Source organism: Sphingomonas arabinosi (assembly GCF_036663715.1).
GTDB lineage: Bacteria > Pseudomonadota > Alphaproteobacteria > Sphingomonadales > Sphingomonadaceae > Sphingomonas.
This window is the reverse complement of the sequence record NZ_JAXOJN010000003.1, coordinates 1-112,287: the sequence shown is the minus strand read 5'-3', so window position 1 is coordinate 112,287 and position 112,287 is coordinate 1. Positions and strand designations below refer to the sequence as shown.

The window sequence follows — 112,287 nt, the reverse complement described above, 5'->3', positions numbered from 1 at the left end:
CAGCTCGCCCAGTAGATACCGGCAATGACCGCCCATAGTGTAGCGGGCATGACGATCGCCAGCGCCAGCTTGGTCTTGGGAGAATAGCCCTCGACATAAGGCTCGGGCGCGTCGGCCAGCCAGGTCTTGCTCGGCGTCTTCGGGAACATGATCGGCTCGATGGGCGTCGCGTTGAGGGCGGCGGACAGCTCGGACGCGCTCAAGGGCTGATGCAACTCGCAGGCGTAACTGCCTTCATCATGCCGCACCAGTCGCGCGGACCGCACCCCGATGCCGGCAAAGCCGATCGATACCGTCGAGCCTATTTCCATATGCGGGCCGCCGACCATGCGAAAGCCGGTCGCGGAAAGATCCTCGATCACCACATCGGAGGGCAGCTCTGCCGCGTTGCGCACGGTGGCATCCAGTTCCACCGGGAAGCGCTCGGCGGTGCGGACGTCATTGATGAGTTTTGCGTTTATTGCCATGGTATCACCTGAAGCCGTTAACGCTATTCACCATGCTAGAATGAAGATTGCGTAAATGCTAGCGGCGAAAACAGTGTCGGCGATGTAGGCGCAGGGCTGATGCGTTTCCGCTTCGCTTCGAATGTAGCGACGTCGACCGGCTGGGTCGCCCTCTCATCATTTCGCTCTAGCAGCGAGGCGCCGACGAGGCGGGTGAGGGTATTCACGATCGAGAAACTGATTGAGGATAAGGTGCAGCGAGTCGTGAGTGCGGGCGAGTTGGCGCCCCGTCGCGGTGGCCCTGGGGGCGTAACGGCTGCTCGAAATGCGATTTGGGGGCGGGGTGGTGCGCGACGTGATGACGCGGAACGACGCGGATGTGGTTATCATTAATGCTTAACGCTTTTGGACTATGACGGCGGGATGACGATACTTAGACGAGCATTCGAGATCGCGCAGAGCGGTATGGCGACCAGCATTTACGAGGTCCTTGTGCTACTGCGACAGGAGGGGCTTGAAACAGGCTACGGTCTATTCAGCGACGTTTCGATACGGACCGAGTTGCGGGCCTTGCTCGGCTGAACTCTGGTTATCTTAGCGCAAGACGTCACGTGATCTGCTGCAGGCGTCCAGTCCGTCAGCCGACAGGTTGCTACAGCCTCCCCAAAACCGCGTGGGTAGCCCGTGCAAGGGATTCATGATGACAGTACGATCGTTCAAACTCGCCGCTCCGGGGTGGACGGGGCAAGATCAGCGAAGCTCGATCCGTATCGTGGTGGATTGGGATGCCTCCGTCGCGGCCGATCAACTTGAGTCGCGCTCGGTAAAGATAACGGATTGCACCGATCGCGGCTGCCGTATCGAAACCAGCCTTGGCGTAGCGGTCGGAACGTTCGTTCGAATAGCGATACCGAATTTCACGGACGTGCAGGGTTGGGTCGCGTGGACTAGCCCGACGGCGATAGGTATCGACTTCGCGCATCCATTACCCAGCAGGGTTCTCGAGTATATTATCGAGAAGAACGGTTCGGACTGATCACGATGTGATGATGCGATTCTAAGTTGAGAAACCGAGCCCCGTCGTCACCTCTCTCCAACGAGGATAGAGCGCGATCGAGGTCGACAGGGAGTTCCATTCCGGGACACGTGCGGTGTGATGCCCTCTTGGCAGCGGGGGCTCGTCGTACATAACCGCGGTATGAACGGCCAGCCTAAGTCAGACCATCCGATGCGAGCCTCGCGATACTTCATCGAAGGAGAAGACATCGCCCTCGAGGGAGGGTCTATGTCCGATTGTCGATACATTCAAGGCTCGATAGCGTTCGCGGAGTGGATGGCCGGGTTCCAAGAGGGGCATATCAAAGAGTCGGTCCCGATTGCGGCTAAAAATCCATACTATGGCCGCAAGCGGATCCTCATACCGTCTATCTTCAACCGTGGCGTTACACGGGAATGATTTTCCGTGACCACAAGATGTTCAAACCCGACCGATCATCTACTGATGCGCGACGGGCGAAGCGAACGCCGATTTGCTTACCGGTCTTCGTAATCGCGCCGGACGGAGAGCCGTATTCAGCCCTGGCGGTCGATGTCGCCACCCACGGTTTTCGGATCAGATCGGGATACCCCGCAACGCTGGGGCGCTTCCTCGTCATCGATGTTCCGGCGTTCGTGAGGTACTCGGGTTGGGTCGCATGGGCGAGCACGACGGAGTTCGGCTTCGACGTAGCGCATCCGATGCCAGCCGACGTGGTCAATCACCTCATCAGCTTGGCGCGCGACGACTAGATGCTGCGTTCCAGCATTGGTCGCGCGTCGCGCGTCGCGGAAAGCCGGTCAGCCCCGTCGGTTACCCTCCTCACGCTGCTGGGCGGCGCGCTCGGTCAATGTCTTCAGCGTCTCGTCGAACCGTCCCTCGCGCTCGGCCTGACGCAGAAACTGCACTTCGTCGACCAGGATTTCGCGTGGCGTCGGTTGCTCCGCGAACTGCGCGGCAACGGCGTCTGCGAACGCCTCCAGCGGCATATAGCCAGGGCGGTTCGCCTGTCCCGGCGTGAGATCGGTCTGCACGCCTGGAGGCGCAACCTCGATCACCTCGATCTTCCCGGCCAACTGGGTCCGCAGCGAGACCGTATAGGAGTGGACCGCCGCCTTGCTCGCCGAATAGGTCGGCGCGGCGACCAGCGGCACATAGGCAAGGCCCGACGTGACCGTGACGATCGCGGCGTCGGGCTGGCCCGCCAGATGGTCGATCAGGGCGTTCGTCAGCCGGATTGGGCCGAGTACGTTGATCGCCAGCGTCGCTTCGGCATCGGCTAGGTCGCGCCGGCTCGTCAGATCCTCGAACTTCATGATGCCGGCATTGTTGAACAGCACATTCAGGGCCGGGAAGTCGGCCACGACCTGCTTGGCGAACGCGTCCACGGCCGCGGCGTCCTCAACGTCGAGCGTCATCGTGTGGATGCGATCACGCCCCTCCGCCGCACGCTCGAGTGTCTCTTGACGTCGCCCCGCTATGATGACCGTGTTACCACGATCGTGGAACCGGTGAGCCAGTGCCTCGCCGATGCCGCTACCGCCGCCCGTCATCAGGATCGTGTTGCCACTGGTCTTCATGGTTGATCGCTCCGCATCGAAGAAAGATTATCCTCTCCGAATGATCGCCGCGCCGGATCGTTCATCGATACCTCGCCAGAGCGACGACAAAAACGAATTTGCGACCGGTTTCGGTAGGTCCAAATGCCATTCCGGCGCGCGCAGCTAATCGGATGGGGGCTCATTACGATGTCGGGGGCAACCGCTTCAACCACACTCACCAAACACGGCTGATTCTACCGTTGGTGACCCCTACGGGAATCGAACCCGTGCTTCAGCCGTGAAAGGGCCGCGTCCTAACCGCTAGACGAAGGGGCCTGCGTGGTGGAGGCCGACTAAGGGGAAGGGGGCGAGGCGTCAAGCGTTTCGGTGCAACAATTTAGTCCGCCCATGTTAGTCCGCCCAGGCCGCATCCTCGACATGAAGCTCGGCTGACGGGCGCGAGGACCAGTCGTCGATCTTCGCACGACCGGCCAGCCAGAGTTTGCGGTGGGGCGCAGCGCCCAGCAGCGCCTGGCCAAGCGCGCTCTCGGCCGCGCGGAACGCCATCGCCTTGATGCTGCGACCGTCGTCGCCGGCGACGATCGTGCGGACGTGGCCGTTGCCGACGATGTCCGCCTTGATGACGCGCACCGGACCCATCGCCACTCTCGGTGCGGGCCAGCCCATGCCGTAGGGGCCGCCGGCTTCCATCGATTCGACGAGGGCGGGGTTGACGCCGCCGGCTGCGAGCACCGCGTCGAGCAGGAGGGCGCGGTCGCCGTTCGAACGGTCCACGGCGGCGGCGAGGCGCTCTTCGAGGAAATCGGTGAAGGCGGGGATCGCGGCCTCGCTGATCGTCAGGCCGGCGGCCATCGCATGGCCTCCGCCCGCGACCAGCAGGCCGTGTTCCCGCGCGGCCATCACCGCCGCGCCGAGGTCCACGCCGGGGATCGAGCGACCGGAGCCCTTGCCGATGCCGTTCTCGTCGATCGCGATGACGATCGCGGGGCGGCCGAGTTTCTCCTTCAGACGGCCGGCGACGATGCCGATCACGCCGGGGTGCCAGCCGTGTCCGGCGACGACCGCGACGGCGCGGTCCCGGCTGGAGAGGAGGTCGGCGGCCTCTTGGACAGCCGTTTCGATCGCGCGGCGTTCCTCGTTAAGGCGGTCGAGTTCGGTGGCGATTGCGCGCGCTTCGTCGGGGTCTTGCGTGGTGAGCAGGCGGACGCCGAGATCGGCGCGACCGACGCGGCCACCGGCGTTGATGCGGGGCCCGAGCGCGAAGCCGAGATCGGTGCAGGTCGGGTTGCGGGTCAGGCGCGAGGCTTCGATCAGCGCGGCGACACCGATGTTCTTGCGCGCGCCCATGACTTTCAGGCCTTGCGACACGAACGCGCGGTTGAGGCCGCGCAGCTGCGCGACGTCGGCGACCGTCCCGAGCGCGACGATGTCGAGCAGGTCGATGAGCTTGGGCTCGGCGCGGTCCTTAAAGAAGCCGCGGACGCGGAGCGTGCGGACGAGCGCGGCGGCGGCGAGGAAGCACATGCCGACGGCGGCGAGGTGGCCGTGCGCGGCGCCTTCGGTCTCGTCGAGGCGGTTGGGGTTCACCAGCGCGAGCGCGTGCGGGAGCGCGGTCGAGCATTTGTGGTGGTCGATGACGATCACGTCGACTTTCGCGTCGCGGGCGGCGTCGAGCGCGTCGAACGCCTGCGCGCCGCAGTCTACCGTGACTATCAGCGTGGCGCCTTCTCCGGCGAGGCGGACCAGCGCTTCGCCCGACGGGCCGTAACCCTCGAGCAGGCGGTCGGGGATGTAGGGGCGGGCTTCGATGCCAAGGTCGCGCAGAACGAGCACCATCAGCGCGGCGGAGGTGGCGCCGTCGACGTCGTAATCGCCGAAGATCGCGACCTGTTCTTGCGCTTGAACGGCGTCGGCGAGGCGTTCGGCGGCGCGGTCCATGTCGCGGAAGATGGACGGGTCGGGCATGAACGCGCGGATCGAGGGGGTGCGGTGCGCGTCGAGCGCGTCGCGGGGGCAGCCTCGGGCGAGGAGGAGCTGGGTGACGAGGTCGTCGCCGGTAAAGCCGTCCCGGCCGTCGGCGGCGAGCGCGCGCCAGCGCCAAGGTTGGCCGAGGATGGACGAGGTTACGCCGAGAACTGTCATGTCTCGGACGTAGTGGCTGCGGGGGGATTGTCGAGCGGACCGTGCATGGGGCGAGCGCTCGCACCGTCATCCTGACGAACGTCGGGACCCAGGATTACGGGGGTGGGCGTTCGTGGCTCTGGGTCCTGACTTTCGTCAGGATGACGTGAAGGGGGACTCGTTGGTGGGGGCGGCGGAAGGAGAAGACGCTCGCGCTTCCCCTCCCGTTCGTGCTGAGTAGCGACCGAGTAGCTTCGTAGAAGCGTATCGAGGGCGTGTATCGAAGCATGGTTCCACGTGCCAACCTGTCCTTCGATACGCCCTCTCGATACGCTGCGTTGCAGCTACTCGATGGCTACTCAGGACGAACGGGGAGAGGGTTGGGAACTGCGGAGCAGGGCACAGGGCACGGGGGAACCGCCCCCAACCCCGTCATCCCCGCGCAGGCGGGGATCCCTATACTCCGGTGGTTGCGGTCAGATCGCCGAGGCTAGCCTTTATGGGTTCCCGCCTCCGCGGGAATGACGCGAGTGCTTGCGGGGAGGGCTTGTCCTCGCGAGGCGGTAGCTCGCCGCGGACTCACTTGATCCAGGGCCGCTCGCGGAACCACTTGGTCACGATATACTTCACGCCCTCCATCACCGGCATGCCCTCGTGCAGCGTCAGCCCGTTCGGCGTGCCATCCGGGTTCATGTTGTTCCATGCGAGCAGCATGCCGCGTTTCGGGGCGATCTTGATGCCTGCCTGCGGGAACCAGGTCGCGCCGCCCTCGGGTACGTCGTTGAGGAACACCATCGCGGTCCAGGTGCGCTGGCCGCCCTGCTCCTGCATCTTTTGCCAGTAGCTCTCGGATTCGTGGAAATAATCATGGTGCGCGCGGAATTGCTGGCCGGGGGCGTAGCGCTGGCCCTGCATCGTCTCGCCGTGGAGCAGGTCGATGCCGAGCAGCGTCGCGATCGCCTCGTCGGTCGGCTGCACGTCGGGGGACCAGCGATCCATGTCGCAGCTCTCGCTGGTCCGGAAATTGCTGTTCGGGCGATCGGACAGCAGCGTCGACGGCCGCCGTTTCGAATCGATCATCGCGATCAGGCGCTTGCAGGTTGCGGGATCGAGGAACTTGTCCTGATAATAGAATTGCACCGTATCCATGGCGATGCGCTGCACCGCGGGATCGGCGTCGAGGCGCGCGGCGACCTGCGATCCGAAGGCTTGGCGGAGGGCCATGGCCGGATCGACCTTCTTGGCTTTTGAAAAGATACCCACGCCGCAGGATTTGGCGAAGCGCCTTCAAAACGCAAGAGCCCCGCGGTGATCTGACCACCGCGGGGCTCTTCCGTGTTTCTGCGTGAGGCTAGGCCGCAATTCTCAGAAGGGGCCTACCAGAAGATGTCGTACACCGTGTCGACTACGCGACCGCTGTCGAGATCGACCAGCAAAGCGTCGTTGTAATAGCGCACCCAGCGATACGGGCCGTACGCGTCGGGCAGGCGGTAGGTGTACGGGTCCTGGATCCAGTAATTCTGGTTGTAGAGAATGCTGTTCAGCGAGAAGCCGACACCGAAGCGGCGATAGCCCGAACCCCAGCCGCTTGGTGCGTAATAGCGCGGGAGGCGGTAGGCGCCCCGGTTGGACGCGCGGTAATTGCTCCAGGCATAGCGGTTGTCGTTGCGCCAGCCGCGATTCCAGGCGCCACCTTGATTGTAGCGACCCTGGTCGTAGCCGCCGCGGTTGCCCTGGAAATTGCCATAGGCGCGGTTGGGCTGACGGTTCTGGTAGCCGCCACGACCGCCGTTTAGGCCGCCGTTGCGATCACCGCGCCAGTCGCCCCGGTTGTCGTTGCGCCCGTCGATGCGGCCCTCGCCGCGTCCGCCGTTGCGATCGAACTGGCCGCGATCCGCCTGTTGGTTGCCGCGATCGAAGCCGGGGCGACTTTGTTCGCGATTCCAGTCGGGACGGTTCTGGCCGACTTGCGCGTTTGGACGGGTTTGGCCGTTCCAACCCTCGCCATTGCCGCGCTGCCCGTTCCAGTCGGGACGGTCGCCGCGGACTTGCGCCTGCGTGCCGAGATCGGCGCGTTGCGGCCGCTGGACTCGATCGGGCGCGGCGGGGCGGTCGGGCGCAGCAGGGCGGGCAGGCTCGGCGGGGCGGTCGGGACGCTGTTGCTGGAAGGTCTGGCTGCCCGGGCGCTGGCCTCGATCACCGCGATCGGGGCGCTGGCCGCGGTCTTGACGCGGTCCACGGTCGCCACGGTCCTGGTCGGCCTGTTGAGCAGCGGCGGCCGTCGCCATTCCGGTTGCCGGCACCAAGGCGGATGCTGCCATCAAGAGTTTGAGTAACTTGCCCGTCATCGCCGTCGTCCTCGACTGCCGGCGCACGAGCCGGCTCCTATGATGGGTTGGGTCTAGACGCGGGGTAGTGTGGAGAGGCTGAATGGGTTCGTCAGCGATTAGACAGGTTTAGGTGGGGGGCGTCACTTGCCAGAAAGTATTTACCCCCACCCCGGCGAAGGCCGGGGCCCAATTGGGGATGATCAGTAACGAAGCGCGGGACTTGTTACTTCAGACGTTCCAATTGGGCTCCGGCCTTCGCCGGGGTGTTAATGTTTTTTCGCGGGAGACCACGCTTTGGTCGGCATTGAAGCGCACTATTGCGCGGGCGGCGGCACCAGCGCAGGCACCAATCGCGCAGAATCCGCCGGATCGATCCCCGGCCGCGGCCCCGCGGGAATAACCTCTTCCCCACGCATCGCCCGCCCGGCGCGCTGGACCGCCTCGACCACCCGCGGATACACCCCGCACCGGCACAGGTTCGTGATCTGCTCGCGGACCAGCGCCTCGCTCGGGTCCGCATTTCGCTTCAGCAGCGCCGCCGCCGCCATGATCATCCCGGGGATGCAGAACCCGCACTGCGGCACCGCCTCCGCGATAAATGCCAATTGCACCGGGTGATTGCGCTCGCGCGACAGGCCTTCGATCGTCGTGACGTACGCGCCCTCGATCGAGCCGATCGGCACTTGGCAACTCCGCGCCGCGCGTCCGTCGATATCGACCGTGCACGCGCCGCAATGCCCGGTGCCGCAGCCATATTTCGTTCCCGTCAGGTTCGAAGCGTCGCGCAACGCCCACAGCAACGGGGTGTCGGCGTCGAGCTTGTATCCGATCGGCTCGTTGTTGACGGTGAAGCGGGTCATGGGCGGCGTCGTAGCTTGCCGGGACGGATCGCACCACGCGGCATTGCCACGCGCCATCGCCCCGGCTTATGTCGCGCGGATAATACCGCGAGGGGGCGCAATCCAGATGCACGTCGATACCAAATCCACACCACGTCAGGATGGGGCGGCCGGCGGCGATGCCAGCCACGGCTATGATGCGCCCGACCTGCGCGTGTTCGTGTTCGCGCTGTTCTTCATCTTCGGCGGCATCACCTCGCTGAACGACATCATCATCCCGAAGATGAAGGAGCTGTTCACGCTCGACCACGCGACCGCGATGCTGGTCCAGTCGGCGTTCTTCCTGGCCTATGCGCTGTTCTCGATCCCTGCCGCGGCGATCGTGCGCAAGGCCGGCTATATGCGGACCGCGTCGATCGGCCTCGTGACGATGACCGCGGGCTGTCTGTTGTTCATCCCGGCCGCGGGGCAGGCGAGCTTCGGCATGTTCCTGTTCGCGCTGTTCGTGCTCGGCGCAGGGATCACCGTGGTGCAGGTCGTCGCCAACCCGCTGATCTCGGCGCTGGGGCATCCCAAGTCCGCGTCGAGCCGGCTGACCTTCGCGCAGGCGTTCAACTCGCTCGGCACCACGATCTTCCCGTATGTCGGTTCGGCGCTGATCCTCGGCGGGCTGGCGACGGTCGATTCCTCGACGCTCACCGGCGCCGCGCTCGACGCGTACCGGACGGAGTCGTCGCGGACGGTCGTCCACACCTATATCGGCCTCGCGATCGCGCTGCTGATCGTCGCCGCGGTCGTGTGGACCCGTCGCAACCGGCTCAACGAAGAGCAGGACCAGACCGGCAGCATCTTCCACGCCTTCACGTTGTTGAAGCGCCCGCGCTTCGCGATGGGGACCGCGTGCATCTTCCTCTACGTCGGCGCCGAAGTCGCGGTCGGCTCGCTGATCGTCAATTACCTGATGCAGCCGAGCGTGATGGGCCTGAGCGACGTCGCGGCGGGCAAGCACGTGCCGTTCTACTGGGGCGGCGCGCTGGTCGGCCGGTTCATCGGCGCGTACGTGCTGAACAAGGTGTCGCCGGGCAAGGTTCTCGCGGGCGTTGCGACGGGCACGCTGGCGCTGATCCTGATCTCGGCGAACACCGAGGGTGCGGTATCGGGCTGGGCGCTGCTGGCCATCGGCTTGATGAACGCGGTGATGTTCCCGACGATCTTCTCGCTGGCATCCGAGGGTCTTGGCAAGCGTGCGGCCGAAGGCTCGGGCGTGATCGCCACCGCGATCGTCGGTGGCGCGATCATCCCGTATCTGACGGGGATGCTGGCGGACAAGTCGGGCAGCTTGCACTTCGCGCTGCTGCTCCCGGCGATCTGCTATGCGCTGATTCTGGCCTATGGTCTGTACGCCCGGAAGCCGGCGGTCGAAGCGGTCGCCTAACCCTCCCCGTCATCCTGGGCTCGACCCAGGATTCAGAGCCACGAACGCTAGCGCTGGTGGCTCTGGATCCTGACTTTCGTCAGGATGACGGTGGTTTTGGCAACATTGGCGCTGCCCGCCCGGTCGCCAGATCGGCATCGGAAAACCGGATCGGCGTGCGCAGTCCCGGGACCGTCGATCCATCCGGGCGCGCGGCGCTGATCTGCATCCCGCGCGCGATTACCTGCGGATCGTCGAAAGCCTGCGCTACCGTATTGATCGGCCCGGCCGGTACCCCGACCGCCTCCAGACGTGCGAGCAGTTCCAGTTTTGGTACCAGCGAGGTGGCCGCCTCGATCCCTGCGAACAGGACGTCCTTGAACGCCAGCCGTCCGGCATTGGTCGCGAACCGTGGATCGTCGCGCATCTCGGGCGAGCCCATCGCATCGCAGAACCGCCGGAACTGGCCGTCATTCCCGACCGCGAGGATGAACCAGCCGTCGCTGGTCGGGAAAACCGCATAGGGGCACACGTTCATATGCGCGTTCCCGACCCGCGTCGGCGACACGCCGCTCGCGAACCAGTTCATCGCCTGGTTCGCGAGCACGCCGGTCATCGTATCGAGCAGCGCCATGTCGATCTGCTGACCCCGGCCGGTCTGCTCGCGCATCGCCAGCGCCGCCTGGATCGCGATCACCGCATACAGCCCGGTCATGATGTCGGCGAACGCGACGCCGATCTTCTGCGGCGCAGCCCCGGGCTCGCCGGTCAGGTCCATGATCCCGCTCATGCCCTGGACGATGAAGTCGTAGCCGGCGCGGGGGGCGTAGGGGCCGTCCTGTCCGAACCCGGTGATCGAGCAATAGACGAGTCGCGGGTTGATCGCGGCGAGCGTCGCGTAGTCGAGCCTGTATTTGGCCAACCCGCCGACCTTGAAATTCTCTATCACGACGTCGGCGTCGGCGATCAGGTCGCGGACGATCGCCTGTCCTTCGGGGGTGGTGAAGTCGGCGACGATCGAGCGCTTGCCGCGGTTGGCGGCGTGGAAATAGGCGGCGTCGCGCGTGCCGTCGGGGTTGTCGATAAACGGCGGACCCCAGGTGCGGGTGTCGTCGCCGGCGGGGCTCTCGATCTTGACGACGTCGGCGCCGAGATCCGCGAGGACCTGGCCCGCCCAAGGCCCCGCGAGGATCCGTGCGAGTTCGACGACCTTGAGGCCGGCGAGGGGGGGAGGTTTGTCTTCCACGATCACAGCACCACCCCGGCGGAGGCCGGGGCCCAATTGGGAAGGCTGAAGTAACGACACGCAGCCTCAGCCAATACGCGTCCCCCAATTGGGCCCCGGCCTTCGCCGGGGTGGTAGGCCGTGGGGGCTGAACTCAAAATGCAGCGATACCCGTGATCGCGCGGCCGAGGATCAGCGCGTGCACGTCATGCGCGCCCTCGTACGTGTTGACCGTCTCGAGGTTCATCAGGTGGCGCATTACCTGATACTCCCCCGAAATCCCGTTGCCGCCGTGCATGTCGCGAGACATCCGTGCGATATCGAGTGCCTTGCCGACATTGTTGCGCTTCACGATCGAGACCATTTCCGGCGCGAACCGCCCCTCGTCCATCAACCGCCCGACGCGCAAGCTCGCCTGCAACCCGAGCGCGATCTCGGTTTCCATGTCCGCCAGCTTCTTCTGGAAAAGCTGCCGCCCAGCGAGCGGCGTGCCGAACTGATTGCGGTCAAGGCCATATTGGCGCGCGGCATGGAAACAGAACTCGGCGGCACCGAGGGCACCCCACGAAATTCCGTACCGAGCACGATTAAGGCACCCGAACGGCCCCTTCAGTCCCTGCACGTCGGGCAGCAGCGCGTCCTCGCCGACCTCGACTTCGTCCATCATCACCATCCCGGTGATCGACGCGCGGAGCGACAGCTTGCCCTCGATCTTGGGCGTCTCCAGCCCCTTCATCCCGCGCTCCAGGATGAAGCCGCGGATGCCGCCGCCATGCTCGTCGGACTTCGCCCAGATCACGAACACGTCGGCGATCGGCGAGTTCGAAATCCACGTCTTCGCGCCCGAGATTACATAGCCGTTCGCGGTCTTCTTCGCGCGCGTCGTCATACCGCCCGGATCCGACCCCGCATCCGGCTCGGTGAGCCCGAAGCAACCGATCCATTCGCCGGTCGCGAGCTTGGGCAGGTATTTCCGCTTCTGCTCTTCGGACCCGAACGCGTTGATCGGGTACATCACGAGGCTCGACTGCACCGACATCATCGAGCGATACCCCGAGTCGATCCGCTCCACCTCGCGCGCGACCAGACCGTAGGAGACATAGGACGCGCCGACGCCGCCGTATTCTTCCGGGATGGTCGGCCCGAGCAGCCCAAGTTCGCCCATCTCGCGGAAAATCGCGGGATCGGTATGCTCGTTTTGGAACGCGTCGATGATCCGTGGCGCCAGCTTGTCGTCGGCATACGCCTTCGCGGTGTCGCGGATCATCCGTTCGTCTTCGCTCAACTGATCGTCGAGCAGAAACGGATCCGCCCAGTCGAACTTGCCCATCCCGGCCATCTGCATCTCCTTCGTTGACCGCCGACTTCGTGTGTCGGTGGGCGAAAGTCCACCCCCAACGAACGCTTTACGCGTCGATCAGCGTCAGCACCGCGATGGTCACATGCTCCCGTTCGCCGATCGTCTCGACGCGGTCCACCGATAGATCGGCGACGATATGCCCGCGCATTGCGAACTGCACTTCAGGCAGCTCGTCGATCCAGTCTCGAAGACCGGGTACGGGCACTGCCGCGATCGTCAGCTTGTGCAGCGTGCCGACGAAGGTCGCGCTGGCCCAAGGCGTGCACGCGATCGACTCGACGTGCATCGTCAGGTTTGCCGCAGCCGCGTGGCCGCGAAGCGCGCGGATCAGCAGCGTGCCCGCGTCGGGGCCGCGGATGGCGTCCATCCTCACGACTTGTGCCGATCGCTGCCATGCTTGGCGACGCTAGACTGGGCGATGCCATACTGATCGATAAACGTCTCGATCCGCGCCACCATCGGCGCACGCGGCTGGCGACCGAGTCGGAGGTCGTGGACCAGCCGCGGATCGCCCACCGATAGGCGGCCGAACTTGGTCATCGGCATGCCGGTCTGCCGCAGATATCGGTCGATCTTGATGAGAACGGACATGGTCGATCCTTCCTGTTCTTGCCCCGAGTCCCTGGCCCGGGTCCCTGCCTGTGTTCTTGATCTGTTCCGGGAAATCCTACTTGTCTAGGAAAATTCCTACGCTAGGGTCTGGCGGTGACTAGAACCGTGTCCGATCCCGATCCAAGAACTGCGCTGGCCACGCTGGCGGCGGCGCGCGGCGACAGTCTGGCGGCGCTGTCGGCGATGCTCGGGCGCAACGCGGCGTATCTCCAGCAATATGTCCGTCGCGGTTCGCCTCGGGTGCTGGGCGAACGCGACCGGCGGCTGCTGTCGGAATATCTCGGGGTGAGTGAAGCGACGCTCGGCGCGCCCCCCGACCGGCCGTCGGGGTTCCGTATCCGCAAGCTCGACGTCGCGGCATCGGCGGGGCCGGGGGCGCTGGTCGACGGCGAGATCGTGCTGGGCACGGATACGCTAGATGCAGGGCTGGCGCGCAAGCTCGGGCTTAAGGACGGGCAGGCGGCGATCATCCGCGTGCGCGGCAGTTCGATGGAGCCTGGCTTGTTCGACGGCGATCATATCGTCGTCGACACCGCCGACCGGACACCGCGTGCGAAAGGCGGGGTGTACGTCATCCGGATCGACGACGCGGTGATGGTGAAGCGCGTGGCGCTGGTGCGGGGGGCGCTAGTCGCGACGAGCGACAACGCGGATGCAGAGCGGGTGCCGGCAGGGGCGATTGCGGTGATTGGCAGGGTAGTCTGGCAGATGCGCGAGCCGCGATAGGGGGGGCTCCGCTCTGTCCGAGGCGATACTGTTCTCCCGCGAAAGCGGGAGCCCAGGGTTACAGGCGACAACGTCCGTGGTCCTGGGCCCCCGCTTTCGCGGGGGAACGGTAGAGGATTTTCCCCCTAGATGGGGGCAAGCGGTTACCGCCCCTGCAGCTTGCTCAGGATAGTCATCGACTGTTCCGAGCCCGACTGCGGGACGATCTCGCCCGCGCGATCGATGATCGCGTCCCAATTCGCCGCGACACCCTCGACCGACAGATCGTCGCCCGTCAGCAGCTTGCCCTGCGTCAACGTCACATACGCCGCCTGGAACACCCCGGCACCCGCACCGACGATCATGTTGGTCGGCGCGTCCTCCGACACGAGGAACACCGCGGCAGGCGCGACCTTGTCCGGCGAGAAGGCCTTGAACGCTTCCTCGGGGAAGATGTCCTGAGTCATCCGCGTGCCCGCCGTCGGGGCGATCGTGTTGACCTTGATGTTGTTCTTCGCGCCCTCGATCGCGAGCGTCTTGGTCAGCCCCGCGAGGCCGAGCTTCGCCGCGCCGTAATTAGCCTGCCCGAAATTGCCGTACAGGCCCGTCGATGACGCGGTCATCAGGATGCGGCCGTAATTCTGGCCGCGCATCGTGTCCCACACCGCCTTGGTGGCGTTGGCCGAGCCGTTGAGGTGGACGTCGACGACGAACTTGAAGTCGGCGGGCTCCATCTTCGCGAAGCTCTTGTCGCGCAGCACGCCGGCGTTGTTGATGAGGATATGGACGCCGCCCCATTTCTCGGAGGCGCGGGCAACCATCTCGACCATCTGGTCGTAATCGGTGACGCTGCCGCCGTTCGACATCGCCTCGCCGCCAGCCGCTTCGATTTCCTTGACGACCTCCAGCGCGGCGTCGGAATGGCCGGTCCCGTCGCGCGACGCGCCGAGATCGTTGACGACCACCTTCGCGCCGCGGCGAGCGAGTTCGAGTGCGTATTCACGACCCAGGCCACCGCCTGCTCCAGTCACGATCGCAACGCGGCCCTCGAAGCGAATAGACCCAAGGTTCTCAGACATGGAAAAGGCGCCCCTATCTTATAGTTGGAGCGCCTTTCCTAGAACGTAAAGCCGTTTGCGCAAGCGGCAGGATCACTGCCGCCTGCGCGAAGGACTTACTTGCCGCCGCGGTTGCGGCAGCCGTCCTTGACCGTCTTCGAGCACACCGGATACTCGGCAGGTGCCGGCGTCGGCGGGGTGACGGTCGGCTGACCGAACGTCACGGCGCCGGTCGGGGCGGCAGGTGCCATCGGTGCGGCGGGTGCCATCGGTGCGGCTGCTGCTGCCGGATCGGCAGGAGCCGCCATCGCGGGATCGGCTGGCGCGGCAGGATCTGCCGGAGCCGTCTGCATTGCGGGATCGGCCGGTGCGGTCTGCGCGGCGGGGTCTGCCGGCGGCGTCGTCTGTGCGATCACGGGCGACGCGAGAAGAGCGGCAGCGGCGAAGAGAATGGACTTCATACGAATCTCCTAAATGGATGCACCATTTTGGTAGCGCGACGTCTGAACGCACTAAGTCGCGCTTGGGTCCTTCGTTTCGCATCCGATTCCATTCGCCCCACCGCGGGACAGAGTCGTTATCCGCCCGTATCGAGCGAATAGCCGGCCGAACGGACGGTGCGGATGATGTCCGGACGCTCGCCGACGTTGATAGCTTTCCGCAGTCGCCGGATGTGCACGTCCACGGTGCGGCTCTCGATATCGGAGTCGTGGCCCCATACCGCATCGAGCAGCCGCTCCCGCGAGAACACCCAGCCCGGATGCTCGAGGAAATGCTTGAGCAGCCGGAACTCGGTCGGTCCGAGCGACACGACTTCGCCCGAACGGCGGACCTTGTGACCGACCGTGTCCATCTCAATGTCGGCATAGCTGAGCGCTTCGCCGGCGAGGGCAGGGCGGACGCGGCGCAGTACCGCGCCGACACGTGCGACCAGCTCGCGCGGCGAGAACGGCTTCGTCACATAATCGTCCGCACCGGTCTCCAACCCCCGCACGCGATCCTCTTCCTCACCGCGCGCGGTGAGCATGATGATCGGCACGTTCTGAGTCTCGGGCGCGCGGCGAAGACGGCGACACACCTCGATCCCCGACAGGCCCTCGACCATCCAGTCGAGCAGGACGATATCGGGTACCTTCTCCTTGGCGAGCAGCAACGCCTCCTCGCCATCGGGGGTATGCGCGATCTCGAAATCCTCGCGCTTGAAATGCCAGACCAGCAATTCGGCGAGGGCGGCGTCGTCCTCGACCAGCAACATCCGTGCCCGCGCCATTATGCCTGCTCCTTCTTAATGCCGCGCTCGCGATCGACCATCTGCGTGCCGGTCGCGGCGAAATAGACCATCTCGGCGACGTTGGTCGCGTGATCGCCGATCCGCTCGAGGTTCTTCGCGACGAACAGCAGATGCGCGACCTGGCCGATCGTCCGCGGATTTTCGACCATGTAGGTGACGAGCGTGCGGAAGATGCTGTCGTAGAAATCGTCGAGCGCGTTGTCGCTTTCGACCACCCGCACGGCTTCTTCGGCATCGCGCGCGGCGAATGCGTCGAGCACGTCGTGGACCATCTCGCTCGCCATCCGGCCCATCGCGGGCAGGATCGAGATCGGCTCGATCCTATGCTCGCTCTCGATCATCGGCACGCGCTTGGCGATGTTCTTGGCATAATCGCCGATCCGCTCGACGACGCCCGCGATCTTCAGCGCGGCGACCACCTCGCGGAGATCGACGGCCATCGGTGCGCGCAAGGCGATGATCCTCACGGCGAGGCGCTCGACCTCCGCCTCGATGACGTCGATCTGCTTGTCGGCGACGCGTACCTGTTCGGCGAGCGCAAGGTCGTTGCGTTGCAGCGCCTGCATCGCCTTGTCGATCGCGTCCTCGGCGAGCCCGCCCATCTGCGAGATCAACCCGCGGAGCTCGCCGATGTCGTTGTCGAAGGCCTTGACCGTATGCGTGTTCATGGTCGTTTCCCGACTCAGCCGTAACGGCCGGTGATGTAATCCTTGGTCCGCTCTTCGCGGGGATTGGTGAAGATATCCGAGGTGTTGCCGTATTCGACCAGCGATCCCAGGTGGAAGAACGCGGTCTTCTGGCTGACGCGCGCGGCCTGCTGCATGTTGTGCGTGACGATCACCATGGCGTAGCGGCCGCGCAGTTCGTGGATCAGCTCCTCGATCTTGGCGGTCGCGATCGGATCGAGTGCCGAGCACGGCTCGTCCATCAGGATGACCTCGGGATCGACCGCGATCGCGCGCGCGATGCACAGCCGTTGCTGCTGGCCGCCCGACAGCGCGGTGCCGCTGTCCGTGAGGCGATCCTTGACTTCGTCCCACAGGCCGGCACGGCGCAGCGACTTCTCGACGATCCGGTCGAGATCCGCCTTCGCACCCGCGAGCCCGTGGATGCGCGGGCCGTAGGCGACGTTCTCGTAGATCGATTTCGGGAACGGGTTCGGCTTCTGGAACACCATGCCGACGCGGGCGCGGAGCTGCACCACGTCCATGTCGGGCGAGTAGATATCCTGGCCGTCGAGCTTGATCTCACCGGTGACGCGCGCGCTGGCGACGGTGTCGTTCATGCGGTTTAGCGTGCGCAGGAAGGTCGACTTGCCGCAGCCCGACGGGCCGATGAACGCGACCACCTCGTCCTGGTCGACGTCGATCGAGACGTTGTCGATCGCCAGCTTGCTGCCGTACGCGACGGAGACGTTGCGCGCGGTCATTTTCAGGACCGGCGTCTTGGATTTGGAATTCATCACCAGCGTGTCTCGAATCGGTTGCGGAGGTAGATCGCGACGCCATTCATCGCGAGCAGGAACACGAGCAGGACGATGATCGCGGCGGAGGTCTTCTCGACGAAGCCGCGGCTGACCTGATCGGACCACAGGAAGATCTGGACGGGCAGCACGGTCGCGGGATCGCTGAGGCCGGAGGGCGGCGCGGCGATGAACGCGCGCATGCCGATCATCAGCAGCGGCGCGGTCTCGCCCAGCGCGCGCGCCATGCCGATGATCGTGCCGGTGAGGATGCCAGGCAGCGCGAGCGGCAGGACGTGGTGGAAGACGACCTGCACCGGCGATGCGCCGATGCCGAGCGCGGCGTCGCGGATCGACGGCGGCACGCTCTTGATCGCGTTTCGCCCGGCGATGACGATCACCGGCATCGTCATCAGCGCGAGCGTGAGCCCGCCGACGATCGGTGCCGAGCGCGGCATGCCGAACGTGCCGAGGAACACGGCCAGCCCGAGCAACCCGAAGATGATCGAGGGCACCGCGGCAAGGTTGTTGATCGAGACCTCAATCAGGTCGGTCCAGCGGTTCTTCGGGGCGTATTCCTCGAGATACAGCGCGGACAGAACGCCGATCGGGAAGGCGAGCAGCAGCGTGACGACCATCGTCAGCAGCGACCCCTTGAACGCACCCCAGATGCCGACGCGGGTCGCATCGGTGGAGTCCGCCGAGGTGAGGAACCCGGCGTTGAACCCGCGGGTCAGCGCGCCGCTCGCCTTCAGCCGCGCAACGACCGCTTCGGCGTCGCGCGTGCCGTTGCCCTTGGCCGCGACGTCGATCGGGCTCGAGACGGGGACCTCGAACACGGTCCTGCGCCGAAGCAGCGACGGATCGGCCTTGATCGCATCGCGCACCACCGCCCAGGCGCCGTCGGACAACAGATTTGCGCCGTCCTTGCCGTATTTGCTGCTCGCCGCGGCCAGGACGGTGCCTTCGAGACCCGCGCCGGCGAGCGCGAGATCGGCACCGCGACCGACCAAGCGGGCAGGGTCGATCGGCAGCTCGGCGGCGGCGAGATCGACCGGAAGCGCCACGCGCGTCTCGACGAAGCCGCTCGCGCCCTGCATCACCATCGTGATCAGCAGATAAGCGAGGAATGCGGCGGACATCCATACCGCGGCGAGCCCGGCGAAGCGGAAGCGGCGCTCGGACGCGTAGCGGCGCTTGATCCGCGATTGCATCGCCTGAGTCGTCCAGTCGGTCGGGACGCGACGCGCGGGCTCGGCGTTCGTCGTCGGGATCTGGGGCACGAGCGTGTCACTCATAGGCTTCGCGGTACCGTTTCACCACGCGGAGCGCGACGATGTTGAGAAGGAGCGTGACCACGAACAGCGTCAGGCCGAGCGCGAATGCGGCGAGCGTCTTGGGGCTATCGAACTCCGCTTCGCCGGTCAGCAGGTCGACGATCTGCTTGGTAACGGTGGTGGTGCTCGCGAACGGGTTGAGCGTCAGCGTCGCGACGCCGGAGGCGGCCATCACGACGATCATCGTCTCGCCGATCGCGCGCGACACGGCCAGCAACACGCCGCCGACGACACCGGGGAGGGCGGCCGGGAGCAGCACGCGACGGATCGTCTCGGAGGACGTCGCTCCCATCGCGAGGCTGCCGTCGCGCATCGACGAGGGGACGGCGGCGATCGAGTCGTCCGCCATCGACGAGACGAACGGGATGATCATGATGCCCATCACGAGGCCCGCGGCGAGCGCGCTCTCGGACGACGCCCAGCTGATCCCGATCGACACCGCGAAATCGCGCACCGCAGGCGCGACGGTCAGCGCGGCGAAATAGCCGTAGACGACGGTCGGCACGCCCGCGAGCATTTCGAGGATCGGCTTCATCCATTTGCGCGTGGTCGGCGCGGCGTATTGGGTGAGGTAGATCGCGCTCATTAGCCCGAACGGTATCGCGACGATCATCGCGATCACCGCGCCGATGAAGAACGTTCCCCAGAACAACGGCACCGCGCCGAGCGACGCGCCAGGGTCGCGGCCGTCGATCACCTGCGGGCTCCAATGCGTGCCGAACAGGAAGTCGGTGATCGGCACGACCGAGAAGAACCGCGCGGACTCGTATAGCAGCGAGGCGACGATGCCGACCGTGGTCAGGATCGCGATCAGCGATGCGCCGAGCAGCATGAGCATCACGACCCGCTCGACCTGAGTCCGCGCGCCGAACCCTGGCTTCACGCGGGTGAACGCGAACGCACCGCCGGCGAAGGCGAGCAGCAAAGCGAGTGCGGTCGCGATCCAGTCGTAGCGCGTCTGCGCGGCGGCATAGGACGGCGCCAATGTGCGAGCGAGCCCGTGGAACGCGCCGAAGCTGCGCCCCTCGGCGAGGCTGCGCGCTTCGGACAGGATCGATGCGCGGTCGAAGCCGGGTGGGGGAAGCTGGACCGCAGCCGGCGTCGCGAGCACGGCATCGGTGACGAGCGCGGGCGCGGTCATCGACCACACCACGAGGAAGATCAGCGGCGGGATCGCGGTCCACAGCGCGACGAACCAGCCATGGTGTCCGGGGAGCGAGCTGAACCGCACGGTGCTGCCGGCTCGGAACCGCGTGGCGCGGACTCGTGCGGTGAGCCAGCCTATGAGGCCCAGGCCGAGGACTAGGAAGAGGAGGGCGATGGCGGACATTATGCGTGCTGCCCGTTCATAAACACCACCCCGGCGAAGGCCGGGGCCCAATTGGGAAAGTCGAGGTAATGGCGCGCGGCACCAGCCAACTGCGCGTTGCCCAATTGGGCCCCGGCCTTCGCCGGGGTGGTTGCTGTGTGATGGCGGGTTTTTTCCGTAAAACTCCCGTTCCCCCGCGGACGCCGGGGCGCAGCTAAGCCAGGATAGCGCGCGTGGTCCCTGGGCCCCCGCGTTCGCGAGGGAACTAGGACGGGCGCGCGGCTGGACAGGAAACACATCACGACAACACCGCCGGATCCAACACAGTCTCGTTCGCGATAATCGCCGCCGACCGCGCCTGAATCTCCGCCGGAGACGCGATCAGCCCCCGCTTAACCAGAGGCCCCGTCGCACCCCAATTCGCCGCATACAGCTTCAGCAAATTCCGCAGTCCCGGGATCGCGGTCAGATGCGCCTTCTTCACGTAGATATACAGCGGCCGAGACCCCGGATACGCATTGTCGGCGATCGTCGCATAGGTCGGCGCGACGCCCGAGATCGACACCCCGTTCACGTCGTCCTTATTCTCTTCGAGATAGCTGTACCCGAACACGCCGATCGCGTTCGGATTCGACTGCAATTTCTGCACGATCAGGTTGTCGTTCTCGCCAGCATCGACATAAACGCCGTCCTCGCGCACCCGCGTGCACAGCGCCTTGTGCGCCTCCGCATCGGACTTCGCGAGCGCCTTCGCCGAAGGATCGCTGTCCTCGCACCCCTTGGTCAGGATCAGTTCGGCCAGCGCATCGCGCGTGCCACTAGTGGCCGGCGGGCCGTAAACCTGGATCGGCACCGCGGGCAGCGCGGGGTTCACGTCGCGCCACACCCGCGCCGTGTTCACCTTGCCCCCCGGATTGGCGGCAAGTGCCTTGTAGAGATCGGTCGGCGTCAGCTGCATCTTCGGGCCGTTCTTCGCCTCGGCAAAGGCGATGCCGTCGATCCCGACCTGGATCTCGATCACGTCGTGCACCCCGTTCTTCGCGCAGGCCGCATATTCGCTCGCCTTCATCCGCCGCGACGCGTCCTCGATATCGGGATGCGCCGCGCCGATCCCTGCGCAGAACAGCTTCATGCCAGCCCCGGTCCCGGTCGATTCGATCACTGGCGCCTTCGCATCGGGATCGTTCGCCACCAACTGCTCGGCGATCATCGTCGTGAACGGATAGACCGTCGACGATCCGACCGCGGTGATCTGGTCGCGCGAGCCTGCGCCGCCGCCGTTCGCCTGGTCGACGCACGCGGCCAGAGCGCCCGTCGCCGCCCCCAACACTCCAAGAAGAACAAACCGCTGCACCAAAATTCCCGTCATGCACCGGCCTTAGCGGTACTTAAGGCGATCCTGTGTGACAGTTGGGTTACCCTTTTATGACACCGCCTTTGGCCGTCGCACCGCTCGGGGGCAGGATGACCGAAACGACGGTCCCGACGCCGACCTGGCTCGCGATGTCGAGTCGCCCGCGATGCCGCTCGACGATGTGCTTGACGATCGCGAGGCCGAGACCCGTGCCGCCCAGCGACCGACTGCGCCCGGCGTCCGCACGATAGAAGCGCTCGGTCAGCCGCGGGATGTGGACCGCCGCGATCCCGTCGCCCTCGTCGCGGATCGACAGGCGGATCATCCCGGCATCGTCACGCTTCAATTCGATCGTCACCGGCGTCCCTGCGCGCCCGTATTTCATCGCATTGCCGATCAGGTTGTGGAGCATCTGCGACAGCTGAACCCGGTCCCCCGACACCGAGGACAGGTTCGGATCGATCGTCGCGACGAGATCATGCCCACGATCGCCCGCGGCATCGGCCAGTTCCTCGCGCGTGTCCTCGACGAGCTGCGCGAAATCGACCGCCTGGTCGGGCAGGCGAAACTTCTCCGCCTCGATCCGCGACAACGAGATCAGATCCTCAACCAGCCGCTGCATCCGCCGCGCCTCGTCGTCCATCACCTTCAGGAAGCGTGCCCGGACCTCGGCATCCTCGCCAGCCTCCTCGCGCAACGTCTCGATAAAGCCCAGGATCGACGCCAGCGGCGTGCGCAGTTCGTGGCTCGCATTGGCGACGAAATCGATCCGCATCCGCTCGGCGGCATAGTTGCCGGTCTGGTCGACGAGGTGGACGATCCGCTGACCCTCCGACGTTTCGCTCAGCAGCATCTCCCAGCGCTGGTCGCGGGTGCCGAGCCCGACCAGCTCGATCGGCCGCTCGCCATCGATCGGTCCCGGCGTCCCCAGCCGCTCGGCGGCGGCGGGATGGCGGATCGCGACGCGCGCGTCCTCGCCGAGGATATGCGCGCCGAGCAACGTCCGCGCCGCGCGATTGGCGACCACCACGCGGCCGTCCTCGACGAGCATCACCGGTGCGACGATCGCATCGAGGACGTCGTCGAGCACCGACGGCGACACGCCGGTCGCGTCGTCGGGGGCCGGCGCCTCGTCTCCGGTACCCGCGGCGACCAGCGCCGCGGCGATCCCGCCGACCAGCGCGACGATCGCGCCCTGCACGTCGCGCGTGATCGCGAACACCGCGACCGCAGCGACGACGACGACGATGATCGCCCAAAACGTACGCAGGCCAAATCCGGAAAGCATTGCGGTCTCCTGGGACGGAATCGACGTCCACGCACCGCGCCATACAGCGGTAGCGCACAAACCGGTATCGTCCGTTGGCCCGCCGACGTGAGCGACGGCGGTATCGAGCCGTGCCCGAACCGATCTTTCGCGCACCGCCCTTGGGCGCCCTGCTAATCGCGCCGCTCGACGCGGTCACCGACGCACGAGCGATCGCGGCGATGGATATGCCCGCCACGCCTGTGGTGCTGCTGTTCTCGCGCTACGGGTTCGAGGCGGAGACGCGACCGGTACCGCCCGCCGAGGCGTTCGTGCGGATGACGCAGGCCTCGACCAACTACGTCGCGCTCGGCGAGGCCGGCTTTCGGGCACTGACGGGCTTGCTCGCGAACGTTCCCTCGGTCGCGATCGATTACCCGGACGGGGCGAGCGCGATCGAGCAGGTCGAGGCCTTGTGGTCGTCGCTGTGAACGACGCCCGCCGCCTTGCACATGCGCTCGCCGATCCGGCCAGCGTCGCCGGGCTCGATGCGGATGGCTGGACCGCGCTAATGGCAATGGCGCGCGCGGAGCAGTTGATCGGCACGCTGGCGATGCGGGTCGACGGCTTGCCGATGCCGCCTGCGGTGAAGGCGATCATCGTCGACGCCCGCGCGGCCGTCGAGCACGGCCGCCGTGCCGCTTTATGGGAGGCGGAGATGGCGCGGCGCGCGCTAGCCTTGGTCGATTGCCCAATCGTGCTACTCAAGGGCACGGCGTTCGTCGCGGCGGGTTTGTCGGCAGGGCAGGGGCGGTCGATCGGCGGCAATGCTGGCACGGCACCTCTGGACGAAGTGGCGCAAGGCCTAGTTGAGCCGGGCGCCGCGCCCTCGCCGCGCAAACCACACCACCAGCAGCACGACCGTGATCGCCAGCGTATCGGCGATCCAGTCGTGGATGTCGCAATCACGGTGAAGCGACGGGATCGATTGCAGCACCTCGATCATCGCGCCAAGGAACGACAGCCGCTCGCCGATCCGGAACAGTTTCGCGGTCGGGAAGGACAGCGCCGCCAGCAGCGCCATCGTCGCAAAGGCGAGCATGTGCCCGGCCTTGTCGCCGAACTGGTCGATCGGCATGTGCGGCGGCTTGGGCAGCAGCGCCATCGTCACCGCGAACATGATGGCCAAGATCAGCGCGACGCGCGTGAGCATCGTCCGGCTCATGCGCCGAGCCTTTCCAGCGTCGGGATCAGTTCATCGAAACCGTCGATCACCGCGTCCGCGCCCAGTTCCTCGACCGGCTGCATCAGGAAGCCGAAGCTGCACGCGATCGTCGGCAAGCCCGCCGCTTGCCCCGCCTGGATGTCGAAGATCGAGTCGCCGACGAAAGCCGCGCGTCCTTCTCCGCCCCCGGATTTTCGACATAGCCGGACCATTTCGTGGATCGGCATCGGCGATGGCTTCGACTCTGCCATGGTATCGCCGCCAAGAATGCAGGCGAACCGGTTGGCCAGCCCCAACTCGCCGAGCACGGTTCGCGCGAACCGCTCGATCTTGTTGGTGACGATGCCGAGCGTGACGCCCTTTGCGGTCAGCGCGTCCAGTGCGTCGATCACTCCGGGGTAAGGCTTGGTCAGCACGCAGATATTCACCTCGTAATAGGCGAGCAGGTCCGCATGGAGCGTGTCGAGCATCGCCTCGTCATAGCCGCCGGTCGCGGTCAGGCCCTGCTTGAGCATGTGGCGTGCGCCGCCGCCGATCATCGGCTTGACCTGCTCGATGGTAAGGGGAGGTCGATCGGCCGACGCCAGCGCGTGGTTGACCGCGGCTGCGAGGTCGCCGCTCGTGTCGAGCAAGGTGCCGTCGAGGTCGAACCCGACGATATTGAATGAAAATTGCGTCATTGCACCGGTGCCTGCCAGTGGCGCTATGGAATTGGCAAGGCTTTCGTGGCAGCGACCCTTCCATGACGACGCTTTCCATCGACCAACCGATTCCGATCCACCCCATCGCAGTCGTGATCCTCGCCGCCGGCAAGGGTACGCGGATGAAATCGGACCTGCACAAGGTGCTCCACCCGATTGCCGGACGACCCATGCTGCTCCACCTCGTGGCCAGTGCAGCGGCGTTGCACCCGGCAAAGACCGTCGTCGTGACGGGGGCAGGGCGTGAGCAGGTCGAGTCCGCGGTCGCGCCGCTCGGCATCGCCACCGCGCTCCAGGCGGAGCAACTCGGCACCGGCCATGCCGTCGCCCAGGCACGCGCGGCGCTGTTGGGGTTCGAGGGCGACGTCCTGATCCTGTATGGCGACGTGCCTCTGGTCACGGCGGCGACGATGCAGCGGATGATCGACCGGTTGCACGGCGACGACACGCCCGCCGTCGTCGTGCTCGGCTTTCGTCCCGCATATCCCGGCGCCTATGGTCGCGTCATTGCGGACGCCGCGGGCCGGATGGACCGGATCGTCGAGTATAAGGACGCGTCGGAGGCGGAACGCGCGGTGACGCTGTGTAATTCCGGACTGATGGCGGTACGCTCGACTGATCTGTTTGCGCTGCTCGACCGGCTCGGCAACGACAATGCGGCGGGCGAATATTACCTAACCGATATCGTCGAGCTTGCCGCAGCCGCCGGCCGCTCGTCCGCCGTCATCGAAACCGGCGCGGACGAAGTCGCCGGCGTCAACAGCCGCGGCGAACTCGCCGGCGTCGAAGGCGCGTGGCAGGCGGCTCGCCGCGCGCAGGCGATGGCCGACGGCGTCACGTTGATCGCCCCCGACACGGTCTGGTTCTCACACGACACGCAGCTCGGCCGTGACGTCGTGATCGAACCCAATGTCGTCTTCGGCCCCGGTGCACGCATCGAGGATGGCGCGACGATCCACGCGTTCAGCCACATTGAGGGTGCATCGGTCGGCAAGGGTGCGAACGTCGGCCCGTTCGCGCGCCTTCGCCCCGGCGCGGACCTGCGCGCGGACGCCAAGGTCGGCAATTTCGTCGAGATCAAGAAGGCGATCATCGGCGAAGGCGCAAAGGTCAGCCACCTCACCTATATCGGCGACGCGGACATCGGCGCAGGCGCGAACATCGGCGCCGGCACGATCACCTGCAATTATGACGGCTATTTCAAATACCGCACCGTCGTCGGCGAAGGGGCGTTCATCGGCTCGAACTCGGCCTTGGTCGCACCCGTCACGATCGGCGCAGGTGCGATCGTCGCCGCGGGATCGGTCGTGACGCAGGATGTCGAGGCCGACGCGCTGGCGCTGGTCCGTCCACCGCAAATTGCGCGGCCCGGCTGGGCCGCGCGCTTTCGCGAAATGATGTTGGCGCGTAAGGCGGCCAAGTAAGTTTCCACGGAGTAAGATCTAAATGTGCGGCATCGTTGGAATTTTGAGCGGCGAAGACGTTGCCGGCCGTTTGCTCGACGGGCTGAAGAGGCTCGAATATCGCGGCTATGATTCGGCGGGGATCGCCACCGATCACGACGGCGCGATCGAGCGGCGACGCGCGTCGGGCAAGCTCGTCAACCTCGCGAACGAACTCGCTGTGCACCCGCTGCCCGGCAAGACCGGGATCGCGCACACGCGCTGGGCGACGCATGGCGGTCCGACCACCAACAACGCGCATCCCCACGCGACCGGCGAAGTCGCGGTGGTCCACAATGGCATCATCGAGAACTTCAAGCCGCTGCGCGACGAGCTGATCGCGCGTGGGCGCACGTTCACCAGCGAGACGGATACAGAAGTCGTCGCGCATCTGGTCAGCGAGAAGATCGAGGCGGGGATGGACCCGGTCTCAGCCGTCCGCGACGTGCTGCCGCGGCTGCACGGTGCGTTCGCGCTCGCGATCCTGTTCCGCCAGCATCCCGACCTGCTGATCGGCGCGCGGCTCGGTTCGCCGCTGGTCGTCGGCCACGGCGACGGCGAGATGTACCTCGGCTCGGACGCACTCGCGCTGGCGCCGCTGACACAGCGGATCGCGTATCTCGACGAGGGCGACTGGGTCGTGCTGACCCGCGACGGCGCGCAGGTCTATGACCGCGACAACGCGCCCGTCGAGCGCGCGATCACGCTGTCGGGGATCACCGGCGAGGTGATCTCGAAGGGCAACCATCGGCATTACATGCTCAAGGAGATCTACGAGCAGCCGATCGTCGTCGCGCAGACCCTCCGCTCGTACCTCAAGCGGATGGAAGGCGAGGTCTCGCTGCCGATCCCCGAGTTCGACTTGTCCACGATCAAGCGTGTGACGATCGTCGCGTGCGGGACGAGCTTCTACGCGGGCATGGTCGCTAAATACTGGTTCGAGCAGTTCGCGCGCGTGCCGGTCGACCTCGATGTCGCGTCCGAATTCCGCTACCGCGCGCCGGTGATGGAAGATGGCGGCCTCGCGCTGTTCATCTCGCAGTCGGGCGAGACCGCGGACACGCTGGCGGCGCTGCGGCGCGCCAAGGCCGAGGGCCAGAAGATCGCGGTCGTCGTCAACGTGCCGACCAGCTCGATGGCGCGCGAGGCGGACCTGTTGCTGCCGACGCACGCTGGCCCCGAGATCGGCGTGGCCTCGACCAAGGCGTTCACCTGCCAGCTGGCGGTGCTGGCCGCACTCGCCGCCAATCTGGCGCGCGCGAAGGGGCTGCTGACGAAGGAGCAGGAGCGCGAGATCGTCCGGCATCTGTCGGAGGCTCCCGCTGCGCTCAACGGCGCGCTCGCGTATGATGAGGCAATCGAGGCGATGGCGCACAACATCGCCGGCGCGCGCGACGTGCTGTATCTGGGCCGCGGGACGGATTACCCGCTGGCGCTCGAGGGTGCGCTCAAGCTGAAGGAAATCAGCTACATCCACGCCGAGGGCTATGCCGCCGGCGAGATGAAGCACGGCCCGATCGCGCTGATCGACGAGCATGTGCCCGTCATCGTCATCGCGCCGTCGGGCCCGCTGTTCGACAAGACCGTCAGCAACATGCAGGAAGTCATGGCGCGCGGCGGCAAGGTCGTGCTGATCTCGGATTACGACGGCATCCAGGCGGCCGGCGAAGGCTGCATGGCGACGATCACCATGCCGAAGGTGCATCCGCTGATCGCGCCGCTGGTGTATGCGGTGCCGGTGCAGTTGCTGGCGTATCATGTGGCGGTGCTGAAGGGCACGGACGTGGATCAGCCGCGTAATCTGGCTAAGAGCGTGACGGTCGAATAACCCTTGGCGTAGTTGGGGTTGGTACATCCAACCACAGAAACCACCCCGGCGAAGGCCGGGGCCCAATTGGGGGACGGAGGTAACTTAGGCGCAGTCCTCCGTTACGGCGACCTTTCCAATTGGGCCCCGGCCTTCGCCGGGGTGGTACGTATGGCAGGCGGCGAACACCGATTTCTTTCCGCCGCGCGCATCCCTCGATTGACTAAGATTGTGCGCCGCGTCACAACTCGCGGCGTCGATGTCGGGCAACCGGCATGGCACCGCGCGGGAGAGCGTTTCCGGTCCTTTCAGGGCTTATGGAACCGCCGAAGGAGCAACCACCCCGGAATCTCTCAGGCACCAGAGACCGCGCGGGGCTGATCGACACTCTGGAAAGCGTCCTGGCGTTCGCGCCGAGGGCCACCGAAGGGGTAAGCGCTGGACTTTGTTCGCGCGAAAGCTCTCAGGTCCCGTGACAGAGGGGGTTCGGATCGCAGCACCACCGGGTGCCGCGCGCCCCTTCGACGGAGACGAGCATGAGCGATCCCACTTTGCGCGATTACGCCAGCATCATCGATCAGGCCGACGATTACGTCGAGCCCGAGATCCTGCCCTTGCCGCTCGACGCGTGGCACCGGGCGCAGGGCGCGCGGATGGTCGAGTTCGCCGGCTACGAGATGCCGATCCAGTATGAAGGCATCATGGCGGAACACGCCTGGACGCGCGACTCGGCCGGCCTGTTCGACGTCAGCCACATGGGCCAGCTCGTCTTCTCCGGCGAAGGCGTCGCGCACGCGCTAGAAACCGTGCTGCCGGGCGATATTGCCGGGCTCGTCGAGGGCAAGATGCGCTATTCGCTGCTTCTCGCGCAGGACGGCGGCATCCTCGACGATCTGATGGCCACGCGCCTCCCCGACGATCAGCCTTCGCCGTTCTCGGCGCAGGACGTCGAGCCCGAAGCCTACGACCCGCTCCACCCGTCGCCGACCGCCAGCGGCAGCTTCTACGTCGTCGTCAACGGCGCGACCAAGTATGACGATGTCAGCTATCTGATCGAACACCTCCCCGACGACGTCACGATCAACATCCTCGAAGACCAGGCATTGCTCGCGGTGCAGGGTCCCAAGGCGGTCGAGGCGGTCGCGCGGATCGTCCCCGGTATCGACGGTCTCGTGTTCATGACCGCCGGCGCGTTCCACTGGAACGAAGTGCCGCTGTGGATCAGCCGCTCGGGCTATACCGGTGAGGACGGCGTCGAGATTTCGCTCCCCGCCGAGCACGCCGTCGCGTTCGCCGACGCGCTGCTCGCGCTTCCCGAGATCAAGCCGATCGGCCTTGGCGCACGCGACTCGCTGCGTCTCGAAGCCGGCCTGCCGCTCTACGGGCACGATCTCGATCCCGAGATCACGCCGGTCATGGCCGATCTCGGTTTCGCGCTGTCGAAGCGCCGCCGCGAAGCTGCCGATTTCCCCGGTGCCGAGCGCATCCTCAACGAGCGCGAGCACGGCCCCGCCACCAAGCGCGTCGGCCTGATCGTCGAGGGTCGCCAGCCCGCGCGCGAAGGTGCCGAAGTGATCGACGACACCGGCGCGACGATCGGCCGCCTCACCAGCGGCGGCTTCGCACCGACGCTCGGGAAGCCGATCGCGATGGCCTATGTGCCGCTCGCGCTCGCCGCGCCCGGCACCCGCATCGAGATCGCGCAACGTGGCAAGGTCCACACCGCCACCGTCACCGCGATGCCCTTCATTCCCCACCGCTACGTCCGCGCAGGAGCCAAGTGATATGAGCCGTTACTTCACGCAGGATCACGAATGGGTCGACGTCGATGGTGACGTCGGCACCGTAGGTATCTCCGAATACGCGCAGAGCCAGCTCGGCGACGTGGTGTTTGTCGACGTACCCGAAGCCGGCAAGACGCTGAGCAAGGGCGACGAAGCCGCCGTCGTCGAGTCGGTCAAGGCCGCGTCCGACGTGTATTCCCCGGTCTCGGGCACCGTTACCGAAGGCAATGCGGCTTTGACCGATGACTCCAGCCTGGTGAACTCGGATGCCGAAGCGGCCGGCTGGTTCTTCAAGCTGACGCTCAGCGATCCGAGCGAACTCGACAGCCTGATGGACGAAGCCGCCTACGCAGCCTTCGTCGCAGGGCTCTGAGCTATCTAAGCTAACTGCTCCCCTCCCTGGAAGGGAGGGGCCGGGGGTGGGTCGGCCGGTTGGCTGGCGACACGGACCCCAAGCAGCCTACCCACCCCCAACCCCTCCCTTCCAGGGAGGGGAGAGGTCCAGCACCATGCGCTACCTTCCCCTGACCCAGCCCGACCGTGAAGCGATGCTTTCCGTCATCGGCGCCGCGACCATCGACGACCTGTTCGTCGATGTACCCGAAGCCGCCCGCCTCGACGGCCCGGTCCGCGACCTGCCGATGCACGCTTCCGAAATGGCCGTCGAACGCCACATGTCGGCGCTCGCCAAGAAGAACCTCACCGCGGGCGAAGCACCGTTCTTCCTCGGCTGCGGCGCGTACAAGCATCATGTCCCCGCCTCGGTCGACCACCTGATCCAACGCGGCGAGTTCCTCACCGCCTACACGCCGTACCAGCCGGAAATCGCGCAGGGCACGCTGCAGATGCTGTTCGAGTTCCAGACTCAGGTCGCGCGGTTGCTCGGCACCGACGTCGCCAACGCCTCGATGTATGACGGCTCGACCGCGTGCTGGGAAGCGATCGTGATGGCCCGGCGCATCACCAAGCGCGGCAAGGCGATCCTGTCGTCGGGCCTCCACCCGCATTACGTCTCGGTCTCGAAGACGATGGCCAAGTTCACCGGCGACGTGCTCGACACCGCCGCGCCCGAGCTGGCCGCCGACATGGACCTCGACCAGCTGATCGCGAAGATCGACGACGATACCTCGTGCGTGGTCGTCCAGTATCCCGACATCCTCGGCCGCATCGCCGACCTGCGCCCGCTGGCGGATGCGTGCCACGCGAAGAAGGCGCTGCTGATCGCGGTCGTCACCGAGCCTGTCGCCTTGGGTGCGATTACCTCGCCCGGCGAGATGGACGCTGACATCGTCGTCGGCGAAGGTCAGTCGCTCGGCGTCGGCCTCCAGTTCGGCGGGCCCTATGTCGGGCTCTTTGGCTGCAAGGACAAATACGTCCGCCAGATGCCCGGGCGCCTGTGTGGCAAGACCGTCGACGCCGCCGGCCGCCGCGGCTTCGTCCTCACGCTGTCGACCCGCGAGCAGCATATCCGTCGCGAGAAGGCGACGTCGAACATCTGCACCAACTCCGGCCTCTGCGCGCTGGCCTTCTCGATCCACATGACGCTGCTCGGCGAAGCGGGTCTGCGACAGTTGGCCGAGATCAATCACGCGGGTGCCGTGTCTGCCGCCGAACGCCTGTCGCAGATCCCCGGCGTAGAACTCGTCAACGACAGCTTCTTCAACGAGTTCACGTTGAAGCTTCCGACCGAAGCCCGCCCCGTCGTCCGCACGCTCGCCGACCGCGGCATCCTCGCGGGCGTATCGCTCGGGCGTTTGTACCCCGGGCAGGACGCCCTCGCGAACGGCCTAGTCGTCGCAGTCACCGAGACTACCACCGCGGAAGACGTCGAAACGCTAGCCACCGCACTCCAGGAGATACTGGCATGAGCATCAACCAGAGCGGCTGGCGCCCGACCTCGCCCGAGGCGAACACGGGTAACGTCCCAGCATCGGTAACCGGCAACAAAGCCCTGATGCTGGAAGAAGCGCTGATCTTCGAGATCGGCGACTCGAACACGACCGGCGTAGATTTCGCTACTCCCTCTCCCCTTCGGGGAGAGGGCCGGAGTGAGGGGCAGCCAAGCAGTGCTGCGCCCGGTACTACCCCTCACCCAACCCTCTCCCCGGAGGGGAGAGGGCTATCGCGCCTCGGAAACCTGTCGCGTTCGAAGCCCATCGGCCTCCCCGGCCTCTCCGAGCCCGAAACGGTCCGCCACTACACCCGCCTGTCCCGCCAGAACTACGGCATCGACCTCGGCTTCTTCCCGCTCGGCAGCTGCACGATGAAGCACAACCCGCGCCTCAACGAGAAGATGGCGCGGCTGCCCGGTTTCTCCGACGTCCACCCACTCCAGCCGGTCGACACCGTCCAGGGCGCACTCGAAGTCATCCACCAGCTCGCACACTGGCTCGTCACGCTCACCGGCATGACCTCGGTCGCGATGAGCCCCAAGGCGGGCGCGCACGGGGAACTCTGCGGCATCCTCGCGATCCGCGCCGCATTGGAAGCCAAGGGGGAGGGCGCGCGGAAGATCATCCTGGTCCCCGAGAGCGCGCACGGCACCAACCCCGCCACCGCCGCGTTCGCCGGCTATAGCGTCGAGGACATCCCCGCCACCGCAGAAGGCCGCGTCGACACCGCCGCGCTGAAGGCCCGGCTCGGCCCCGACGTCGCCGGCGTGATGATCACCAACCCCAACACCTGCGGCCTGTTCGAGCGCGACATGCGCGAGATCTCCGACGCGGTGCACGCGGCGGGCGGGTACGTCTATTGCGACGGCGCGAACTTCAACGCGATCGTCGGCCGCGTCCGCCCGGGCGATCTCGGCATCGACGCGATGCACATCAACCTGCACAAGACCTTCTCGACCCCGCATGGCGGCGGCGGCCCTGGCTCGGGCCCGGTCGTGTTCTCCGAAGCTCTCACGCCCTACGCACCGCTCCCGTTCGTCGAGAACCAGGACGGCCAGTTCGTCCTCGTCGAAGAAGAAAATGCCGACGAACACCATGCAGGCAGCTTCGGCCGGATGGTCGCGTTCCACGGCCAGATGGGCATGTTCACGCGCGCGCTCACCTACATTCTCAGCCACGGCGCGGACGGCCTGCGCCAGGTGTCCGAGGACGCGGTACTCAACGCGAACTACATCCTGCGTAGCCTCGACGAGACGCTCGACGCCCCGTTCGGCCCCTCGGGTCCGTGCATGCACGAGGCGCTGTTCTCGGACTCGGGCCTCGCCACCGGCTTCTCGACGATCGACATCGCCAAGGGCCTGATCGACGAGGGCTTCCACCCGATGACGATGTATTTCCCGCTAGTCGTCCACGGCGCGATGCTGGTCGAACCGACGGAGACCGAATCGAAGGCGGCGCTCGACCAGTTCATCGCCGCACTCCGCTCGGTGGCGGAACGTGCGAAAGCCGGTGACCCCAGCCTCAAGACCGCCCCCCACTTCGCCCCCCGCGCGCGCCTCGACGAGACGCTCGCGGCGCGCAAACCGGTGCTGGTCTGGAAGGACCCGGCCCCGCTGGCGCAAGCGGCGGAGTAGCTTCGGGGACTACTGTTCTCCTGCGAACGCAGGAGCCCAGGGTTTGCGAACGCCGCCGCCCGTAACCCTGGATTCCTGCGTCCGCAGGAAAACGGATTGCCCGGAGCGCCGCAACCGATCTAGCCTCCGCCCCAACGGGGTCGGGGCCAAGATCAATGCAAGCGCACGAAGCACAAGGCTGGATCAGCTACGCGGTCACCGCCGTCATCATTGGCATAGTCTTCGCGCTCCGCTGGCGGCGGATGAGCGTGGCGAAACCTCTCAAGCTCGAACGCCTATGGGTCTTCCCCGCGCTCTACGCCGCCGTCGCGCTCTACATGTTCACGATGTACCCGCCGCACGGCCTCGCGTGGCTATTCTGCGCGATCGCACTCGTCATGGGCGCGGCGCTCGGCTGGCAGCGCGGCAAGATGATGCGGATCACGATCGACCCCGACACCCATGCGCTCAACACGACCTCGTCGCCCGCCGCTGTCCTGTTCATCGTCGCGATCGTCGCGCTCCGCACCGGCGTCCGCGCGGTCATCGGGGACGGCCACGCGTTAAACCTCGATGCGTTCGCGATCACCGACATGCTGGTCGCGCTGGCTCTTGGCCTGTTCACCACCCAACGCATCGAAATGTACCTGCGCGCAAAGCGGATGCTCGGAACGGCCCGCATCCGCTAACCCGAACCGTCATCCCCGCGAAGGCGGGGACCCATACTGGCAACCGTCGGTAATCCAGATGAGAGGGCGGCCAGTCTGGGTTCCCGCCTCCGCGGGAATGACGGCGGTTGTCGACGTTCCCGTTACGGCCTCAAGCGATCGCCTGCTCAGTCTCTTCCCGCCGCCGGACATGCTCGCGCCAGACGATATACAGCCCGCTAGCCACGATGACCGGCGCCCCGAACCACGTCGCCTCCGCCGGCAACGTGTCGAACACCAGCCAGCCCAGCAACGTAGCCCACAGCAAGCTTGAATAATCCATCGGCACCACCACCGACACCGGCCCGAGCCGCAGCGACGTCGTCATCGCGATCTGCGCCAGCCCGCCGAATATCCCGACGCTCGCGAGACACACCCAGGCGACGAGGTCATGCGACTGCGCCGCCTGCGCATAGAACAGCGATAGCGGGATCAACGACAGCGCCGAGAACCAGAACACCGTCGTCAACGCGCTCTCGGTCTTGCCGATCTGCCGCAACAGGATCGACACGCTCGCCGTCCCGAACGCCCCCGCCAGCGCACACCCCGCGCCCCATAACGGAAAGTGATCGCCGCTCCCCGGTTGCGCCACGATCAGCACACCCGCGAACCCGGCTGCGACTGCACCCCAGCGGTGCCACCCGGTCGGCTCGCGCAGCACCAATGCGCCGAGAATAGTCGCGAAGATCGGCACCGTGAACCCGATCGTCGTCGCCTCCGCGAGCGGCAAAGCAACGATCCCGTTGAACGTGAACGCCATCGCCGACAGCCCAACGACCGCGCGCACGACATGCGCCGGCAACCGCTTCGTCCTCACAGAAGACAGGCCTGGCCCGGCGGCAATCACTCCCGACACCAGCAAACATGCGCCGAACTGCCGAAAGAACAGGATCTCCGACACGCTCGCGCCGTACCGCTCGGCCAGCTTGATCGCGGTATTCATCAGCGCGAAGATCACGACCGAGAGTAGCCGCATGCCGATGGCGGGAAGGATGCGGTCGGTGGGCATGCCTAGTCCCTAGCGAGGGGAGGGCGGGCATCCCACCCCAAACGTCGGTCGAACGCTAGTCATCCCGACACCAACACCCGTCATCCTGACGAAAGTCAGGACCCAGGATACCATCCACACTGCCTTTGGCTCTGGGTCCTGACTTTCGTCAGGATGACGGGAAGGAGATGACGAACCCCTGCGCACCCGCTATCCGCACCCCATGATAAAGCGCGCACTTCCCGTCACCCGCGAGGCGGATTTCTCCGCCTGGTACCAGGCCGTCATCTCGGAAGCCGACCTCGCCGAGGAATCCGGCGTCCGCGGCTGCATGGTCATCCGCCCCTGGGGCTATGGCATCTGGGAGCGCATCCAGCGCCTGCTCGACGACCGGATCAAGGCGACCGGCCACGAAAACTGCTATTTCCCGCTCTTCATCCCGCTCTCCTATTTCGAGAAGGAGGCCGAGCACGTCGACGGGTTCGCCAAGGAAATGGCCGTCGTCACGCATCACCGGCTCAAGGCCGACGGCTATGGCCGGCTGATCCCCGATCCCGAGGCCAAGCTCGAGGAGCCGCTCGTCGTCCGCCCGACCTCCGAAATGGTGATCGGCGCGGCGTTCGCGCGCTGGGTCCAGTCGTGGCGCGACCTGCCTGTGCTGATCAACCAATGGGCGAACGTCGTCCGCTGGGAAATGCGCACCCGCATGTTCCTGCGCACCAGCGAGTTCCTCTGGCAGGAGGGCCACACCGCGCATTCCACCGCCGACGAGGCCCGCGACGAGACGCTGAAGATGCTCGAAGTCTATCGTGATTTCGCGGAAGAGTGCTTGGGCGTCCACGTCATCGCCGGCGAGAAGCCCGAGAACGAGCGCTTCCCCGGCGCGGTCGCGACCTATTCGATCGAGGCGATGATGCAGGACGGCAAGGCGCTGCAGGCCGGCACCTCGCACTTCCTCGGCACCAATTTCGCCTCGGCGCAGAATATCCGCTTCCAGAATGCGGGTGGTGAGTTCGAGCTGTGCAACACCACCAGTTGGGGCGTGTCGACGCGGATGATCGGCGCGGTCATCATGGTCCACGGCGACGACGACGGCCTGCGCGTGCCGCCGATGATCGCGCCGTGGCAGGTCGTGATCGTGCCGATGCTACGCGACGTCCCCGAAGACGCGGCGATCGTCGACTATTGCAAGTCGCTCCAGGCCGAACTCGCCAAGCAGTCCGCGCTCGGCGAACCGGTCCGCGCGCTGCTCGACCTCAAGCCCGCCAAGGCCGCGACGAAGCGCTGGGGCTGGGTGAAGAAGGGCGCACCGATCGTGATCGAGGTCGGCGGCCGCGATGTGGCCGGCGCCAACGTCACGGTGATCCGCCGCGATCGCCTGTACCGCGAGGACGGCAAGCTCGACAGCGTCGCCACGCCGCGCGACGCGTTCGTGAGCGACGTCTCGGGCATGCTGCACGACGTCCAGGCGACGCTCCACGTCGAATCGATGAACCGGGTGAAGGGCAACATCGTCCCCGCCAGCGACTTCGCCGCGGTCGAGGCGCATTTCGCGGACGGCGTGAAGAACCCCGGCTGGGTCGACGTGCGCTGGTCGAAGCCGACCGGGCCTGCGCTCGACAAGGTCGTGGAGCGGTTGAAGGCGCTGAAACTCACCATCCGCAACGCGCCGATGGGCCAGACCGGCTGCGACGACGGCGCGTGCATCTTCACCGGCGAACCCGCAGTCGAACGCATCCTGATCGGCCGCGCCTACTAGGCCCGCCGATCGGCTGCGGCTGGCGCCACGTCCAGGGCTCGCCTGGAGTCGGGGGCGGGGTGCCGAAACGACCCGGATACCCAGTGGCAGGAGCAACCGAAACTGAGCGGTCTGTCGGCTCCGTCGCGGTTCCCCGTCTGTATCGTCGCATTGGCTTCGGCCGCTTTGCGCGCAACTAACGTCCGGAAGGCAGCCCGATCGAGCTCTGGCAGCCGGAGGATGTTTCGTGACGACGACAAGCGAGAAGTTGGTCTGACGAGCGGCCGGGTTCGTGGTGTACCAGAACTCGACGGGCGAGCGCCAAGACTTCCCCCCTCCCTGAAAGGGAGGGGCCGGGGGTGGGTTGGCCAGTTGGTTAACGACACGGATCCTAAGCGGCCGACCCACCCCCAACCCCTCCCTTCCAGGGAGGGGAGCAGAACGGCAGGTCTGATCCGCGTCAGGGACAGCGCCGGGGTCGCCGGCTAAGTCATCCGCCGCGTCACTCGCAAGCCTCCGCCAAGCCCCTCAAAACAACTCCCCTTGAGGCCCCCTCGGCGCGCGAAACAGGTCACTCCGCAACGCAACCCGCTCGCGGTTCAACCCATGCTTCGCACACGCGATCCTAAACCGCGTCCCCAGCAAGTCCGCCCAAGGCCCTTGCCCCTGCATCCGCGTGAAGAAGTTCGGATCATTGTCCTTGCCCCCGCGGAGCGAAGCGATCGTCGCCATCACCTTCCCCGCGCGATTCGGAAAATGCTCGTCGAGCCACGCCCGAAACAACGGCGCGACCTCATGCGGCAACCTGACCGGGATAAAGAACGCCCGCGTCGCCCCGGCCTGAGCGGCTCGCGCGATCAGGTGCTCGATCTCGTGGTCGGTAATCGCCGGAATGACCGGGGCGATCGAAACGTACACCGGCACGCCCGCATCGGCGAGCTTCCGCACCGCCGCCAGCCGCCGCTCGGGATGCGGCGCGCGCGGCTCGACGGTCGATGCGACCTTGGGATCGAGCGACGTGATCGACATCGCCACCGCCGCCAGTCCCTTTGCCGCCATCGGCGCCAGCAGGTCGAGATCGCGCACCACTCGGTCGGACTTGGTGGTGATCGTCAGCGGATGATAAGTCTCGCTGAGCACCTCGATGATCCCGCGCGTGATCCGCCAGTCGGTCTCGATCGGCTGGTACGGATCGGTGTTCGTCCCCAGCGCCATCGGCGCGACCGCATAGCCCGGCTTCGACAATTCCGCGCGCAGCAGCGCCGCGGCGGACGGCTTTGCGAACAGCTTGCTCTCGAAATCCAGCCCCGGCGACAGGTCGTGAAACGCATGGCTCGGCCGCGCGAAGCAATAGATGCAGCCGTGCTCGCACCCCCGGTACGGATTGATCGAGCGGTCGAACGGCACGTCGGGCGACGCGTTGCGGCTGATGATCGTCCGCGGCGTCTCGACCGTCACCGTCGTACGAAGCTTCGGCGCGATTCCGTCGATCTCCTCGCGCATGTCGAGCCAGTCGCCGTCCGCCTCGGTCTGCGGCAGGTTGAACCGCCGGCTCTCGCCGTTGAGCGTCGCACCACGAACCGGACGGGCTTGTTTCATCGACCGAAACTAGGCGCCGGCCAAGAACATAGCAAGAACGAAATCAGCTCGGCAATGACCGATCATAACCGCTCCGCGCCTGCTCGGGGAACGTCGCGGTGCGCTGCGATACGGGTCCCTTCCACTAGTTTGAAATGCCCGAATTACGTCCGGTTATGGGACGGTCGCGACGGGCGCGAATGATCGCTCGCCGCGCCTCGGGATAGCGCCTAGGGCGAAACGATGACGGAACAGCTCACCACCGTGGAACGCGCCTTCGAACTGGCGCGGTCCGGCGCCTGCAGTTCGGTCAACGACCTGCGCCAGCGGTTGCGACGCGAGGGATATGATGCGGTGCATCTCCATCTGCACGGCGCATCGATCAACAAGCAGCTCGTTGACCTGATCCACGCCGCCAAGGGCTGACCGGCACGCTGCTACGCCGCGACGCGGCCCGCCATCCCGGCGAGCCGCGTAACGCCGGTCACTTCTGTGCGAGCAAGGTCGCCTTCGGCATGTTAAGTCCTAGGGCGGCCCATTGCTTCGCCGTCTGGCACGTCGTCCGGCCGATATGGCTTCCGGTCACGGCTGCGTCGGTCAGGCAATATTTCTGCGTCTTCGCGTCGTATTTCAGCACCGTCGTCTGCGGCGAAGTAATCGGTCCCGCAAAGGCGGGCGCACTGGCGACGAGAACGGTAGCAAGCGCGAAGCTCTTCAGGATGATCGAGGTCATTGTGGCGTCCTTCACTGGTGTGGGCGCGCCCGGATGGGCGGTACCCAGACCAATGCATCGTGCGTGCCAGTTGTGTAATACAGTGCCACACTGGCAAGAAGGCGTTCAATTAGAACGACTTTCCGCCCACAGAATTCCGCAAAGCCTAATTTTGAAGGTCGCGCATCACACCATTATCTGGTGATAACCGCATAAGGTTGGGAAGCGCTGGCCGCCCCTCTTACTGGCGGGCAGGGGGGTATTCCGCCCACACCGTAACGCCCCCAAAGCCTGCGCAGGAAAATCAGCGCTCCAGCAGCCGCGGCATCAGCTCGACAAAGTTGCAGGGCCGGTGGCGGCTGTCGAGCTGGTCGCGAAGGATGCCGTCCCAACCGTCCTTCACCGCGCCCGTCGAGCCGGGCAACGCGAAGATATACGTGCCCTTCGATACGCAGGCGCACGCCCGCGACTGGACGGTCGAGGTGCCGATCGTCTGATAGCTCAGCATGCGAAAGAGTTCGCCGAAACCGGGGATCATCTTCTCGGCGACCTGCTCGATTGCCTCGGGGGTCACGTCGCGCCCGGTCACGCCGGTGCCGCCGGTGGTGATGATGCAATCCACCTCGGGATCGCCGATCCAGGCGTGCAGTCGCGAGACGATCGTCTCGACGTCGTCCTTCTCGATCCGGCGATCGGCCAGGACATGGCCCGCCTCGGTCAACCGCGCGACCAAAGTATCGCCCGAGCGATCCTCGGCGAGACCACGCGTGTCCGACACGGTCAGAACGGCAATCCGTACCGGCAGGAACGTCCGGCTTTCGTCGATCGGCATGAAACTCAGTCCGCGCGCGTGATGGTGGTGGACTGCGGTCCGACGCTGGCATTCACCGCGACGGTAGCGTTCAAGGGCGCCGTGCTGGCACGGTATTGCGTATAGGGCTTGGCAGCCATCCGCACTGCGCTCGCGCCGGGCAGGCCGGGGAAGCGCGGCCACATGCCCTGTGCGAGCGCGTTGCGACTGACCGACGCCTTCTTGCCGCCCTGTGCCTCGTACATCCAGTAGTTACGCAGCACGGTGGTCACATAGCCACGCGTCTCCCAATACGGAATGCTCTCGATATACAGCAGCGGATCGCCGTTATCGCGGACGATCGCGTTCCAGTCGCCGACCGGACGCGGCCCTGCATTATACGCCGCGATCACCTTCGGCAGCAGCCCGCCGGTAACGCCCGCCATGTCGCGCAGACGCTCGAGATGGCGCTGGCCGACATCCATGTTGGTGCTGGGCTTGGTCAGCGCCTTGACGTCGATCGACGTGCCACGCTCGCGCGCGAAGTCGGTCGCGGCGGCGGGCATGATCTGCATGAGGCCGTACGCGCCGGCCGGGCTCTTCACGGTATTGCGGAACCGCGATTCCTCAAGCGTGTGTGCGTAGACCAGCGCCTTGTCGATGTGCCAGCCACTGTCCGGCGTCCAGTTCGGCGTCGGATAGCGCGCTTCCGCAGTCGAGGTGATCCCCTGCGGGCAATTATGCGCGAGCCACACGGTGGTCGCCGGCAGGCTCAGCGCCTCGGCGACACGGACCAGATTGCCGAACTCGCGCGGGTCGCCGATCTTCGCCTGCTGGCGGATGACGGTATCGGCCAGGTCGGTCTCGCCGACCTCGACCAGCGCCGCGGCGACGCGGACGTTCGGACGCTTGCCGACGACCTTCCAGTCGCTTGCGACGAGGCCGCCGACCGACGTGCCCTTGTCCTTCATCGCCAGTTGCTGGCGTGCAAGCTGGCCGTAGAAGCTCTCGCCGAACTGCGCCGCCGCCTTCAGCCGGCCCTCGATCTTGTCGGGGCGCGAGCACACCATGTCCGCTCGCGATGCCCAATACAGCGCCGCCGCGCGCAGATCGACGTCGCCCGCGCGCGCCGCAACGCCCTCGAACCCGGTCTCCGCATTCGCGCAATCATTCTGCCGCCACGCCGCCAGCGCGCCGACCCAGCGACCCTGCACGGCCCAGTCACCGACGCCGTCCTGCGCCTTCGCCGCCATCACGCGCGCGTTCACGTCGTCGCCCTGCAGGAAATAGATCCACGCGATCTTCTGCTGCCACTCGGTCAGCGCTTCGGGCGTCAGCCCCGGCGTGCTGTCGAGCAGCGACTGCGCTTCGCGGCCCATGTCCGCCTTGACGTAGGGCTGCATTTTCAGCGCGAGATCGGCGGCGATCATGTCGCCCTGCAAGCTCTTGGCGCGGACGCGACGCGGCGCGCCGTCCTGCCAGATCAGGCGCTGTGCCGTGGGCAGGGGGGGCAGGTCGACCGCACCGCGTACCGTCGCCAACCGCGAGATCTGCGCCGCCTCGGGCAGTTCCGGCGCTTCGTTGAGCAGAGCGACCAGCGGCTCCATCTCGACCTTGGGCGAACCCTTCGCCGTGTACATTTCCGCGCGCGCGATCGCGTGCAGCGGACCCGGCTTCATCGTGTCGAGCCCGATCTGCGCGTCGGTCCACTTGCCGTCGCGGATCGCCGCGAACACCGTCTTGTAGGCCTCGCGCTGGTCCGCATCGAGCTGGTCCGGGATCTGCTCCAACGTCGGCGCGCCGATCAACTGCGTCTTGCCGAGCCGCGCATCGCCGCTCGGCTCGCCGGCGACGGTCGCTGCGAGCGCCGGGAGGGGGAGGGCACCCAAACCCAACGCGATAGCCCCTAACGAGACCGATCGAATTCGAATCATTGTCCACCCTCTTGCGAAGACTGTCCGCGCATCAGCATCTGCAAATCCTTCCAGGCCTCGGCCTTGGCCGCGGGCTTCTCGATGAGAAACCGCGGGTGAAAGCTCGCGACCACGCTCGTCATATCAGACGCGTCACCGGTCTTCGTTTGTGCGATTGTATGGTTAAATTCGTGTAACCGCCCACGCGCCGCCTGTAATTCCATCCCGAGAATGGCACGGCTCGCCGCATTGCCGAGCAACAGCAACCGCTTCGGCGCGACCAACCCGATGTGATGCTTGGCAATTTCCGCGAGCCGGTCCTCGACCTCGCTCTGGATCCGTCCCGCCGTCGGCCGCTTCGCGCATACCGCAGCAAGATGCACCTCGTCGCGCGTCAGGCCGATCGCCCCGAGCATCTTGTCGAGCAACCGCCCCGACGCCCCGCTCAGCAAAGCGCCCGCATCGCCGTCGTCGCGGTCGGGACAATCGACAAGCACCATGACCGTAGCGTCAGCCGGGCCGACCGCGGCCAGCGAAACCCCGCTCCAGTCCGTCTCGGGAACCTCCGCACCGCTCCGCCAGTTGAGGAAATCAGCCAGCGAAAGCGGCATCGCGGACGGTGCGGCGACCGGCATGACAGGTGGCACGGCAGGTGCGGCGGCGGGCACGACGAGTGGTTCAGGCGCCGCGAACCAGTCGCGCGGGACGTCGTCGACCAGCGTGTCGACGCCAGCCTCGTGCCACCAATCGAGCGCGCTCGCGGCGGCATTTCGCCAATCGATGGTTTGGTCCGCCCCCACGAAGCAACCTATGCTGCACGGTTGACGTGGCGGTCAACTCGGGCAATCGCCATATTGGACAAGATGGTGCCGGCCCGAGCCCGAACGAAGGGTGGGGCACGAAGCTGAGGCAATAGGGGACATCCCCCGGGAGACGATGATGACGACACGTGAATCGATGCCGTACGACGTGGTGATCGTCGGCGCAGGCCCGGCCGGTCTCTCGGCAGCGATCCGCCTGAAACAATTGGCGGCCGAGAAGGACGCCGAGATCAGCGTCTGCGTGCTCGAAAAGGGCTCCGAAGTCGGCGCGCACATCCTCTCCGGCGCGGTCATCGATCCGAAGAGCTTGGACGAGCTCCTGCCGAACTGGCGCGAGGACGGCTGCCCGCTCGCCGAGGTGCCGGTCACCGAGAACCATCACTGGATCCTGAGCAAGACGAAGAAGAGCGAGATGCCGCACTTCGTCACGCCGTCGTTCCTGCACAACAAGGGCACGTACACCGGCTCGCTCGGCAATTTGTGCCGCTGGCTCGCGGGCAAGGCGGAGGAACTCGGCGTCGAGATCTTCCCCGGTTTCGCCGCCGCCGAAATCCTGTTCAACGACGACGGCTCGGTAAAGGGCGTCGCGACCGGCGATATGGGCGTCGCCCGCGACGGCACGCACAAGGGCGACTACACGCCCGGTCTCGAACTCCACGCGAAGTACACGTTCTTCTCGGAGGGTTGCCGCGGTCACCTGACCAAGCAACTGATCGGGAAGTTCGACCTCGCCAAGGACAGCGATCCGCAAGTCTACGGCCTCGGCATCAAGGAACTGTGGGACATCGATCCCGCGCTCCACAGCCCCGGCCGCGTCATCCATACGCAGGGCTGGCCGCTCAGCGAAACCGAAGGCTCGAACGGTGGCGGCTGGATCTATCACCAGGCGAACGGCCAGGTCTCGATCGGCTTCGTCACGTGGCTGAACTATACCAACCCGCATCTCTCGCCGTTCCACGAGATGCAGCGCTGGAAGACCCACCCCGAGATCGCCGCGCTGCTCAAGGGCGCCAAGCGCGTCAGCTACGGCGCGCGGGCAATCAGCGACGGCGGGCTTCAGTCGATCCCCAAGCTGGTCATGCCCGGCGCCGCGTTGATCGGCGACAGCGCCGGTTTCCTCAACGTGCCGCGTATCAAGGGCACGCATACCGCGATGAAGTCCGGCATGATGGCCGCCGAGGCCGCGGTCGAGGCGATCGTCTCGCAGCGCGGCCATGACGAACTCGCCGCCTATCCCGAGGCGTTCGAGAAGTCGTGGGTGAAGAAGGAGCTGTCGGTCGTCCGCAACGTCGTGCCGCTGGTGAAGAAGTTCGGCGACCTGGTCGGTTCGGGCCTCGCCGGCATCACGATGTGGCTTGAGCATCTGGGGATCAAGGTCCCCTTCACGATGCACCACCATCCCGACCATGAGAGCCTGTGGCGCAAGGATCTCGTCAAGCCGATCGCCTATCCCAAGGCCGACGGCGTCCTGACGTTCGATCGCCTATCGTCGGTGTTCATCTCGAACACCAACCACGAGGAGGACCAGCCGGTTCACCTGACGCTCAAGGACCCGGCGGTGCCGATCGAATACAACCTGCCGATGTACGACGAGCCCGCGCAACGCTATTGCCCAGCCGGCGTTTACGAGGTGGTCGGCGAGGAAACCGGCGACCCGAAGTTCGTCATCAACGCGCAGAACTGCGTCCACTGCAAGACCTGCGACATCAAGGACCCCACCCAGAACATCAACTGGGTCGTACCCGAGGGCGGCGGAGGCCCCAATTATCCCAACATGTAAGCTCGCATTCTTCGCACTCGGTCTCGTCCTGGCGGCCCCCGCAACGGCTGGCGCCACGGCCGAGACCGGTGATCTCTCCGCTTATCTCAAGGCCCGCGCCGCCGACGCCGCCGGCGATACGGACGTTGCCGCCGCCAGCTATGCCAAGGTGCTGGCGGCATCGCCCGCCGATCCCGTCGTCGCTATCCGCGCCTACCGCAAGGCGCTGGAGGCCGGCGACATGCCGCTCGCCACCCGCGCCGCCGCCATATTGAACAGGGCCGGCGTAGCTCCGGCCGATGCCGCGCTGATCCCGCTCGCCGATGCCGCACGACGGAACGACGCGAAGGCTGCCAGCGCCGCGATCGCGACGCTCTCGACCGGGCCGCTCGTGGTCCTCGCCCCCTCGCTCTACGCCTGGGTCGCGCACGCCGAGGGCCGCGATCCCGAACCCTCGCTCGCCACCGCCGCGAGGGACCCTGTCGCAAACCGCTTCGCCACCGAAACGCGGACGCTGATCGCCGCCACACCGCGCAAGCAACCGCTCGCGATCGGTGTCTCGCGCCTGCTCGCCCGCCTTGCCGGCGACCTCAGCGCGGGCGAGCCCTCGCCGCTTTCGATCGCACTGACCCAGGCCGCCCTGCGCGCCGACCCGAGTTTCGACGCCGCCCGTGTCCTCCTCGCCGACGCGCTCGCCCGCAACACGATCGTCGACGGTGCGCTTGCCGTCCTCGACGAGATCGACCCGAAGAGTCCCTCCGCATCGGCCGCCGCCGCCGAACGCATCGACATCCTGTCGAACGCCGACCGCGACGGCGAAGCGCTCGCCGCCGCCAAGAACCGCGTCGACCAGAGGGACGCCGGGCCCGCCGACTGGCAACGCTATGCCGACCTGCTACTGACCACCGGCAACCCCGCCGAAGCCGCAAACTGGTACCAGCGCATCATCGCCGCGGACGGTGCAAAGGGCGGCAATTGGGGCAATTGGCTGCAATATGGCGGCGCGCTCGACCAGGCCGGCCGCTGGCCCGAAGCCCGCGACGTACTCGAAAAGGCGGTCGCGCGCGGCCCGGCCCAACCGCTCGCGCTCAATTACCTCGGCTTCGCGCAAGTCGAGCATGGCGACGACATTCCCGCCTCGATCCGCCTGCTCGAACGCGCCAGCCGGCTCGACCCGACCAACCCCTCGATCACCGACTCGCTGGGCTGGGCCTACCACCTCTCCGGCGACACGGCCCGCGCACTCCCCCTGCTCGAACGCGCCGCGCAGGGCGAACCGGCCAACACCGAGATCGGCGACCACCTCGGCGACGCCTATTGGAGCATCGGCCGAAACTACGAAGCCCGCTACGCCTGGCGCGCCGCGCTCCTGACCGCCGAACCAACCGAAACCGCCCGCATAACCGCCAAGATCGCCAACGGCCTCCCGCCAAAAGCGCGCCGCTAAATCCCTCTCGTCAAACGGGAAAAGGAAAGGGACCCGCGCCGCAGACGTGGTGAGGGTGAGGTCGGTGCGAACCGCATGGGTGCCCTCTAAGACCGACCAGTTTCAACGGCCAATATTGGCGTTTCTATAAGAAAGGCGTTCGGTCCCCCTTCGTCATCCTGACGAAAGTCAGGACCCAGAGCCAAGGACGGCACGATCGTTACCCTGGATCCTGACTTTCGTCAGGATGACGCGGTTAAACCCGTAGACATGAAGCGTATTACGCTAAGCCGCGCTCAACTTCGTAGCTAACCGAGACCCAAAATGCCCGCCATCACCGAAGCCGCCCCCGCAAAGATCAACCTGGCCCTCCACGTCCGCCGTCGCCGCCCCGACGGCTACCACGACCTCGAAACCCTCTTCGCCTTCGCCACGGACGGCGACATGATCACGGTGGAACCCGCCCAAACCAACAGTTTTACCATAACCGGCCCCTTCGCCGCAGCACTACTCTCCCCCCCCAACACCCCCCCGGCGAACGCCGGGGCCCAATCGGGAACGGCAAATAACGAAGCGCCGCACGCGCCCAACGCCACCCCAGGCGCCGCCCCCTGGCAAGGCAATTTGGTAACCGCCGCCGCCGACGCCTTCACCACCGCCTTCGCCCCCAACACCCACCACGCCATAACCCTCGAAAAGCACCTCCCCATTGCTTCCGGCATAGGCGGCGGCTCGGCCGACGCCGCCGCCACCCTCCGAGCGCTGGCCCGCCTCCACGGGATACCGACAACCGACCCCCACCTCCTTGAAATCGCCGCAAAGCTCGGCGCAGACGTCCCCGCCTGCCTCGCCAACCGCACCACGCTCGGCACCGGCAAAGGCGACACCCTCACGAACCTCGAAGGCCTGTCCGGCACGCCGCTCCTGCTCGTGAACCCGGGCGTCGCCGTCTCGACCGCGGCAGTCTTCAAGACGTGGGACGGCCAGGACCGGGGCCCGATCCCCGAAGGCGACCTTCTCACGCGCGCCAAAGCCGGCCGCAACGACCTGGAACCCCCCGCGCTGGCGCTAGCCCCCGAAATTGCCCAGGTCCGAGCCCTCCTGGACACAGCCCAAGGCGTCCTCCTGTCCAGAATGTCCGGCTCCGGCGCCACCTGCTTCGCCCTGTTCGAAACCCCCGAAGCCCTAGACACCGCCACAACCGCCGCTCGCGCTCACGGCTGGTGGACCCTCGCGACGACCTTGGCCTGAACGAAATGGCACCGCTAATAGTCAGTCACCCCAAGACCCCGCGACCCCGCGGCCCGCGATGCGACGACTGCGCGATGGCGCGGCCACACCACCACCCCACCTCCGTCATCCTGACGAAAGTCAGGATCCAGAGCCACAAATCAAACCGCCAACCAGGACCCGTATCGAAACCGCCGACGAATCGACCAGCACGAGCCCACTCCCAAACAACCCGAACCGATCTTGACCTAATCACGCAAGGTGCCGAACCCGTCGTCCCCGGCCCGCCGATATGTCCCATGACCAAACCACCACCCCGGCGAAGGCCGGGGCCCAATTGGAAAACGCCGCTGACGACCGCCGCACTTCATCATTCCAACCTCTACACCAAGACCCAGCGCCCGCCGGTAGGCGACCTATCCGATTCAGATAGCCACCATCTCACCTCAAGCCGTGGCCTCGCGAACCCGCGCGAGACCTAGCCACCGCAAAATTCCCTCCAAACCCAACGTTCTCTACTTGTTCCCCAAGAACAAATAGAATACATGGTGTTTGACGCGTTGAATGGCGCGCGCGCTTGCTTTAGCGATGGGAGCTTATCAATGGCCGCTAATCTGAAAGTGATCGACACCGGCATGGCAACCGCAACCAACGACCGCCAGAAGGCGCTCGACGCCGCGCTCGCGCAGATCGACCGCGCGTTCGGCAAGGGCTCGGCGATGCGCCTGGGCTCGAAGGAAACCATGCAGGTCGAGGTCATCTCGACCGGCTCGCTCGGGCTCGACATCGCGCTTGGCGTCGGCGGCCTGCCGCGCGGCCGCGTGATCGAGATCTACGGTCCGGAAAGCTCGGGCAAGACCACGCTCGCGCTCCACGTGATCGCCGAGGCGCAGAAGGGCGGCGGCACTGCGGCGTTCGTCGATGCCGAGCACGCGCTCGACCCGGTCTATGCGAAAAAGCTCGGCGTCAACATCGACGAGCTGATCGTGTCGCAGCCCGACACCGGCGAGCAGGCGCTTGAGATCGTCGACACGCTGGTCCGCTCGAACGCGATCGACGTGCTCGTGGTCGACTCAGTCGCGGCCCTCGTGCCGCGCGCGGAAATCGAAGGCGAGATGGGCGACAGCCATGTTGGCCTCCAGGCCCGCCTGATGTCGCAGTCGCTGCGCAAGCTCACCGGCTCGATCAGTCGCTCGCGCTGCATGGTGATCTTCATCAACCAGCTCCGCATGAAGATCGGCGTCATGTACGGCAACCCCGAGACGACGACTGGTGGCAACGCGCTGAAGTTCTACGCCTCGGTCCGCCTCGACATCCGCCGCATCGGCGCGATCAAGGCCGGCGAAGAGGTCACCGGCAACCAGACGCGCGTGAAGGTCGTCAAGAACAAGGTCGCCCCGCCGTTCAAGCAGGTCGAATTCGACATCATGTACGGGCAGGGCGTCTCCAAGCTCGGCGAGATCCTCGATCTCGGCGTCAAGGCCGGCCTCGTCGAGAAATCGGGCGCGTGGTTCAGCTACGACAGCGTCCGCCTCGGTCAGGGCCGCGAGAACTCGAAGACGTTCCTCAAGGATAACCCCGAAACCGCCGACCGCCTCGAAAAGCAGATCCGGGCGCGCACCGACAAGGTCGCCGAGGAAATGATGGCGGGCCCCGACGCCGAAGACGACGTATAACCCCTAAACCCCTCTCCCTAAGGGGAGAGGGAGGGGCCCATTGCCCTCGCAATGGGAGGGTGAGGGCACGCGGCACGCGGTGCGTGATGCGTCATGCGTGGTGGCATTGGCGCCGGCTTCGCACCAACACCGTCACCGGCTTTGCACCGACACCGGCATTGGATCGCACCGCACGGCTCCCCAACGCTCCACCCCGGCGAAGGCCGGGGCCCAGTCGGAAAGGTGGCAATAACGAAGCGCGATCTTTCGTTACATACGGCTCCCAGCTGGGCCCCGGCCTGCGCCGGGGTAGCGGTTCCTACCGAACGGCTGCACCGCCTCCTTGTTCTCCCGCGAAGGCGGGAGCCCAGACTGGATCCCCGCCTTCGCGGGGAAACAAGGAAGGGCAGACGACCGCGCAAAGCAACACAACAGGCCCCGCGACGTCTCAAATTACCCCAACGCCAAACCCACGCCAGCGTCTATACTTCCTATACTTCACTCCAAACCACCGCCCCGAAACCGCATCCGTAAAGCACCCCAACCCATGACCACAGCCTATGACTGGACCGGCAGAATAGGCGACGTCTGGGCCGAAGAATGGCGCCGAACCGACCGCAGTTTCACCAACCTGACCCCGCATTTGAACGCGGCGATCCTCGCCGCTGCCACTCCCCGAACCCGCAAGATCATCGACATAGGCTGCGGCGCCGGAGCAACCACCTTAGCCACCGCGCAAGCCCTCCCGAACGCGACCCTGAACGGCATTGATCTCTCGCCAAACCTGATCGAGATCGCCAGACACCGCGCCGCAACCCAAGCGAACGCCAGCTTCGAATGCGCCGACATCACCGTCGCCGCCCCGAACCACGCCCCGACAAATCTCTACGTCTCGCGCCACGGCGTCATGTTCTTCGCAGACCCCGTCGCAGCCTTTACGGCGCTCGCCGAAGCCGCCGCACCCGGCGCAACGCTGGTCTTTTCCTGTTTCGCCGAACGCACCGCCAACCGCTGGGCCACCGAAACCATAACCGCAACCGGCGGCGACGCGGACGCCCCGGCAAGCACAGCACCGGGTCCCTTCGCGTTCGCCGATCCAACCCAAGTCGAGACGATCCTCGAGAACGCGGGCTGGCAGGCCGCCCCGCCAGAGCGTATCGACTTCGCCTACAGGGCAGGCGAGGGCGCCGATCCCGTAGCCGACGCCGTCGATTATTTCCGCCGCATCGGCCCCGCCGCCTCGGCCATCCGCGACGCCGCCCCGGAGGAACGCGGGCGCCACATCGCGCGTCTCACCCAGGTCTGCGAACGTCACGGCAACGGCACCACGGTGGAATTCCCCGCCGCCGCCTGGATCTGGACCGCGCGCAAATCGGCTGAATATTCGACAGGGGAGCCAGCATGATAACCGTCCACCACCTCGAAAACTCGCGATCGCAGCGTATCCTGTGGATGCTCGAGGAACTCGGCCTCCCCTACGAGATCAAGCGCTACGAGCGGAACAAGCAGACCATGCTCGCCCCGCCAGAGCTCAAGAAAGTCCACCCTCTAGGCAAGTCGCCGGTGATTGAGGATGACGGGGCCGTAGTCGCCGAGACCGGCGCGATCGTCGAATATCTCGTAGACAAGGCGGACGGCAGGCTAGGCGCCCCCGCCAAACGCGCCGACGCCCTACGCTACCGCTTCTGGCTCCATTATGCGGAGGGCTCGATGATGCCGCCGCTCCTCCTGAAGCTGGTCCTCGCGCGCATCCCGATCATGGGCAAGGTCGCGGTCAAGAAGATCCAGCCGATGATCGACGTCCACCTCGACTATGTCGAATCGGAACTGTCGCAACGCCCCTGGTTCGCCGGCGCGGAGATGACCGCCGCCGACATCATGATGAGCTTCCCCCTCGAAGCCGCCCGCAGCCGCGGCGGCCTGAACGAGTCCCGCCCCGCAACGATCGCCTGGCTGGCGAAAATCCACGCGCGGCCGGCGTATCAGGCAGGGCTCAAGAAGGGCGGCCCCTACGCCTACGCTTGAGGCTGCAGATCAAGAACCGCGTCGAGGCTAAGAACGCGACCTTCCCCCTAAACACCTCCCCGGCGAAGGCCGGGGTCCAGTTGGAAAGGTTGTGGTAACAAGGCGCGGCGGTCACCATTAGCGTCCCCCAACTGGACCCCGGCCTTCGCCGGGGAGGTGCTTCTTCAGTGGACCGCCAGCGTAAAAAACGCATCCTTGAGACGTCGTTAGCCCAACATCGCCGTCCAACCTCAAACCTGCCCCGGCCCAATCTTCTCGTAACTATCCACATTCACCTTCGGCCCATGCCCGGTCGGCGCCACCGGTGGATCACGGTCGGCCGGCTCACGCTCGTCGAGCCCGCCCTCCCATTTCGCCACCACCGTCGCCGCGACGGCATTGCCGATCACGTTCGTCGCCGACCGCCCCATGTCCAGGAAATGATCCACCGCCAGGATCAGCAAAATCCCCGCCTCCGGAATTTTGAACATCGACAGCGTCCCCGCGATCACGACCAGCGAAGCCCGCGGCACGCCGGCAATCCCTTTCGACGTCACCATCAGCACCAGCAGCATCGCGATCTGCTGCCCGATCGGCATGTCGATGCCGTACGCCTGCGCGATGAACAGCGACGCGAACGTCATGTACATCATCGACCCGTCGAGATTGAACGAATAGCCCAGCGGCAGCACGAAGCTCGCGATCCGCGGCGGCACGCCGAACCGGTCGAGCGCCTCCAGCGTCCGCGGATACGCCGCTTCCGACGACGCCGCCGAGAACGCCAGGATCAACGGATCGCGGATATACCGCACCAGCAACCGCGTCCGCGGCCCGATCAGCAGGAACGCGATCCCGATCAGCATCGCCCACAGCAGCGCAAGGCCGATATAGAAGGTCAGCATGAAATAGCCGAGCTGGCCGAGGATGGTCGGCCCGCGCTCGGCGAGCGTCGCGGTCACCGCCGCGAACACCGCGAACGGTGCGAACCGCATCACGTAATTGGTGATCTGCAGCATCACCGCGACCAGCGCCTCGATCGCCTTCACGAGCGGCGCGGCCTTCTCGCCGACCGCGGTGATCGCGACGCCGACGAACACCGAGAACACGACGATCTGGAGGATCTCGTTGCTGGCCATCGCCGCGATCATCGAATCGGGCACGATATGCGAGATGAACTTGGCGAGATCGAACGCCGCGGCATCGACGCCGCTCGACGCGGTCGCCGGCGGGATCGCGAGTTCGAGGCCGACGCCCGGCTGCAACACATTGACCAGGATCATGCCCAGGGTGAGCGACAACAGGCTCGCGCAGACGAACCAGCCGAGGCTGCGCAGACCGACCCGCCCAAGCGCGCCGGTGTCGCCCATATGCGCGATCCCGACGACCAGCGTCGAGAAGACCAGCGGCGCGATGATCATCTTGATCAGCCGCAGGAACAGCGACGTTACGATCGAGAAATACCCGGCGATGTCCTTCAACTGCGCGGCGGATTCGGCCGTGCCGTCGTCGATCGACGCGTTCAGGACCCAGCCGACGACCATCCCCGCGACGAGGCCGAACAAGATGTAATAGGTTAGCCGCTTGGCCATTAATCGCTCCCGAGACTTGGCGACAGGGAAGGGGATTGCGGCGCCCGGGTCAAGGACCCTATCGTCCGTAGATGTCGACCACACCCCGTAAACCCGCCTTCAGTCCCTCGCGCCGCGACCTGCTGGTCCTCGCGATCGCCGCTCCGTTGCTGTCGACCACCGCGATCCTCCGCGCCGCCGAGCCCGATCTGTCGGCGCTGTCGGACATCACCGGCACGACCAGGCCGATCGATGCCGCCGAACGCACAGCAAGGCTCTCCCGCGCGCAATCGCTGATGAAAGCGGCCGGGATCGGCGCAGTGCTGATCGAGCCGGGATCGTCGATGATCTACTTCACCGGCGTCCGCTGGCACACGAGCGAGCGGCTGACGCTGGCGATCCTCCCGGTCGAGGGCGAACCGTGCATCGTCACGCCGTTCTTCGAGGAGCCGTCGGTGCGCGAAACGCTCGCCGTCCCCGCCGAGGTCCGCGTGTGGCAGGAGGACGAGAACCCGCTCGCCGTCGTCGCCGGGTTCCTGCGCGACCGGAAGCTCGCGACGCGGCCGATCGGGCTGGAGGCGGAGGTGCGGTACTTCGCCTATGCCGGGCTCCAGCGCGTGCTGCCCGATGCGAAGATCGTGTCCGCCGACCCGGTCGTCCGCGCCTGCCGCATGATCAAGACCCCCGCCGAGATCGCGCTGATGCAGGCGGCGACCGAGGTCACGCTTGCCGCCTATCGCTGGACCTATGCGCGGGTAGAGAAGGGCATGACCGGCCCGGAGATCGGCGCGCTGATGAACGCCGCGACCCGCAAGCTCGGCGGCGCCCCCGAGTTCGCGCTCGCGCTGATCGGCGAGGCGTCGGCCTATCCGCACGGCAGCCGCGAAATCCACCGCGTCGGCGAGGGGCAGGTCGTGTTGATGGATTGCGGGTGTACCGTGCAGGGCTATCAGTCCGACATCTCGCGCACTTGGGTCCACGGCACCGCGTCGACGGACCAGCGCAAGACCTGGGATCAGGTTGCCCGGGGCCAACAGATAGCATTCGCCGCCGCGAAGATCGGTGCCGTTGCGGGCAGCGTCGACGACGCGGTGCGGCGCCATTACGAAACGCTCGGCTACGGCCCCGGCTACAAGCTCCCCGGCCTATCGCATCGTACCGGGCACGGCATCGGCATGGACGGCCACGAACCCGTCAACCTCGTCCGCGGCGAGACGACGAAGCTGGCGGCGGGCATGTGCTTCTCCGACGAGCCGGGCATCTACATTCCGGGCAGGTATGGGGTGCGGATCGAGGATTGCTTCCACATGACCGACGTCGGGCCAAAATGGTTCAGCGAACCACCCAAGTCGCTCGACGCACCGCTCTGAGGAAAGGGACGATATGAAGCCATGCGCCGCCACCGCGATGGTCCTGCTGCTCGGCGCGAGCGCGCCGCCCGGTCCGACGGCGACCTCGACGCGCCCGCCGATCCGTGTCGGTACGTGTGCCTTCACGACGGTTGGCGTGGTGACGCAGCGACTTGAAGACAATGGTCGTCCAGTCCCCGACTCCGGATCGAGCATCACCCTGAAGAACGGCGTCTACGGCGTCTCCTACGATCAGGTCGCGGCGGTCCAGCATTCGCGCGTCGGCGACCGGGTGATGACCTGTCTCGCCAAGCTGCCGACGCATTGCCCGCCCGGCGACCAGCGCGGCAAGTGGTACACGACCACCAATCTGCGCACCGACGAGTCATGGACGCTGCCCGATGCGGAGCACATGTGCGGCGGTGCATGATTGGCGCGGACGGGATTGGCGAGCCGCAGAAGTCGGTTGAGGTACCGTTAGGGTAGGCGCCATTCCGCACTCGCCACCACCCCGGCGGAGGCCGGGGCCCAGTTGGAAAGGTGGCAATAATCGAGCGCGGTCCTTCGTTGCCCACGTTCCCCAACTGGGCCCCGGCCTTCGGGGTGGTGGGCTTTTACCGAACCACAGCTCAGCTGCCTTGTTCTCCCGCGAAGGCGGGAGCCCAGACTGGATCCCCGCCTTCGCGGGGAAACAAGCTTGCTTCGTTTCAATTGGATACGTGCAGCGCGGATGTTCGCCGACACCCCTTCTTTACCGCACGGCGCCCCACACACCTCCACTTGAGCGAACCGCCCCGCTCGCCTAAGTCCCCGCGCATGACATCGACGAACGACATCCGCCGCGGCTTCCTCGACTATTTCGGATCGCAGGGGCACCAGATCGTGCCCAGCGCACCGCTCGTGCCGCAGAACGACCCGACGCTGATGTTCGTCAACGCCGGGATGGTGCCGTTCAAGAACGTCTTCACCGGCCTCGAATCGCGCCCCTACACCACCGCGACCTCGTCGCAGAAATGCGTCCGCGCCGGCGGCAAGCACAATGATCTCGACAATGTCGGCTACACCGCGCGCCACCACACCTTCTTCGAAATGCTCGGCAATTTCTCGTTCGGCGATTATTTCAAGGAACAGGCGATCGTCCATGCCTGGACGCTGCTCACGCGCGAATGGGGCCTGTCGCCCGACAAATTGACCGCGACCGTCTACCACACCGACGACGAGGCGTTCGATCTCTGGAAAAAGATCGCCGGCCTCCCCGATCACCGCATCATCCGCATCCCGACCAAGGACAATTTCTGGTCGATGGGCGACAACGGGCCGTGCGGACCGTGCTCGGAAATCTTCTACGACCACGGCGACCACATCCCCGGCGGCCCTCCCGGTTCGCCCGACGAGGACGGCGACCGGTTCGTCGAGATCTGGAACCTCGTGTTCATGCAATACGAGCAGGAAAATGCCGAGATCGTCGGCAACCTGCCCAAGCCGTCGATCGACACCGGCATGGGGCTCGAGCGCATCGCCGCGGTCATGCAGGGCGTCACCGACAATTACGACACCGACACGTTCAAGGCGCTGATCGCCGCGAGCGGAGCCCTGACGCACACCGCGACCGACGGCGCCAACACCGCCAGTCACCGCGTGATCGCCGATCACCTGCGCACCGCCGGCTTCCTCATCGCGGACGGCGTGCTGCCCGCGAGCGAGGGCCGCGGCTACGTCCTGCGCCGTATCATGCGCCGCGCGATGCGCCATGCGCATATCCTCGGCGCGAAGCAGCCGCTGATGCACCGGCTCGTCCCCGCGCTCGTCACCGAAATGGGCGCGGCGTACCCCGAGCTGTCGCGCGCAAGGCCGCTGATCGAGGCGACGTTGCAGCAGGAGGAAACCCGCTTCCGCCAGACGCTCGACCGTGGTCTCAAACTTCTTGAGGACGCATTGCCGCCGATCTCTGCTAATGCGAACATCGTTGAGGAAGACGATACGCTTAGTGCTGCCGCAACAGTTGGTGGCCGGTCATTTAAGGCTGAGACAGGTCATTTCAAAGTGACTGGGAGCCCGGTAAAATTCAGTTTGCCGGGTGACGTCGCCTTTAAGCTCTACGATACTTATGGTTTTCCGATCGACTTGACGGAAGATGCTCTTAGAGAGCGGGGATATACGGTCGATCGCGAAGGTTTCGACACCGCGATGGCCGAGCAGAAGCGCGCCGCCCGCGCCGCCTGGAAGGGCTCGGGCGCGAAAGCCTCCGATGACATCTGGTTCGATATCGTCGAGCAGACCGGCGGTACGGAGTTCCTCGGCTACGCATCCGACACCGGCGAGGGCGAGGTCGTCGCGCTGGTCAAGGACGGCGCGCGCGTCGACCACGCCACCACCGGCGATGCCGTCGCGATCGTCGTCAACCAGACGCCCTTCTACGGCGAGAGCGGCGGACAGGTCGGCGATGCCGGTCACATCTCGAACGACAGCGGCCTGCACGCGAACGTCACTGAGACGTCGAAGCAGCTCGGCCGCGTGTTCGTGCATCACGCGATCGTCGATTCCGGCGAGATCAAGGTCGGCGATCCGGTCAAGCTGCAGATCGACGTCGCCCGCCGTGCCCAGATCCGCGCCAACCACTCCGCGACGCACCTCCTGCACGAGGCCCTCCGCGAACGCCTCGGCACGCACGTCGCGCAGAAGGGTAGCCTCGTCGCGCCCGACCGCCTGCGCTTCGACTTCTCGCAGCCGGTCGCGATGACCCCCGCCGACATCGCGCAGGTCGAGGCCGACGTGAACGCGCAGGTCCGCGGCAACGGCGCGGTGACAACGCTGTTGATGACCCCCGACGACGCGATCGCGATGGGCGCGATGGCGCTGTTCGGCGAGAAATACGGTGACGAGGTTCGCGTCGTATCGATGGGCTCAACCGACGAGGGGACGTATTCGATCGAACTGTGCGGCGGCACGCACGTTAACGCATTGGGCGATATCGGCCTGTTCAAGGTCGTCGGCGAAGGCGCGGTCTCCAGCGGTATCCGCCGAGTCGAAGCGCTCACCGGCGAAGGGGCGCGCACGTATCTGACCGGTCGCGACGATCGCCTTCGCGAAGCGGCAGCGGTTTTGAAGTCGACCCCCGACGAGGTCCCGGCGCGTGTCGCGTCGCTGCTCGAAGACCGCCGCCGCCTCGAACGCGAACTCGCCGACGCTAAGAAAGCGCTCGCGCTCGGCGGCGGCTCGGGCGAAGCGGCTGGTCCCGAACAGGTCGGCGGCGTCGCGTTCCTCGGTCAGGTGCTCAACGACTTCGAAGCGAAGGGTCTGCGCGGCGCGGTCGACGAGGCCAAGCAGCGCCTGGGCTCCGGCATCGCGGTGATGGTCGCGATCAACGACGGTCGCGCCTCGGTGGCGGTCGGGGTTACGGCGGATCTGGTGGCGAGCCACAACGCAGTCGACCTGCTCAAGATCGCGGTGGCGACGCTGGGCGGGCAGGGCGGCGGCGGCCGTCCCGACATGGCGCAGGGCGGTGGGCCGGATGGCGAAAAGGCGGCGGATGCGGTCGCGGCGGTGAGGGCGAAGCTGGAGGCGGCGGACGCCTGAAACTCGCCGCCGTTGTACGCCAGCCAGTGTTCCCCCGCGGATGCGGGGGCCCAGCTGAGTACCGCTGGGTGCCTTGGCTCCTGGACCCCCGCTTTCGCGGGGGAACAGTGGCTGCGCGGATAAGATCTAACGATAAATGGCCACTACCCCGGCGAAGGCCGGGGCCCAGTTGGCACGTCCGGAGTAACGGAGGACGGTGCGTCGTTATCACCGTCCCCCAATTGGGCCCCGGCCTTCGCCGGGGTGGTGCTCCTGTTGGGCTGACGGCGCCGGCAAAACGAAGCTCAGCCCCCACGCACCTTCGCCAACATAGTCCCCGCAGTTATCGCCTCGATATCCGTCACCAAATGCAGCAACCTAACCCCACCCCGAGACATCGCCCGGTCCAGCGCCCCCGCGAAATCCTCGGTCTGCGCAACAGTCTCGGCCCAACACCCATAAGCCCGCCCCAGCGCGGCAAAGTCCGGGTTTCGCAACCCGGTCCCCGAAATCCGCCCAGGATACTCCCGCTCCTGATGCATGCGGATAGTCCCGTACCCGCTATTGTCGACGACCAGCACCAGCATGTCCGCCCCGTGCGCAACCGCGGTCGCAAGTTCCTGGCCGTTCATCAGGAAACATCCGTCCCCCGCGAGCGCCACGACAGTCCGCTCCGGATGCCGCAAAGACGCGGCAACGGCCGCGGGCACGCCGTACCCCATAGCTCCAGCGGTCGGGGCAAGCTGCGTGCCCGGCCCGGCATACGCCCAATACCGATGCCACCAGCCCGAGTAATTCCCCGCACCGTTGCAGATGATCGCATCCGCCGGCAGCCGCTCGCGCATCGCCGCTACGCACGGCCCCAGGTCCATGACCAAATCACGCGGCGCCGGCGTAGACCAATTCAGCCACTCCGCATGCGCCTCGACCCCAGCCGACCGCGGCGGCAGGTCGACCGCCAGTAACGCCTCGGCAAACTCCTCCATCCCCGCACACACCGCCACATCCGCGCGGTACGCCCGGTGCAACTCATCTGGATCGGGATGCACATGGATCAGCCGCTGCCCCGGATGATCCGGCGTGATCAGTGCATAGCCATCGGTCGTCGCCTCCCCCAGCCGCGGTCCGACGACGAGCAGCAGATCCGCCGCCTTCACCCGCTCGACCAGCTTCGGATTGGGCCCATACCCAAGGTTGCCAGCCCAAACCGGACAGTCGTTCGGAATAGCATCCTGCCGCCGAAACGCCGCCGCCACAGGAATCCCATTGCGGTCGGCCCAGGTCGAGAAAGCCCCCGACGCCGCGACATCCCAGCCCGCACCGCCGACGATCGCCACGGGCCGCTCGGCGGTGGTCAGCAGGTCGGCGAGCAGGTCCATCGTATCGGCATCGCAAGCCTGCGCTACCCGCTCGACCCGCGGCCGATCGACCGCGTCAACCACATCGAGCAGCATGTCCTCGGGCAACGCCAGCACCACCGGCCCCGGCCGCCCCGACATCGCCGTCGCATAAGCACGCGCGACATATTCCGGGATCCGCCGCGCATCGTCGATCCGCGCCGCCCACTTGGCGATCGGCGCGAACATAGCCTGGAAATCGATCTCCTGGAACGCCTCGCGGTCGCGCGTGCTTCGGTCGATATCGCCCACGAAGAGGATCATCGGCTGCGAATCCTGCATCGCGACGTGAACCCCGATCGACGCGTTGGTCGCGCCCGGCCCGCGCGTCACGAACGCTACGCCCGGCCGGTGCGTCAGCGTCCCGTCCGCGCACGCCATGAACCCGACGCCGCCCTCCTGCCGGCACACGACGAGGTCGATCGCCGGCGTATCGTGCAGCGCGTCGAGCACCGCGAGGAAGCTCTCCCCCGGCACGGTGAAGATCCGGTCGCAGCCCTGTGCGACGAGTTGGTCGACCAGGATACGGCCGCCGGTGCGTGGTGTGATCATGGCAGCATCCTGCCGTTCGTTGTGCGCGAAGTCGAGAAACGGTTACGCTGGCGTCGAAGCCGGGGCCAACCCGACTCGCTCGGAGAGGTTCATGCCCGAATTCACCACCGTCGCCAGTGGCTTGCGCTTCCCCGAGGGCCCGGTCGCGATGCCCGACGGCAGCGTCATCCTCGTCGAAATCGAAGCCGGCCGCATCACCCGCATCGCGCCCGACGGTATCAAGTCGACGGTCGCCGAGCCCGGCGGCGGCCCCAACGGGCTTGCGCTCGGCCCCGACGGCAAGCTGTATTGCTGCAACAATGGCGGCTTCGTATGGCGCGAGACCAACGGCTTCCTCGCCCCGCACGGCCAGCCGCACGACTATTCCGGCGGCCGGATCGAGCGGGTCGACATCGCCACCGGCGCGGTCGAGATCCTCTATACGGACGGCGATTTTGGCTGCTCGCTGCGAGGCCCCAACGACATCGTCTTCGATTCGCACGGCGGCTTCTGGTTCACCGATCACGGCAAAACGCGTGAGCGCGAACGCGACATCACCGGCATCTTCTACGCAAAGGCCGACGGCAGCCATATCGAAGAAGTGATCTTCCCGAGCGAAAACCCCAACGGCATCGGCCTATCCCCCGATGGCAAGCGACTCTACGCGGCGGAGACGTTCACCTGCCGCCTGATGGCGTTCGACATCGTCGCGCCCGGCAAGGTCGTCAGCGCTTCGGGCACGCCGCTCTACCGCCCCGCCGGCTACAAGTTCTTCGATTCTCTCGGTATCGAGGCATGCGGCAACATCTGCGTCGCGACGATCGGCGAATGCGGGATCAGCGTTATCTCGCCCGCCGGAGAGCTGGTCGAGTTCGTCGCGACCGACGACGTGTTCACGACCAACATCTGCTGGAGCGGTGCTGACGCCATGGACGCCTACATCACCTGCTCGGGCAGCGGCCGCCTGGTGAAGACCCGGTGGAAGCGCCCCGGCCTGGCGCTCGCGCACTGAGTCGCCGCGCGGGGCGTTGCCGAGCGTGAGGCGCCGCCTTATGCGAGGCGAAAGACCAGAGGAGGATGCATGGCGAACAAGCGCTACACCGATGCGGCGACGGCACTCGAAGGCGTGCTGTTCGACGGCATGACGATCTGCGCGGGCGGGTTCGGGTTGTGCGGCATTCCCGAGCGGCTGATCGACGCGATCGAGGCGTCGGGCGTCAAGGACCTAACGATCGCCAGCAACAACGCCGGCATCGACGGGCAGGGCCTCGGCAAATTGCTCCGCTCGCGCCAGGTGAAGAAGATGATCTCGTCCTATGTCGGCGAGAACAAGGAATTCGAGCGGCAATATCTCAGCGGCGAACTCGAGGTCGAGTTCTGCCCGCAGGGGACGCTTGCGGAACGCTGCCGGGCAGGGGGTGCGGGCATCCCCGGCTTCTACACGAAGACCGGCGTTGGCACGCAGGTCGCCGAGGGCAAGGAGGTCAAGGTCTTTGACGGCCAGGAATACATCCTCGAACGCGGCATCCGCGCCGATCTCGCGATCATCAAGGGCTGGAAGGCGGACGAGAGCGGCAACCTCATCTTCCGCAAGACCGCCCGCAACTTCAACCAGCCGATGGCGACCGCGGGGAAGATCTGCGTCGCCGAGGTGGAGGAGATCGTCCCCGTGGGGAGCCTCGATCCCGACACGATCCACCTGCCCGGCATCTACGTGAAGCGGATGATCGTCGGCGCGCCCTACGACAAGCAGATCGAATTCCGCACCGTCCGCGAGCGCGCGACGGCATGACGCGAGGCCTGCCGGTCCATCGCAAGCGCGCCCCGTTATCCTGCGCACGCAGGAGCCCAGGGTCACGGATGTTGCGGGTGGTATCCTGGACCCCTGCGTTCGCAGGGGCACTGGTGCTCCAAGGCTGCGTCAGCGTGTCCGCGCCGACCTCGATCGCATCTTCGCCAAGCATCGCCACCCCCGTCACCGTCGACGGCGTCCCCGCGGGCATGCAGTATCTCTACGCCTCGGGCGAGGCAGCAGCGGTCAGCATCCAGGCCTGGAACACGCTGGTCGGCTATGTCCGCGCGCAACGCACACCAACTTCCGTCGTCCTAGCGCAAGGCGCCACGCTGGCGGCCCCGGCCTTCACCTCCTGCGGCACCAAACCCAAAGCCGCCGTGTTCGACGTCGACGAGACCGTCCTCCTCAACCTCGGCTTCGAATACGACGCGTCCTCCGGCCAACCCTGGTCCGACCCTCGTTGGCAGGACTGGGAGCGCACCGGCGTCAAGCAGGTCGCGCCCGTCCCCGGCGCCCTTGCCGCACTAACCCAACTCCGCGCGATGGGCGTCACCGTCGTCTTCAACAGCAACCGCTCCGCTGCCAACGCCGCACAGACAGAGGCGACGATCGAAGCCGCAGGCCTTGGCCCCGCCCGCCACGGCGAAACGCTGTTCCTCGCCGGCGACGACGCGCTTGGTTCCAAGAAGGACGGCCGCCGCGCGACGATCGCCGCGAAATACTGCGTCGTCGCGATGGGCGGCGACCAGCTCGGCGACTTCAGCGACCTCTTTAACGCCGGCCAGACCCCCGCCGCCCGGCGCGCCGCAGTGCAGTCGCCCGCGATCACGGCCAAATGGGGCGCAGGGTGGTTCGTGCTACCCAACCCCGTCTACGGCACCGCGCTTAAAGGCAATCGCGACGAGGTATTCCCGCCAGCAGTCCGCTGGGCCCCGACAGGAGGCGTACGCTAATGGCCGATCACCCTAATTCGATCGCGCTCGACAAAGGCGCGAAACTGACGAGCGAGTCGGTCGAGGTGGCCCGCATATGGATCACCAATGGCGCCGGCAGCAACGTGCTGATCGACGCGGGCATCCTCGAGGATCCGACCGTGTTCGGCTACCTCCTCGCCGACACGATCCGCCACGCCGCGCGCGCCTATGCGGGCACCTGGGGAATCGACGAAGACACCGCGTTGCAGGCGATCGTCGACGGCGTCGGCACCGAACTCCGCGAACAGTTCACGACCATCACCACCATCCAGGAAGGAACGATCAACTGATGCCCTGGGACCGTAATCAGATGGCCGCGCGTGCAGCGCAGGAACTCAAGGACGGATACTACGTCAATCTCGGCATCGGCATCCCGACGCTGGTCGCGAACAACATCCCCGAGGGCATGACGGTCACGCTCCAGTCCGAGAACGGCATGCTAGGGATCGGCCCGTTCCCGTACGCGGGCGAGGAGGACGCCGACCTGATCAACGCCGGCAAGCAGACGATCAGCGAGCTCCCCTCGTCGGTCTATTTCAGCTCGTCGGACAGCTTCGCGATGATCCGCGGCGGCCATATCGACCTGACGGTGCTGGGTGCGATGGAGGTCAGCGAAGGCGGCGACATCGCCAACTGGATGATCCCCGGCAAGATGATCAAGGGCATGGGCGGCGCGATGGATTTGGTCGCGGGCGTCAAGCAGATCATCGTCGTGATGGACCACACCGCCAAGGACGGCACGCCGAAGTTCATCCCGTCGTGTACGCTGCCGCTCACGGGCAAGAACGTCGTCGACATGATCGTCACCGATCTGGCGGTGTTCCAGCGCGCCGATCACGACAGCCCGTTCAAACTGGTCGAGATGGCACCGGGCGTGACCGCGGACGAGATCGCCGCGAAGACCACGGCGCGCTACACCGCCTGATGGGCTACACCCTCGTCACCGCAAATCGCAATTACTCGAGCTGGTCGCTGCGTCCGTGGGTCTTGATGAAGGCGCTCGGCATCGCGTTCGAGGACCGGATCGAGCCGTTCCTGGCGCCCGTCAATCACGAAGCGTTCCGCGCGTTCTCGCCGACAGGACAAGTGCCGGTGTTGATCGACGGCGCCCGGACGGTGTGGGACTCGCTCGGCATCGTCCTCTACCTCGCCGAGCGCCACGACGGCGTCTGGCCCGCCGACGAAGAGGCGCGTGCATGGGCGATCTGCGCGACGGCAGAGATGCATGGCGGGTTCTCCGCGCTCCGCAACGAGCGGACGATGAACGTCGGTGTCCGCGTCGATGCCACCTCCGGCAGCGCCGCGCTCGACCGCGACGTCGCGCGCATTACCGAACTGTGGAGCGGAGGCCTCGACCGGTTCGGCGGACCTTGGCTCGCCGGTGCCGCTTTCACTGCGGTCGACGCCTTCTACGCACCCGTCGCGTTTCGCGTGCGGACCTACGGGATAGACGTCGGACCGGCCGGGCTCGCTTGGGTCGAGCGGATCATCGCGCATCCGGCAATGTGCGAATGGGAAGCGACGGCGCTCGCCGAAACTTGGCGCGAGGAGAGCCACGAGGCTGAGCTAAACGCATGCGGTTCGATCACAGCTGATTTCCGCCACTGATGCGCCGCGCCGCGATCGTCATAGCGCTCATCGTGATCGTGATCGCGGGCACGGCGTTCACCGCCGGCCCGGGCACGCTGAGCGTCCTCGACGGCATCATGGGCGGCGGTCGTGGCACCGCCCGCGTCCGCGAAGGCGTCCCGTTCGGCACGCACGGCCAGAAGCTCGACGTCTGGCGCCCATCCGGAGGCGCGAAGACCGGCCTCCCGGTGCTGATCTTCTGGTACGGCGGCGGCTGGGTCCACGGCTCGCGCAGCGCCTATGCGTTCGCCGCGCGTGCGTATGCGAAGGCGGGCTACGTCGTCGTCATGCCCGACTACCGCAAAGTCCCCGACGTCCGCTTCCCCGCCTTCCTGCAAGACGGTGCCGAAGCGGTAAAATGGACCCGCGACCACATCGCACAGTCGGGCGGCGACCCCGACCGGATCGCCGTCGCCGGTCATTCCGCGGGCGCCTACACCGTGGCGATGCTGGCACTCGACCAACGCTGGCTGAAAGCGGAAGGCGTCGACCCGCACATCATCAAGACCGCGGTCGGCTTGTGCGGCCCCTACGACTTCTACCCCTTCACCGCCAAGCGAGCGATCGACGCGATGCAGGGCGCGGCCGACCCGGTGATGACCCAGCCGATCCACTTCGCGCGGCGCGACGCCCCGCCGATGCTGCTGATAACCGCCGGCGACGACACGCAGGTAAAGCCGCACAACGCGATCAACCTAACCGCGCGGCTGAAGGCGCTCGGCGCCCCCGTGACGCATATCGACTATCCCGGCCTCAGCCACGAGAACGTCGCGATGGCGCTATCGAAGCCGTTCCGCGGCAAGGCGCCGGTGGTGGCCGACAGCGTGGCATTCATTGATCGCGCGATGCCGAAGTCGGATTGAGTCTCGACTACGTTCAGTTCGGATCAATTCGATGAGTATCAATATGAATCAAGAGATGGTCTGGGAACTATAGCGCTGGAATGCCCGGAAAACTAAACCAAGCAAGTCTATCCTAAACTATTACTCCTTCACAGTAGAACCATAACCGAGCAGCTTTCCTGAACTTATGACTTCGTGCTGATGTATTGGATCATCAGGCGACCGGGGGCCGTAGTCCTGACGCTTCCGCAGACACTGGAACACCAGAGCGGATCATTGCGGCGATGTGCAGGAGGGTAGCATGGCAGGTACACCGACCGTCTTCATCCAGATATGGGTGGACATCAACGCCGTTCAAAACGGGTCGACCACAGGCGTCTACATGGTCGACAATCGCGTCGCCAACGGCAGCCAGAACGAGGGGTCGGCAGGGTTGTCGACACAGGTCACCAACGGTTCGACGATCCAGTGGAACATCTACAACATCGACGCGAACAGCGCGGCAGTGCTGTCGATCGCTGACATCGGCAACTGCAATGTTTGGGGTGCTGGTGGCCAACCGGAGACGGTCGGCGGCGGTGTGTTCGTCGGTCAGGCGCAGGTCACCGGCGGCACGAACTACGCCATCAACATCAACGTCCAGAAGCAGGTCGGCAGCGCCGGGATCACGATCAACCTGAACCCGAGCATCACCGCAAAATAGCACTGGTCCCGCCGGGCTCGCTCCAACGGCGGAGCCGCAACCGGCCTTCGATTTGGAGATCGTCGTCATGAGAATGCAAGAATCAATGCTGGTCGTCGCGTACCAGTCCGTCATCATCCCCCAGGCGTTCATCACGATCGCGGTGGATACCGCGTATGTCGCCTCGCAGCAGGGCCAGAATATCGGCACCGGGGTCTACATGATGGACAACGAGCTGAGCAACGGCAGCTCAGGGGAGGGGCAGCTCGAACTCTCGACCGTCGTCCCGGTCGGATCGTTGATCGGCTTCAACAGCGTGCCGATCAATCCTTCCAGCGGCGATCAGGTGATCATCACCGGTTTCACCGTCTCGCAGGGGTCGGTCTTCGGTGGTGCGGGCTATCCGCAGCAGCAGCCGTCGATCGGTACCCAGCCGACGGGATCCTATTGGATCGGTCAGGCTATGAATGCCGGCCACCAGACCTATCAGATCCAGATCATGGTGACCGTCGGGACACTGCGGCCGGTGTCCTATTACGTGAACTGGGATCCGTTCATCACTGCAAAGTAATGGCTGATCGACCGTCGTTTTACGTGCGAAACAGACAGATAGTTGCGTCGGGGCTTTGCTCCGGCGCAGCTTTCGGTTAACGCGCGGCCATCATGGCCAATCCGCAAACGCTGTACGAAAAGATCTGGGCGGCGCATGTCGTCGAACGCCGCGACGACGGCACCTGCCTGATCTATATCGACCGTCACCTCGTCCACGAAGTCACCAGCCCGCAGGCGTTCGAAGGTCTTCGCGTGGCAGGCCGCAAGGTGCGCCGTCCCGACCTGACGCTCGCCGTCCCCGATCACAACCTCCCGACCACCGCGCGGAAAGATGCCGCCGGCCGCGTCCTGCCGATCGCCGATCCCGAAAGCGCGCAGCAGCTCGACGCACTCCGCCGCAACACGTCCGAGTTCGGCATCGACTATATCGACGCGACCGCCGTCGAGCAGGGCATCGTCCATGTCGTCGGCCCCGAACAGGGCTTCACGCTCCCCGGCACGACGCTCGTGTGCGGCGACAGCCACACGTCCGCGCACGGTGCGCTCGGCGCGCTCGCGTTCGGGATCGGCACGAGCGAGGTCGAGCACGTCCTCGCCACGCAGACGCTGCTGTTGTCGCAGGCGAAGACGATGGAAGTCCGCGTCGACGGCGAACTCGGCTTCGGCGTCAGCCCGAAAGACGTCATCCTCGCGATCATCGGCAAGATCGGCGCGGCGGGCGGCACCGGCCACGTCATCGAATTCACCGGCAGCGTCATCCGCAACATGTCGATCGAAGGTCGCCTGACGATCGCCAACATGTCGATCGAGGCGGGCGCGCGTGCCGGCCTGATCGCGCCCGACGACACGACCTTCGCCTATTTGAAAGGCCGCCCGATGGCGCCGACCGGCGAGAACTGGGATCGCGCAGTCGCCTGGTGGTGTAGCCTCGCGACCGATCCCGGCGCCAAGTACGATAAGTCTGTCACGCTCGATGCCGCCGATATCGCCCCCGGTCTCACCTGGGGCACCAGTCCCGAGGACGTCGTCCCGATTACGGGCGTGGTCCCCGAACCGTCGAGCTTCGCCGATCCCGCCAAGCAGGCGGCGGCGCAGAAGTCGCTCGATTACATGGGCCTCACCGCCGGCACCGCGATGCGCGACGTGCCGATCCAGCACGTCTTCATCGGCAGCTGCACCAACAGCCGCATCGAGGATCTCCGCGCCGCCGCGGCGATCGCCGACGGTCGCCATGTCGCGACCGGCGTCCGCGCGCTCGTCGTTCCCGGCTCTGGCCTCGTGAAGCGCCAGGCCGAAGCCGAAGGGCTCGACCGGATCTTCATCACCGCCGGTTTCGAGTGGCGCGAACCGGGCTGTTCGATGTGTCTCGCGATGAACCCGGACAAAGTCCCTGCGGGGGAGCGTTGCGCTTCCACGTCGAACCGTAATTTCGTCGGCAGACAGGGTCCCGGTGCGCGCACGCATCTGGTATCACCCGCGATGGCGGCGGCAGCGGCGGTAACCGGCAAGCTGAGCGACGTCAGAGAGTTGATGGGGGAAAGAGCATGAAGAAGGTTTTCGTATTGCTGGCGGCTGGCGCGATGCTCAGCGGCGTCGCGGCCTATGTCGCTTCCGCGCGTGTGGTTCCGGAGCGCACGGAACAGCGATGACCCCGGTCACGACCGTTTCGGGCCGCGCCTATCCGTGGGGCGCCAAGAACATCGATACCGACGTCATCATCCCGGCACACTGGCTGAAGACGATCACGCGCACCGGTCTCGGCCGCGGCGCCTTTGAGACGGTGCGCGCGCAGCGCGGCAATATCTTCGACGACCCACGCTACGCCGGCTCGCCGATCCTGATCGCCGGCGACAATTTCGGCTGCGGCTCCAGCCGCGAGCATGCGGCCTGGGCGCTCGCCGACATGGGCATCACCGCGGTCATCGCGCCGAGCTTCTCCGACATCTTCTCAGGGAACGCGTTCAAGAACGGCATTGTCCCCGTCGTCCTCCCGCAGGAAGCGATCGACCGCTTGCTGGAGGTTGCAAAGGACCAGACCGTCACCGTCGATCTCGAGACGATGACCGTCACCACCCCGTTCCAGGATCGCTTCACCTTCGAACTCGACGCATTCCGTCGCCAATGCCTGATGGAAGGGCTGGACGAAGTCGGCCTGACGCTGGCAAGAGATACCCAGATTTCAAATTTCGAGGAGGCGGTCGCATCGAATCGTCCCTGGATGACGGTGGAGAGCGGGTATGCGAGCATTGGTGTCGAAGGCGATCGGCGGACCTGAAACTCTGGAAATGGTCGAGCTGCCTGATCTGGCAGCCGGTCCCGGACAGGTCGTCGTTGCGGTCAAGGCCTGCGCGATCAACTTCCCCGACGTCCTGATCATCGAGGATAAATACCAGTTCAAGCCGCAGCGCCCGTTCGCACCGGGCGGCGAGATCGCCGGCACGATCGACTCGATCGGCGAGGGCGTCACCGGCTGGAATGTAGGCGACCGCGTCATCGCGATGCTCGGTCACGGCGGCCTGTGCGAGAAGGTCATCGCCGACCCCGCCAAGCTGTACCGCCTCCCCGAAGGCCGCAGCTTCGCCGAGGGTGCCTCGCTGATCCTCACCTACGGCACCACGATCCACGCGCTGCTCGACCGCGGCCATATCAAGGCGGGGCAGACCCTGCTCGTGCTAGGTGCGGCCGGCGGGGTAGGGCTCGCCGCGATCGAACTGGGCAAGGCGTTCGGCGCGAAGGTTGTCGCAGCCGTGTCGTCCGCGGAAAAAGCCGCTGCCGCCAAATCCGCCGGCGCTGACGAAACGCTGATCTATGCCCGCGCCCCTTTCGACAAGGACCAGTCCAAGGCGCTCGCCGAACAGTTCAAGGCCGCGGTTGGTCGCGACGGCGCGCACGTGATCTACGATCCGGTCGGCGGCGATTATGCCGAGCCAGCGCTGCGATCGATCGCGTGGGAGGGCAAGTATCTAGTCGTCGGCTTCCCCGCCGGCATCCCGAAGCTCCCGCTCAACCTGACGCTGCTCAAGAGCTGCGACGTCTGTGGCGTATTCTGGGGCGCGTTCGCGGCACGCGATCCGAAGGCGAACCAGACGCACATCGAAACGCTGTTCGAGCTGTGGGAAGCGGGCAAGATCACGCCGCGGGTCACGGAAACATTCGCGTTCGAGGACGGCGGCAAAGCCATCGCGAAGATGGCGGCACGCGGCGCTATCGGGAAACTCGTCGTAGAGGTAGGCTGATCGCAGCCACCTCTACCTAGGGGCTTAGATCATTTTATATGCCACGGCGGCGATCGCGCCCCATATCGCCATCGACGCAAAGATTCCGTAGGCAAGCCCGTGCATCACCGGCGGCGTTGTGCGCACTTTGGCCAGGGAAACGGATGGTCGCTGGGATAGCGTCGACATATCACTCTCCTATCCGTGCGCTGTGTCACGTGATCGACTTATATATCGTTACAACCGCACCAGAGTTCCAGTGGTTTTTGTACGTTTTCGTCGATTGTTGCGCGGGGGCCCTGTGCGACCTATCTCGGGGCCGAAGACGAGACTGAACGGGGACCCGCGCAATGACCACTTTCGACGACCGCGAACGCGCCAGCGAAGCGCATTTCGCGCGCGAGGAGGAGTTGGCGTTCCGGATAACGGCGCGCCGCAATCGCCTGCTTGGTGGTTGGGCAGCGCACGAAATGCAGCTGACACCGGAAGAGACGGACGCCTATGCGACGGCGCTGGTGCATGCCGACATGGAAGGCGGCGGCGACGACGACGTCGTCCGCAAACTGGTCGGCGACCTGACCGCCGCCGGTCTCGATCACGACGAGGCCACGGTCCGCCGCGCGCTCGCGCAGCAGATGATCGAAGCGCGTCGCCAATTGCTCGAGTCGCATTGATATGCCGATGGCTGCCGACGATATCGCCACCATGATCAAGGACGCGATCCCCGATGCCCAGGTCGAGATCACTGATCTCGCGGGCGACGGCGATCATTATGCTGCCAAGGTCACCGCCGCCAGCTTTGCCGGGATGAGCCGGGTGAAGCAGCACCAGGCCGTCTACGCCGCGCTTGGTGGCCGCATGGGCGGCGTCCTGCACGCATTACAGCTTACGACCGCAATTTCCTGAGGACCGAATACATGACCGACGATACCAACGCCCGCATCGACGCCGTGGTCAAAGCCAGCCCGGTAGTCCTGTTCATGAAGGGCAGCCCGCTGTTCCCGCAATGCGGCTTCTCCAGCCGCGCGATCGCGATCCTCAACCATCTCGAGGTCGAGTTCGAGAGCGTCGACGTGTTGCAGGACCAGGGCATCCGTCAGGGCATCAAGGCCTATTCGGACTGGCCGACCATCCCGCAGCTCTATGTCGGCGGCGAATTCGTCGGCGGTTCGGACATCATGATGGAAATGTACGAGAGCGGCGAACTGGCACAGTTGTTCGAAACGCAGAAGGCCAACTGATGCTCGCGTCGGGGCGTTCGACCGAAGTCGAGCGTCCCAGACGCCTCTTCCGTCATCCTGACAAACGTCGGGATGACGGAATCAAGCAGCACCGTCTTGAGCTACCCTGATCCTGGCTATCGACAGCATGACTGTGATGGCTACCGGGCGGTTGTTCGCCTGCTTTGCATCGACACCGGGGAGGGTGGACCGATGCGAGACCGGACGGTAGCGATCGGTCCACCCTGCGCAAAACGCTGACGCGCACGGTGCGGGGCGCGTGCCAAGACCGGACCGATGCGGATTTGCAGGACGCTCGAAGGTTAACGCGGCTTCGATGCGGCCGGACCTGTAAAGTACGTCGACAGCCTCCGCGACCAACGAGGTCTTGCCATCGCCGCGCCGAGCCGCCATTTCGCATCCATGGCTGAGCATCCGACCGGTATCCCGATCCAGCTCGAGCCGCTCGTCGTTCGCGTGCTCGCGCCCAATGCCTCCCCCTACACCTATACCGGGACGCAGACGCACATCGTCGGCACGACCGATCTTGCCGTCGTCGATCCCGGCCCCGACGATCCCAGCCACATCGATGCGCTGATGCGGGCGATCGACGGTCGCGAAGTGACCGCGATCGTCATCACGCATCACCACCGGGACCACAGTCCGGCCACGCGCCCGCTCCAGGCGGTCACCCACGCACCGATCGTCGGCGCCGCGCCGTTCGACCTTACAGACACCGGCGCGCGAGCAGACGCATCGTTCGACGCCGCCTATGCGCCCGATCGTGTTCTTGCTGAGGGCGACACCGTGAGCGGCGAAGGCTGGACGTTGGAGGCGATCGCAACCCCCGGCCACACCTCGAACCATCTTGCCTTCGCGCTTCCCGAGACGAAGGCGCTGTTCTCCGGCGATCACGTGATGGGCTGGTCGACGACGATAGTCTCGCCGCCCGACGGCAACATGACGGCGTACATGGCAAGCCTCGAAAAGCTGATGGGCCGCGACGACCGCGTCTATTACCCTGGCCACGGCGAGGCGATCGACAAGCCGCAACGCCTCGTCCGCGGCATGCTGGGGCACCGCAAACAGCGCGAAGGGCAAATCCTCCGCCTGCTCCGCGAAGGCGCGCAGCCGATCCCGGCGATGGTCGAACGCATGTATGTCGGTCTCGGCCCTCAACTCGTGCCGGCGGCCGAACGTTCGGTGTTGGCGCATCTCTACGACCTGACAGCGCGCGGACTGGTAACCGAGGAAGGCGACACATGGCGAACGACGTGAACGAACCCGTCCGCAAGAGCGGTGTGGCCCCGTTCCTGGCCAAGGCCGTCGGCGTGGTGATGATCCTCGTTCTCGCGGGTCTGCTCGTGCTCTGGGGTGTGCAGCGCTACGTCAGCGACCGACTCACGCCTGATCCGACCACGATCGCCAGCGCCAGCCTCGAAGGTTTGCGCGAACAGAACCGCCTGTCGGCTTTCGCTGCGCGCTACGTCGCCGTCGTCACCTCGAAACAGTCACAGCTCGGCTTCACGACCGAAAAGACGCTGATCATGCCCGGCATGGTCCGGTACGAGGTCGACATGGGCAAGCTCACCCAATCGGACGTTGTCTGGGACGGCAATTCGAAGACGCTGTCGGTGCGCCTTCCCGCAGTCGAGGCCGATGGCCCGCAGGTCGATCTCAACGCGGTCCGCGAATATGGCTCGGGCGGCGTGCTGACCACGTTCACCGACGCCGAGAAGCGCCTCGACGCCGCCAACCGCCGCGCCGGCCAGATCGAGCTGATCCGCCAGGCGCGCGAGCCGGCGATGATAAAGCTCGCGCGCGACGCCACCCGCCGTGCGGTCGAGCGTAGTTTCGCGATGCCGCTGCGCGCCGCCGGGATCGACGCGAGCGTCGCGGTGCGTTTCGCCGACGAGCCGGTCGCAAATACCGAACGCTGGGACACCTCGCGCTCGCTGCAGGACGTGCTAGGGAATGCACGCTAAACTCGGGATACGACCATGGAACTGAACCAGAACTTCGCCGGCATCGACATCCGCGCCGAGATCGAGCGCCTCCGCAAGGAGAAGAACGCCGTCATCCTCGCGCATTACTACCAGAAGCCCGAGCTTCAGGATCTCGCCGATTTCGTCGGCGACAGCCTCGACCTGTCGCGCAAGGCCGCCGCGACCGACGCCGACGTCATCGCGTTCTGCGGCGTGCGGTTCATGGCCGAGACCGCCAAGATCCTGTCGCCCGACAAGATCGTCGTGCTGCCCGACATGGACGCCGGATGCAGCCTGGAGGACAGCTGCCCGCCCGAGCAGTTCGCCGCCTTCCGCGCCAAGCATCCCGATCACATCGCGCTGACCTACATCAACTGCTCGACCGAGGTGAAGGCGCTCTCCGACATCATCGTCACGAGTTCCTCGGCGGACACGATCCTCGCGCAGATCCCGCCCGAGCAGAAGATCATCTTCGGCCCCGACCGCAATTTGGGCGGGTATCTGGCACGCAAGACGGGCCGCGACATGCTGCTCTGGCCGGGTGTCTGCATCGTCCACGAGGCGTTCAGCGAAACCGAGCTGATGAAGCTGAAGGCGCAGCACCCCGGCGCACCCGTCGTCGCGCATCCCGAATGCCCGCCGATCATCCTAGACCACGCCGATTATGTCGGCTCGACACGTGGCATCCTGGATTACGCGTTGGCAATGCCGGGCGACACGCTGATCGTCGCGACCGAGCCGCACATCATCCACCAGATGGAAAAGGCGCTGCCGAACAAGCGCTTCATCGGTGCGCCGGGGGCGGACGGAAACTGCAACTGCAACATATGTCCGTACATGGCGCTCAACACGCTGGAGAAGCTGTACGTTGCGCTGCGCGATCTGGCGCCGCGGATCGAGATCGAGGAGGGGCTTCGGCTACAGGCGAAGAAGAGCCTCGACCGTATGCTGTCGATGGCATCGAATACCGTCGGGAAGGGTGATCTCGGGCCGAAGTGAGGGCCCGCTCAATCGTCGCTCGGGCTGAAGGATCTCAGCCCGACACGTTCATATTACGACTCGTTCAGAGCGCGGGGACGTCTGTCGTGCTCAACTGGGCAAGTGCCTGATCTATATGGATGGCGGCGAGCGGAAGCTGGAGCGTGTCGGCCAGTACGAGCGCCTCGTCCAGCAGGGCATGCAGGCGAGCGGTATCGGCCATCGTCGTGGTAGTCATCAGAATATCCTTGGTAGTCTCCGGGCAACCCGCGAACCCTCCAGTGGTTCCAATGGCGCGAAATTAAATCCGTGGCCTGATCGATTCGCGAAGTCGCTTTTACGCGCGCCGATTTTTTGGCACCGCGCCCCGAGCATAGTTTGACGAACAATCCGGAGCAGACAGGTGAAGACAGCATTGCCCGAGTCGTTCGATATCGACGCCTTCGTCGCGGCGACCCTGGCCGAGGACCTTGGCGCGATCGGTGACATCACGTCCGCCGCCGTCATCCCCGCCGATGCGCGGTTCACCGGCGTGATGGACAGCCGCGATCCGATCGTCGTTGCCGGTCTCGATCTCGCCGAGGCGTTCTTCCGCGCGCTGGACCCGGATGTACGGATCGAACGCTTCGTCCTCGACGGCCAGCAGGTGACGGCCGGCACGGAACTCATGCGGCTCGAAGGGGCAGGGCGCGCGATGCTGACGGCCGAGCGGTCCGCGCTCAACACCGTCCAGCACCTGTCGGGCATCGCGACGATGACGCGCGCGTATGTCGATGCGATCGCCGGGACCGGCACGATCCTTCTCGACACGCGCAAGACGATCCCTGGCCTCCGCGTGCTGGAGAAATACGCGACCCGGATGGGTGGCGCGCAGAACCATCGGATGGGGCTGTGGGATGCGGCGATGATCAAGGACAATCACGTCGCGGTCGCCGGCGGCGTCGCCGAGGCGGTCCGTCGCGCCAAGGTCGCGGGGATCGCGCAGATCATCGTCGAGGTCGACCGCATCGACCAGATCGAACCCGCGCTCGCGGCGGGCGCGACGCACCTGCTGCTCGACAACATGCCGCCGACGATCTTGCGCGAGGCTGTGGCGCTCGTCGCCGGCCGCGTCCCGACCGAAGCATCGGGCGGCGTCAACCTGGACACGATCCGCGCCATCGCAGAGAGCGGCGTGACCTATGTGTCCGTCGGCCGCTTGACGCAGTCGGCGCCCGCAGCAGATATAGGGCTGGACTTCGCGACCGCCGAATAGCTCCGCCAGATCCGGCGCGGGCCTTGGGCTGGCCAGGTCAGGGAGTAGGACCATGATCAGGCCGGTTGCCATCGTTCGTTACGAACGGCTTTATTGGGCGGCGTTCATCCTGGATTCGGTCGTCACCGCGATGACCTGGACGGAGCGCGAGGCGATCGTCACCGCCAATCCGATCCTCGCCAAGGCGACGTGGATATTGCCGACGTTCCAGGCCATCGGGATCGCGGTGACGGTGCTGCTCTGGTACTTCACCGCCCGCGCACCGAGCGTCGTTGCGAAGTGGGTGGTCGTAATCCTCGCCGCCTTGTCCGCGTTCGCCGCGGTCCAGTCGATGGGTGCGCTCGCCACCGGAGGCGCCACGCTCGGCACCGCATCGGTCCTCGCGCTGATCGCGAACGCGCTCTACGTCACGGCGGCCGTGCTCCTCTTCCAGCCGGCCAGCAAAGCCTGGTTCGGGCAGGACGCAGACGACGATCTCGACACTGATACCGACCAGGGAAACCTAGCATGATCTCCAGACTGACCCTGGCCGCCGTCGCGGTGGTCCTGCCGAGCGTCGTGCAGGCGCAGGCCTATCAATGCTCGACTCCCGCATCGGTCGAGCGCGTCCGCCCGGACCTACCGTCGGAAAGCCAGCCGAAGCGCGACATCCCGATCGGCAGCTATACGCTCGCGATCACCTGGGCGCCGCAATATTGCCGTGCGAATGGCGACCGCACCAGCTCGACCTTCCAGTGCGGTTCGGGCAACCGCTTCGGCTTCACGCTACACGGCCTCTGGCCCGACGGCGTCGGCAAGGAGTGGCCGCAATATTGCCGCGCCGCGGGCTTCGTCCCGCCGCCGGTGATCCGCGCGCACATATGCACCACGCCGTCCGCGCAATTGCTCAAGCACGAATGGGCCAAGCACGGCACCTGCATGCCCGGCTACCGTCCCGCCAAGTATTTCGACCAGTCCGCCGGGTTGTACGGCAAGCTTCGCTATCCCGACATGAACGCACTGTCGCGGACACCGTTGACCGCGGGCCGGTTCGCGGCGGCGATGGCGGGAGCGAACCCGGGCCTGAAGCCAGACATGATGCGCGTCACCGCCACCAGGCAGGGCTGGCTCGACGAGGTCTGGATCTGCCTCGACCGCCGCTTCCGCTATCGCCGCTGCCCCGTCCACCAGGGCGGCCTGAACCCAAGCGCGCCGCTCCAGATCTGGCGCGGGAGCCGATAACGCGGGAGCCGGTAATAGGTAGGAAGTAGGTGCGGTACTAACGTAGCAAGACCCGCCATCCCAAATCCCGTTCGTGCCGAGTAGCGACCGAGTAGCGACCGAGTAGCTCCGGGAACGTCGGAGCTATCGCCGGTCCCGCACCCAAACCAGAACCGCCGCCAGCATGCCAACCCCGGTCCCGACCAGGAACCCCGGAGTCGCCTGCCCGATTGCAAAGCCGACCCCGGCGCCGCCCAGCATGCCCAGCGCGACGAGGAACCCACCCGCGGCGCTAGGGTCCTTGTGGGGGGGAAGGGGTTCGCGGGAAGTCGGATCGGTCATCGCCCTGTCCTGCCACGCGCCGCCGCCGGATGCCACCCACACGCCAAGCCCGGTCCCGCACGCGGACGAAACGTGGCGAAAATACGGCGTTAGATACTGTTCCGCAACGACAAGCCCGGCTAGGAGCCGGACATGGTGTTCCGCGTCGGGCGAGCCGGGCCGGCCGCCGCCTTTTTCGTTCTGACGACAGCGGGTGCCGTACCCTGTGCGGGCATACCCGCCGCGGACGCGCAAACCGCGCCTGTGCCCGCGCAAACTCCAACGAGCCCGACCGCCGACACCCCGATATCGCTCGACCCGAATTCGCCGCTCGCCCCGCTCCCCGATATCGGAGTCGGCTGGCCCGATCTCGCGGCCTCGCCGATGGAGCCGGCGGCGACCGTCGCCGCGGTCGATGCCAATACCGAGAGCCGCTACGCCTGGCGGATCGACGGCATCGACGCGCTCGACACGACGCTGCTCCGCCAACGCTTTGCCGCGCTCTCGACGCTCGACGCGAACGATCACCAGGCCGCGAACGCAGCCCAGCTCGATCGCCGCGCCCGCGAAGACGCCGACCTGCTCAACAGCCTCCTCCGCGCGCAAGGCTATTACGACGCCAACGTCGTCACCCGCGTGGAGCCCGGCGCGAAACCGATGGTCGTGCTCTCGGCGACTCCCGGCACGCTTTATACATTCAAGGGCGTGACGATCGACGGCATCGCCGCGGCGGGGGACAAGGCGCCGGAGCTGACGACTGCGTTCGGCGTGAAGCCAGAAGACCCGGTGAACTCGGATGCGATCGTCGCGGGCCAGGCGAACCTCACGACCAGGATCGGCCGCGAGGGCTTTCCGTTCGCCGTGGTGGGCGACCCGGCGATCGTCGTCGACCACGCCACCCGCACCGCGACGCTCGACCTGTCCGTCCAACCCGGCGGCGCGCGCAAGTTCGGCCAGGTCGTCGCACTTCCCGGCAACCGCGTGTTCGGCGCGGACCACGTCGCGGAGATCGCGCGCTTCTCTCCCGGGGACGTCTACGACGCGGCAAAGCTCGACGATCTCCGCCGCGCACTGATCCAGACCAGCCTCGTATCCTCCGTCGACCTAAAGCCCGTGCAGGGCGCCGCGCCCGATACCGTCGACATCGCTGTGAAGCTCGACCGCGCGCCGCCGCACACGATTGCCGGCGAACTCGGTTACGGCACCGGCGAGGGCGCCCGCTCGGAACTCAGCTGGACGCACCGCAACCTGTTCCCGCCGGAAGGCGCGCTGACGTTGCGCGGCGTGCTCGGTACGCAGGAACAGCTCGGCTCGGTCGTCTTCCGCCGCAACAATTTCAAGGCGCGCGACCGGGTACTGACGCTCCAGGCGTCCGCCGCGCATACCAACCGCAACGCCTATGACGCGAAGACCTACTCGCTCGCCGGCACGCTGGAGCGCCAGACCAACATCTTCTTCCCGAAGACCTGGACGTGGTCGCTCGGCGCCGAGCTCGCCGCGTCGGATGAGCGCGACGTGATCCTCTCGACCGGCGATCCGCGCCGTCGCACCTTCTTCATCGGCGCCATCCCGACCAGCCTCAATTACGATGGCTCGGACGACCTGCTCAACCCGACCAAGGGCTTCCGCCTCGGCGGACGGCTCAGCCCCGAAGTCTCGTTGCAGGGCTCGGTGTTCGGCTATGCGCGCACCCAGTTCGACGGCAGCGTCTACCAACCGTTCGGAGATCGGGTGGTTCTCGCCGCACGCACCCGGCTCGGCACGATCGCCGGCGCACCGCGCGATCAGGTCGCGCCGTCACGACGCTTCTACGCAGGCGGCGGCGCATCGGTGCGCGGCTATGGCTACCAGTCGATCGGCCCGCGCGATCCCAACAACGACCCGATCGGCGGGCGCAGCCTCACCGAATTCTCGATCGAGGCCCGCGTGCGCGCCTTCGGCAATTTCGGGATCGTGCCGTTCCTCGATGCAGGCAACATCTACACGTCGCCGCTGCCGAAGTTCACCGGGCTGCAATACGGCACCGGAATCGGCGTGCGCTATTATTCGAACTTCGGTCCGATCCGCCTAGACGTCGGTACGCCGATCAACCCGCAGCCCGGCGACAGCCGCATCGCCGTGTACGTCTCGCTGGGGCAGGCGTTTTGAGCGAAGATACGCCCGCTCCGAAGCGTAGCATCCGCTGGTGGCGCTGGATCATCGGCGCGCTTGCCGGCCTGATTGCGATCCTCGGCGCGGCGCTGCTGATCGTCGACACCGATATCGGCCACCGTTTCGTCGCGGACCGGATCGCCGCGATCAAGACCGCCAACGGCTTGCGCTTCACGGTCGGTCGGATCGACGGCTCGCTATACGGCGACACCCGCATCACCGATTTGCGCGTGTACGACCTCGAAGGGCTGGTCTTCCAGGCGCCCAACGTCACGCTCGACTGGTCGCCGTTCGACTGGTTCTCGAACCGGCTCGAGATCCGCCGGCTGATCGTCGATCGCGCGATCCTGACGCACACCCCGCGCACCCGGCCCTCGAAGACACGCGGCTCGATCCTGCCCGACTTCGACATCCACATCGGCAAGCTGTCGGTCGGTCGGCTGACATTGGCGAAGCGCGTACTTGGGACCCAGCGCATCGGGACCCTCGAAGGGCGCGCCGATATCCGGTCGGGCAGGGCGCTGGTCGACCTGAAGGCCCGCGTTGCCGGCAGCGACGATCTGAAGCTCCGGATCGACGCCGAGCCCGCGCGCGACCGCTTCGACATCGACGTCGCCGCGAAGGGGGCCGCGGGCGGCGTACTCGCGCGGATGGTGAAGGCGAAGGGCCCGGTCGCGCTCGCTGTCACCGGCGACGGCAGTTGGGCGAAGTGGACCGGCCGCGCGAACGGCATGATCGGCACGACGCGCGTCGTCGATCTGGCACTTGCGCAGGTCGCCGGCCGCTACACCCTGTCGGGCACGCTCGCGCCGTCGTCGCTGCTGAAGGGCCGCCTGCAAAAGCTGACCGCGCCGCGCATCCTCGTCAACGGCAGCGCCGGGTTCGCCAACCGTCGGTTGGAGGGGCAACTCTCGCTGCGCACGCCCGCGCTGGCGGTCGACACGACCGGCATCATCGATCTCGCCGCCAATGCCTACCGCGACGTGCACATCAAGGCGCGACTGCTGCGGCCGCCAGCTTTGTTCGACAACATGACCGGCAACATGGTCGAGCTTCGCGCGATCCTCGATGGCCCGTTCGCGACCGCGGCGTTCGACTACCGCCTAGACGCCAGCCGCTTCGCGTTCGACCAGACCGGGTTCGAGAACGCCCATGCGTCCGGCAAGGGCCGCCTGTCCGCTGCGCCCGTTACCGTGCCGATCCGCTTCACCGCCGCGCGCGTCACCGGCGTTGGCACTGTCGCGGGCGGCATTCTGCGCAACCTGTCGGTCGATGGCCTGCTCCGTGTCACCCCGACGCTGCTTACCGGCGACGCGCTCAAGCTCCGCTCGGACAAGCTCGCCGGCAGCATCAATCTGGCGGTCGACCTCCGCAACGGCCAGTTCGAGGTCGGCATCAACGGCGGCCTCGGCCGTTACCTCATCCCCGGCCTCGGCATCGTCGACGTGAAGTCCACGCTGCGAGTGGTCCCCGGCCCGAACCGCCGCGGCACGCGCGTGATCGGCCAGGGCAGCGCGCAGATGGTGCGGCTCGACAACGCCTTCTTCCGCAGCCTCGCGGGCGGGTTGCCGCGCATCACCACCAACCTCGAACGCACTACCGACGGCGTGCTGCACTTCACCAACCTCGTGCTGACCGCGCCGCAGATCCGGCTTACCGGGAACGGCTATCGCCGGCGCGACGGCACCTTCCACTTCGAGGGCGGCGGGCGCCAGCAGACCTATGGTCCGGTCACGCTGAATCTCGACGGTCAGATCGAGAAGCCGACGCTCGACCTCGTATTCGCAAGCCCCAACGCAGCGCTTGGCCTGTCGAACGTCCGCGCGCATCTCGATCCCACGCAGCAAGGGTTCGCGTTCACCGCGGCGGGTGGATCGCGGCTGGGGCCGTTCACCAGCAACGGCGCGATCCTGTTGCCGCCGGGCAGGGATGCGACGCTCGCCATCGCCGCGCTGAACGTCGCAGGCACAAAGGCGACCGGCAACATCGCGGTCGTGGATGGCGGTTTTAACGGCGCGCTCGCAGTCGCGGGCGGCGGTATCTCGGGCGAACTCCTGTTCCGCCCGGTCGGCCAGATCCAGCGGATCGAAGGGCATCTTGCCGCCAGGGCCGCGACGCTCGACACCGTGGCGCTGCGTCAGGGCAAGCTTGATTTCGTCACGTTGCTCGATCCCGTCGGCACCTCGATCGAGGCGACCGCAACCGGCCTCGGTCTGCGTCGCGGCGCACTCAGCCTCGCCCGGTTCAACGGTTCCGCGTCGCTTCGCGGCGGCGTTGGCACGATCAAGGCGTCGATCGCGGGCTCTCGCGGGCGCGCCTTCGACATTCAGACCGTCACCCAGGTCACCGCCGACAGCTACGCCATCTCCGCCCAAGGCACGCTCGACAGGCGACCGCTGAAACTTCTCACGCCCGCGGTCCTGACCCAGGCCGAAGACGGCTGGCACCTCGCGCCGACCAAGCTCAGTTTCGGCGGTGGTGAGGCGCAGGTCGGCGGCCGCTTCACTGCCGCCAGCACGGCGATCGATGCGAGCCTGACACGCATGCCGCTCGCCCTACTCGACATCGCCTATCCCGGCCTTGGCCTCAGCGGCAGCGCGTCGGGCAGCTTCACGATCGCGACCGCGAACGGTGCCGCACCGACCGGGAAGGCGAACGTCACCATCCGCGGCCTCAGTCGCGCCGGCCTCGTCCTCTCGTCACGCCCGATCGACGTCGGCGTGGCGGCGGTGCTGTCCCCCGACAAGCTCGGCCTGCGCGCGGTCATCGCGTCGGCCGGCAGGACGATCGGGCGCGCCCAGGCACAACTCGCGCCGCTGGGGCAGGGGGACTTGGCGTCCCGCATCAGCAACGCCCGCCTGTTCGGGCAACTCCGGTACAGCGGCCCGGCGGACACGCTCTGGCGCCTTACCGGCGTCGAGCTGTTCGACCTGTCCGGCCCCGTCGCGATCGGCGCGGACGTCGTCGGCACACTCGCCAACCCGACCTTGCGCGGCGTCGTCCGGGCGAACGGTGCGCGGATCGAAAGCGCGACCACCGGCACCGTCCTCACCAACGTCCAGGCGACCGGCCGCTTCGGCGGCTCGCGGCTCGTGATCGACCGGTTCGGCGCGGACGCGGGCAAGGGCGGGCGCGTCACCGGCACCGGCCAGTTCGAATTCGCCGCCGCCGCGGGGATTGGCCTCGACCTCAATCTGCGGGCCGACAAGGCGGTGATGATCGCCCGCGACGACATCGGCGCCACCGTTACCGGCCCGCTCACGTTCAAGTCGAACGGCTCGGGCGGGACGATCGCCGGCGACGTGGTTCTGGACAAGAGCCGCTATCGTCTCGGCCAGGCGACCGCCGCCAGCGCGGTGCCGCAGCTCAACATCCGCGAGATCAACCTGCCCGATGGCGGTGAGGAAGTCGCGACGCCGACCAAGCCCTGGACGCTCGCGATCAAGGCCCGCGCGCCGAACCAGGTCATGGTCAGCGGCCTCGGCCTGACCAGCGAATGGTCCGCCAACCTCCAGATCGCCGGCCAGCCCGCAAACCCGGCGATTACCGGCCGCGCCACGCTGATCCGCGGCGACTACGAGTTCGCCGGCCGCCAGTTCGAACTGGCACGCGGCGTGATTCGCTTCGATGGTCAGGTTCCGGCTAACCCCGCGCTCGATATCGAGGCGAACGCCGATTCGACCGGGCTTAGCGCGTCGATCCGCGTCACCGGCTACGCGCTGAAACCCGAGATCGGCTTCACCAGCACGCCCGCGCTGCCCGAGGACGAACTCCTCTCGCGGCTGCTGTTCGGCACCTCGATCACCAATCTGTCCGCGCCCGAAGCCCTCCAACTGGCGGCGGCGGTGGCGGCGCTACAGGGCGGCGGCAGCGGGCTCAACCCGATCAACGCGGTGCGTCGCGCCGCCGGGCTCGACCGTCTCCGCATCCTCCCCGCCGATCCGCAGACCGGGCAGGGGACCTCGATCGCGGCGGGCAAATACGTCACGCGGCGCCTGTATGCGGAGATCGTGACCGACGGTCAGGGCTATTCCGCCACGCAGGTCGAGTTCCAGGTCACCCGCTGGCTGTCGCTGCTGTCGAGCATCTCGACGCTCGGCCGCCAGAGCGCCAACGTCCGCGTCTCGAAGGATTATTGACGGGTGATCGCGCACGCCGGTTTCGCTAGGAAGAACGCATGAAGCCCGTCATCTTCGGCCTTTCCGGCCCCGTCCTCACCCCCGCCGAACGCGCGTTCTTCGCCGAGTGCGAGCCCGCCGGCTACATCCTGTTCAAGCGCAACATCGTCGATCGCGCTCAGGTCCGAGCCCTGACGGACTCGCTCCGCGAACTCGCCGGACGCGATAACCTCGCGATCCTGATCGACCAGGAAGGCGGTCGCGTCGCCCGGATGGGCCCACCGGAATGGCCCGCATTCCCGGCGGGTCCGGTATTCGATGCAGCCTATGAACGCGCACCGATGACCGCGATCCAGGCCGCGCGCGCCAACGCGCAGGCGCTCGGCGTAATGCTCAGCGAGGTCGGTATCACCGTCGACTGCCTCCCGCTGCTCGACGTGTCGCAGCCCGACACCACGGAAGCGGTGGCGTCCCGCACGTTTGGCTCCGACCCGATGCGCGTCGCGGCGCTCGGCCGGGCGACGCTGGAGGGGCTGGCCGAAGGCGGCGTGGTCGGCGTGGTGAAGCACATGCCGGGCCACGGCCGAGCGCGCGTGGACACCCACCATCACCTCCCAACCGTCACCGCGACCGACGCCGAACTCGAGATCGACCTCGAACCCTTCCGCACGCTCAACCAGGCGCCGATGGGCATGACCTCGCACATCGTCTTCGAAGCCTGGGACACCGACCGCCCCGCGACGCTCTCGCCGATCGTAATCGACCAGATCATCCGCGAGCGCATCGGCTTCGACGGCCTGTTGATGACCGACGACATCGACATGAAGGCCCTATCCGGCACCGCCGGCGACAAGGCGGCCGGCGCGATTGCGGCAGGGTGCGACCTCGTACTCGACTGCTGGGCCCGCATGGACGAGATGGTCGAGATAGCGGGTCGGTTGAGCGAAATCTCCGACGCCTCCCGAGACCGCCTTGACCGCGCAATGGCGTCTGTCGGACCAGCCAAAGGTGACGTCGCCGACCTGATCGCCACGCGGGATGCTCTGCTGGAGCGCGCCTGACAGAAAAGCATGCGCCCGTTTGATGCAAAACTCAAAAGTTTTGCATCAAACGGCCGGACGAGCGACCGGTCAGAAGCGCTCCGTCGTCCTCTGAACGCGATCGTCTCGGCAAGCGGTCGTCATCAGATCAATCGTCGTCTACAGTCATGCGATGGAAATCACGCATGCGCATCTTCAAGAGACGGTTAAGGAGCAAATTGACTCCTATGTCGTCCCCGAACATCATCCTGGTGCGATAGGCTCAGCGATGCCTCGTTCATGGTTTTCAGACCGCTTAGATGAGATGCGAGCCGCAGTGGTTTTCCCTGTTCCGGTTCGCATGCATGACGTTGATGATAAAACTGGTGATCTCGTCACTTTGAACGTATTAATTGTAGTTGACGACAAGCAAGGAACTCTAGTTGCTTATGATCCCGAGAGCTGCGATTTTGTCTTAGCGAATTATGCGTTGGAGCAAGGACACACTAGGCCGCTTGAAGCTGCATCCACAGGTGTACGAGGCAGTGCCGTAGATTGCTACCTAGCAGCATGAGGAGTCTCTATGCGGGCTTATGTTAGCCCACGCTATGATGCTTTCGGTTTGTCACCCGACCGAATGTTTATGATGCAAAACTCACAAGTTTTGCATCGATCCGAAAACGGCGGAAAAACGGGCCGCACGGCTATGCAGAAATCCGATGCGCAATAGTTCGCGGTATACCGGATGTTCGCGGGGCATAAGCAACCGGCGGGGACCTCTCGCTCACCCTTGCTTTCGCGGATGCCGAACCGCGGGCGATCCTGTACCTCACCCTTATGGACGACGCGCAACTGACCCTGGATCTCGACGGATGGGAGGGGCCGCTCGATCTGCTGCTGTCGCTCGCCCGCGGGCAGAAGGTCGATCTGCGGAAGATATCGATCCTCGCGCTGGTCGAGCAGTATCTCGCCTATGTCGACTCCGCGCGCGCACTGAAACTTGAACTGGCCGCGGACTATCTCGTGATGGCGGCGTGGCTCGCCTATCTGAAGTCCGCACTGCTGTTGCCGCGTGATCCGCTTGCCGAGCCGGACCCCGAAGAACTCGCGCTCCGGCTGCAACTCCGGCTCGAACGCTTAAGTGCGATGCGCGAGGCCGGCGCCCGGCTGATGGCGCGCGATCGGACCGGGCGCGACGTGTTCCTGCGCGGCGCGCCCGAGGGGCTGCGGACGGTGCGCAAGGCCGCATGGCAGGCGGAAATCTTCGACCTGATCGCCGCCTATGGCCGCATTTCCGCACGGACCCGACCGGTGATGCACGTCGTCGTCGACCGCGAGGTGATGACGCTGGAGGCGGCACTGGAACGCGTGTCGATGCTGGTCGGCGAGCGGATCGACTGGAGCGTGATCGAAAGCTTCCTCCCCGAGGCAGGAGAGCGTCTAAGACGATCCGCGCTCGCGTCGAGCTTTGTCGCCGCACTCGAACTCGCGCGACAGGGCAAGATCGAACTGCGCCAGGCCTCGCCGTTCGCACCGCTCTATCTCAGGGCTCGCGGGTGACCCCGCCCGACGATTTCACCCGCGCGGTCGAGGCTGTGCTCTTCGCCGCCGAGGCGCCGCTCACCATCGACGTGATTCGCGCGCATGTCGGTACGGGCGACGTCCGCGCCGCGCTCGACCGACTGACCGCCGACTATGCCGGCCGCGGTATCCACATCGTTAGGCGCGGCGACCGCTGGCAGTTCCAGACCGCACCGGACATGGCGCACATGCTCCGCCGCGACCGAGAAGAACCGCGCCGTCTCAGCCGCGCTGGAATCGAGACGCTGGCGATCATCGCGTACCATGAGCCCGTCACCCGCGCGGAAATCGAGGCGATTCGCGGCGTACAGATCTCGAAGGGGACGCTTGATGTGTTGATGGAGGCCGGCTGGGTGAAGCCGGCCGGACGGCGCGAGGTGCCGGGGCGGCCGCTGATGTTCGCGACGACCCCTGCATTCCTCGTCCATTTCGGGCTCCAGAGCCGCCGCGACCTGCCCGGTATCGACGATCTGCGCGCTGCCGGGTTGCTCGATCCGGTCGATCTCGCCTTCGATCGCCTCGACGATGGCGGGGACGATGGCGAGATGGCTGGCAAAGAGCCGAGATGACGCTTAGATAGGGTCAAGTTTCCAGGAGAATTGCCATGGGCGGTTTTAGCCCGATTCACTTGCTCGTTCTCGCGGTCGTCGCGATCCTCCTTCTCGGCGGCGGCCGATTCTCCAGCCTGATGGGCGACGTCGCCAAGGGCGTGAAGAACTTCAAGAAGGGCATGTCGGAGAACGACGACGAGACGCCCGCCAAGCCATCGGCCCGTATCGAAGCGCAGAAGACCGCCGATCCCGCGTTCGATCGCGACGGCAACCGCGTCCGCGACGACCGTCCTGCTTGAAGCCGTTGTGCTTGAAGCTGGTAGACTTGACGACCCTAGATAGGCGCGGCTGAATGTTCGATATCGCGCCCTCCGAGTTCTTGCTCGTGGCTTTCGTCGCGCTCGTCGTGATCGGTCCCAAGGACCTACCCAAGGCGATGCGCGTGGTCGGCTATTGGGTCGGCAAGGCACGCGGCGTCGCCCGGCAGTTCCGCTCCGGTTTCGATTCGATGGTCCGCGAGGCCGAACTCGAAGAGATGGAAAAGCGCTGGGCGTCGGAGAACGAACGCATCATGCGCGAGCATCCGCAGACGGGGACGGACGCGACGGCCGATACCGCGCAGGTGGTACATTCGCCCGAGACCGAGGAGTATCGGCGTGATTATCGGTCCACCGACCAGGCGGACGATCATACGAGCGAGCCGGTGATGGTCGAGAAGCCGGTCGTGGCGGCCGCTCCGGTTCACGCTTCTCCGGCGTTGCCCGAACAGGATCACAAACCGATAGCGGATCGTGGTCCGGATCTGTTCGATGGTCCGCTGGAGGCCCCGACCCCGACCCCGATCCCGACCCATTCCGACGACAAGACCGGTAAGTCCGACGTAGCGCCATCATGAACAAGCCGGGCATGAACGCAACGGCCGTGATCGCCTCCAAAGCCGAAAGCCAGACATGAGCGAGATCGACGAAAGCCGGGCGCCGTTGCTCGACCATTTGATCGAGCTGCGGCGGCGGTTGCTCTACTGTATCGCCGCGCTGATCGTGACGTTCGCCGTCGCCATGTATTTCGCCGAGGATATTTTCGGCTTCCTCGTTCACCCGCTGCTCGCGGCCGGTCAGAACAAGGTCATCTATACCGAGATTTTCGAGGCGTTTTTCGTCCAGATCAAGGTGGCGTTCTTCGCGGCGATGATGTTGTCGTTTCCGGTGATCGCAAACCAGGTGTGGCAGTTCGTCGCGCCTGGCCTGTACAAGAAGGAACGCGGCGCGCTGCTGCCCTTCATCCTCGCGACGCCGGTCCTGTTCCTGACCGGCGCGGCGATGGCCTATTACATCGCGATCCCGATGGCGTTGCACTTCCTTCTGGGCTTCGACGGAATGGTCGGCGGCATCCACCGCGAGGCGCTGCCGGCGATCGGCAATTATTTGTCGTTCACGATGCAGTTCTTGTTCGGCTTCGGGATCTCGTTCCTGCTGCCGGTCCTGCTCATGCTGCTGGAGCGTGCCGGGATCGTGACGCGCAAGCAACTCATCAGTGCGCGGCGCTACGCGATCGTCGCGGCGTTCGCGATCGCCGCGGTGCTGACCCCGCCGGATATCGGCTCGCAGCTGTTGCTCGCGATCCCGCTGGTCATCCTGTACGAACTCGCGCTGATCGGCATCTGGTTCACCGAGCGCAGCCGGGCGAAAGCCAAGGCGCTCGAAGGCGACGCAACCGACATTGTCGAGAGCTGAGCAGGACGAAGGCCGATACGAACACGGATGGCCGATACGAAAACGGGGCCCGGTGCATCTGCACCGGGCCCCGTTTCTTTACCATAAGCGCAAAAGGCTTACTTGGCGCCGTCCGCGGTCTTTGCGACGGTCTTGCCCGCCGAGCTCACGTCCTTGCCCGCGCCTTCGATCGTGTTGCATGCCGAAACCATGAGCGCGCCTGCGACGACTGCCAATCCGACCAACTTACGCATGATACTTCCTCCTAGAAGGGCTTGAATGCCACCGTGGAGGAATGTTCGGGAACCGCATTCGTTCCGTCTGCGGAACCAAGTCACGCAGCGATCTCGATTTAATAAATGGAGGCCCGGCAACTTCACCAAGGGGGGGAGGGTGAAGCTACCGGGCCTGTGTTCTGGATAGCGAGAGCGGGGGGGCATAAAGTCGCTATCCGAAGTGTAGAACGGCAACGGCGATAGTCGGTTCCCGCTTTTTTTATCTATAGCGAATTAAAAGCGTCGGTTCTCGGCATTCGGCCCAATTGCTCGACTATTCAGCGCTTCAGTCTCGCCCGGTGATCGCAAAAGCGATTTCATACGCCCCTACCAACGGGTCGTGGTGCAGTGGCGACCGCAACTGGCGCGACAGACCTTCCATGACGCGACCGTACCGGGACAGCGCTTCTCTGAACGCATCGCTTTCGACCAGCGCACGCGAAACGACGCGGAGCACCGCGCGGTCTGGTTTGTCGGCAACCTTGTCGGCAGGCTTCACGACGATCCGGATCTGCGCGGCGGGATCGCAACTGATCGCCAACTCGATCGTCTCGGTCGCCAGGAACGCCAGCGCGACCGCAACATCCTGGTTCACCAGATAAGGGTCGACATCGAGCGTGATACCCAGCCCGTGCGATCGGTCGGACGCCGTGGCGCGAATATTGGCCGAGAGTTCGCCGATCATGGTCCGCAGGTTCAGCCCGCGATTTTCCTCCAGCTCGGCGAAATGGTTGCGATGGACCACGGCCAGCGCATCCACGCGCCGCTGGATCGATGCATAGGCCGCCGTCGCGTCGGCGCTCGGCGCACTGCGCGCGTGGAAGTTGATCAGGCTCGAGATGACCTGCAGGTTGTTTTTCACCCGGTGATGCACCTCACGGGTCAGCTTGGTCTGTCGGACCAGCCCCTCCGCGAGGCCCGCTTCGTGCAGCGCGACCGTGCGGCTGATCGACTGGAACGTCTCGCCGAGCTCACGGATTTCCTGTGCCGGCAAGGTATGGACGGTGCCGAAGTCGAGTTCCTCGCCAGGCGTGAAGGCGGCCACGGCGGCACGAAGACGGCGCAGCGGACGAATGAGCAGCCGATCGACGACGAACCATGCGATGCTCGCGGCGGCGATCCACATCAGCAGGGGAAGGAGCATCGCGACGATCAGCGAAGACGTCACCGGTGCGCTGCGAATGCTCGTCCGCAAGGCCAGCCCCGCGACGCCGAGTTCGGTCCGCATCGTTTCCATGCGGTCGAGCGGCCGCTCGTCGGGAATCGTCTCCAGGTGCAGCGCATCCTCATCGAGCACGATGGCGCTGCTGAAGGCCGACGCGCGCGTCGAAGGCCGCCCGATCTTTTCGAGGAACGCACGCGGGAAATAGGCGCGGGCGGACGTGTCGCCGCCGGGACCGGATATCGCCAGGATCAGCCCGTTGTCGGGAACGATCGCTGCCGCGACAGGCATGTCCTCGCGGCGGATAGTGACGGGGTTCGGCAGGGGGACGCCGCACAAAACGCGGCTGGCGCGATCGGTGATGATGAACCGGGTGCCGGCGGACGATTGTTGCGCGAACACACCCTGTGCTCGTGCGCAACTCGGCGAATCGGCGGGGTCCGTGCCCAGCGCGTTCACCGCGACACGCAATGCGGTCATATCGCCGACCAGCTCGATGGCGATCGCCCGTGCGCTCTCGTCGGCGGTGACGCGCAACCGTGCACGTGCCTCGGCATCGGCCAGCCGCGTGGTCTGCAATGTCGCGAAAACGGCGATCAACGCGAGCGGCAGGAGCGCGGCGCTGATGATCAGGAAAAGCTTTGCCCCGGTCGGCCACCGTCCGATTGCCGCCGACACGCGGCCCTGGCTCGTGGGTCCAGGCTCCGAAGATTTAATGTCGGCAGTAGAGGCGGGGGTAAGGGGCGTGGGCGCGGGGCCCACCATCAGTCCAATTTGCCGAGCAGGTCGAGCAAATCGTCCGGGATCGTTTCATCAACGGTCTTCTGATAGACCGAGCGCAGTGCCGAACCCATTTGTTGGTCTTTATCAAGGACCTTGGCGGGCTTCGTGGCAGGCACTGTCTTCTCCGTGTCGTGGCCCAAACTCAAAACTTCCCCCTGCACGACGCAAACCAATCATGTGATGGCGAGCACAACTGTACCCACAGGCACCGGACTACACACTCGCGAAAGATGTTCGTGAAACCAAATAGCATCTGGATGGTTCCATGACCGAGCGAAAAATACGCATCTCCGCTCGGTCGTGCCCGATAACTGGCGACGATGGGGCGGACACGGGGCATTTTCGACCGACACCATTGCAATGACGCGAGCCACCCGACACATGAGGGGCCGCGTAGGATCAGGGAGTATTCGTTACCCATGTCTCTTGGACAGCAACTTGCACCGCACCTTCCCTTTTTGCGGCGCTACGGCCGGGCCCTGACCGGCAGCCAGATGCACGGCGACAAATATGTGCGCGCCACGCTCGAGGCGATCGTCGCCGCACCCGAGGAATTTCCGCGCGACGTGGATCCCCGTCTCGGCCTGTATCGAATGTTCCAGGCGATCTGGAATTCGGCGAACTTCGACGAGGTCGGCGATGAGGGTGCGAGCGAGGCCGAAGGTCACGAAGCCGTTGCCCGCGCGCGTCTCGCCCGGATGACGCCGCTTTCGCGTCAGGCGCTTCTGCTGACAGCGATGGAAGGCTTCACGCCAGAGGACGCAGCGTATCTGATCGAGGTCGACACCAGCGAGGTCGACGATCTGGTCGCCGATGCGCTGTCCGAAATCGAGAACCAGACCCGTGCGAAGGTCCTCATCATCGAGGACGAGCCGATCATCGCGATGGATATCGAGACGATCGTGCGTGATCTCGGTCACGATGTCACCGGCGTCGCCGTGACGCGTGACGAGGCGGTCGCGCTGGCGATGGAAACCCGTCCCGGCCTCGTGCTCGCGGATATCCAGCTGGCCGACGACAGCTCGGGCATCGACGCGGTCAAGGACATCCTCGCCGAGTTCGAAGTCCCGGTGATTTTCATCACCGCGTTCCCGGAGCGGTTGCTGACCGGCGAACGTCCCGAGCCGACGTTCCTGATCACCAAGCCGTTCCAGCGTTCGACCGTGAAGGCCGCGATCAGCCAGGCGCTGTTCTTCGATCAGGCGACCGTCCCGACCGCTTAAGGTCGACGGCACTTATCCGGGTCCGTGACTGTAAGACAGTTACGGACCCAAAACGTCTTTCGCGAGTTTGTTGGTGATGGCTGATCCAAACGAACCAATTCACATCGATACCGAAGATGCACGGGCAGGTGCCACGCCACATATGACCCGGTACATCCTGGCGATCTCGCTAGTGTTGGTCATTGTTATATTTGGCTTTATAATTCTTCGCTAAGCAGGATTGCGTGCGCGTCGCTGGTATTTCCTGCGGCGTACGCCTATGTCTGCCGCGTTCGCACGGCAGTGTTTTATCGGGATTGATCGGATTACCATGACCCAGCCTGCTTTGCCCGTGGATGACGAAAACGATGACGTTGTCGCGCCGGTCGAGCATGTCTCCCTGTCGGATGCCGAGTTCAAGGTTCAACTTGCGCAGGTAATCCCGCATCTGCGTGCGTTCGGTCGCTCCTTGTCGGGAAGCCGCGATCTCGCGGACGACCTGGTCCAGGAGACTTTGCTGAAAGCCTGGGCCGCGCGTCTCCGCTTCCAGGCGGGTACGAACATGCGGGCGTGGACCTTCATCATCCTGCGCAACCTATATCTCTCGCAGATGCGACGCGCCCGCTTCAAAGGCGAGTGGGACGATCTTGTCGCGGACCGTATCCTCGCTGCACCCGCAAGTCAGGATCGCCACGTCGAGCTTGGCGACATGCAACGCGCGTTGATGCATCTGCCGCAGCCGCAGCGTGAAGCCCTTATCCTGGTGGGCGCGGGTGGCTTTGCCTATGAGGAAGCCGCAGAAATCTGCAGCGTCGCTGTCGGGACCATCAAGAGCCGGGTAGCTCGCGGACGTGTTGCGCTGGAGACGATCTTAACGGACGGTTCGCTTCCGTCGCGTCGCGATCATGAGACCGATACGTCCAAGACGGCGCTGGATTCGATCATGGGCGACGTCGAAGAGCTCAGCCGAGGACGCTGATTTCTGCACTGGTTCAGTTGATGCAGTACGGTGTGCGGTCGAGACGCCGCAGCATCGATGCCATGTCCTCTGGTACCAAGCATGCATTGTCGAACGCATTCCGTAGTGACTGACCGATAGCGTCAGTAGCACGCGGTGATCGTACGACGTGATGGCCATTATCGTCTCGGCCTGCGATGCAAGATGCGTAAGTCATGCCCGCTACAACGGGCAACTTTCGATTTCGTTGCTTTGTCGTGACACTGTGCAACAGTCGATATAGCGACGACTGATGTCTTTAGTCTCCCATGAACTGGCGATAAACGACGCCATCGCGCGCGCGCGACTTTGGTCGCCGTTTCTTTCGCTGATACTCGACCGCGAACCTGTTCTGGCGAAGTCGCTTGCAACGGGCCGGCTCGACCTGTCGTGGTCGAGCGTCGAGCCCGGTATGCCGGTCGCCAAGCGGTTGCGCATCGAACGGCGTGCGATGGCGCTCAACGTCGCGATCGGCGATCTGGCGGGCATATTGGACCTTACCGCCGTAACCGGCGCGCTAAGCAATTTCGCCGACTGCGCGCTCGACACCGCGATCCGTACCGCGATCGAAGAGCGTACGCCCGGTGCCGAACCCGTCGGCTTCACCGCGATCGCGCTCGGCAAGCAGGGAAGCGGCGAACTCAATTATTCCTCGGATATCGATCCTATCCTGCTGTTCGATCCCGAGACGCTGCCCCGTCGCCCACGCGAAGAGCCTGAGCAGGCGGCGGTCAGGATCGGCAAGCGCGTGGTCGAATTGCTCCAGGCCCGCGACGGCGACGGATACGTGCTACGCGTCGACTTGCGACTGCGGCCCTCGCCCGAGATCACACCGATCGCTCTGCCGGTCGATGCCGCGATCGGCTATTACGAAGCACAGGCGCTGCCATGGGAACGCGCTGCCTTCATTCGTGCGCGCGCGGCGGCAGGGGACATCGCGCTGGGCCAGCGGTTTCTCGAAGCGATCAGGCCGTTCGTGTGGCGCCGCGCGCTCGATTTCGGCGCCATTGGCGAAATCCGCGGTATCTCCGCCCGAATCCGCGATCACCATTCGCAAGGCCAGGCGTTCGGCCCCGGCTACGACTTGAAGCGAGGGCGCGGTGGCATCAGGGAGGCGGAGTTCTTCGCGCAGATCCACCAGTTGATTCACGGTGGGCGTGATCGATCGGTGCGGGTACCCGCAACGCGCGATGCGCTCGCTCGACTGGCCGACGCGGGGTGGATCCGCAGCGACGAATCGCAGGCGCTGATCGCTGGCTACACGTTGCTCCGGACGATCGAGCACCGCGTGCAGATGATCGACGATCGCCAGACGCACGCATTGCCGACCGGCGATGCGCTCGACCGCGTAGCGAAACTGCACGGGCTCGACGATGCGGGCGCGCTGCTGGCGCTGCTCGAACCGCGTGTCACGGCGACGGGTCGGATCTACGACGCGCTCGACGATACGGTACGTCCCGCATTCTCGCATGACGCCGTGACGCTGGAAGCGGATCTCGTCGAGGCGGGCTTCGACGATCCCGAATCGGCACGGCGACGGATCGAGGCGTGGCGGGGCGGCGCCTATCCCGCGCTCCGCAGTCCGGCCGCGCGTGAGGCGCTGGAAGCGGTATTACCGACACTCGTCCCGGCGTTCGCGGCCGCGCCGGTCCCCCAGGCGGCGCTGCTCCGCCTGGACGCGTTGCTCGAACGCCTGCCGAGCGCGATCAATATCTTCCGCTTGTTGGAGGCCCGGCCGGGCTTGGCCACGTTGCTTGCCGCCATCCTCAGCCACGCGCCGACGCTCGCCGACGATCTGGGACGCCGTCCCGATCTGCTCGACGGCCTGATCGACGCGACTGCGTTCGAACCGGTCGGCGACATTGCCGCACTCGAAGTCATCATGCGCGCGGGTGAGGCGGGCGGCGATTATCAGTCCCGGCTCGATCATGTCCGCCGGGTCGTCGGCGAACTGCGTTTCGCGCTCGGGGCACAGATCGTCGCCGGCGCATCCGATCCGCTCGACGTCGCGGCAGGGTATGCGCGGGTCGCCGAGGCAGCGATCGGCGTCCTCGCAAGTGCGACGATCGACGAATTCGCGAAGGTCCACGGCCGCGTACCGGACAGCGAACTCGTCGTGCTCGCGCTTGGCCGAATGGGCGGCGCAATGCTCACGCACGCGTCCGATCTCGATCTCATCTATCTGTTTACGGGCGATTTCGCCGCCGAGTCCGACGGGCCGAAACCGCTCGGCGCAACGCTCTACTATAATCGTCTCGCACAGCGACTGACCGGCGCGCTGTCGGTCGCGACGGCGGCAGGGCCACTGTACCAGATCGACACCCGGTTGCGGCCGTCGGGCGGGCAGGGGCCATTGGTCGTCACGCTCGACAGCTTCGCCCGCTACCAGCGCGAGGATGCCTGGACCTGGGAACACATGGCGCTCACGCGTGCCCGCCCGGTGTTCGGATCTGTAGACGCTCGGGATGCCGTTGCGTCGATTGTCCGCGACGTGCTCGAAGGCGACCGACCAGCGCGCGACGTGATCGCCGACGCCCGCACGATGCGTAGCGACATGGCCGCGCACAAGCCGCCCAAGGGCGCGCTCGATGCCAAACTGCTCCCCGGTGGCCTTGTCGATCTCGAATTCGCAACGCATGTCGTTCAGCTCGTGAATAGGACCGGGTTCGACCCAAATCTCGGCGGTGCGATCGATGCGTTGATCCGCGAAGGCCTCGTCCCGCCGACGCTCCGCCCTGCGCATGATGTCCTCACGCGCCTGCTGGTAACGCTGCGGCTCGTCGCGCCCGATGCCGCGCCACCGGGACACGCGACCGAGGACCTCATCGCCCGCGCGATCGGCGTGACGGACTGGGCGGCGGTGGTTGCCACGCTCGAATCGACCCGGCAGGAGGTTCGCCAGTTCTGGGCGCAGGTGACGGGAGAGCAGGATGGATGAAGGTTCGAAGATTCCCGAACTATCGGTGACGATCGACGACGCGGTGGTTTCACTGGCGAGTCTCGGCGCGCCGCTGGTGGTATATTTCTACCCGAAGGACGACACGGCCGGCTGCACCACCGAAGCGAAGGACTTTTCCGCGCTTTCCGACGCGTTCGAAGCGGCGGGCGTAACTGTGGTCGGCGTGTCGAAAGACAGCGCTGCGTCGCACGCGAAGTTCACTGCGAAACACGGACTTGCGGTCCGGCTTGCGAGCGATGTCGAAGGTGTTGCCTGCGAGGCTTTCGGTGTGTGGGTTGAGAAGGCGATGTACGGCCGCAAGTATATGGGGATCGAGCGCGCGACGTTTCTGTTCGACGCCGACGTGACGCTCGCGAAGGCTTGGCGCAAGGTCCGCGTTGCCGGGCATGCCGAGGCGGTCCTGGCCGCCGCAAAGGCCCTCTGAACGGCCTTCGGTAAGGGCCGGAGATTCGTCCATATTTTGCGCCCGATGTCGTCGTTCGCTTCGTGTTCCATGACGATCGCCTCGATTTGCATCAACTCGCCGCATCAACCTGCCGCTCCGCCGCGCGGATGATGCCGCGCTCTTGCTCGGGACGGCGGTATCCGGCCTAACCCCACTTGTCTGAAGCGCGGAGGGGCTGCGAGTCAGGACAAGTTTCGGAGCCGTCCGCCTTGAAGCGTGCGGCCCCGCATTTTTGTGTCGGGGACCAATGGTCGATTTTACCGCAGCAGCCATCGTGACGCGCCTCAAGGCCATGTCCGTGGTATATACGTCGTTCACGTTTCGCCGTCTCGCGATTGCCGCTTCTGTTATAGGCATGACCGCTTCCGGCGCCATCGCCGAGGCGCAGGTTGCTCCTTCGGCCACCAACGCAAAGCTGGTGCATCACGTCGCTGCTTCCGGTGGCCCGATGATCGCTGCGAACGCCGAGGAGGCTACTGCCGATCTTCGCGCCGATGCGCAGTTCCGCACGCTGTTCCAGACCTGGAAAAAGCTCGATGCGACTCAGCAGGGCGTGATCGCGATCCCGTCGGTACAGCCGGTCCACTCGCTCTCGTTCACCAGCAATTTCGGGATCCGCTCGGATCCGTTCCGCGGCACTGCGGCGATGCATGCCGGCGTCGACATTCCCGGCCCGCTCGGTACGCCGATCTATGCCACCGCCGACGGAATCATCGCTCATGCCGGCCGCCAGGGCGGCTACGGCAACATGGTCGAGATCAGCCACGGCAAGGGTATCGCGACCCGGTATGGCCATCTGTCGAAGATCCTCGTCGGCGACAACGCCCGCGTCGTTCGCGGCCAGTTGATCGCGCTGATGGGCTCGACCGGCCGCTCGACCGGCTCGCATCTCCATTACGAAGTCCGCATCGACGGCCACGCCGTCAACCCGGTCCCGTTCCTGACGACCGCCGATTACCTCCTCGCCGCTCAGGACCGCTCGGTAAAATCGATCCCGGTCTCCACCGGCGGCCCCGCCGCCCAGGACTGACGCTTTCGGGCTCCCCTCCCTGAAAGGGAGGGGCTGGGGGTGGGTAGGCCAGTTTGCGCCACCACGCTCATATATGCGGAAGCCGACCCACCCCCGACCCCTCCCTTCCAGGGAGGGGAGACGAAGTGAAAATAGTCGCGGTTGTGCGACCTACCCCCCTCTAAACCCCAAGGTTGCCGCCGCTACCCCAACCCCCTATCTCCAAGCCATGGCAACGCTGGTTCAAGACATCATCCTCACCCCCTCCGCCGCGGCGCGCGTCGCGGCGATCGCCGTCAAGCAGGGAAAGCCGGCGATCCTGCGTCTCTCGGTCGATGGCGGCGGATGTTCCGGGTTTCAGTATAAATTCGGGTTTGCCGATTCGGTCGAGCCCGACGACGTGATTGCCGAACATGACGGCGTGAAACTCGTCGTCGACAGCGTCAGTATCGACCTCGTCCGCGGGTGCGCGGTCGATTACGTCGAATCGCTCGCAGGCGCCGCGTTCAAGGTCGAGAACCCCAACGCCGCATCGGGTTGCGGCTGCGGCTCCAGCTTCTCGGTCTGATCGCCCCATGAAAATCGTCACGTACAACGTCAACGGCATCAAGGCGCGGTTGCCGCGGTTGATCGAGTATCTCACCGAAGACCAGCCCGACATCGTCTGCCTCCAGGAACTGAAGTCGAGCGACGATACCTTCCCGATCGCCGACATCGAGGCCGCGGGCTATGGCGCAGTCTGGCACGGCCAGAAGGCCTGGAACGGCGTCGCGATCCTCGCGAAAAGCGGCACGCCCGTCGTGCGCCAGCGCGGTCTCGATGGCGAGCCCGAGGACGAGCACAGCCGCTACATCGAGGCGGAAATCGACGGCCTGATCGTCGCCGCACTCTATCTCCCCAATGGCAACCCTCAGCCCGGCCCGAAATTCGACTATAAACTGCGCTGGATGGACCGCCTCGCCGCCCGTGCACGCGTCCTGCTGGCGGAGGAAAAGCCGGTCATCCTCGCAGGCGACTACAACGTGATCGCCAACGACGACGACACCTTCTCGGTCCGCGCGATGCAGGACGACGCCTTGATGCAACCCGAAAGCCGCGAGCATTACCGCGCGCTCGTCGCACAGGGCTGGACCGACGCGCTGCGCACGCAATTCCCGAAAGGTGGCGTCTGGACGTTCTGGGATTACCAGGCCGGCGCATGGCAGCGCGACGCCGGGTTCCGCATTGACCACCTGTTGCTAAGCCCGCAGGCTGCCGATCGGATGATCGATGCCGGCGTCGACAAGGCGTATCGCGGCCGCGAGAAGGCGAGCGATCACGCGCCGACCTGGGTGCGGCTACGGTGAAAGCCGTTGCGATCGCGCTGGTATCGCTGGCGGCGCTTCACACGGCAGGTGCGAACGCGCAGGAGCGTGAATATTGCCCCGAGCGACCCGGTATCGACACGCCGGCCTGCACGATGGCGAAGGGGCGCGTATCGGTCGAGACGTCGATCGCCGACTGGACGCGCGATGACCAGCCTGGCTCGCGCGACGATAATATCCTGTTCGGCGACACGCTTGTCCGCGTCGGCGTCAGCGACACGGTCGAGGCGCGGGTCGGCTGGACGCCGTTCGGACACGACCGGATGCGCGACCAGACCGGCATCGACACGGTGAACGGGGTCGGCGACGTGTCGCTCGGCATGAAAGCGAATTTGCGCGACCCCGATGGGTCCGGCCTGTCGATCGCCGTGCTTCCCTATGTCACGCTGCCGGTCGGGCGATCGGGGATCGGCGCTGGCGACTGGGGCACCGGCTTGCTGGTGCCCGTTACCTATGAACTCTCCGACACCCTCTCGCTGGATCTGACACCGGAGATCGACGCGGCGGTCGACGAGGATGGTAACGGCCGCCATCTGGCATACAGCACGGCAGCGGGGCTATCGGTGAAGCTCGACAAGGCATTCACGCTGACCGGCGAGTTCCAGGCGCTGCGCGACGATGATCCCGAAGAGCATGCGACACAGGCACTGGCCGCGCTCTCGCTGGCGTGGTCGGCGAACGACGATCTTCAGTTCGACGTGTTCGGTGCCGCGGGTTTGAACCATCACACGCCCGATGCGCGGCTATACGCAGGGGTCTCGCGGAGGTTCTAGATGCTGGTCGGTCTATTCCTGCTCCAGGCGGCGGCAGGCCCGCCACTTCCGCCGGAACTGCGCAAACGCGCGCCAAGATCTACGATGCCGTGCCCGGTCCAGCCCGATCCCGACGGCGAGATCGTCGTCTGCGCGCGTCCGACAGATCAGCGCCTCGCAAAGCTGCCCGAGCCGATTGCCCCGCCGCCCGGAGACCCAATGACGTTTCGCTTGCCCGGCGGCGGCACGGGCAACGTCCACGCGATCCGCACGGAGCTTCCGGGCGCGATCGGGCAGGGGGTGGCGGTGACGCTCAAGATACCGTTCGGCAAGGGCAAGCGGGAGTAGGCCGCACCCCCTTCGTCAGGATGACGAATAAGACGCCCCCTTCTAAAGCACTCGTTCGTACACCTGATAAACCTTGTTCACCCGGCTCTCGATCGTCTCGGCGATCGACCGCATCCCCTGGTTGTCGTCGAGGATCCAGCCGATCTCCGCACGCTTCGCATCATAATGCTCGACCGAGGCGCGGCGAATGTATTCGATCATCATGAAGGCCAACTGGCTTGCCATCCGCGACGCCTGGAGTTCCTTGACCACCCCCATCAGCGGCACGCGCACCGTCCGCACCTTGGGTTTGCGCAGCCACCACAACAGCTTGGCCCAGCCGAACGGGAACAGGTTCCCGTTGAGCGGCTTGATCGCCTCGTTCAGGTCGGGGAGGGTGATCATGAACGCGACGGGCTTGCCGTCCAGTTCGGCGATGCGGATCAGGTCGTTGAACACGATCGGCTTAAGTTTGACGCCGACGTCCTTGATCTCCGGCGGGGTCAGCGGCACGAATCCCCAATTGTCGCGCCACGCGTCGTTCAGGATCGACAGGATGATCGCCGCCTCCTCCTCGAACTTGGTCTTGTCGACGTTGCGGACGGTGATGCGCGGGTTTTTCTCACCCGACTTGATGATCCGCTGGACGATCGGCGGGAACTGCTTGGTAACATCGACCTCATAGGTCATCAGCTGCTTGATCGGACGATACTGCGCCCATTCGATCCAGCCGCGATATTCGCGCTTGGCGTGGCCCATCATGATCGTCGGCGGATGATCATAGCCGTCGATCAACAGGCCCGGCTCTTCCCAGATCGACATGCTGATCGGGCCCAGCGCGCGGGTCATACCCTGTTCACGCAGCCATTCCTCCGCCCGCGCCAGCAGCGCCTGGAATACGTCCTGCCGCTCCGCCTCCATCAGCCCCCATTGGCCGACGCCGGGCCCGAACCCCTGCTCGGGCGGCATCGTCAGCGCCAGCGTATCGATATGCGCCGAGATGCGTCCGACCACGCGGCCATCTTCCTCGGCCAGGAACAACTGCGCCTTGGCATGGCTGAACCAGCCGTTCTTCTCCGGCGTGATCAGCCCGAGCGCCTCCGACTTCAGCGGCGGCACCCAATGGGGATCGTCGGCATAGAGACGGAACGGCAGATTGATGAAGATCTTGCGGTCTTTCTTGGTCTCGACCGGTCGAATGATGAGCTTGGCCATGTCGTGTCCCCAGAATATTCGCGCGTATCTAGCCAGCACCGACGGCAAAGGCGAGTGACACGTTCGTCATCGCTTCGACCGCTTACGGTGATCGCGTTTACTCGACGGCCGACAGGGCGCCGCAACCTGTAAATGCCACGCTATCGCCACTATCTTCGGGCAATGGACATGCCCATGGATACCTCGCTCAGCCTCGCTCGCGGCACGGCCGCTCCAGCATCTACCCCCGTGAGCGCTCCGCGCACCGGCGGCGGTATGGAGCGCGTTGCCGATGACAAGGCGATGCTGCGCGCGGCCGCCGATCTGACGCGCGATCTGGTGAAGCCGCGTCCGGCAATCTACTGGGCCGACCTGATCGCATCGATGGTCGTCGGCTACGGCGCGCTCGCCGTTGCGGCCGCATCGACCTCGACTCCGGTGGCGATCCTCGCGGGCGTGGTGGCAATGCTGGGCCTGTATCGCGGCCTGAGCTTCATCCACGAAGTCAGCCACATGAAGCACGCCTCCGTCCCGAACTTCCGCCTCGGGTGGAACGTGTTCGTCGGTGTGCCCCTGCTGACCCCCTCGTTCATGTACGAGGGCGTCCACAACCTCCATCACGCCAAGACACGGTACGGCACCGTCGAGGATCCCGAATACCTGCCGCTCGCACTGATGAAGCCATGGACGCTTCCGCTGTTCATCGTGGTATCCGCCCTCGCGCCGATCGCGCTGCTGATCCGGTTCGCGATCCTGTCGCCGATCTCGCTACTGTCCCCGAAGCTGCGGACGATGATCGTCGAGCGCTACTCCGCCTTGGCGATCAACCCCCAGTTCCGTCGCCGCGCCCCCGAAGGCGAAGCGAAGGCCTATTGGGATCGCCTGGAAATCGCGGCAAGCCTGTGGGCGATCACGCTGATCGCGATCACGGTCACCGGCGTGCTGCCGCTACGCGCGTTCGTGACGATCTTCGCCGTCGCATCTGCGTTCGCGGTGCTCAACCAGGTCCGCACGCTGGTCGCGCACCTGTGGGAGAATGACGGCGAGCCGATGACGGTAACCGCACAGTATCTCGACACGGTCAACGTGCCGCCGCCAGCCCTGTTGCCCGCGCTCTGGGCGCCGGTCGGTCTGCGCTACCACGCGCTGCATCACCTGCTGCCGGGGCTGCCCTATCATGCACTCGGCGAGGCGCATCGCCGCATTACCGCCGAACTCGATGCGCTCTCGCCGTATCACAAGGCAAGCTATCCGGGTTTGCCGGGCCTCGTCAGCAAGATCGCGCGAAGCACGATGGTTCGCCGCTGACAGGGCCACTGACGGGATGGCGGGCTGATCGCGAACGACCGGCCCGTCACTCTGCGTTATTTTGCCGCGTCGAACTGCTTGAGTGCCGTAGCCGCGTTCCGACCGACATCGCTCGTCGGGGCCAGTCGGGCGGCAGTGCTCCACGCTTCCCGCGCGGCCGCCTCGTCGCCAGCCGCCGCCGCGATGTTCCCCGCCTCCAATTGAACCGATGCATCGTCGGCCGATCGCTTCAGCGCCTGGGCGATATCCGACTTTGCGCGGGTCAAATCGCCCATCCGCCGCGCGAGTGTCGCGGACAACAACCAGGCCAACGGATCGTCGCCCGCCGTCGTCAGCGCAAGATCTAGATCGCTCCGTGCCGCACCCAGTTCGCCGGCTACGACCAGCGCGCGCGCATGGTCGAGTTGCGCCTCGCCCAGCGGCAGTCCGGTCAGCGATCCCGCGGCGAGCGCCGAATCGAGCGCAACCCGCGCCTTCGCAGGCTGTCCGGAGGCGAGCCAGGCATTGCCGGCCTGCGCCCAATAGTTCGCAGCGCGCGTATCCCTCGCGACCTGCGCCTCCCGCGCGGCCTCCTCGAACTCCAAGGCCGCCGATGGCCAATTCTTCTCGGCGGCGAACGCAAGTCCAGCGCATTGCCGCGCGAAATACCGTCCCCCGCTGATCCGCCAGCGACCCGCGTCGGCGCGTGCCGCCGCGGGATCGCTCTGCGTCAGGGCAACGCACCGGGAGAACCGATCGCCCTGCGCATCGACGGGACCGGCGGCAGGACCGGCGGCGGGGGCCTGCGACGCGGCAAGCAACAGTGTCAGGATCATAAGGCGGCGATCACATCCTCCACCGCCCGGATGATGAGGGAAATGTCGCTGTCGCGCGACAGGCGGTGGTCGCCGTCCTTGACCAGCCATGTCTGCACATCGGCTGAACGCAACAACTCGGCGAGCCGCGCGGTCCGCTGCCACGGCACGTCCGGATCGCGCTGGCCCTGGACCAGCCGTACCGGGCCGTCGAATGCGATCTCGCCGAACATCAACCGGTTCGCCTCGCCCGACGACCAGAACGCGCGGGTATAGACCGTCGGCTCGGGCCCGTAGGGATTCTTGCGCTCGATCCGCCCGTTGCTCAGCAGCGCCATCTTCTCGTCGGTGGTAAAGCCCCAGTCGGTAAAGTCCGGCGCCGGCGCGACCCCGACCAGCCCCTTGACCAGATCGGGCCGCATCTTCGCCGCCAGCAGCATCAGCCAGCCGCCCAGCGACGACCCGACGAGGATTGCGGAGTCTTCGACAAGCGCGTCGATCATCGCCAGTACGTCGTCGCGCCAGTCGACCAGGGTCTGGTCCTCGAACGCCCCCTCGCTCTGTCCGCACCCGCCATAATCGAACCGCAGGAACGCCTGTCCCTCGGACTTCGCCCACGCCTCCAGCGTCACCGCCTTGGTCCCCGTCATGTCCGACGCGTACCCCGACAGGAACACGATCGTCGGGCCGGTACCGGGCGTGTGGTGATAGGCGAGGCGAGGGCGCTCCTTGACGGGAGGCGTGTTGTTGGGCGACGGGGCGGCGGCGGGAGCGATATCGGTCATGCCGCCAGCTTTAGACCGTCTTCGACGGGCTGGTGAAGATGTCTTCTATAGCCAGCTCGAACAGTTCGGCGATCTTGAACGCCAGCGGCAGCGATGGATCGTAGCGCCCCGTCTCGATCGCATTGACGCTCTGCCGCGACACTTGGAGCCGCTCGGCCAAGTCGCCCTGGCTCCAGTCGCGCTCGGCACGTAGCACTTTGAGGCGGTTCTTCATGCCTCGCGACCCGCGATCCGGTCGCGCGCCCACAGCCAGACCTGACCGACCAACAAGCCGGCGCACCACAGGGGAAAGGCGAGGTGGACGGGCTTGTGCGGCACCGCGCCGGTATCCTCAAGGAAGCTCCACACCGTCATGACCGACAGCATCAAGGCGGTCGCGATGAGCATGGCATGGATCAGTTTGGCCCGCACATACTCGTCCGGCTGTTCGACGATCGCCATCCCCATCGCCCAGATGACCGCGATGATCGGCAGCGCCGGCAGAATCGCGAGCGCAATGAGCGGGGCCCCGGTCGGCGCGTAGGCCGCCTCGACCATGTTCGATCCCAGCAGGAACACCGCGTAGCAGGTCATGCTGGGGATGAAGCGATTGAGATAGCGGCGGTTGGCTTGTCGCATGGTGAGCACGGAGGGTCTCCCTGGTTAAGGACAAGCGTGCTTTACATGGCATCAAGCCGCCGTGTCAACTAAGCTTTACAGAAGGCCAAGCGTGCACGTCGATAAGACATGCGACGCCGCAGCCCGAGCGAACCCGTTCTTGGCCTAACCCTGCCTAACCTTCTTTTTGGACCGGGCGCTTTCGTGCGCCGTAAGATGCGGATTAGATGATGAATTCGACCGTCTTCATCTGCGTCTGATCGGCCGCGACCGCGCCGCGCTTCTCGACCATCTGGCGGTGCAGTTCGGCCACCGTCTCGCTCCCCCGCGTCTTGCACAGCGCGGGCACGAAGGCATGGACCAACGCGCCGAGCCCGCCCTTGATCATCGTCAGGCCGAAGCGTCCGGCGACCCCGAAATGCTCGGCATAGCTTTCGCCGACGGTGGCGGGATGGTCGAGGAACAGGCGGCGAAACATCGGCAGTCTCCTGCTTCGTTCTATATCAGCGCGCGGCCAAGGCGTCGACCATCCCCGCGGCCAGCAGGCTCAGGGTGTCATCACGAGCGCCCATCACCACGATACGGTCGCCCGGCCGAGCTTCCGCGATCAGCGCGGCTGCGGCGTCCGCACGGTCGGCTATATGCCGCGCGTCTCGCCCGCCCTCGATGATCTGCGCGACGATATCGGCACTAGTGACCTCCCGCGTGACGGTCCCGCCGTAATAGGCCGGGTCGGGCAGGACGAGCACATCGTCCTCCGCCATCCGCTCGACGAACGTCGCGATCAGCTCGCGGCCCATGACCTTCAACGGGCCATAGCCATGCGGTTGGAAGAACAGGAGCAGCCGTCCAGGAAAGGCATGGAGCGTGTCGAGCGTTGCCGCGATCTTGTCTGGGTTGTGCCCGAAATCGTCGATCACCGAGACCCCGCCCGCCTCTCCGACCAGGTCGAAACGCCGGCGCAGACCCGTGAACCCCGCGATCGCCTTGACCGCATCGCCGAGCGACACATCCGCCGCCATCGCCGCCCCGATCGCGGCAAGCGCGTTCGACACGTTATGCCGCCCCGGGACGGCGAGCTTCACAGATGTCCGCACACCGCGGGAGACGATGTCGAAGCGGATGGCGAACGGCTCCGGCTTCAAATTCTCGGCGCGCAGGTCGGCCGAGGCGTCGATCGCGAACGTCGTCACCTGACCGCGCGGCAACCGCGCAGCGAGCGCTGCGGCATCGGGGTCGTTGGCGTTCACCACCGCCGTCTCGGCTTTCGCGATGAAGTCCCCGAACAGCACGCGCAGTTCCTCCAGCGATTTGTGATCGAGGCTGACATTGTTGAGCACCGCGATCTTCGGCGCATAGCCCGCGATCGAGCCGTCGCTTTCGTCGACCTCGCTGACGAACGCCTCTCCCCCTCCGACCAAAGCGCTCGCGAACGGCGCATCGAGGGTCGCGAAGTTCTTCATAACCGCCCCGTTCATTACCGTGGGGTCGCGCCCGACCGCATGCAGGATCCAGCCGATCATGCCCGTAACGGTCGACTTGCCGCTCGTCCCCGCGACCCCGATCGGCAACCGGCTGTCGTTGAACAGCGACGCCAGCATCGCCGCGCGGGTCGAGCGGGTACAGCCAAGCGCCTCCGCCGCGATCATGTCCGGCACGCTCGCCTCGATCGCCGCTGAGGCGATCACCAACTGGTCCGCCGAGACGATCCCGCTGCCGTCCTGCGGGAACAGCGCGACGCCCTTTGCGGTAAGGTCGTCGAACTTGGCGGGCACCCGGCCCTGGTCGAGGTTGCGGTCCGATCCGGCGACGCTCGCGCCCCGCCCCGCGAGGATCATCGCGAGCGGCATCATGCCGGATCCACCGATGCCGACGAAGAAACAGGGTTTGCTGATATCCATCGGCCCGCGATATGGGCGGTTTGGTAACGGGGCAAGGTCGGGAACACGAACAATGCGCATCGGTGTCCTCGCCGCGTCAAGCCGGACCAATCCCGCGGCGATCGCCAAGATCACCGCCTACGCGGCGACCGCGTTCCCGGAGGTCGAGCTCGTCTTCCACCCGCAATGCCTGGAGACCGACGGCCATTTCGCCGGCTCGGACTTTCGACGAGCGGCAGCGTTTCTCGAATACGCCAACGATCCTGCGGTCGACGCGATCTGGTTCCTGCGCGGCGGCTACGGTTCGAACCGCATCCTCGCGATGGTCATGCCCGAACTCGGCCGCGCAGCACGCCACAAGACGTATCTCGGCTATTCCGACGTCGGCTTCCTGCTCGGTGCGCTCTACGCCCGGCGGATCGGCCGACCGGTGCACGGGCCGATGGTCAGCGACATCAACCGCCACGACGGCGACGCGACGGTCGCACGGTCGCTCGGCTGGATGGTACGCGGCGACCGGGCAGGGCTGGAGCCGGGCCTGGACGGGAAGCCGTCGGCGGCGTTCAATCTCAGCATCCTAACATCACTGATCGGAACGCCGTGGCTGCCCGACCTCACCGATCACGTGCTGATCGTAGAGGAGGTGTCGGAGGCAATGTATGCGATCGACCGCATGCTCTTCAAAGTCGCCAACGCCACGCAGCTTAAGGGGATTGCGGGGCTACGTCTCGGCGCGGTGACCGCGGTCCAGGAGAACGACCCGCCCTGGGGCGAAACGCTCGACTACATGATGGTGCGCTGGAGCCGCGACATGGGCGTGCCGTATCTCGGCCGCGCGGAGATCGGGCATACGCAAGCGAACCGCGTGGTACCGTTCGGGGTGGTTTGAGCGGAGTTTTACGTGTCAAAATCGCCAGCTCCACCCCGGCGAAGGCCGGGGCCCAGTTGGCAAGGTGGGAGTAACGGAGCGCGAGCTTCTGTTAGCGACGTTCCCCAACTGGGCCCCGGCCTCCGCCGGGAGGTATGTTCTTCTCGACTTGGGCCTTACTTTGCAGTCGGATCGATCACTTGCATCCCCCCGAACCGCACCTTCGGCTGCCCCGGCACCGTATAGCTCCCCGCCACCTGATCGACCGCCCAGGCGCGCAGATTCGCCACCACCTCGACGCGCTGCAACCGATCCCGCTCGCGCATGAACACGATCAGGTCTTCGCGCCGGTTGCAGTCGCGCGTATCCGCCGTCGCGCACGGCGAATAGAGGATCGCCAGCGCCACGATTGTCCCGGCCGGATCGAGTACCGCCGCGCCCTTCTCCGGGCAGCTATGCGGGCGACACGCGGTAAAGCGATACAGACTCCCGATCCGCGTCGGTTCGTCGGGTGGCCCGTGCAGCACCTCGATCTGCTGATCCGCGACGTCGCCGTTCGCATACAGATATGACGCCTTGCGCTTGCCGATGAACCGCCGGACCGCCGCGGTGAACGCTGGCGTCACGATCAACTGGTTCGTATCGCGGCACGCCGCCAACCGCGTCGGCGCACATCTTGCTGCGGGGGCCTCAACAGGACCCGCAGCGGCGGACAGCATCATCACCAGACCCAGCATCGCACTCTCCCAAACCGCCCATACGCCCCCAATCCGGCGCATATCCGTCTGGAGTAGCCCTGTGCGCGTATCGTCTTATATAGACGTCGTGCGCGGATCGGTCCGCGCGCGTCATCCCGAGAGAAAGTCTTCCATGTCCGCAATGTTCCGAATCACGCTGCCCGACGGTTCCGTCCGCGAGGTTGCGCCCGGGACTACCCCCGCGGATGTCGCCGCCGCGATCGGACCCGGCCTCGCCAAGGCCGCGCTTGCCGCGCGCATCGATGGTCAGGTGCGGGATCTCAACCGGCCGTTCGAAGGGGATACGCAGCTTGCCCTCGTGACCGCGCGCGACGAGGCCGATGTGCTCGAACTCGTCCGCCACGATCTCGCGCACGTCATGGCGGAAGCGGTCCAGCATCTCTTCCCCGGCACGCAGATCACCTTCGGTCCTGCGACCGATGACGGTTTCTACTACGACTTCGCGCCAAAGGACCGTCCGTTCACTGACGAGGATCTGCCCGTGATCGAAGCCGAGATGCGCGCGATCATCGCCCGGAACGAGCCGTTCCAGCGCGAGGTCTGGTCGCGCCAGCAGCTGATCGATCGCTGGACGCAGCAGGGAGAGACCTTCAAGGCCGAATGGGCCGCCGAACTGCCCGAGGGCGAGGAACTGACGATCTACCGTCAGGGCGAGTGGCTCGACATGTGCCGGGGGCCGCACATGGCGTCGACCGGCAAGCTCGACCCCGGCGCCTTCAAGCTCACGCGCGTATCGGGCGCGTATTGGCGCGGCGACCAGAAGAACGCGATGCTGTCACGCATCTACGGCACCGGCTGGCTCAACAAGAAGCAGCTCGACCAGCATCTCTTCCGTCTTGAGGAAGCCGCCAAGCGCGATCATCGGAAAATCGGCGCGGAGATGGACCTGTTCCACCTCCAATCCGAGGCGCAGGGGTCGGTGTTCTGGCATCCCAAGGGCTTCGTGCTGTGGCGCCAGATGGAGGCGTATATGCGCCGCCGGCTCGATGCCGCCGACTATGCCGAGGTGAAGACCCCGCAGTTGATGGACGCCAAGCAGTGGGAGCAGTCGGGTCACTGGGGCAAGTACCGCGAGAACATGTTCGTCGTCCCCGACGAGATCCCCAATGCGGAAGACGAGGGCGCGATCCTGTCGGGTGAGGGCGACCTGATGGCGCTGAAACCCATGAACTGCCCGGCGCACGTCCTGATCTTCAAGCAGGGGATCAAGTCGTACCGCGACCTGCCGATCCGGATGGCCGAGTTCGGCTGCTGCCACCGCAACGAGCCGCACGGCGCGCTGCATGGCATCATGCGCGTCCGCCAGTTCACGCAGGACGACGCGCATATCTTCGTCCGCGAGGACCAGCTGGTCGAGGAGGTGCGCAAGTTCTGCGAGCTGCTCGACAGCGTCTACAAGGACCTCGGCTTCGAGGATTACGCAGTGAAGCTGGCGCTGCGCCCCGAGAAGCGGTTCGGCGGCGACGCGATGTGGGACAAGGCCGAGGCGGAACTGCGCGAGGCGGTGATGCAGTCGGGCCTGAGCGACACGATCAAGGCGAACTTCGAGGAACTGCCGGGTGAGGGCGCCTTCTATGCGCCGAAGCTCGAATTTCACCTGACCGACGCGATCGGCCGGACGTGGCAGGTCGGCACGATCCAGTCGGACCGCGTGTTGCCCGAGCGACTCGACGCGTCGTACGTCGGCGCGGACGGCGAACGGCACCGTCCGGTGATGCTCCACCGTGCGATCCTCGGCACGTTCGAGCGTTTCATCGGCATCCTGATCGAGCATCATGCCGGGCGCTTCCCGCTCTGGTTGGCGCCGGTGCAGGTGGTGGTCGCGACGATCGTGTCGGATGCCGATGACTATGCCCATCAGGTCGCCGCCGACCTGCGCAAGGCCGGGCTCCGCGTCGAGACCGATCTGCGCAACGAGAAGATCAACTACAAGGTGCGCGAGCATTCACTGGCGAAGGTGCCGCTGCTGTTCGTGGTCGGCAAGCGCGAGGCGGACGAGGGCACCGTCGCGATCCGGCGTCTCGGCAGCCAAGGCCAGGAGATGATGGCGCTCGGCGATGCGACCGCACGGGTTGCGATCGAGGCGCGCGCACCCGATATGTAAGTCAAGGGGCCGGCTGTTCTAGCGCGTGTTTCTGCGCTATAGGCCGGCCCAAATATTGTCAGAAACTTCAGGAGCAACCCCCATACGTCCTCCCACGATACGCCGGCCGATGCAGACGCCCGCGATGAACGGTCCGCGATTCAACGAATTCATCCAGAGCCAGAAGGTCCGCGTGATCGATCACGAGGGCGAGAATCTGGGCGTGATGTTCACGCGCGAAGCGATCGAGCAGGCCGCCGAACATGGCCTGGACCTGGTCGAGGTGTCGCCTAACGCCGATCCGCCCGTCGCCAAGTTCCTCGACGTCGGCAAGTTCAAGTACGAGGCGCAGAAGAAGGCCAACCTCGCACGCAAGTCGCAGAAGACGCAGGAGATCAAGGAGATCAAGATGCGTCCGAACATCGACGACCATGACTACGATACGAAGATGAAGAAGGTGAACGACTTCATCGGCGAGGGCGACAAGGTCAAGATCACGCTGCGTTTCCGCGGTCGCGAACTTAGCCATGGCCAGCTCGGCATGAACCTGTTGAAACGCGTTCAGGACGACGTCGCGGAGATCGCCAAGATCGAGGCGTATCCGCGCATGGAAGGTCGCCAGATGCTGATGGTGCTCGCACCGAAGTAAGGGCGTAGCGACTTCGGTCGTTATTGTTAGATAGTGAAGGCTGGTTGGTCCCAAGGGGCTGGCCGGCCTTTTTCGCGTCTGGCAGTCGCGGGCTCGGGTTGCAGATGGTGGAACTCGACGCAAGAACGGGCGCGCTTACACTTTGCCCAACTCCGAAGGGGCCCGGGGGTAGGCCAGCCCGTCTTGTTCCCGCGTCTGAACATGTGGAGGCCGACCCGCCCCCGACTCAGTCTTCAGGAACAGGCCAGAACTTCGAGTGAGCACATACGGGGAGCCTCAGCGGCTCAAGTGCATACCAAGTCCCGCCTTCCATCGACGCCGCACTGCCTTATCGAACTTCAACTCAAGACCGTTGCATTTTGAAAGTAGGGTTTGCTGCGGGCCGCTATGTGGCGATTTGGAGACACGTTATTCAAAAATACGTTTCCGTATGCGGAAATTGCTAGACGCGGAGGCCTGTCCGGCTTTACCTAACGTCCAAACCATAAGTTCGAAAACATTCGAACACTCAGGGAGGGAATGCCGATGCGTATGATCGCATATCTGTTGTCCGCTGCAGCGACCACGGCGCTGGTAACGCCGGCATTTGCGCAGGACGTGCCGACTACGCAGCCCGAAGCTCAAACCGCCACGACCACGTCGGGCACGGCCGCAGGCTCTGTTGACGCGGGTCAGGCGCCGGTTGCAACGCCGCAAGTTTATTCGGGCAATGCCAGCGACATCGTCATCACGGCCACGCGCCGTTCCGAGCGTCTCTCCAACGTGCCGATCGCTGTATCTGCGGTCGGTTCTGCCGCGCTGGAAAATACCGGGGCCAACGACATCCGCCAGGCGACGCAGCTCGTTCCCTCGCTATTGATTTCCTCTACCGGGAGCGAGGCCAACGCGTCCGCCCGCGTCCGCGGCATTGGCACCGTCGGCGACAATCCCGGCCTTGAAAGCTCGGTCGCGGTGTTCATCGACGGGGTCTATCGCAGCCGCACCGGTTCGGGCCTGAATGATCTCGGCGAAGTCGACCGCATCGAAGTGTTGCGTGGCCCACAGGGGACGCTGTCGGGCCGTAACGCGACCGCGGGCTCGATCAACATCCTGACAAAGCTGCCTTCCTACAACTTTGGCGGCTATGCCGAGGCAACGTACGGCAACTATAACAATGTTCGCATTGCAGGTGGGCTTACCGGCCCGATCATCAAGGATAAGTTGGCGTTCCGCCTCGACGGCGTGTTCGGCAAGCGCGACGGCTTCTATTACGATGTCATCAATCAGACCGATTACAACGACCGCAACCGTTATTTCGTCCGGGGCCAACTGCTGTTCGAGCCATCGTCGGACGTCTCCGTCCGTCTGATCGGCGACTACACCCACCGTGACGAGAAGTGCTGCGGCGCGGTCTACATCAACACGCAGGAAAAGACCGATCCGACCCCCGGCGTTGCTGGCGATTTCGCGATCAACCCTGCCGGCAACCGCATCGTCCAGGTCATGCAGAGCATGGGCGCCGTGTTCCCGAGCGCGGGTGATCCGTATAACCGCCGCATCGCGAATACACTCGGCCGCGCGTACTCGAACGTGACGACGGATTACGGTGGCTCGGGCCAGATCGACGTCAATCTCGGAGGGGCGTCGCTCACTTCGATTACGGCATACCGGGAATACAAATCTGGTGGTGCCGCCGACATCGACTACGGCAACCTTGACATCGGTTACCGTGCGGACGACGGGAACAGCTACCGTCAGTTTCACACATTCAGCCAGGAAGTCCGCCTGAACGGTTCGCTGTTCGACGACCGGTTGAACTGGCTGGTCGGCGGCTATTACTCGAAGGAAGACCTGGTCGTTGCCGACAACCTCAAGTTCGGCACGCAATATGGTGCATTCGCCGCCTGCCGCATCGTCGCGACGGCTAATCCGCTGGCGGCATTGCGCAACCCGAACAACCCGGGCTGCCTGAGCACGACTCCGCAGGCTGCGCTAGGCGGCGCTAACGGACGACAGGCGCTTGGTGCAGGGTTCGGCGCTCTTGGACCAACGATCCTCGCCGGTCTCGATCGCCTCAGCACGCTCAACAACCTGGGCGATCAACGCTCGACCTATTACCAGGACAGCGAAAACTACGCGTTCTTCACGCACAATATCTTCAAGCTGACCGACAAGCTCTCGATCACCGGCGGTCTGCGCTACACGCACGAGGCGAAGGATTTTCACGCCGATTTCAATAACAACAATACGGTCTGCCCGGTTCAGCAGGCCAACCTCAGCCCGCTTCTCGCCAGCCCAGTGGTTCCCGCCGCGCTCAAGACCCTCGTCGGTGGTATCGTCACGCTTACCTGCACGGGTAACTCGACATCTGCGCTCAACGGCCTCGACCTGAACAACGGCTTCAAGGAAGGCGAGTTCACCGGCACAGGCGTCATCTCGTACAAGCCACGTACCGATACTCTACTGTATGCGAGCTACTCGCGTGGCTACAAGGCAGGCGGTTACAATCTCGATCGATCTGATCTGACCGCGAACGTGTTCGCGTCGCCGACCAACGCAAGCGTAGCCAATCTCCGCTTCGATCCCGAAACCGTTAACTCGTACGAAGTCGGCCTGAAGTTCACCTCGAAGGACTTTACGTTTAACGTTGCGGGTTTCCGTCAGGAGTTCAAGAACTTCCAGCTTAACACCTTCAACGGCACGAACTTCATCGTTCAGAACATCAGTACGTGCGGCGACGACCTGAATGGCGCAGATCAGGACGCTAGCGCGACGACCGGTGCGTGTACGGGCGACGTAAAGTACGGCGTCGTATCGCAGGGTTTCGAGTTGGAGGCCGGTCTGTTCCCGGCTCCGAACTATTCGGTAAACCTGGGCTATACCTACACGAATACGCGTTTCCGGACCAATCTGGTCGGCAGCGAGGATGGTCAGCCGCTTGATCCCGCACTGTTCCTGTTGTCCGGCAGCAACCTGTCGAACGCGCCGAAGCATACTGTGACCGCGTCAACCGCGTGGACGCCTGATATCGGCTCGTCGGGCCTCACCGCGCTGTTCTACGTCGATGGCCGCATGACCAGCGACTACAACACCGGTTCCGATCTGTTCCCCGAGAAGGCACAGGACGGCTTCTTCCTGGTGAACGCTCGCGTCGGCATCCGTGGACCGCAGCAGAAATGGGCGCTGGAAGTTTGGGCGCAGAACCTGCTCGACACCAACTATCAGCAGGTTGCCTTCAACGCGCCGTTCCAGGGAGCAGGCAGCCAGGCGCAGACCCAGGCATTCGGGTCGACCGCCAACCAGATCTTCTCGTCGTATCTGGGCGAACAGAGGTGGTTCTAGGAATCTGAACAGCGGGGATAAGTGGATTGCCGATCTGACAGCGGCCATGCTGGCCGCGAAGAGGAAGCAAGATGAGCAAGCGACCCCGCCGGAACCACAGTCC

Annotated in this window: 109 protein-coding genes, 1 tRNA gene, 1 pseudogene and 2 riboswitches (1 of these 113 only partly in view); of the genes and pseudogenes, 67 read left to right on the top strand and 44 right to left on the bottom strand. The window is 65.6% G+C overall.

What is annotated here, in order from left to right:
* Positions 1–467: the 5' portion of a PilZ domain-containing protein gene (locus U1708_RS06255; protein ID WP_332743836.1), read on the bottom strand. 1 nt of this gene lie to the left of the window's left edge; 467 of the gene's 468 nt are visible here — the first part of the coding sequence; the start codon lies at positions 465–467; the stop codon is cut by the window's left edge — 2 of its three bases fall inside, at positions 1–2.
* A 679-nt stretch (positions 468–1,146) separates the two neighbouring features.
* Here U1708_RS06255 and U1708_RS06250 point away from each other — a divergent pair.
* Together U1708_RS06250 and U1708_RS06245 are read left to right on the top strand one after the other, a co-directional pair.
* Positions 1,147–1,482, top strand: coding sequence for a hypothetical protein (locus tag U1708_RS06250; RefSeq protein ID WP_332743833.1), 336 nt, complete (start codon positions 1,147–1,149; stop codon positions 1,480–1,482).
* 437 nt (positions 1,483–1,919) lie between these two features.
* On the top strand, positions 1,920–2,234 hold the full coding sequence (locus U1708_RS06245; protein WP_332743831.1) for a PilZ domain-containing protein: 315 nt from the start codon (positions 1,920–1,922) through the stop codon (positions 2,232–2,234).
* A gap of 48 nt (positions 2,235–2,282) precedes the next feature.
* Here the strand turns inward: U1708_RS06245 and U1708_RS06240 are convergent, their stop codons facing one another.
* The 6 genes from U1708_RS06240 to U1708_RS06215 all read right to left on the bottom strand — a co-directional run bounded on the left by U1708_RS06240 (position 2,283) and on the right by U1708_RS06215 (position 8,355).
* Positions 2,283–3,062 carry an SDR family oxidoreductase gene (locus tag U1708_RS06240; RefSeq protein WP_332743829.1) on the bottom strand — a complete coding sequence of 260 codons (780 nt, stop codon included), beginning with the start codon at positions 3,060–3,062 and terminating at the stop codon, positions 2,283–2,285.
* A 222-nt stretch (positions 3,063–3,284) separates the two neighbouring features.
* Positions 3,285–3,359, bottom strand: a tRNA-Glu gene (locus tag U1708_RS06235).
* Between the two features lie 75 nt (positions 3,360–3,434).
* Positions 3,435–5,186 (bottom strand): single-stranded-DNA-specific exonuclease RecJ, encoded by a 1,752-nt coding sequence (gene recJ / locus U1708_RS06230; protein ID WP_332743827.1) that lies wholly within the window; start codon positions 5,184–5,186, stop codon positions 3,435–3,437.
* Between the two features lie 558 nt (positions 5,187–5,744).
* Positions 5,745–6,428 carry a prolyl hydroxylase family protein gene (locus tag U1708_RS06225; RefSeq protein WP_443029979.1) on the bottom strand — a complete coding sequence of 228 codons (684 nt, stop codon included), beginning with the start codon at positions 6,426–6,428 and terminating at the stop codon, positions 5,745–5,747.
* A 113-nt stretch (positions 6,429–6,541) separates the two neighbouring features.
* Positions 6,542–7,486, bottom strand: coding sequence for an RcnB family protein (locus U1708_RS06220; RefSeq protein WP_332743825.1), 945 nt, complete (start codon positions 7,484–7,486; stop codon positions 6,542–6,544).
* 323 nt (positions 7,487–7,809) lie between these two features.
* The gene (locus tag U1708_RS06215; RefSeq protein ID WP_332743822.1) at positions 7,810–8,355 is read right to left on the bottom strand and encodes a (2Fe-2S)-binding protein; all 546 of its coding nucleotides are present in this window, start codon (positions 8,353–8,355) and stop codon (positions 7,810–7,812) included.
* A gap of 106 nt (positions 8,356–8,461) precedes the next feature.
* Here U1708_RS06215 and U1708_RS06210 point away from each other — a divergent pair, with 106 nt between their 5' ends.
* The gene (locus U1708_RS06210) at positions 8,462–9,769 is read left to right on the top strand and encodes a sugar MFS transporter (RefSeq protein WP_332743820.1); all 1,308 of its coding nucleotides are present in this window, start codon (positions 8,462–8,464) and stop codon (positions 9,767–9,769) included.
* Positions 9,770–9,848: 79 nt separating this feature from the next.
* Here the strand turns inward: U1708_RS06210 and U1708_RS06205 are convergent, their stop codons facing one another.
* The 4 genes from U1708_RS06205 to U1708_RS06190 all read right to left on the bottom strand — a co-directional run bounded on the left by U1708_RS06205 (position 9,849) and on the right by U1708_RS06190 (position 12,924).
* A complete protein-coding gene (locus U1708_RS06205) occupies positions 9,849–10,994 on the bottom strand; it encodes a CaiB/BaiF CoA transferase family protein (protein WP_332743818.1) in 1,146 nt (381 codons plus the stop codon).
* 133 nt (positions 10,995–11,127) lie between these two features.
* Positions 11,128–12,312 carry an acyl-CoA dehydrogenase gene (locus tag U1708_RS06200; protein ID WP_332743816.1) on the bottom strand — a complete coding sequence of 395 codons (1,185 nt, stop codon included), beginning with the start codon at positions 12,310–12,312 and terminating at the stop codon, positions 11,128–11,130.
* A gap of 67 nt (positions 12,313–12,379) precedes the next feature.
* On the bottom strand, positions 12,380–12,700 hold the full coding sequence (locus U1708_RS06195) for a hypothetical protein (RefSeq protein WP_332743814.1): 321 nt from the start codon (positions 12,698–12,700) through the stop codon (positions 12,380–12,382).
* 2 nt (positions 12,701–12,702) lie between these two features.
* Complete coding sequence (locus U1708_RS06190; protein WP_332743812.1) at positions 12,703–12,924, bottom strand: hypothetical protein; 222 nt, start codon at positions 12,922–12,924, stop codon at positions 12,703–12,705.
* A gap of 114 nt (positions 12,925–13,038) precedes the next feature.
* Between U1708_RS06190 and U1708_RS06185 the strand changes: the two genes are divergently transcribed.
* Complete coding sequence (locus U1708_RS06185; protein WP_332743810.1) at positions 13,039–13,671, top strand: S24 family peptidase; 633 nt, start codon at positions 13,039–13,041, stop codon at positions 13,669–13,671.
* Positions 13,672–13,814: 143 nt separating this feature from the next.
* On the opposite strand, the gene U1708_RS06180 is transcribed toward U1708_RS06185, so the two are convergent.
* The 9 genes from U1708_RS06180 to U1708_RS06140 form a co-directional block, all read right to left on the bottom strand.
* On the bottom strand, positions 13,815–14,729 hold the full coding sequence (locus U1708_RS06180; RefSeq protein WP_332743808.1) for an SDR family NAD(P)-dependent oxidoreductase: 915 nt from the start codon (positions 14,727–14,729) through the stop codon (positions 13,815–13,817).
* Positions 14,730–14,824: 95 nt separating this feature from the next.
* Complete coding sequence (locus tag U1708_RS06175; RefSeq protein ID WP_332743806.1) at positions 14,825–15,169, bottom strand: hypothetical protein; 345 nt, start codon at positions 15,167–15,169, stop codon at positions 14,825–14,827.
* A 116-nt stretch (positions 15,170–15,285) separates the two neighbouring features.
* The gene (gene phoB, locus U1708_RS06170) at positions 15,286–15,978 is read right to left on the bottom strand and encodes a phosphate regulon transcriptional regulator PhoB (RefSeq protein WP_307086425.1); all 693 of its coding nucleotides are present in this window, start codon (positions 15,976–15,978) and stop codon (positions 15,286–15,288) included.
* Positions 15,978–16,667, bottom strand: coding sequence for a phosphate signaling complex protein PhoU (gene phoU, locus U1708_RS06165; RefSeq protein WP_332743803.1), 690 nt, complete (start codon positions 16,665–16,667; stop codon positions 15,978–15,980). Before phoU ends, phoB begins: the two co-directional genes overlap by 1 nt.
* Positions 16,668–16,681: 14 nt before the next feature.
* Positions 16,682–17,461, bottom strand: a complete 780-nt coding sequence (gene pstB / locus U1708_RS06160; RefSeq protein WP_332743801.1) for a phosphate ABC transporter ATP-binding protein PstB — start codon at positions 17,459–17,461, stop codon at positions 16,682–16,684.
* A complete protein-coding gene (pstA, locus tag U1708_RS06155; protein ID WP_332743799.1) occupies positions 17,461–18,759 on the bottom strand; it encodes a phosphate ABC transporter permease PstA in 1,299 nt (432 codons plus the stop codon). Before pstA ends, pstB begins: the two co-directional genes overlap by 1 nt.
* The gene (pstC, locus tag U1708_RS06150) at positions 18,752–20,128 is read right to left on the bottom strand and encodes a phosphate ABC transporter permease subunit PstC (RefSeq protein WP_332743797.1); all 1,377 of its coding nucleotides are present in this window, start codon (positions 20,126–20,128) and stop codon (positions 18,752–18,754) included. The genes pstA and pstC overlap by 8 nt, the downstream gene beginning before the upstream one ends.
* 277 nt (positions 20,129–20,405) lie before the next feature.
* Entirely contained in the window at positions 20,406–21,476 is a 1,071-nt protein-coding gene (locus tag U1708_RS06145) for a substrate-binding domain-containing protein (RefSeq protein WP_332743795.1), read from the bottom strand.
* A gap of 46 nt (positions 21,477–21,522) precedes the next feature.
* Entirely contained in the window at positions 21,523–22,749 is a 1,227-nt protein-coding gene (locus U1708_RS06140) for an ATP-binding protein (RefSeq protein WP_332743794.1), read from the bottom strand.
* Between the two features lie 110 nt (positions 22,750–22,859).
* Here U1708_RS06140 and U1708_RS06135 point away from each other — a divergent pair, with 110 nt between their 5' ends.
* Positions 22,860–23,198 carry a hypothetical protein gene (locus tag U1708_RS06135; RefSeq protein WP_332743793.1) on the top strand — a complete coding sequence of 113 codons (339 nt, stop codon included), beginning with the start codon at positions 22,860–22,862 and terminating at the stop codon, positions 23,196–23,198.
* Between the two features lie 374 nt (positions 23,199–23,572).
* On the opposite strand, the gene U1708_RS06130 is transcribed toward U1708_RS06135, so the two are convergent.
* Positions 23,573–23,932 (bottom strand): VanZ family protein, encoded by a 360-nt coding sequence (locus tag U1708_RS06130; RefSeq protein WP_332743791.1) that lies wholly within the window; start codon positions 23,930–23,932, stop codon positions 23,573–23,575.
* A complete protein-coding gene (locus tag U1708_RS06125; RefSeq protein WP_332743789.1) occupies positions 23,929–24,612 on the bottom strand; it encodes an HAD family hydrolase in 684 nt (227 codons plus the stop codon). Before U1708_RS06125 ends, U1708_RS06130 begins: the two co-directional genes overlap by 4 nt.
* Positions 24,613–24,674: 62 nt before the next feature.
* Between U1708_RS06125 and glmU the strand changes: the two genes are divergently transcribed.
* From glmU to U1708_RS06090, 7 genes are all read left to right on the top strand, one after another.
* Complete coding sequence (gene glmU, locus U1708_RS06120; protein WP_332743786.1) at positions 24,675–26,057, top strand: bifunctional UDP-N-acetylglucosamine diphosphorylase/glucosamine-1-phosphate N-acetyltransferase GlmU; 1,383 nt, start codon at positions 24,675–24,677, stop codon at positions 26,055–26,057.
* Positions 26,058–26,079: 22 nt separating this feature from the next.
* On the top strand, positions 26,080–27,903 hold the full coding sequence (gene glmS / locus U1708_RS06115) for a glutamine--fructose-6-phosphate transaminase (isomerizing) (protein WP_332743784.1): 1,824 nt from the start codon (positions 26,080–26,082) through the stop codon (positions 27,901–27,903).
* A gap of 255 nt (positions 27,904–28,158) precedes the next feature.
* Positions 28,159–28,262, top strand: a riboswitch (glycine riboswitch).
* A gap of 1 nt (position 28,263) precedes the next feature.
* A riboswitch (glycine riboswitch) is annotated at positions 28,264–28,371 on the top strand.
* A 47-nt stretch (positions 28,372–28,418) separates the two neighbouring features.
* On the top strand, positions 28,419–29,666 hold the full coding sequence (gcvT, locus tag U1708_RS06110; RefSeq protein WP_332743782.1) for a glycine cleavage system aminomethyltransferase GcvT: 1,248 nt from the start codon (positions 28,419–28,421) through the stop codon (positions 29,664–29,666).
* A gap of 1 nt (position 29,667) precedes the next feature.
* Positions 29,668–30,039 (top strand): glycine cleavage system protein GcvH, encoded by a 372-nt coding sequence (gene gcvH / locus U1708_RS06105; protein WP_332743779.1) that lies wholly within the window; start codon positions 29,668–29,670, stop codon positions 30,037–30,039.
* A gap of 136 nt (positions 30,040–30,175) precedes the next feature.
* Positions 30,176–31,534: an aminomethyl-transferring glycine dehydrogenase subunit GcvPA gene (gene gcvPA / locus U1708_RS06100; protein WP_332743777.1), complete on the top strand. Its 1,359-nt coding sequence runs from the start codon at positions 30,176–30,178 to the stop codon at positions 31,532–31,534.
* On the top strand, positions 31,531–33,192 hold the full coding sequence (gene gcvPB, locus U1708_RS06095; protein ID WP_332743774.1) for an aminomethyl-transferring glycine dehydrogenase subunit GcvPB: 1,662 nt from the start codon (positions 31,531–31,533) through the stop codon (positions 33,190–33,192). The genes gcvPA and gcvPB overlap by 4 nt, the downstream gene beginning before the upstream one ends.
* Positions 33,193–33,347: 155 nt before the next feature.
* On the top strand, positions 33,348–33,860 hold the full coding sequence (locus U1708_RS06090; RefSeq protein ID WP_332743772.1) for a CcdC protein domain-containing protein: 513 nt from the start codon (positions 33,348–33,350) through the stop codon (positions 33,858–33,860).
* 130 nt (positions 33,861–33,990) lie between these two features.
* Here U1708_RS06090 and U1708_RS06085 read toward each other — a convergent pair whose 3' ends face one another.
* Entirely contained in the window at positions 33,991–34,887 is an 897-nt protein-coding gene (locus tag U1708_RS06085) for a DMT family transporter (RefSeq protein WP_332743770.1), read from the bottom strand.
* A 202-nt stretch (positions 34,888–35,089) separates the two neighbouring features.
* On the opposite strand from U1708_RS06085, the gene U1708_RS06080 reads away from it, so the two are divergent.
* The gene (locus U1708_RS06080) at positions 35,090–36,625 is read left to right on the top strand and encodes an aminoacyl--tRNA ligase-related protein (protein ID WP_332743768.1); all 1,536 of its coding nucleotides are present in this window, start codon (positions 35,090–35,092) and stop codon (positions 36,623–36,625) included.
* Between the two features lie 507 nt (positions 36,626–37,132).
* Here the strand turns inward: U1708_RS06080 and U1708_RS06075 are convergent.
* Positions 37,133–38,203, bottom strand: a complete 1,071-nt coding sequence (locus tag U1708_RS06075; protein WP_332743766.1) for a PA0069 family radical SAM protein — start codon at positions 38,201–38,203, stop codon at positions 37,133–37,135.
* A gap of 222 nt (positions 38,204–38,425) precedes the next feature.
* Between U1708_RS06075 and U1708_RS06070 the strand changes: the two genes are divergently transcribed.
* Entirely contained in the window at positions 38,426–38,608 is a 183-nt protein-coding gene (locus U1708_RS06070) for a hypothetical protein (protein ID WP_307086383.1), read from the top strand.
* Positions 38,609–38,666: 58 nt separating this feature from the next.
* On the opposite strand, the gene U1708_RS06065 is transcribed toward U1708_RS06070, so the two are convergent.
* From U1708_RS06065 to U1708_RS06050, 4 genes are all read right to left on the bottom strand, one after another.
* The gene (locus U1708_RS06065; RefSeq protein ID WP_307086382.1) at positions 38,667–38,915 is read right to left on the bottom strand and encodes a hypothetical protein; all 249 of its coding nucleotides are present in this window, start codon (positions 38,913–38,915) and stop codon (positions 38,667–38,669) included.
* Positions 38,916–39,198: 283 nt separating this feature from the next.
* Positions 39,199–39,726: a molybdenum cofactor biosynthesis protein B gene (moaB, locus tag U1708_RS06060; RefSeq protein ID WP_307086380.1), complete on the bottom strand. Its 528-nt coding sequence runs from the start codon at positions 39,724–39,726 to the stop codon at positions 39,199–39,201.
* 5 nt (positions 39,727–39,731) lie between these two features.
* A complete protein-coding gene (locus U1708_RS06055) occupies positions 39,732–41,618 on the bottom strand; it encodes a lytic transglycosylase domain-containing protein (RefSeq protein WP_332743759.1) in 1,887 nt (628 codons plus the stop codon).
* Complete coding sequence (locus U1708_RS06050; protein ID WP_332743757.1) at positions 41,615–42,397, bottom strand: uracil-DNA glycosylase; 783 nt, start codon at positions 42,395–42,397, stop codon at positions 41,615–41,617. Before U1708_RS06050 ends, U1708_RS06055 begins: the two co-directional genes overlap by 4 nt.
* Before the next feature lie 139 nt (positions 42,398–42,536).
* On the opposite strand from U1708_RS06050, the gene U1708_RS06045 reads away from it, so the two are divergent.
* The 6 genes from U1708_RS06045 (at position 42,537) to U1708_RS06020 (ending at position 50,513) form a co-directional block, all read left to right on the top strand.
* A complete protein-coding gene (locus U1708_RS06045; RefSeq protein WP_332743755.1) occupies positions 42,537–44,198 on the top strand; it encodes an electron transfer flavoprotein-ubiquinone oxidoreductase in 1,662 nt (553 codons plus the stop codon).
* A gap of 148 nt (positions 44,199–44,346) precedes the next feature.
* Positions 44,347–45,624, top strand: a complete 1,278-nt coding sequence (locus tag U1708_RS06040; protein WP_332743753.1) for a tetratricopeptide repeat protein — start codon at positions 44,347–44,349, stop codon at positions 45,622–45,624.
* A gap of 303 nt (positions 45,625–45,927) precedes the next feature.
* Positions 45,928–46,854, top strand: coding sequence for a 4-(cytidine 5'-diphospho)-2-C-methyl-D-erythritol kinase (locus tag U1708_RS06035; protein WP_332743751.1), 927 nt, complete (start codon positions 45,928–45,930; stop codon positions 46,852–46,854).
* A 581-nt stretch (positions 46,855–47,435) separates the two neighbouring features.
* On the top strand, positions 47,436–48,509 hold the full coding sequence (recA, locus tag U1708_RS06030) for a recombinase RecA (protein WP_132739051.1): 1,074 nt from the start codon (positions 47,436–47,438) through the stop codon (positions 48,507–48,509).
* A 526-nt stretch (positions 48,510–49,035) separates the two neighbouring features.
* Positions 49,036–49,893, top strand: a complete 858-nt coding sequence (locus U1708_RS06025) for a class I SAM-dependent methyltransferase (protein WP_332743746.1) — start codon at positions 49,036–49,038, stop codon at positions 49,891–49,893.
* Positions 49,890–50,513, top strand: coding sequence for a glutathione S-transferase family protein (locus U1708_RS06020; protein ID WP_332743743.1), 624 nt, complete (start codon positions 49,890–49,892; stop codon positions 50,511–50,513). The genes U1708_RS06025 and U1708_RS06020 overlap by 4 nt, the downstream gene beginning before the upstream one ends.
* Positions 50,514–50,743: 230 nt before the next feature.
* Here U1708_RS06020 and U1708_RS06015 read toward each other — a convergent pair whose 3' ends face one another.
* The gene (locus tag U1708_RS06015; RefSeq protein WP_332743741.1) at positions 50,744–52,081 is read right to left on the bottom strand and encodes a dicarboxylate/amino acid:cation symporter; all 1,338 of its coding nucleotides are present in this window, start codon (positions 52,079–52,081) and stop codon (positions 50,744–50,746) included.
* Positions 52,082–52,152: 71 nt separating this feature from the next.
* Here U1708_RS06015 and U1708_RS06010 point away from each other — a divergent pair, with 71 nt between their 5' ends.
* From U1708_RS06010 to alaS, 3 genes are all read left to right on the top strand, one after another.
* Positions 52,153–53,430, top strand: coding sequence for a M24 family metallopeptidase (locus U1708_RS06010; RefSeq protein ID WP_332743739.1), 1,278 nt, complete (start codon positions 52,153–52,155; stop codon positions 53,428–53,430).
* A 13-nt stretch (positions 53,431–53,443) separates the two neighbouring features.
* Positions 53,444–53,839: a hypothetical protein gene (locus U1708_RS06005; RefSeq protein ID WP_332743736.1), complete on the top strand. Its 396-nt coding sequence runs from the start codon at positions 53,444–53,446 to the stop codon at positions 53,837–53,839.
* Positions 53,840–54,225: 386 nt separating this feature from the next.
* The gene (gene alaS, locus U1708_RS06000) at positions 54,226–56,985 is read left to right on the top strand and encodes an alanine--tRNA ligase (protein ID WP_332743734.1); all 2,760 of its coding nucleotides are present in this window, start codon (positions 54,226–54,228) and stop codon (positions 56,983–56,985) included.
* A gap of 284 nt (positions 56,986–57,269) precedes the next feature.
* Here alaS and U1708_RS05995 read toward each other — a convergent pair whose 3' ends face one another.
* Positions 57,270–58,913, bottom strand: coding sequence for a thiamine pyrophosphate-binding protein (locus U1708_RS05995; protein ID WP_332743732.1), 1,644 nt, complete (start codon positions 58,911–58,913; stop codon positions 57,270–57,272).
* 91 nt (positions 58,914–59,004) lie between these two features.
* On the opposite strand from U1708_RS05995, the gene U1708_RS05990 reads away from it, so the two are divergent.
* The 12 genes from U1708_RS05990 to U1708_RS05935 all read left to right on the top strand — a co-directional run bounded on the left by U1708_RS05990 (position 59,005) and on the right by U1708_RS05935 (position 68,602).
* A complete protein-coding gene (locus U1708_RS05990) occupies positions 59,005–59,904 on the top strand; it encodes an SMP-30/gluconolactonase/LRE family protein (protein ID WP_332743730.1) in 900 nt (299 codons plus the stop codon).
* A gap of 69 nt (positions 59,905–59,973) precedes the next feature.
* Complete coding sequence (locus U1708_RS05985) at positions 59,974–60,684, top strand: CoA transferase subunit A (protein ID WP_332743727.1); 711 nt, start codon at positions 59,974–59,976, stop codon at positions 60,682–60,684.
* A 77-nt stretch (positions 60,685–60,761) separates the two neighbouring features.
* Positions 60,762–61,640, top strand: a complete 879-nt coding sequence (locus tag U1708_RS05980) for an HAD family acid phosphatase (RefSeq protein ID WP_332743725.1) — start codon at positions 60,762–60,764, stop codon at positions 61,638–61,640.
* Entirely contained in the window at positions 61,640–61,951 is a 312-nt protein-coding gene (locus U1708_RS05975; RefSeq protein WP_332743723.1) for a DUF5076 domain-containing protein, read from the top strand. Before U1708_RS05980 ends, U1708_RS05975 begins: the two co-directional genes overlap by 1 nt.
* The gene (locus tag U1708_RS05970; protein ID WP_332743721.1) at positions 61,951–62,586 is read left to right on the top strand and encodes a 3-oxoacid CoA-transferase subunit B; all 636 of its coding nucleotides are present in this window, start codon (positions 61,951–61,953) and stop codon (positions 62,584–62,586) included. The genes U1708_RS05975 and U1708_RS05970 overlap by 1 nt, the downstream gene beginning before the upstream one ends.
* On the top strand, positions 62,586–63,269 hold the full coding sequence (locus tag U1708_RS05965; protein WP_332743719.1) for a glutathione S-transferase family protein: 684 nt from the start codon (positions 62,586–62,588) through the stop codon (positions 63,267–63,269). The genes U1708_RS05970 and U1708_RS05965 overlap by 1 nt, the downstream gene beginning before the upstream one ends.
* The gene (locus U1708_RS05960; protein WP_332743718.1) at positions 63,269–64,153 is read left to right on the top strand and encodes an alpha/beta hydrolase; all 885 of its coding nucleotides are present in this window, start codon (positions 63,269–63,271) and stop codon (positions 64,151–64,153) included. The genes U1708_RS05965 and U1708_RS05960 overlap by 1 nt, the downstream gene beginning before the upstream one ends.
* Positions 64,154–64,433: 280 nt before the next feature.
* Positions 64,434–64,835 (top strand): DUF8788 domain-containing protein, encoded by a 402-nt coding sequence (locus U1708_RS05955; RefSeq protein ID WP_332743717.1) that lies wholly within the window; start codon positions 64,434–64,436, stop codon positions 64,833–64,835.
* A 67-nt stretch (positions 64,836–64,902) separates the two neighbouring features.
* Positions 64,903–65,385, top strand: coding sequence for a DUF8788 domain-containing protein (locus U1708_RS05950; protein ID WP_332743715.1), 483 nt, complete (start codon positions 64,903–64,905; stop codon positions 65,383–65,385).
* 92 nt (positions 65,386–65,477) lie between these two features.
* The gene (gene leuC, locus U1708_RS05945; RefSeq protein WP_443029973.1) at positions 65,478–66,914 is read left to right on the top strand and encodes a 3-isopropylmalate dehydratase large subunit; all 1,437 of its coding nucleotides are present in this window, start codon (positions 65,478–65,480) and stop codon (positions 66,912–66,914) included.
* Between the two features lie 97 nt (positions 66,915–67,011).
* A complete protein-coding gene (gene leuD, locus U1708_RS05940; RefSeq protein WP_332743713.1) occupies positions 67,012–67,641 on the top strand; it encodes a 3-isopropylmalate dehydratase small subunit in 630 nt (209 codons plus the stop codon).
* Positions 67,604–68,602, top strand: a complete 999-nt coding sequence (locus tag U1708_RS05935; RefSeq protein WP_332743711.1) for an NADPH:quinone oxidoreductase family protein — start codon at positions 67,604–67,606, stop codon at positions 68,600–68,602. The genes leuD and U1708_RS05935 overlap by 38 nt, the downstream gene beginning before the upstream one ends.
* A 24-nt stretch (positions 68,603–68,626) precedes the next feature.
* On the opposite strand, the gene U1708_RS05930 is transcribed toward U1708_RS05935, so the two are convergent.
* Entirely contained in the window at positions 68,627–68,770 is a 144-nt protein-coding gene (locus U1708_RS05930; protein WP_332743709.1) for a hypothetical protein, read from the bottom strand.
* Between the two features lie 161 nt (positions 68,771–68,931).
* Here U1708_RS05930 and U1708_RS05925 point away from each other — a divergent pair, with 161 nt between their 5' ends.
* The 6 genes from U1708_RS05925 to nadA all read left to right on the top strand — a co-directional run bounded on the left by U1708_RS05925 (position 68,932) and on the right by nadA (position 72,785).
* Complete coding sequence (locus tag U1708_RS05925) at positions 68,932–69,255, top strand: DUF1476 domain-containing protein (protein ID WP_307086331.1); 324 nt, start codon at positions 68,932–68,934, stop codon at positions 69,253–69,255.
* A 1-nt stretch (position 69,256) separates the two neighbouring features.
* Positions 69,257–69,487, top strand: coding sequence for a BolA/IbaG family iron-sulfur metabolism protein (locus U1708_RS05920; protein WP_056057430.1), 231 nt, complete (start codon positions 69,257–69,259; stop codon positions 69,485–69,487).
* A gap of 11 nt (positions 69,488–69,498) precedes the next feature.
* Complete coding sequence (grxD, locus tag U1708_RS05915; RefSeq protein ID WP_307086328.1) at positions 69,499–69,822, top strand: Grx4 family monothiol glutaredoxin; 324 nt, start codon at positions 69,499–69,501, stop codon at positions 69,820–69,822.
* Between the two features lie 402 nt (positions 69,823–70,224).
* Positions 70,225–71,079 (top strand): MBL fold metallo-hydrolase, encoded by an 855-nt coding sequence (locus U1708_RS05910; protein WP_332743704.1) that lies wholly within the window; start codon positions 70,225–70,227, stop codon positions 71,077–71,079.
* On the top strand, positions 71,064–71,786 hold the full coding sequence (locus U1708_RS05905) for a DUF4230 domain-containing protein (protein ID WP_332743702.1): 723 nt from the start codon (positions 71,064–71,066) through the stop codon (positions 71,784–71,786). Before U1708_RS05910 ends, U1708_RS05905 begins: the two co-directional genes overlap by 16 nt.
* A gap of 15 nt (positions 71,787–71,801) precedes the next feature.
* Entirely contained in the window at positions 71,802–72,785 is a 984-nt protein-coding gene (gene nadA / locus U1708_RS05900; protein ID WP_332743700.1) for a quinolinate synthase NadA, read from the top strand.
* Positions 72,786–72,849: 64 nt separating this feature from the next.
* Here the strand turns inward: nadA and U1708_RS05895 are convergent, their stop codons facing one another.
* A complete protein-coding gene (locus U1708_RS05895; protein WP_332743698.1) occupies positions 72,850–73,002 on the bottom strand; it encodes a hypothetical protein in 153 nt (50 codons plus the stop codon).
* 165 nt (positions 73,003–73,167) lie between these two features.
* Between U1708_RS05895 and nadC the strand changes: the two genes are divergently transcribed.
* The 3 genes from nadC to U1708_RS05880 are packed head-to-tail and all read left to right on the top strand — an operon-like array spanning position 73,168 to position 75,240.
* The gene (nadC, locus tag U1708_RS05890) at positions 73,168–74,019 is read left to right on the top strand and encodes a carboxylating nicotinate-nucleotide diphosphorylase (RefSeq protein ID WP_332743696.1); all 852 of its coding nucleotides are present in this window, start codon (positions 73,168–73,170) and stop codon (positions 74,017–74,019) included.
* Positions 74,020–74,071: 52 nt separating this feature from the next.
* Complete coding sequence (locus U1708_RS05885) at positions 74,072–74,530, top strand: hypothetical protein (protein WP_332743694.1); 459 nt, start codon at positions 74,072–74,074, stop codon at positions 74,528–74,530.
* Positions 74,527–75,240 carry a ribonuclease T2 family protein gene (locus U1708_RS05880; protein WP_332743692.1) on the top strand — a complete coding sequence of 238 codons (714 nt, stop codon included), beginning with the start codon at positions 74,527–74,529 and terminating at the stop codon, positions 75,238–75,240. The genes U1708_RS05885 and U1708_RS05880 overlap by 4 nt, the downstream gene beginning before the upstream one ends.
* Positions 75,241–75,363: 123 nt before the next feature.
* On the opposite strand, the gene U1708_RS05875 is transcribed toward U1708_RS05880, so the two are convergent.
* Positions 75,364–75,561, bottom strand: coding sequence for a hypothetical protein (locus U1708_RS05875; protein WP_332743690.1), 198 nt, complete (start codon positions 75,559–75,561; stop codon positions 75,364–75,366).
* A 132-nt stretch (positions 75,562–75,693) separates the two neighbouring features.
* Here U1708_RS05875 and U1708_RS05870 point away from each other — a divergent pair, with 132 nt between their 5' ends.
* The 9 genes from U1708_RS05870 (at position 75,694) to tatC (ending at position 86,693) form a co-directional block, all read left to right on the top strand.
* Entirely contained in the window at positions 75,694–77,688 is a 1,995-nt protein-coding gene (locus U1708_RS05870) for an autotransporter assembly complex protein TamA (protein WP_332743688.1), read from the top strand.
* Positions 77,685–81,830 carry a translocation/assembly module TamB domain-containing protein gene (locus U1708_RS05865; RefSeq protein ID WP_332743686.1) on the top strand — a complete coding sequence of 1,382 codons (4,146 nt, stop codon included), beginning with the start codon at positions 77,685–77,687 and terminating at the stop codon, positions 81,828–81,830. Before U1708_RS05870 ends, U1708_RS05865 begins: the two co-directional genes overlap by 4 nt.
* Before the next feature lie 38 nt (positions 81,831–81,868).
* Positions 81,869–82,870 carry a glycoside hydrolase family 3 N-terminal domain-containing protein gene (locus U1708_RS05860; RefSeq protein ID WP_332743685.1) on the top strand — a complete coding sequence of 334 codons (1,002 nt, stop codon included), beginning with the start codon at positions 81,869–81,871 and terminating at the stop codon, positions 82,868–82,870.
* A 151-nt stretch (positions 82,871–83,021) separates the two neighbouring features.
* The gene (locus U1708_RS05855) at positions 83,022–83,402 is read left to right on the top strand and encodes a hypothetical protein (RefSeq protein ID WP_332743684.1); all 381 of its coding nucleotides are present in this window, start codon (positions 83,022–83,024) and stop codon (positions 83,400–83,402) included.
* Positions 83,403–83,665: 263 nt separating this feature from the next.
* Entirely contained in the window at positions 83,666–84,388 is a 723-nt protein-coding gene (locus tag U1708_RS05850) for a segregation and condensation protein A (protein ID WP_332743682.1), read from the top strand.
* Positions 84,385–84,978, top strand: coding sequence for an SMC-Scp complex subunit ScpB (gene scpB, locus U1708_RS05845; protein WP_332743680.1), 594 nt, complete (start codon positions 84,385–84,387; stop codon positions 84,976–84,978). Before U1708_RS05850 ends, scpB begins: the two co-directional genes overlap by 4 nt.
* Before the next feature lie 35 nt (positions 84,979–85,013).
* Positions 85,014–85,259 carry a Sec-independent protein translocase subunit TatA gene (locus U1708_RS05840; RefSeq protein ID WP_056057475.1) on the top strand — a complete coding sequence of 82 codons (246 nt, stop codon included), beginning with the start codon at positions 85,014–85,016 and terminating at the stop codon, positions 85,257–85,259.
* 53 nt (positions 85,260–85,312) lie between these two features.
* On the top strand, positions 85,313–85,855 hold the full coding sequence (gene tatB, locus U1708_RS05835; protein WP_332743676.1) for a Sec-independent protein translocase protein TatB: 543 nt from the start codon (positions 85,313–85,315) through the stop codon (positions 85,853–85,855).
* 55 nt (positions 85,856–85,910) lie between these two features.
* Entirely contained in the window at positions 85,911–86,693 is a 783-nt protein-coding gene (tatC, locus tag U1708_RS05830) for a twin-arginine translocase subunit TatC (protein ID WP_307086298.1), read from the top strand.
* 98 nt (positions 86,694–86,791) lie between these two features.
* On the opposite strand, the gene U1708_RS05825 is transcribed toward tatC, so the two are convergent.
* The 3 genes from U1708_RS05825 to U1708_RS05815 all read right to left on the bottom strand — a co-directional run bounded on the left by U1708_RS05825 (position 86,792) and on the right by U1708_RS05815 (position 89,008).
* Positions 86,792–86,926 (bottom strand): entericidin A/B family lipoprotein, encoded by a 135-nt coding sequence (locus U1708_RS05825; protein ID WP_307086296.1) that lies wholly within the window; start codon positions 86,924–86,926, stop codon positions 86,792–86,794.
* A gap of 307 nt (positions 86,927–87,233) precedes the next feature.
* Positions 87,234–88,874, bottom strand: a complete 1,641-nt coding sequence (locus tag U1708_RS05820) for a sensor histidine kinase (protein WP_443029971.1) — start codon at positions 88,872–88,874, stop codon at positions 87,234–87,236.
* A complete protein-coding gene (locus U1708_RS05815; protein WP_307086292.1) occupies positions 88,874–89,008 on the bottom strand; it encodes a NepR family anti-sigma factor in 135 nt (44 codons plus the stop codon). Before U1708_RS05815 ends, U1708_RS05820 begins: the two co-directional genes overlap by 1 nt.
* Positions 89,009–89,311: 303 nt before the next feature.
* Between U1708_RS05815 and U1708_RS05810 the strand changes: the two genes are divergently transcribed.
* The 9 genes and pseudogenes from U1708_RS05810 to U1708_RS05770 all read left to right on the top strand — a co-directional run bounded on the left by U1708_RS05810 (position 89,312) and on the right by U1708_RS05770 (position 97,968).
* Positions 89,312–90,115 (top strand): response regulator, encoded by an 804-nt coding sequence (locus tag U1708_RS05810; RefSeq protein ID WP_332743669.1) that lies wholly within the window; start codon positions 89,312–89,314, stop codon positions 90,113–90,115.
* Positions 90,116–90,425: 310 nt separating this feature from the next.
* Positions 90,426–91,073, top strand: coding sequence for a sigma-70 family RNA polymerase sigma factor (locus tag U1708_RS05805; RefSeq protein WP_307089347.1), 648 nt, complete (start codon positions 90,426–90,428; stop codon positions 91,071–91,073).
* A gap of 271 nt (positions 91,074–91,344) precedes the next feature.
* The gene (locus tag U1708_RS05800) at positions 91,345–94,029 is read left to right on the top strand and encodes a bifunctional [glutamine synthetase] adenylyltransferase/[glutamine synthetase]-adenylyl-L-tyrosine phosphorylase (RefSeq protein WP_332743665.1); all 2,685 of its coding nucleotides are present in this window, start codon (positions 91,345–91,347) and stop codon (positions 94,027–94,029) included.
* The gene (locus tag U1708_RS05795) at positions 94,022–94,474 is read left to right on the top strand and encodes a peroxiredoxin (RefSeq protein ID WP_332743663.1); all 453 of its coding nucleotides are present in this window, start codon (positions 94,022–94,024) and stop codon (positions 94,472–94,474) included. Before U1708_RS05800 ends, U1708_RS05795 begins: the two co-directional genes overlap by 8 nt.
* 454 nt (positions 94,475–94,928) lie before the next feature.
* Positions 94,929–95,525, top strand: a pseudogene (locus tag U1708_RS05790) (M23 family metallopeptidase); the annotation flags it as partial.
* Positions 95,526–95,733: 208 nt separating this feature from the next.
* A complete protein-coding gene (erpA, locus tag U1708_RS05785; protein ID WP_120299846.1) occupies positions 95,734–96,072 on the top strand; it encodes an iron-sulfur cluster insertion protein ErpA in 339 nt (112 codons plus the stop codon).
* 7 nt (positions 96,073–96,079) lie between these two features.
* The gene (gene xth, locus U1708_RS05780; RefSeq protein WP_332743657.1) at positions 96,080–96,850 is read left to right on the top strand and encodes an exodeoxyribonuclease III; all 771 of its coding nucleotides are present in this window, start codon (positions 96,080–96,082) and stop codon (positions 96,848–96,850) included.
* Entirely contained in the window at positions 96,847–97,641 is a 795-nt protein-coding gene (locus U1708_RS05775) for a transporter (protein WP_332743655.1), read from the top strand. The genes xth and U1708_RS05775 overlap by 4 nt, the downstream gene beginning before the upstream one ends.
* Positions 97,642–97,968, top strand: coding sequence for a hypothetical protein (locus U1708_RS05770; RefSeq protein WP_332743653.1), 327 nt, complete (start codon positions 97,642–97,644; stop codon positions 97,966–97,968).
* 42 nt (positions 97,969–98,010) lie between these two features.
* Here the strand turns inward: U1708_RS05770 and U1708_RS05765 are convergent, their stop codons facing one another.
* Entirely contained in the window at positions 98,011–99,162 is a 1,152-nt protein-coding gene (locus U1708_RS05765; RefSeq protein ID WP_332743650.1) for an N-acetyltransferase, read from the bottom strand.
* 174 nt (positions 99,163–99,336) lie between these two features.
* Here U1708_RS05765 and U1708_RS05760 point away from each other — a divergent pair, with 174 nt between their 5' ends.
* Positions 99,337–100,449 (top strand): fatty acid desaturase family protein, encoded by a 1,113-nt coding sequence (locus U1708_RS05760; protein WP_332744535.1) that lies wholly within the window; start codon positions 99,337–99,339, stop codon positions 100,447–100,449.
* A 56-nt stretch (positions 100,450–100,505) separates the two neighbouring features.
* Here U1708_RS05760 and U1708_RS05755 read toward each other — a convergent pair whose 3' ends face one another.
* The 6 genes from U1708_RS05755 to U1708_RS05730 form a co-directional block, all read right to left on the bottom strand.
* Positions 100,506–101,264, bottom strand: coding sequence for a tetratricopeptide repeat protein (locus U1708_RS05755; RefSeq protein WP_332743648.1), 759 nt, complete (start codon positions 101,262–101,264; stop codon positions 100,506–100,508).
* Positions 101,261–102,028, bottom strand: coding sequence for an alpha/beta hydrolase family protein (locus U1708_RS05750; protein WP_332743646.1), 768 nt, complete (start codon positions 102,026–102,028; stop codon positions 101,261–101,263). Before U1708_RS05750 ends, U1708_RS05755 begins: the two co-directional genes overlap by 4 nt.
* A gap of 10 nt (positions 102,029–102,038) precedes the next feature.
* Entirely contained in the window at positions 102,039–102,242 is a 204-nt protein-coding gene (locus tag U1708_RS05745) for a helix-turn-helix transcriptional regulator (protein WP_332743644.1), read from the bottom strand.
* Entirely contained in the window at positions 102,239–102,655 is a 417-nt protein-coding gene (locus tag U1708_RS05740) for a hypothetical protein (RefSeq protein ID WP_332743642.1), read from the bottom strand. The genes U1708_RS05745 and U1708_RS05740 overlap by 4 nt, the downstream gene beginning before the upstream one ends.
* A gap of 193 nt (positions 102,656–102,848) precedes the next feature.
* Complete coding sequence (locus tag U1708_RS05735; protein ID WP_332743640.1) at positions 102,849–103,103, bottom strand: DUF6356 family protein; 255 nt, start codon at positions 103,101–103,103, stop codon at positions 102,849–102,851.
* Positions 103,104–103,128: 25 nt separating this feature from the next.
* Entirely contained in the window at positions 103,129–104,526 is a 1,398-nt protein-coding gene (locus U1708_RS05730) for a Mur ligase family protein (protein ID WP_332743638.1), read from the bottom strand.
* A 52-nt stretch (positions 104,527–104,578) separates the two neighbouring features.
* Between U1708_RS05730 and U1708_RS05725 the strand changes: the two genes are divergently transcribed.
* The gene (locus tag U1708_RS05725; RefSeq protein WP_332743636.1) at positions 104,579–105,394 is read left to right on the top strand and encodes an LD-carboxypeptidase; all 816 of its coding nucleotides are present in this window, start codon (positions 104,579–104,581) and stop codon (positions 105,392–105,394) included.
* Between the two features lie 155 nt (positions 105,395–105,549).
* Here U1708_RS05725 and U1708_RS05720 read toward each other — a convergent pair whose 3' ends face one another.
* A complete protein-coding gene (locus U1708_RS05720; protein WP_332743634.1) occupies positions 105,550–106,110 on the bottom strand; it encodes a hypothetical protein in 561 nt (186 codons plus the stop codon).
* Between the two features lie 133 nt (positions 106,111–106,243).
* Between U1708_RS05720 and thrS the strand changes: the two genes are divergently transcribed.
* The 3 genes from thrS to U1708_RS05705 all read left to right on the top strand — a co-directional run bounded on the left by thrS (position 106,244) and on the right by U1708_RS05705 (position 112,184).
* Positions 106,244–108,235, top strand: a complete 1,992-nt coding sequence (gene thrS, locus U1708_RS05715) for a threonine--tRNA ligase (protein ID WP_332743632.1) — start codon at positions 106,244–106,246, stop codon at positions 108,233–108,235.
* Between the two features lie 124 nt (positions 108,236–108,359).
* Complete coding sequence (infC, locus tag U1708_RS05710) at positions 108,360–108,863, top strand: translation initiation factor IF-3 (protein ID WP_248522329.1); 504 nt, start codon at positions 108,360–108,362, stop codon at positions 108,861–108,863.
* 525 nt (positions 108,864–109,388) lie between these two features.
* The gene (locus U1708_RS05705; protein WP_332743626.1) at positions 109,389–112,184 is read left to right on the top strand and encodes a TonB-dependent receptor; all 2,796 of its coding nucleotides are present in this window, start codon (positions 109,389–109,391) and stop codon (positions 112,182–112,184) included.
* Positions 112,185–112,287: the final 103 nt, after the last annotated feature.

Excerpts from the sequence above, each read along its gene's own strand:
- U1708_RS06250 (WP_332743833.1), top strand. The coding sequence starts at position 1,147 with ATGACAGTACGATCGTTCAAACTCGCCGCTCCGGGGTGGACGGGGCAA.
- U1708_RS06245 (WP_332743831.1), top strand. The coding sequence starts at position 1,920 with ATGTTCAAACCCGACCGATCATCTACTGATGCGCGACGGGCGAAGCGA.
- U1708_RS06240 (WP_332743829.1), bottom strand. The coding sequence starts at position 3,062 with ATGAAGACCAGTGGCAACACGATCCTGATGACGGGCGGCGGTAGCGGC.
- recJ (WP_332743827.1), bottom strand. The coding sequence starts at position 5,186 with ATGACAGTTCTCGGCGTAACCTCGTCCATCCTCGGCCAACCTTGGCGC.
- U1708_RS06220 (WP_332743825.1), bottom strand. The coding sequence starts at position 7,486 with ATGGCAGCATCCGCCTTGGTGCCGGCAACCGGAATGGCGACGGCCGCC.
- U1708_RS06215 (WP_332743822.1), bottom strand. The coding sequence starts at position 8,355 with ATGACCCGCTTCACCGTCAACAACGAGCCGATCGGATACAAGCTCGAC.
- U1708_RS06210 (WP_332743820.1), top strand. The coding sequence starts at position 8,462 with ATGCACGTCGATACCAAATCCACACCACGTCAGGATGGGGCGGCCGGC.
- U1708_RS06200 (WP_332743816.1), bottom strand. The coding sequence starts at position 12,312 with ATGGCCGGGATGGGCAAGTTCGACTGGGCGGATCCGTTTCTGCTCGAC.
- U1708_RS06195 (WP_332743814.1), bottom strand. The coding sequence starts at position 12,700 with ATGGACGCCATCCGCGGCCCCGACGCGGGCACGCTGCTGATCCGCGCG.
- U1708_RS06190 (WP_332743812.1), bottom strand. The coding sequence starts at position 12,924 with ATGTCCGTTCTCATCAAGATCGACCGATATCTGCGGCAGACCGGCATG.
- U1708_RS06180 (WP_332743808.1), bottom strand. The coding sequence starts at position 14,729 with ATGTCTGAGAACCTTGGGTCTATTCGCTTCGAGGGCCGCGTTGCGATC.
- U1708_RS06175 (WP_332743806.1), bottom strand. The coding sequence starts at position 15,169 with ATGAAGTCCATTCTCTTCGCCGCTGCCGCTCTTCTCGCGTCGCCCGTG.
- phoB (WP_307086425.1), bottom strand. The coding sequence starts at position 15,978 with ATGGCGCGGGCACGGATGTTGCTGGTCGAGGACGACGCCGCCCTCGCC.
- phoU (WP_332743803.1), bottom strand. The coding sequence starts at position 16,667 with ATGAACACGCATACGGTCAAGGCCTTCGACAACGACATCGGCGAGCTC.
- pstB (WP_332743801.1), bottom strand. The coding sequence starts at position 17,461 with ATGAATTCCAAATCCAAGACGCCGGTCCTGAAAATGACCGCGCGCAAC.
- pstA (WP_332743799.1), bottom strand. The coding sequence starts at position 18,759 with ATGAGTGACACGCTCGTGCCCCAGATCCCGACGACGAACGCCGAGCCC.
- pstC (WP_332743797.1), bottom strand. The coding sequence starts at position 20,128 with ATGTCCGCCATCGCCCTCCTCTTCCTAGTCCTCGGCCTGGGCCTCATA.
- U1708_RS06145 (WP_332743795.1), bottom strand. The coding sequence starts at position 21,476 with ATGACGGGAATTTTGGTGCAGCGGTTTGTTCTTCTTGGAGTGTTGGGG.
- U1708_RS06140 (WP_332743794.1), bottom strand. The coding sequence starts at position 22,749 with ATGCTTTCCGGATTTGGCCTGCGTACGTTTTGGGCGATCATCGTCGTC.
- U1708_RS06130 (WP_332743791.1), bottom strand. The coding sequence starts at position 23,932 with ATGAGCCGGACGATGCTCACGCGCGTCGCGCTGATCTTGGCCATCATG.
- U1708_RS06125 (WP_332743789.1), bottom strand. The coding sequence starts at position 24,612 with ATGACGCAATTTTCATTCAATATCGTCGGGTTCGACCTCGACGGCACC.
- glmU (WP_332743786.1), top strand. The coding sequence starts at position 24,675 with ATGACGACGCTTTCCATCGACCAACCGATTCCGATCCACCCCATCGCA.
- glmS (WP_332743784.1), top strand. The coding sequence starts at position 26,080 with ATGTGCGGCATCGTTGGAATTTTGAGCGGCGAAGACGTTGCCGGCCGT.
- gcvT (WP_332743782.1), top strand. The coding sequence starts at position 28,419 with ATGAGCGATCCCACTTTGCGCGATTACGCCAGCATCATCGATCAGGCC.
- gcvH (WP_332743779.1), top strand. The coding sequence starts at position 29,668 with ATGAGCCGTTACTTCACGCAGGATCACGAATGGGTCGACGTCGATGGT.
- gcvPA (WP_332743777.1), top strand. The coding sequence starts at position 30,176 with ATGCGCTACCTTCCCCTGACCCAGCCCGACCGTGAAGCGATGCTTTCC.
- gcvPB (WP_332743774.1), top strand. The coding sequence starts at position 31,531 with ATGAGCATCAACCAGAGCGGCTGGCGCCCGACCTCGCCCGAGGCGAAC.
- U1708_RS06090 (WP_332743772.1), top strand. The coding sequence starts at position 33,348 with ATGCAAGCGCACGAAGCACAAGGCTGGATCAGCTACGCGGTCACCGCC.
- U1708_RS06085 (WP_332743770.1), bottom strand. The coding sequence starts at position 34,887 with ATGCCCACCGACCGCATCCTTCCCGCCATCGGCATGCGGCTACTCTCG.
- U1708_RS06080 (WP_332743768.1), top strand. The coding sequence starts at position 35,090 with ATGATAAAGCGCGCACTTCCCGTCACCCGCGAGGCGGATTTCTCCGCC.
- U1708_RS06075 (WP_332743766.1), bottom strand. The coding sequence starts at position 38,203 with ATGAAACAAGCCCGTCCGGTTCGTGGTGCGACGCTCAACGGCGAGAGC.
- U1708_RS06070 (WP_307086383.1), top strand. The coding sequence starts at position 38,426 with ATGACGGAACAGCTCACCACCGTGGAACGCGCCTTCGAACTGGCGCGG.
- U1708_RS06065 (WP_307086382.1), bottom strand. The coding sequence starts at position 38,915 with ATGACCTCGATCATCCTGAAGAGCTTCGCGCTTGCTACCGTTCTCGTC.
- moaB (WP_307086380.1), bottom strand. The coding sequence starts at position 39,726 with ATGCCGATCGACGAAAGCCGGACGTTCCTGCCGGTACGGATTGCCGTT.
- U1708_RS06055 (WP_332743759.1), bottom strand. The coding sequence starts at position 41,618 with ATGATTCGAATTCGATCGGTCTCGTTAGGGGCTATCGCGTTGGGTTTG.
- U1708_RS06045 (WP_332743755.1), top strand. The coding sequence starts at position 42,537 with ATGACGACACGTGAATCGATGCCGTACGACGTGGTGATCGTCGGCGCA.
- U1708_RS06035 (WP_332743751.1), top strand. The coding sequence starts at position 45,928 with ATGCCCGCCATCACCGAAGCCGCCCCCGCAAAGATCAACCTGGCCCTC.
- recA (WP_132739051.1), top strand. The coding sequence starts at position 47,436 with ATGGCCGCTAATCTGAAAGTGATCGACACCGGCATGGCAACCGCAACC.
- U1708_RS06025 (WP_332743746.1), top strand. The coding sequence starts at position 49,036 with ATGACCACAGCCTATGACTGGACCGGCAGAATAGGCGACGTCTGGGCC.
- U1708_RS06020 (WP_332743743.1), top strand. The coding sequence starts at position 49,890 with ATGATAACCGTCCACCACCTCGAAAACTCGCGATCGCAGCGTATCCTG.
- U1708_RS06015 (WP_332743741.1), bottom strand. The coding sequence starts at position 52,081 with ATGGCCAAGCGGCTAACCTATTACATCTTGTTCGGCCTCGTCGCGGGG.
- U1708_RS06010 (WP_332743739.1), top strand. The coding sequence starts at position 52,153 with ATGTCGACCACACCCCGTAAACCCGCCTTCAGTCCCTCGCGCCGCGAC.
- U1708_RS06005 (WP_332743736.1), top strand. The coding sequence starts at position 53,444 with ATGAAGCCATGCGCCGCCACCGCGATGGTCCTGCTGCTCGGCGCGAGC.
- alaS (WP_332743734.1), top strand. The coding sequence starts at position 54,226 with ATGACATCGACGAACGACATCCGCCGCGGCTTCCTCGACTATTTCGGA.
- U1708_RS05995 (WP_332743732.1), bottom strand. The coding sequence starts at position 58,913 with ATGATCACACCACGCACCGGCGGCCGTATCCTGGTCGACCAACTCGTC.
- U1708_RS05990 (WP_332743730.1), top strand. The coding sequence starts at position 59,005 with ATGCCCGAATTCACCACCGTCGCCAGTGGCTTGCGCTTCCCCGAGGGC.
- U1708_RS05985 (WP_332743727.1), top strand. The coding sequence starts at position 59,974 with ATGGCGAACAAGCGCTACACCGATGCGGCGACGGCACTCGAAGGCGTG.
- U1708_RS05975 (WP_332743723.1), top strand. The coding sequence starts at position 61,640 with ATGGCCGATCACCCTAATTCGATCGCGCTCGACAAAGGCGCGAAACTG.
- U1708_RS05970 (WP_332743721.1), top strand. The coding sequence starts at position 61,951 with ATGCCCTGGGACCGTAATCAGATGGCCGCGCGTGCAGCGCAGGAACTC.
- U1708_RS05965 (WP_332743719.1), top strand. The coding sequence starts at position 62,586 with ATGGGCTACACCCTCGTCACCGCAAATCGCAATTACTCGAGCTGGTCG.
- U1708_RS05960 (WP_332743718.1), top strand. The coding sequence starts at position 63,269 with ATGCGCCGCGCCGCGATCGTCATAGCGCTCATCGTGATCGTGATCGCG.
- U1708_RS05955 (WP_332743717.1), top strand. The coding sequence starts at position 64,434 with ATGGCAGGTACACCGACCGTCTTCATCCAGATATGGGTGGACATCAAC.
- U1708_RS05950 (WP_332743715.1), top strand. The coding sequence starts at position 64,903 with ATGAGAATGCAAGAATCAATGCTGGTCGTCGCGTACCAGTCCGTCATC.
- leuC (WP_443029973.1), top strand. The coding sequence starts at position 65,478 with ATGGCCAATCCGCAAACGCTGTACGAAAAGATCTGGGCGGCGCATGTC.
- leuD (WP_332743713.1), top strand. The coding sequence starts at position 67,012 with ATGACCCCGGTCACGACCGTTTCGGGCCGCGCCTATCCGTGGGGCGCC.
- U1708_RS05935 (WP_332743711.1), top strand. The coding sequence starts at position 67,604 with ATGCGAGCATTGGTGTCGAAGGCGATCGGCGGACCTGAAACTCTGGAA.
- U1708_RS05930 (WP_332743709.1), bottom strand. The coding sequence starts at position 68,770 with ATGTCGACGCTATCCCAGCGACCATCCGTTTCCCTGGCCAAAGTGCGC.
- U1708_RS05925 (WP_307086331.1), top strand. The coding sequence starts at position 68,932 with ATGACCACTTTCGACGACCGCGAACGCGCCAGCGAAGCGCATTTCGCG.
- U1708_RS05920 (WP_056057430.1), top strand. The coding sequence starts at position 69,257 with ATGCCGATGGCTGCCGACGATATCGCCACCATGATCAAGGACGCGATC.
- grxD (WP_307086328.1), top strand. The coding sequence starts at position 69,499 with ATGACCGACGATACCAACGCCCGCATCGACGCCGTGGTCAAAGCCAGC.
- U1708_RS05910 (WP_332743704.1), top strand. The coding sequence starts at position 70,225 with ATGGCTGAGCATCCGACCGGTATCCCGATCCAGCTCGAGCCGCTCGTC.
- U1708_RS05905 (WP_332743702.1), top strand. The coding sequence starts at position 71,064 with ATGGCGAACGACGTGAACGAACCCGTCCGCAAGAGCGGTGTGGCCCCG.
- nadA (WP_332743700.1), top strand. The coding sequence starts at position 71,802 with ATGGAACTGAACCAGAACTTCGCCGGCATCGACATCCGCGCCGAGATC.
- U1708_RS05895 (WP_332743698.1), bottom strand. The coding sequence starts at position 73,002 with ATGACTACCACGACGATGGCCGATACCGCTCGCCTGCATGCCCTGCTG.
- U1708_RS05885 (WP_332743694.1), top strand. The coding sequence starts at position 74,072 with ATGATCAGGCCGGTTGCCATCGTTCGTTACGAACGGCTTTATTGGGCG.
- U1708_RS05880 (WP_332743692.1), top strand. The coding sequence starts at position 74,527 with ATGATCTCCAGACTGACCCTGGCCGCCGTCGCGGTGGTCCTGCCGAGC.
- U1708_RS05875 (WP_332743690.1), bottom strand. The coding sequence starts at position 75,561 with ATGACCGATCCGACTTCCCGCGAACCCCTTCCCCCCCACAAGGACCCT.
- U1708_RS05870 (WP_332743688.1), top strand. The coding sequence starts at position 75,694 with ATGGTGTTCCGCGTCGGGCGAGCCGGGCCGGCCGCCGCCTTTTTCGTT.
- U1708_RS05860 (WP_332743685.1), top strand. The coding sequence starts at position 81,869 with ATGAAGCCCGTCATCTTCGGCCTTTCCGGCCCCGTCCTCACCCCCGCC.
- U1708_RS05855 (WP_332743684.1), top strand. The coding sequence starts at position 83,022 with ATGGAAATCACGCATGCGCATCTTCAAGAGACGGTTAAGGAGCAAATT.
- U1708_RS05850 (WP_332743682.1), top strand. The coding sequence starts at position 83,666 with ATGGACGACGCGCAACTGACCCTGGATCTCGACGGATGGGAGGGGCCG.
- U1708_RS05840 (WP_056057475.1), top strand. The coding sequence starts at position 85,014 with ATGGGCGGTTTTAGCCCGATTCACTTGCTCGTTCTCGCGGTCGTCGCG.
- tatB (WP_332743676.1), top strand. The coding sequence starts at position 85,313 with ATGTTCGATATCGCGCCCTCCGAGTTCTTGCTCGTGGCTTTCGTCGCG.
- tatC (WP_307086298.1), top strand. The coding sequence starts at position 85,911 with ATGAGCGAGATCGACGAAAGCCGGGCGCCGTTGCTCGACCATTTGATC.
- U1708_RS05825 (WP_307086296.1), bottom strand. The coding sequence starts at position 86,926 with ATGCGTAAGTTGGTCGGATTGGCAGTCGTCGCAGGCGCGCTCATGGTT.
- U1708_RS05820 (WP_443029971.1), bottom strand. The coding sequence starts at position 88,874 with ATGGTGGGCCCCGCGCCCACGCCCCTTACCCCCGCCTCTACTGCCGAC.
- U1708_RS05810 (WP_332743669.1), top strand. The coding sequence starts at position 89,312 with ATGTCTCTTGGACAGCAACTTGCACCGCACCTTCCCTTTTTGCGGCGC.
- U1708_RS05805 (WP_307089347.1), top strand. The coding sequence starts at position 90,426 with ATGACCCAGCCTGCTTTGCCCGTGGATGACGAAAACGATGACGTTGTC.
- U1708_RS05800 (WP_332743665.1), top strand. The coding sequence starts at position 91,345 with ATGTCTTTAGTCTCCCATGAACTGGCGATAAACGACGCCATCGCGCGC.
- U1708_RS05795 (WP_332743663.1), top strand. The coding sequence starts at position 94,022 with ATGGATGAAGGTTCGAAGATTCCCGAACTATCGGTGACGATCGACGAC.
- erpA (WP_120299846.1), top strand. The coding sequence starts at position 95,734 with ATGGCAACGCTGGTTCAAGACATCATCCTCACCCCCTCCGCCGCGGCG.
- xth (WP_332743657.1), top strand. The coding sequence starts at position 96,080 with ATGAAAATCGTCACGTACAACGTCAACGGCATCAAGGCGCGGTTGCCG.
- U1708_RS05770 (WP_332743653.1), top strand. The coding sequence starts at position 97,642 with ATGCTGGTCGGTCTATTCCTGCTCCAGGCGGCGGCAGGCCCGCCACTT.
- U1708_RS05765 (WP_332743650.1), bottom strand. The coding sequence starts at position 99,162 with ATGGCCAAGCTCATCATTCGACCGGTCGAGACCAAGAAAGACCGCAAG.
- U1708_RS05760 (WP_332744535.1), top strand. The coding sequence starts at position 99,337 with ATGGATACCTCGCTCAGCCTCGCTCGCGGCACGGCCGCTCCAGCATCT.
- U1708_RS05755 (WP_332743648.1), bottom strand. The coding sequence starts at position 101,264 with ATGATCCTGACACTGTTGCTTGCCGCGTCGCAGGCCCCCGCCGCCGGT.
- U1708_RS05750 (WP_332743646.1), bottom strand. The coding sequence starts at position 102,028 with ATGACCGATATCGCTCCCGCCGCCGCCCCGTCGCCCAACAACACGCCT.
- U1708_RS05745 (WP_332743644.1), bottom strand. The coding sequence starts at position 102,242 with ATGAAGAACCGCCTCAAAGTGCTACGTGCCGAGCGCGACTGGAGCCAG.
- U1708_RS05735 (WP_332743640.1), bottom strand. The coding sequence starts at position 103,103 with ATGTTTCGCCGCCTGTTCCTCGACCATCCCGCCACCGTCGGCGAAAGC.
- U1708_RS05730 (WP_332743638.1), bottom strand. The coding sequence starts at position 104,526 with ATGGATATCAGCAAACCCTGTTTCTTCGTCGGCATCGGTGGATCCGGC.
- U1708_RS05725 (WP_332743636.1), top strand. The coding sequence starts at position 104,579 with ATGCGCATCGGTGTCCTCGCCGCGTCAAGCCGGACCAATCCCGCGGCG.
- U1708_RS05720 (WP_332743634.1), bottom strand. The coding sequence starts at position 106,110 with ATGCTGGGTCTGGTGATGATGCTGTCCGCCGCTGCGGGTCCTGTTGAG.
- thrS (WP_332743632.1), top strand. The coding sequence starts at position 106,244 with ATGTCCGCAATGTTCCGAATCACGCTGCCCGACGGTTCCGTCCGCGAG.
- infC (WP_248522329.1), top strand. The coding sequence starts at position 108,360 with ATGAACGGTCCGCGATTCAACGAATTCATCCAGAGCCAGAAGGTCCGC.
- U1708_RS05705 (WP_332743626.1), top strand. The coding sequence starts at position 109,389 with ATGCGTATGATCGCATATCTGTTGTCCGCTGCAGCGACCACGGCGCTG.